Origin of the sequence: Isoptericola sp. NPDC058082 (assembly GCF_042885055.1) — a bacterium.
GTDB lineage: Bacteria > Actinomycetota > Actinomycetes > Actinomycetales > Cellulomonadaceae > Isoptericola.
The window spans coordinates 293,661-389,170 of the sequence record NZ_JBHVSQ010000004.1; the positions used below are offsets into that span (position 1 = coordinate 293,661).

The 95,510-nt window shown below is 74.0% G+C and carries 82 protein-coding genes (1 of these 82 only partly in view); 44 read left to right on the top strand and 38 right to left on the bottom strand.

Annotated features, from left to right (window positions below; translation table 11 throughout):
- Positions 1-667 carry the 3' portion of a LysR substrate-binding domain-containing protein gene (locus ACFVS0_RS08305; RefSeq protein WP_430587679.1) on the top strand. Its footprint begins 179 nt before the window's first position, so only the last 667 of its 846 coding nucleotides appear in the window; its start codon lies beyond the left edge, outside the window; the stop codon is at positions 665-667.
- A gap of 54 nt (positions 668-721) precedes the next feature.
- Here ACFVS0_RS08305 and ACFVS0_RS08310 read toward each other — a convergent pair whose 3' ends face one another.
- Together ACFVS0_RS08310 and ACFVS0_RS08315 are read right to left on the bottom strand one after the other, a co-directional pair.
- Complete coding sequence (locus ACFVS0_RS08310) at positions 722-3,439, bottom strand: M4 family metallopeptidase (protein ID WP_430587680.1); 2,718 nt, start codon at positions 3,437-3,439, stop codon at positions 722-724.
- 124 nt (positions 3,440-3,563) lie between these two features.
- Positions 3,564-4,637 (bottom strand): hypothetical protein, encoded by a 1,074-nt coding sequence (locus tag ACFVS0_RS08315; RefSeq protein WP_430587681.1) that lies wholly within the window; start codon positions 4,635-4,637, stop codon positions 3,564-3,566.
- 68 nt (positions 4,638-4,705) lie between these two features.
- Here ACFVS0_RS08315 and ACFVS0_RS08320 point away from each other — a divergent pair, with 68 nt between their 5' ends.
- A complete protein-coding gene (locus ACFVS0_RS08320; protein WP_430587682.1) occupies positions 4,706-5,965 on the top strand; it encodes an MFS transporter in 1,260 nt (419 codons plus the stop codon).
- Here the strand turns inward: ACFVS0_RS08320 and ACFVS0_RS08325 are convergent.
- The gene (locus ACFVS0_RS08325; RefSeq protein ID WP_430549303.1) at positions 5,934-6,314 is read right to left on the bottom strand and encodes an ArsR/SmtB family transcription factor; all 381 of its coding nucleotides are present in this window, start codon (positions 6,312-6,314) and stop codon (positions 5,934-5,936) included. The two genes, ACFVS0_RS08320 and ACFVS0_RS08325, sit on opposite strands and share 32 nt — an antisense overlap.
- A gap of 84 nt (positions 6,315-6,398) precedes the next feature.
- Between ACFVS0_RS08325 and ACFVS0_RS08330 the strand changes: the two genes are divergently transcribed.
- A complete protein-coding gene (locus ACFVS0_RS08330; RefSeq protein ID WP_430587683.1) occupies positions 6,399-7,817 on the top strand; it encodes an FAD-dependent oxidoreductase in 1,419 nt (472 codons plus the stop codon).
- A 14-nt stretch (positions 7,818-7,831) separates the two neighbouring features.
- On the opposite strand, the gene ACFVS0_RS08335 is transcribed toward ACFVS0_RS08330, so the two are convergent.
- From ACFVS0_RS08335 to ACFVS0_RS08360, 6 genes are read right to left on the bottom strand one after another with little or no spacing between them, the layout of a single operon-like run.
- On the bottom strand, positions 7,832-8,257 hold the full coding sequence (locus tag ACFVS0_RS08335) for an arsenate reductase ArsC (protein ID WP_430587684.1): 426 nt from the start codon (positions 8,255-8,257) through the stop codon (positions 7,832-7,834).
- 15 nt (positions 8,258-8,272) lie between these two features.
- Positions 8,273-9,346: a metalloregulator ArsR/SmtB family transcription factor gene (locus tag ACFVS0_RS08340; protein ID WP_430587685.1), complete on the bottom strand. Its 1,074-nt coding sequence runs from the start codon at positions 9,344-9,346 to the stop codon at positions 8,273-8,275.
- Positions 9,343-10,446 (bottom strand): ACR3 family arsenite efflux transporter, encoded by a 1,104-nt coding sequence (gene arsB / locus ACFVS0_RS08345; RefSeq protein WP_430587686.1) that lies wholly within the window; start codon positions 10,444-10,446, stop codon positions 9,343-9,345. Before arsB ends, ACFVS0_RS08340 begins: the two co-directional genes overlap by 4 nt.
- A gap of 43 nt (positions 10,447-10,489) precedes the next feature.
- Complete coding sequence (locus ACFVS0_RS08350) at positions 10,490-11,317, bottom strand: hypothetical protein (RefSeq protein ID WP_430587687.1); 828 nt, start codon at positions 11,315-11,317, stop codon at positions 10,490-10,492.
- A gap of 19 nt (positions 11,318-11,336) precedes the next feature.
- On the bottom strand, positions 11,337-11,855 hold the full coding sequence (locus ACFVS0_RS08355; RefSeq protein ID WP_430549299.1) for a nucleoside deaminase: 519 nt from the start codon (positions 11,853-11,855) through the stop codon (positions 11,337-11,339).
- Between the two features lie 8 nt (positions 11,856-11,863).
- Positions 11,864-12,472 (bottom strand): TetR/AcrR family transcriptional regulator, encoded by a 609-nt coding sequence (locus ACFVS0_RS08360; RefSeq protein WP_430587688.1) that lies wholly within the window; start codon positions 12,470-12,472, stop codon positions 11,864-11,866.
- 81 nt (positions 12,473-12,553) lie between these two features.
- Between ACFVS0_RS08360 and ACFVS0_RS08365 the strand changes: the two genes are divergently transcribed.
- A complete protein-coding gene (locus tag ACFVS0_RS08365; RefSeq protein WP_430587689.1) occupies positions 12,554-13,063 on the top strand; it encodes a GNAT family N-acetyltransferase in 510 nt (169 codons plus the stop codon).
- Positions 13,064-13,069: 6 nt separating this feature from the next.
- Here the strand turns inward: ACFVS0_RS08365 and nhaA are convergent, their stop codons facing one another.
- Positions 13,070-14,893: a Na+/H+ antiporter NhaA gene (gene nhaA, locus ACFVS0_RS08370; RefSeq protein ID WP_430584390.1), complete on the bottom strand. Its 1,824-nt coding sequence runs from the start codon at positions 14,891-14,893 to the stop codon at positions 13,070-13,072.
- Between the two features lie 108 nt (positions 14,894-15,001).
- Positions 15,002-16,144 (bottom strand): GTP-binding protein, encoded by a 1,143-nt coding sequence (locus ACFVS0_RS08375; RefSeq protein ID WP_430587690.1) that lies wholly within the window; start codon positions 16,142-16,144, stop codon positions 15,002-15,004.
- Positions 16,145-16,244: 100 nt separating this feature from the next.
- Here ACFVS0_RS08375 and rpmB point away from each other — a divergent pair, with 100 nt between their 5' ends.
- The 8 genes from rpmB to ACFVS0_RS08415 are packed head-to-tail and all read left to right on the top strand — an operon-like array spanning position 16,245 to position 19,213.
- Complete coding sequence (rpmB, locus tag ACFVS0_RS08380) at positions 16,245-16,481, top strand: 50S ribosomal protein L28 (RefSeq protein WP_430587691.1); 237 nt, start codon at positions 16,245-16,247, stop codon at positions 16,479-16,481.
- On the top strand, positions 16,481-16,648 hold the full coding sequence (gene rpmG / locus ACFVS0_RS08385) for a 50S ribosomal protein L33 (RefSeq protein WP_430549294.1): 168 nt from the start codon (positions 16,481-16,483) through the stop codon (positions 16,646-16,648). The genes rpmB and rpmG overlap by 1 nt, the downstream gene beginning before the upstream one ends.
- Entirely contained in the window at positions 16,648-16,953 is a 306-nt protein-coding gene (rpsN, locus tag ACFVS0_RS08390; protein WP_430549293.1) for a 30S ribosomal protein S14, read from the top strand. The genes rpmG and rpsN overlap by 1 nt, the downstream gene beginning before the upstream one ends.
- Positions 16,954-16,966: 13 nt before the next feature.
- Positions 16,967-17,245, top strand: coding sequence for a type B 50S ribosomal protein L31 (locus ACFVS0_RS08395; RefSeq protein WP_429730811.1), 279 nt, complete (start codon positions 16,967-16,969; stop codon positions 17,243-17,245).
- The gene (ykgO, locus tag ACFVS0_RS08400) at positions 17,242-17,364 is read left to right on the top strand and encodes a type B 50S ribosomal protein L36 (RefSeq protein WP_079573901.1); all 123 of its coding nucleotides are present in this window, start codon (positions 17,242-17,244) and stop codon (positions 17,362-17,364) included. Before ACFVS0_RS08395 ends, ykgO begins: the two co-directional genes overlap by 4 nt.
- 48 nt (positions 17,365-17,412) lie before the next feature.
- Positions 17,413-17,577 carry a 50S ribosomal protein L32 gene (gene rpmF / locus ACFVS0_RS08405; RefSeq protein WP_430549292.1) on the top strand — a complete coding sequence of 55 codons (165 nt, stop codon included), beginning with the start codon at positions 17,413-17,415 and terminating at the stop codon, positions 17,575-17,577.
- Positions 17,578-17,615: 38 nt separating this feature from the next.
- A complete protein-coding gene (locus tag ACFVS0_RS08410) occupies positions 17,616-17,927 on the top strand; it encodes a DUF1330 domain-containing protein (protein WP_430549291.1) in 312 nt (103 codons plus the stop codon).
- Positions 17,924-19,213: an alpha-hydroxy-acid oxidizing protein gene (locus ACFVS0_RS08415; RefSeq protein WP_430562176.1), complete on the top strand. Its 1,290-nt coding sequence runs from the start codon at positions 17,924-17,926 to the stop codon at positions 19,211-19,213. Before ACFVS0_RS08410 ends, ACFVS0_RS08415 begins: the two co-directional genes overlap by 4 nt.
- Before the next feature lies 1 nt (position 19,214).
- Here ACFVS0_RS08415 and ACFVS0_RS08420 read toward each other — a convergent pair whose 3' ends face one another.
- The 8 genes from ACFVS0_RS08420 to ACFVS0_RS08455 all read right to left on the bottom strand — a co-directional run bounded on the left by ACFVS0_RS08420 (position 19,215) and on the right by ACFVS0_RS08455 (position 26,927).
- On the bottom strand, positions 19,215-20,171 hold the full coding sequence (locus tag ACFVS0_RS08420) for a zinc-binding dehydrogenase (RefSeq protein WP_430562177.1): 957 nt from the start codon (positions 20,169-20,171) through the stop codon (positions 19,215-19,217).
- Positions 20,172-20,210: 39 nt separating this feature from the next.
- Positions 20,211-20,909 (bottom strand): aspartate/glutamate racemase family protein, encoded by a 699-nt coding sequence (locus ACFVS0_RS08425; protein WP_430562178.1) that lies wholly within the window; start codon positions 20,907-20,909, stop codon positions 20,211-20,213.
- Complete coding sequence (locus tag ACFVS0_RS08430) at positions 20,875-22,314, bottom strand: MFS transporter (RefSeq protein ID WP_430587692.1); 1,440 nt, start codon at positions 22,312-22,314, stop codon at positions 20,875-20,877. Before ACFVS0_RS08430 ends, ACFVS0_RS08425 begins: the two co-directional genes overlap by 35 nt.
- 137 nt (positions 22,315-22,451) lie before the next feature.
- A complete protein-coding gene (locus tag ACFVS0_RS08435) occupies positions 22,452-23,621 on the bottom strand; it encodes an alpha/beta hydrolase-fold protein (protein WP_430587693.1) in 1,170 nt (389 codons plus the stop codon).
- Entirely contained in the window at positions 23,618-24,409 is a 792-nt protein-coding gene (locus ACFVS0_RS08440) for a heme ABC transporter ATP-binding protein (RefSeq protein ID WP_430584383.1), read from the bottom strand. Before ACFVS0_RS08440 ends, ACFVS0_RS08435 begins: the two co-directional genes overlap by 4 nt.
- Entirely contained in the window at positions 24,406-25,455 is a 1,050-nt protein-coding gene (locus ACFVS0_RS08445) for a FecCD family ABC transporter permease (RefSeq protein ID WP_430587694.1), read from the bottom strand. Before ACFVS0_RS08445 ends, ACFVS0_RS08440 begins: the two co-directional genes overlap by 4 nt.
- On the bottom strand, positions 25,452-26,501 hold the full coding sequence (locus ACFVS0_RS08450; protein ID WP_430587695.1) for an ABC transporter substrate-binding protein: 1,050 nt from the start codon (positions 26,499-26,501) through the stop codon (positions 25,452-25,454). Before ACFVS0_RS08450 ends, ACFVS0_RS08445 begins: the two co-directional genes overlap by 4 nt.
- 138 nt (positions 26,502-26,639) lie before the next feature.
- Complete coding sequence (locus ACFVS0_RS08455; protein WP_430562186.1) at positions 26,640-26,927, bottom strand: UBP-type zinc finger domain-containing protein; 288 nt, start codon at positions 26,925-26,927, stop codon at positions 26,640-26,642.
- A 58-nt stretch (positions 26,928-26,985) separates the two neighbouring features.
- Between ACFVS0_RS08455 and ACFVS0_RS08460 the strand changes: the two genes are divergently transcribed.
- Genes ACFVS0_RS08460 through ACFVS0_RS08470 form a run of 3 tightly spaced genes read left to right on the top strand, consistent with a single transcriptional unit; the run spans position 26,986 to position 31,958 of the window.
- Positions 26,986-28,686: an FAD-dependent oxidoreductase gene (locus ACFVS0_RS08460; protein ID WP_430587696.1), complete on the top strand. Its 1,701-nt coding sequence runs from the start codon at positions 26,986-26,988 to the stop codon at positions 28,684-28,686.
- A complete protein-coding gene (locus ACFVS0_RS08465; protein WP_430587697.1) occupies positions 28,683-29,159 on the top strand; it encodes a nitroreductase family deazaflavin-dependent oxidoreductase in 477 nt (158 codons plus the stop codon). Before ACFVS0_RS08460 ends, ACFVS0_RS08465 begins: the two co-directional genes overlap by 4 nt.
- 42 nt (positions 29,160-29,201) lie before the next feature.
- A complete protein-coding gene (locus tag ACFVS0_RS08470; protein WP_430587698.1) occupies positions 29,202-31,958 on the top strand; it encodes a cation-translocating P-type ATPase in 2,757 nt (918 codons plus the stop codon).
- On the opposite strand, the gene ACFVS0_RS08475 is transcribed toward ACFVS0_RS08470, so the two are convergent.
- The gene (locus ACFVS0_RS08475; RefSeq protein ID WP_430587699.1) at positions 31,959-34,595 is read right to left on the bottom strand and encodes a family 78 glycoside hydrolase catalytic domain; all 2,637 of its coding nucleotides are present in this window, start codon (positions 34,593-34,595) and stop codon (positions 31,959-31,961) included.
- Positions 34,592-35,893 (bottom strand): MFS transporter, encoded by a 1,302-nt coding sequence (locus ACFVS0_RS08480; RefSeq protein ID WP_430549272.1) that lies wholly within the window; start codon positions 35,891-35,893, stop codon positions 34,592-34,594. Before ACFVS0_RS08480 ends, ACFVS0_RS08475 begins: the two co-directional genes overlap by 4 nt.
- A 106-nt stretch (positions 35,894-35,999) precedes the next feature.
- Between ACFVS0_RS08480 and ACFVS0_RS08485 the strand changes: the two genes are divergently transcribed.
- The 6 genes from ACFVS0_RS08485 to ACFVS0_RS08510 all read left to right on the top strand — a co-directional run bounded on the left by ACFVS0_RS08485 (position 36,000) and on the right by ACFVS0_RS08510 (position 42,352).
- Positions 36,000-36,539 carry a hypothetical protein gene (locus ACFVS0_RS08485; RefSeq protein WP_430587700.1) on the top strand — a complete coding sequence of 180 codons (540 nt, stop codon included), beginning with the start codon at positions 36,000-36,002 and terminating at the stop codon, positions 36,537-36,539.
- Positions 36,540-36,609: 70 nt separating this feature from the next.
- Positions 36,610-37,449 (top strand): SDR family oxidoreductase, encoded by an 840-nt coding sequence (locus tag ACFVS0_RS08490; RefSeq protein WP_430587701.1) that lies wholly within the window; start codon positions 36,610-36,612, stop codon positions 37,447-37,449.
- Positions 37,450-37,462: 13 nt separating this feature from the next.
- Positions 37,463-39,037, top strand: coding sequence for a proton-conducting transporter membrane subunit (locus ACFVS0_RS08495; RefSeq protein ID WP_430587702.1), 1,575 nt, complete (start codon positions 37,463-37,465; stop codon positions 39,035-39,037).
- Between the two features lie 25 nt (positions 39,038-39,062).
- Positions 39,063-40,511 carry a basic amino acid/polyamine antiporter gene (locus ACFVS0_RS08500; protein ID WP_430562196.1) on the top strand — a complete coding sequence of 483 codons (1,449 nt, stop codon included), beginning with the start codon at positions 39,063-39,065 and terminating at the stop codon, positions 40,509-40,511.
- A 49-nt stretch (positions 40,512-40,560) separates the two neighbouring features.
- The gene (locus ACFVS0_RS08505) at positions 40,561-41,829 is read left to right on the top strand and encodes an arginine deiminase (protein WP_430587703.1); all 1,269 of its coding nucleotides are present in this window, start codon (positions 40,561-40,563) and stop codon (positions 41,827-41,829) included.
- Between the two features lie 55 nt (positions 41,830-41,884).
- The gene (locus ACFVS0_RS08510; RefSeq protein ID WP_430562197.1) at positions 41,885-42,352 is read left to right on the top strand and encodes a DUF2255 family protein; all 468 of its coding nucleotides are present in this window, start codon (positions 41,885-41,887) and stop codon (positions 42,350-42,352) included.
- On the opposite strand, the gene ACFVS0_RS08515 is transcribed toward ACFVS0_RS08510, so the two are convergent.
- Both ACFVS0_RS08515 and ACFVS0_RS08520 read right to left on the bottom strand, forming a co-directional pair.
- Positions 42,349-43,041 (bottom strand): ABC transporter ATP-binding protein, encoded by a 693-nt coding sequence (locus ACFVS0_RS08515; RefSeq protein ID WP_430549265.1) that lies wholly within the window; start codon positions 43,039-43,041, stop codon positions 42,349-42,351. The two genes, ACFVS0_RS08510 and ACFVS0_RS08515, sit on opposite strands and share 4 nt — an antisense overlap.
- 32 nt (positions 43,042-43,073) lie before the next feature.
- A complete protein-coding gene (locus tag ACFVS0_RS08520; RefSeq protein ID WP_430587704.1) occupies positions 43,074-44,168 on the bottom strand; it encodes an ABC transporter permease in 1,095 nt (364 codons plus the stop codon).
- A 164-nt stretch (positions 44,169-44,332) separates the two neighbouring features.
- Between ACFVS0_RS08520 and ACFVS0_RS08525 the strand changes: the two genes are divergently transcribed.
- The 3 genes from ACFVS0_RS08525 to ACFVS0_RS08535 are packed head-to-tail and all read left to right on the top strand — an operon-like array spanning position 44,333 to position 46,536.
- Entirely contained in the window at positions 44,333-45,541 is a 1,209-nt protein-coding gene (locus ACFVS0_RS08525) for a sensor histidine kinase (protein ID WP_430587705.1), read from the top strand.
- Entirely contained in the window at positions 45,538-46,173 is a 636-nt protein-coding gene (locus tag ACFVS0_RS08530) for a LuxR C-terminal-related transcriptional regulator (RefSeq protein WP_430587706.1), read from the top strand. The genes ACFVS0_RS08525 and ACFVS0_RS08530 overlap by 4 nt, the downstream gene beginning before the upstream one ends.
- Before the next feature lie 27 nt (positions 46,174-46,200).
- Entirely contained in the window at positions 46,201-46,536 is a 336-nt protein-coding gene (locus tag ACFVS0_RS08535) for a MazG nucleotide pyrophosphohydrolase domain-containing protein (protein ID WP_430587707.1), read from the top strand.
- A gap of 50 nt (positions 46,537-46,586) precedes the next feature.
- Here ACFVS0_RS08535 and ACFVS0_RS08540 read toward each other — a convergent pair whose 3' ends face one another.
- Complete coding sequence (locus tag ACFVS0_RS08540) at positions 46,587-48,068, bottom strand: DUF222 domain-containing protein (protein WP_430587708.1); 1,482 nt, start codon at positions 48,066-48,068, stop codon at positions 46,587-46,589.
- A gap of 183 nt (positions 48,069-48,251) precedes the next feature.
- On the opposite strand from ACFVS0_RS08540, the gene ACFVS0_RS08545 reads away from it, so the two are divergent.
- The gene (locus ACFVS0_RS08545; protein ID WP_430587709.1) at positions 48,252-49,292 is read left to right on the top strand and encodes a S66 peptidase family protein; all 1,041 of its coding nucleotides are present in this window, start codon (positions 48,252-48,254) and stop codon (positions 49,290-49,292) included.
- Between the two features lie 45 nt (positions 49,293-49,337).
- Here the strand turns inward: ACFVS0_RS08545 and ACFVS0_RS08550 are convergent, their stop codons facing one another.
- Positions 49,338-50,123: an isocitrate lyase/phosphoenolpyruvate mutase family protein gene (locus ACFVS0_RS08550; RefSeq protein WP_430562203.1), complete on the bottom strand. Its 786-nt coding sequence runs from the start codon at positions 50,121-50,123 to the stop codon at positions 49,338-49,340.
- A 156-nt stretch (positions 50,124-50,279) separates the two neighbouring features.
- Here ACFVS0_RS08550 and ACFVS0_RS08555 point away from each other — a divergent pair, with 156 nt between their 5' ends.
- The 5 genes from ACFVS0_RS08555 to ACFVS0_RS08575 all read left to right on the top strand — a co-directional run bounded on the left by ACFVS0_RS08555 (position 50,280) and on the right by ACFVS0_RS08575 (position 53,511).
- The gene (locus ACFVS0_RS08555; RefSeq protein WP_430587710.1) at positions 50,280-51,119 is read left to right on the top strand and encodes a hypothetical protein; all 840 of its coding nucleotides are present in this window, start codon (positions 50,280-50,282) and stop codon (positions 51,117-51,119) included.
- Positions 51,116-52,042 carry a hypothetical protein gene (locus ACFVS0_RS08560; RefSeq protein ID WP_430587711.1) on the top strand — a complete coding sequence of 309 codons (927 nt, stop codon included), beginning with the start codon at positions 51,116-51,118 and terminating at the stop codon, positions 52,040-52,042. The genes ACFVS0_RS08555 and ACFVS0_RS08560 overlap by 4 nt, the downstream gene beginning before the upstream one ends.
- A gap of 65 nt (positions 52,043-52,107) precedes the next feature.
- Complete coding sequence (locus tag ACFVS0_RS08565; protein WP_429730731.1) at positions 52,108-52,470, top strand: YidH family protein; 363 nt, start codon at positions 52,108-52,110, stop codon at positions 52,468-52,470.
- 13 nt (positions 52,471-52,483) lie between these two features.
- Positions 52,484-52,834, top strand: a complete 351-nt coding sequence (locus ACFVS0_RS08570; RefSeq protein ID WP_430562206.1) for a hypothetical protein — start codon at positions 52,484-52,486, stop codon at positions 52,832-52,834.
- Between the two features lie 53 nt (positions 52,835-52,887).
- Positions 52,888-53,511: a Pr6Pr family membrane protein gene (locus ACFVS0_RS08575; RefSeq protein WP_430587712.1), complete on the top strand. Its 624-nt coding sequence runs from the start codon at positions 52,888-52,890 to the stop codon at positions 53,509-53,511.
- On the opposite strand, the gene ACFVS0_RS08580 is transcribed toward ACFVS0_RS08575, so the two are convergent.
- The 3 genes from ACFVS0_RS08580 to ACFVS0_RS08590 are packed head-to-tail and all read right to left on the bottom strand — an operon-like array spanning position 53,501 to position 57,598.
- On the bottom strand, positions 53,501-55,393 hold the full coding sequence (locus ACFVS0_RS08580; RefSeq protein WP_430587713.1) for an alkyl/aryl-sulfatase: 1,893 nt from the start codon (positions 55,391-55,393) through the stop codon (positions 53,501-53,503). The genes ACFVS0_RS08575 and ACFVS0_RS08580 overlap by 11 nt on opposite strands.
- 44 nt (positions 55,394-55,437) lie before the next feature.
- On the bottom strand, positions 55,438-57,102 hold the full coding sequence (locus ACFVS0_RS08585) for a SulP family inorganic anion transporter (protein ID WP_430587714.1): 1,665 nt from the start codon (positions 57,100-57,102) through the stop codon (positions 55,438-55,440).
- 52 nt (positions 57,103-57,154) lie between these two features.
- Positions 57,155-57,598 carry a hypothetical protein gene (locus ACFVS0_RS08590; protein WP_430587715.1) on the bottom strand — a complete coding sequence of 148 codons (444 nt, stop codon included), beginning with the start codon at positions 57,596-57,598 and terminating at the stop codon, positions 57,155-57,157.
- A gap of 293 nt (positions 57,599-57,891) precedes the next feature.
- Between ACFVS0_RS08590 and ACFVS0_RS08595 the strand changes: the two genes are divergently transcribed.
- Positions 57,892-65,703, top strand: a complete 7,812-nt coding sequence (locus ACFVS0_RS08595) for a DUF5979 domain-containing protein (protein WP_430587716.1) — start codon at positions 57,892-57,894, stop codon at positions 65,701-65,703.
- A gap of 132 nt (positions 65,704-65,835) precedes the next feature.
- Complete coding sequence (locus ACFVS0_RS08600) at positions 65,836-66,111, top strand: GlsB/YeaQ/YmgE family stress response membrane protein (RefSeq protein ID WP_430549249.1); 276 nt, start codon at positions 65,836-65,838, stop codon at positions 66,109-66,111.
- A 320-nt stretch (positions 66,112-66,431) separates the two neighbouring features.
- On the opposite strand, the gene ACFVS0_RS08605 is transcribed toward ACFVS0_RS08600, so the two are convergent.
- Complete coding sequence (locus ACFVS0_RS08605; RefSeq protein WP_430564660.1) at positions 66,432-66,851, bottom strand: transferase; 420 nt, start codon at positions 66,849-66,851, stop codon at positions 66,432-66,434.
- 169 nt (positions 66,852-67,020) lie between these two features.
- On the opposite strand from ACFVS0_RS08605, the gene ACFVS0_RS08610 reads away from it, so the two are divergent.
- On the top strand, positions 67,021-68,028 hold the full coding sequence (locus ACFVS0_RS08610; RefSeq protein ID WP_430564659.1) for a LacI family DNA-binding transcriptional regulator: 1,008 nt from the start codon (positions 67,021-67,023) through the stop codon (positions 68,026-68,028).
- A 144-nt stretch (positions 68,029-68,172) separates the two neighbouring features.
- Positions 68,173-71,160 (top strand): fibronectin type III domain-containing protein, encoded by a 2,988-nt coding sequence (locus ACFVS0_RS08615; RefSeq protein WP_430587717.1) that lies wholly within the window; start codon positions 68,173-68,175, stop codon positions 71,158-71,160.
- A gap of 27 nt (positions 71,161-71,187) precedes the next feature.
- Here the strand turns inward: ACFVS0_RS08615 and ACFVS0_RS08620 are convergent, their stop codons facing one another.
- Genes ACFVS0_RS08620 through ACFVS0_RS08630 form a run of 3 tightly spaced genes read right to left on the bottom strand, consistent with a single transcriptional unit; the run spans position 71,188 to position 76,637 of the window.
- On the bottom strand, positions 71,188-73,329 hold the full coding sequence (locus ACFVS0_RS08620) for a hypothetical protein (protein ID WP_430587718.1): 2,142 nt from the start codon (positions 73,327-73,329) through the stop codon (positions 71,188-71,190).
- 12 nt (positions 73,330-73,341) lie between these two features.
- Positions 73,342-75,342: a DUF6807 family protein gene (locus ACFVS0_RS08625; protein WP_430587719.1), complete on the bottom strand. Its 2,001-nt coding sequence runs from the start codon at positions 75,340-75,342 to the stop codon at positions 73,342-73,344.
- Positions 75,339-76,637 carry an ABC transporter substrate-binding protein gene (locus ACFVS0_RS08630; RefSeq protein WP_430587720.1) on the bottom strand — a complete coding sequence of 433 codons (1,299 nt, stop codon included), beginning with the start codon at positions 76,635-76,637 and terminating at the stop codon, positions 75,339-75,341. The genes ACFVS0_RS08625 and ACFVS0_RS08630 overlap by 4 nt, the downstream gene beginning before the upstream one ends.
- A 205-nt stretch (positions 76,638-76,842) precedes the next feature.
- On the opposite strand from ACFVS0_RS08630, the gene ACFVS0_RS08635 reads away from it, so the two are divergent.
- Both ACFVS0_RS08635 and ACFVS0_RS08640 read left to right on the top strand, forming a co-directional pair.
- A complete protein-coding gene (locus ACFVS0_RS08635) occupies positions 76,843-77,787 on the top strand; it encodes a carbohydrate ABC transporter permease (protein WP_430587721.1) in 945 nt (314 codons plus the stop codon).
- A 130-nt stretch (positions 77,788-77,917) separates the two neighbouring features.
- On the top strand, positions 77,918-78,688 hold the full coding sequence (locus ACFVS0_RS08640; protein ID WP_430564662.1) for a carbohydrate ABC transporter permease: 771 nt from the start codon (positions 77,918-77,920) through the stop codon (positions 78,686-78,688).
- 34 nt (positions 78,689-78,722) lie between these two features.
- Here the strand turns inward: ACFVS0_RS08640 and ACFVS0_RS08645 are convergent, their stop codons facing one another.
- The gene (locus ACFVS0_RS08645; RefSeq protein WP_430587722.1) at positions 78,723-80,825 is read right to left on the bottom strand and encodes a bifunctional lysylphosphatidylglycerol flippase/synthetase MprF; all 2,103 of its coding nucleotides are present in this window, start codon (positions 80,823-80,825) and stop codon (positions 78,723-78,725) included.
- Positions 80,826-80,939: 114 nt separating this feature from the next.
- Between ACFVS0_RS08645 and ACFVS0_RS08650 the strand changes: the two genes are divergently transcribed.
- Both ACFVS0_RS08650 and ACFVS0_RS08655 read left to right on the top strand, forming a co-directional pair.
- Positions 80,940-81,698 (top strand): GH25 family lysozyme, encoded by a 759-nt coding sequence (locus ACFVS0_RS08650; RefSeq protein ID WP_430587723.1) that lies wholly within the window; start codon positions 80,940-80,942, stop codon positions 81,696-81,698.
- Positions 81,699-81,716: 18 nt separating this feature from the next.
- Entirely contained in the window at positions 81,717-82,886 is a 1,170-nt protein-coding gene (locus ACFVS0_RS08655) for a VanZ family protein (protein ID WP_430587724.1), read from the top strand.
- On the opposite strand, the gene ACFVS0_RS08660 is transcribed toward ACFVS0_RS08655, so the two are convergent.
- Both ACFVS0_RS08660 and ACFVS0_RS08665 read right to left on the bottom strand, forming a co-directional pair.
- Positions 82,855-84,276, bottom strand: a complete 1,422-nt coding sequence (locus ACFVS0_RS08660; RefSeq protein WP_430549497.1) for an MFS transporter — start codon at positions 84,274-84,276, stop codon at positions 82,855-82,857. The genes ACFVS0_RS08655 and ACFVS0_RS08660 overlap by 32 nt on opposite strands.
- A 47-nt stretch (positions 84,277-84,323) precedes the next feature.
- The gene (locus tag ACFVS0_RS08665; protein WP_430587725.1) at positions 84,324-85,679 is read right to left on the bottom strand and encodes a M20/M25/M40 family metallo-hydrolase; all 1,356 of its coding nucleotides are present in this window, start codon (positions 85,677-85,679) and stop codon (positions 84,324-84,326) included.
- A gap of 149 nt (positions 85,680-85,828) precedes the next feature.
- Between ACFVS0_RS08665 and ACFVS0_RS08670 the strand changes: the two genes are divergently transcribed.
- Complete coding sequence (locus ACFVS0_RS08670; protein ID WP_430587726.1) at positions 85,829-87,313, top strand: mannitol dehydrogenase family protein; 1,485 nt, start codon at positions 85,829-85,831, stop codon at positions 87,311-87,313.
- A 4-nt stretch (positions 87,314-87,317) separates the two neighbouring features.
- On the opposite strand, the gene ACFVS0_RS08675 is transcribed toward ACFVS0_RS08670, so the two are convergent.
- The gene (locus ACFVS0_RS08675; RefSeq protein WP_430587727.1) at positions 87,318-88,367 is read right to left on the bottom strand and encodes a YihY/virulence factor BrkB family protein; all 1,050 of its coding nucleotides are present in this window, start codon (positions 88,365-88,367) and stop codon (positions 87,318-87,320) included.
- Positions 88,368-88,448: 81 nt separating this feature from the next.
- Complete coding sequence (locus ACFVS0_RS08680) at positions 88,449-89,396, bottom strand: sugar-binding transcriptional regulator (protein ID WP_430587728.1); 948 nt, start codon at positions 89,394-89,396, stop codon at positions 88,449-88,451.
- A gap of 173 nt (positions 89,397-89,569) precedes the next feature.
- Here ACFVS0_RS08680 and ACFVS0_RS08685 point away from each other — a divergent pair, with 173 nt between their 5' ends.
- The 4 genes from ACFVS0_RS08685 to ACFVS0_RS08700 are packed head-to-tail and all read left to right on the top strand — an operon-like array spanning position 89,570 to position 93,790.
- Positions 89,570-90,937, top strand: a complete 1,368-nt coding sequence (locus tag ACFVS0_RS08685; protein ID WP_430549240.1) for an ABC transporter substrate-binding protein — start codon at positions 89,570-89,572, stop codon at positions 90,935-90,937.
- Entirely contained in the window at positions 90,934-91,887 is a 954-nt protein-coding gene (locus tag ACFVS0_RS08690) for a carbohydrate ABC transporter permease (RefSeq protein WP_430587729.1), read from the top strand. The genes ACFVS0_RS08685 and ACFVS0_RS08690 overlap by 4 nt, the downstream gene beginning before the upstream one ends.
- A gap of 2 nt (positions 91,888-91,889) precedes the next feature.
- Entirely contained in the window at positions 91,890-92,762 is an 873-nt protein-coding gene (locus tag ACFVS0_RS08695) for a carbohydrate ABC transporter permease (RefSeq protein WP_430587730.1), read from the top strand.
- Positions 92,763-92,782: 20 nt separating this feature from the next.
- On the top strand, positions 92,783-93,790 hold the full coding sequence (locus ACFVS0_RS08700; protein WP_430587731.1) for an FUSC family protein: 1,008 nt from the start codon (positions 92,783-92,785) through the stop codon (positions 93,788-93,790).
- Here the strand turns inward: ACFVS0_RS08700 and ACFVS0_RS08705 are convergent.
- On the bottom strand, positions 93,774-94,514 hold the full coding sequence (locus ACFVS0_RS08705; RefSeq protein WP_430549236.1) for a MarR family transcriptional regulator: 741 nt from the start codon (positions 94,512-94,514) through the stop codon (positions 93,774-93,776). The genes ACFVS0_RS08700 and ACFVS0_RS08705 overlap by 17 nt on opposite strands.
- A 239-nt stretch (positions 94,515-94,753) precedes the next feature.
- Between ACFVS0_RS08705 and ACFVS0_RS08710 the strand changes: the two genes are divergently transcribed.
- The gene (locus ACFVS0_RS08710) at positions 94,754-95,419 is read left to right on the top strand and encodes a DUF4097 family beta strand repeat-containing protein (RefSeq protein ID WP_430587732.1); all 666 of its coding nucleotides are present in this window, start codon (positions 94,754-94,756) and stop codon (positions 95,417-95,419) included.
- Positions 95,420-95,510: the final 91 nt, after the last annotated feature.

Here is a 95,510-nt window from a genome sequence, read left to right on the forward strand (position 1 = left end):
CGGCGTGAGCTTCCGCGGCGACGCCGCGCGGGTGCTCGACGAGATCGAGGTGGCGCGCCGGCACGTGCGCCAGGAGGCGCTGGGCGCGCGCACGGTGCGCCTCGGCTTCCTCCAGTCCGTGGCGCGGTGGCTGGTGCCGCGCGTCGTGACCGAGCTGCGTCGTGCCGACCCGGACCGCCGCTTCGAGCTGCGCCAGGGGTTCGCGCAGGACCTGTTCGGCTGGCTCGACGACGACGTGCTCGACCTCGCGCTCGTCACGCCCCCGCCGCCCGCCCGCACCACGGGCTGGCGGCTGCTGCACGAGCAGGTGCTGTGCGTCGCCGTCCCGCCCGGCCACCGGCTGGCGGGGCGCACGGGCGTGGGCGTCGGCGAGCTGGCGGGGGAGCGGTTCGTCGCCTTCTCCCGCACGACCGAGCTGCGCGGCGTCGTCGAGGGCATGCTCGGCGCCGCCGGGGTCGAGGTGGAGGTCGCGTTCGAGTCCAGCGAGGTCGACACGATCCGCGGCCTCGTCGCCGCGGGGATGGGCGTGGCCGTGCTGCCCCGGCCCGAGCGGCCCGACGCCGCCGACCCCGTGTACGTGCCGCTGGAGCCGCGCACCACGCGGCGGCTCGGGGTGGCCTGGCCCGACCGGGCGCGCCTGCCCGCCCTGGTCCGCTCCCTGACATGACGACGCCGGGATGGGACCGCCCCCCGACGGTCCCACCCCGGCGTCGCGCCGCCGTCAGGCGCAGGTCCCCGCAAAGGTGCCGCGGGTGACGACGTCCGTGTCGGCCGCGGACGTGTCGAGCCACACGGCCCGCTGCCCGTCGCCGAGGGCCGGTGCCAGCTGCGCCCCGGTGGAGCAGGTCACCGCGCCCCAGGTGGCGGTGCCCGCGACGACGTCGGCCGTCGGGGCGACCTTCGCCTTCGGGGCCGTCGACCAGGCCCCTAGGGCGCCCCAGAGGTCGTACGTCGAGTAGGCGAAGTACGAGTCGGTCACGGAGAACTGCGCCAGGAACGTCGCGCCGGCCATCCGCAGCTTCGCTGCCTGCGACAGGTCGGCGAGCGGCGCCGACGAGAAGCTGGTCGACGGCAGGAGGAAGTTCTGGTCCTCGCTGAAGAAAACCCGGTCGGACGTGAGCTGGATGTCCGAGACCATGCCGAAGAGATAGCCGGTGATGCGCTTCTTCTGCGTCTGGCCCGCCGCGAGGTCGTGCACGTAGACCCACGTGCCGTCGTCGCCGACCCACGCCACCGTGCCCTGCCGCATGGTCAGGGTGCTCGCGACCGTCCCCGCCTCAGGGGTGAGGTTGGTCGTGGTGCCGCCGGCGGTCCGCACCAGGACGTCCGTCTCGCCGTCCGGCGTGGTGCGCAGCCAGGCCAGCGTGCCGTCGTCGGTCACTGCCTCGGTCTCGTCCGCCCCCGGCTCGTCGACCACGCGCTTGATCGCGCCCTGGCCCTTGTCGCCGACGCCGTAGATCCCGACCCCGTCGGCCGTGATCCGCGTGAAGACCACCTGGCGCGAGTCGACGGACGGGTCGAGCAGGTACGCGCCGTCCTGGGCGACCTCGTGCCCGCTGTTGCCGTTCTGCTTGCTGAACCGCCCCACGGTGAGGCCGAACTTGTTCGCGCCTTGGTCCCAGGCGATCGCGTCGCCGTGGCTGATGACGTACGTATCGCCGGAGATCTGCGCGGCCTCCTGGTCGACGCCGCCGTACAGCTCGTACGCCGGGATCACCTGCGCCGCGAGGACGGTGCCGTCCTGGGTGCCGGCCCGCTGCTCCCAGCCGGCCGAGATGCCGTGGGCGTCGAACGCCGCGGCGATCGCGTCGAGCACGTCGCCGGACACGTCGAGGGACTCGGCCGCCAGGGTGACGGCGTCGCGCATGGCCGTGAACCCGGACAGCGGGGTGAGGTAGTTCTGCGCCGTCCGGTACACGATCTGGTCCGCGAGCTGCGGGTCGATCGCCTTGCGCAGGTCCCAGAGCGCCCCGCCCACGATGGTCGAGTTGTAGTGCACCCCGCCGTTGTCGACGTCGAGCGTGATCATCTGGTAGTCGTCCAGGGTGGTGCGCCCGTCGTTGAGGTCGCGCAGGGCGCAGTCCTCGAGCGTGCCCTCCCCGTTGCACAGGTACTCGCCCAGGAGGCCCGAGGTCGGGTCGTCCATCGCGATGCCCTTGTCGGCGGTCTCCATGGCATTGCCGAAGTAGTCCGAGATCGCCTCGTTGAGCGCGCCCGACTGGTTGAGGTACACGAGCCCGGCTGAGTGCTCGGTGACGCCGTGGGTCATCTCGTGGCCGACCACGTCGAGCCCCACCGACAGCGGCACGCCGTCCATGTGGCCGTAGACCATCTTGGAGCCGTCCCAGAAAGCGTTGGCGTAGTCGGCGCCGTTGCGCGACACGTTGACGACCGAGTGGACGGTGCCGCCCTTGGCGTCGATGCCGTCGCGGCCCAGCTGCTCCGCCAGGTACTCGTACACCTTGCCGGCGTTGACGTGCGCGTCGACGGCCCCCGACGTCGTGGCGGTGCCGTCGAAGACGTCGGTGTCTGACGCGACGAGGGGCACCGACGCGGGCACGGGACCGCCCGAGAGATCCGTGTACGGCGCGCGCTGGGCGTCGTACGTGCGGATCTGGCCGCCCGCGGCCTCGAACATCGGCCGCGTGGAGTCGACCAGCGTGTACGTGCCGTCGGCCTCGCGGTTCGCCTGGAGCGGCACCGTCGAGCCGTCCACCCGCGTGCCGGTCGCCGCGACCGGGTCGGCGTCGGCGGCGTCCACGTTGTTGTAGGACAGCACGATGCCGCCCACGTGTGCGTCGACGTAGACCTCCTGGCGCACCGGGCTGCCGTCCGGCAGGGCCCCGCGCACCGTGAAGTGCCAGGTCAGGGACCCGCCGGCCGCGTCGGGGAGCACGACCAGCCCGCCGTGCGCCACCTCCGCGTCCACGACGCGCCGCAGCGTGGAGTCCAGGGTCGCGAGGCGGGCCTCGGCGGTGTCCTCGCTCACGGTGGGCGAGGTCGACACCGTGAGGTCCGTGTAGAGCGTGCCCGTCGCCGAGGCGACGTCCTGGACCGGCGCCGCCGAGCGCGCCGTCGTGACCGCCTCCGTCTGCACGGCGTACTGCGCGCCGAACACCGGCACTCCCTCGTGCTGCTGCTGGAGGCGCACCGCGGTCTGGCCGCCGTCGATCGTGGTGCGGACCACCTCGAGGTCCTCGGCGGGGACGTCGTACACGTCCTCGTGGTCGGCCATGTAGGCCAGGGCTGCCTGCCGCGGCGTCCCCGTGCGGGGTGCGTCGTCCAGCCCCTGCGTCGTCGCCGGCGCCACCGCCACCGCGCCGGCGGTGACCGCCGGCGTCGGGTCGTCGCCCCACGCGGGCGCGGCCAGCACCACGGCGCTGGTAGTCGCCGTGGCGAGGCCTGCAGCGAGGATGCGTCGTGCTCGTCGTGTCGTCACCGGTACCCTCCCGTTCCGTCCGTGAGGCGGTCCCTCACGCTCGATGCCGAGAAGGTTCGCCCGGGCTGCTGACCTGGGCAAGGACCCGGGCCGGGCGTCAATGCGCCACGGCGCAAAGCCGCCGTCAGGCCGGGGGGTCGTGATCCAGCCAGCCGGCCTCGGCGGCGCGCCAGCCGAGCTGGAACCGCGTCGAAGCGCCGGTCGACGCCATGAGGGTCTGGAGACGTCGCTGGACGGTGCGATGCCCCATGCCGAGACGGTGCGCGATGGCGGCGTCCGTCAGCCCGACGCGCAGCAGCGCAAGGATGCGGTGGTCCACGGCGTCCGGGCGCGAGTCGCCCTCGTCGTCCGTGGCGCCGCCGCGCGGGGCACCGAGCTGCCAGCCGCCCCGGAACGACTGCTCGAACAGGGTGCTCAGCGCGGTGAGCAGCCCGCTGCGGTGCACCACCAGCGACACCGGCTCCTCCGTCTCGTCCCGGACCGGGTCCAGGGGCAGCAGCGCCAGGTCGTCGTCGGCGAGGACGAGCTTGATCGGCACGCCGTCCGCGACCTGAAGGTGCTGTCCGAGCTCGGCGAACCCGCTGAGCGCGCGCAGTGACCCCGGGTCGTCGAGCCAGCGGACGTCGAGGACGGTGCGGATGACGACACCCCGCTCCATCGCGGCGCGCTCGGCCTCGTCGAAGTTGTCGGCGAAGGAGATGACAGTCGTCCGGCTCGGCAGCGGCATCATCGTGCGGATCTGGTCCCGGGCTTCATGCTGCATCGTGAGCAGGCGCCGCCGGATCGCCGCCTGGCCCATCACCACCTCGACAGGACCGCCCCCGGTGCGCGACTGGGCGGCGCGGTGCCGGTCCGTCAGCTCGGCGACGGCCTCCTCGACCTCCCGCAGGGCGGCCCGCCGTGCGTCGAGCAGCGGGGCGAGGGCGAGCGTGGGGGAGGTGGTCCGGTACCGGATGGCGGCCCCGTCCTGGTCGCGGTCCGTGACCGCCAGTCGCAGCGTGACGAGCCGGTCGAGCACCTCGGTGACGGCGGCGGCGCGCCGCGGGTCGGCGCCGGCCGGGAGCAGGTCGGCGGCCGTGCTGCCGGGCTGGTCCAGGAGGTGTCGGTACACCGCGTCCTGGTCGGCGTCGAGCCCGGTCAGCGCCGCGATCGGCAGGTCGGGGTGACCGCTGGGGGCGTCGTCGCGCTCTGTGACCATCGGCCAGAACGTACCGCGCGGACGTCACGGCGGTGTGTCGGGGACCACGGCGGGATAGGTTCGCGACCGTGAGCCCGGACCCCCTGACGCCGCAGGCGGTGGCGACCCTGCAGCGCCGCACGCTGACCGTCGTCGTCGCGAGCCAGGTGCTCGGTGGCGCGGGGCTGGCGGCGGGCGTCACGGTCGGGGCGCTGCTCGCGCAGGACATGCTGGGCACGGACCGCCTCGCCGGGGTGCCCACGATGCTGTTCACGCTCGGTTCGGCGCTGGCGGCCTTCCTCGTCGGGCGTTTCACCCAGCGCGCCGGCCGCCGCGTCGGCCTGGGGCTGGGCTTCGCGGCCGGCGGTCTGGGCGCGGTCGGCGTGGTCGTGGCCGCGGCCCTCGGCGCCGTCCCGCTGCTGCTGGTGTCGCTGTTCGTCTACGGCGCGGGCACGTCCACCAACCTCCAGGCCCGGTACGCGGGCACGGACCTCGCCGCCCCCGACCGCCGCGCGACGGCGGCGAGCGTCGCGATGGTGTCCACGACGCTCGGTGCGGTGGCGGGGCCGAACCTCGTGGAGCCGCTGGGCGGGCTGGCGACGTCGCTGGGGCTGCCCGCGCTCGCCGGACCGTTCCTCCTCGCGGCCGTCGCGTTCCTCGCCGCCGGCGGCACGCTGTTCGCCTTCCTGCGGCCCGACCCGTTCCTCGTCGCGAAGGCGCTGGCGCGCGCGGACGTCGCCGCGTCGGCGGGGGCGGACGACGCGTCGCCGCGCACCGCGCGGCGCGTGCCCGCCGGCGTCGTCGTGGGTGCCACGGTCATGGTGCTGACGCAGATCGCGATGGTCGCGATCATGACGATGACTCCCGTGCACATGCGCGGTCACGGCCACGACCTGAGCGACGTCGGCCTCGTCATCGGCATCCACGTGGCCGCGATGTTCCTGCCGTCGCTGGTCACGGGAGTGCTGGTCGACAAGGTCGGGCGGTTGCCGATGGCGGTCGCGTCGGGCGTGACCCTGCTGCTCGCGGGGATCACCGGAGCCGTGGCGCCGGGTGACTCGATGGCACTGCTCGTGCTGTCGCTCGCGCTGCTCGGGCTGGGGTGGAACTTCGGCCTCATCGCTGGCACGGCGCTCATCGTCGACGCGACGACGCCCGCCACCCGGGCCCGTACCCAGGGCACGGTCGACGTGCTCATCGCCCTCGCCGGAGCCGGCGGGGGTGCGATGTCAGGGGTTGTGATGGCCGGATCGAGCTACGCCACGCTGGCCCTCGGCGGCGGCGTCCTGTCGCTGCTGCTGATCCCGGTGCTGTTCCTCACGCGGAGGCCGTCGCGGGCGTCGGCGTGAGCGCGGAGAGCGAGCCGGCGAGGCCCGCGACGGCGCCCGGCACCGCGCGGTAGTACGCCCAGCGCCCACGCTGCTCGCGCTCGAGCAGGCCCGCCTCGACGAGGATCTTGAGGTGGTGGCTGACGGTCGGCTGCGCCAGGCCGACCGGCTCGGTGAGGTCGCAGACGCACGCCTCGTGGCCCTCGTGGGCGGTCACGATCGACAGCAGCTGCACGCGCGTCGGGTCGGCGAGCGCCTTGAACGTGCGGGCGAGGTCGCGCGCCTCGGCGACGTCCACCGGGGGAGCGGCCGTGCCGCAGCAGCCGCCGTCGGTGGACACGGGCGTCAGCGGCAGGTCGATCGTCGTCATGCCTCCATCTTGCCACGCATCGAAGAATGTGGATACGTTGTCCCCGTTCAGTCATCGAAGTTCATCGATACGAGGGAGTGCGAGATGGTCGAGACGGTGCGGAGCGAGCTCCCGGTGGTCGTGATCGGCGCGGGCCCGGTGGGCCTGGCGGCGGCGGCGCACCTGCTGGAGCGCGGCCTCGAACCCCTGGTGCTGGAGTCCGGCGAGGGCGCCGGCGCGGCCGTCGCCTCGTGGGGGCACGTGCGGCTCTTCTCGCCGTGGCGGTACGACGTCGACGCCGCGGCCCGGCGGCTCCTGGAGCCCACCGGGTGGACCTCGCCCGACCCCGACGCCCTGCCGACCGGCGACGAGCTCGTCGAGGGCTACCTCGCCCCGCTGGCCGCGACCCCGCAGATCGCGTCCCGGCTGCGCACCGGCACGCGCGTGCTCGCCGTCGCCCGGGACGGGGCGGACAAGACCCGCTCGCTCGGCCGTGAGCGCCGCGGCTACCGGGTGCGGACCGTGGACGCCACGGGCCGCGTCGCCGACGTCCTGGCCCGCGCCGTCGTCGACGCCTCCGGCACCTTCTCGACGTCGAACCCGCTCGGCGTCAGCGGCCTGCCTGCGGCCGGCGAGGCCGACGCCGCGCCGTTCGTCACCGGGCCGCTGCCCGACGTCCTGGGCGCCGACCGCGCCCGCTTCGCCGGGCGGCACGCGCTGGTCGTCGGGATGGGCCACTCCGCGGCGAACACCCTGCTGAGCCTCGTGGAGCTCTCCGAGTCCGAGCCCGGTACGACCGTCACGTGGGCGATCCGCGGCGGCTCCGCGCGCCGTCTGTTCGGCGGCGGCGCCGACGACGAGCTGCCCGCCCGCGGGCTCCTCGGCACCCGGCTGCGCGAGGCCGTCGACGCCGGCCGGCTGCGCCTGCTGACCCGGGTGTCGATCGAGCAGCTGGTCCCCGGGGCCGACGCCGTGCAGGTGCTCGGCACCGCCAAGGACGAGCCGCTGGCCCTCGAGGTGCACGCGATCGTCGACGCGACCGGCTTCCGGCCCGACCTGGGCATGCTGCGCGAGGTGCGCCTCGACCTCGACCCCGTCGTCGAGGCCCCGAGCGCGCTCGCGCCGCTCATCGACCCGAACCAGCACTCCTGCGGCACGGTGCCGCCGCACGGCGAGGCGGTGCTGCGCCACCCCGACGACGGGTTCTACCTGGTCGGCATGAAGTCCTACGGCCGGGCCCCGACGTTCCTCCTGGCCACCGGGTACGAGCAGGTGCGCTCCGTCGCCGCCGCGCTGGCCGGCGACCGGGCCGCCGCCGACGCCGTCGAGCTGGACCTGCCCGCCACCGGCGTCTGCTCCAGCGACCTGGCGCTGGCGGCCGACGGCGAGTCGTCGGCCGGGTCGTGCTGCGGCACCGCCCCGGCGGAGCCGCAGCTCGTCACGCTGGGCGTCGGCGCGCCGGCCGGAGTCGGCTTCGCCTCCGGCGTCGCGCACGGCCGATCCGGCGACGGCGAGGACGCCTGACGGCGGCAGCGGGGTCAGTGGGCGACGGGGTCGACGCCCAGGGACGCGAGCAGCCCGAGCACCCGGCGCCGGATCTCGTCGCGGATGGGGCGGACGGCCTCGATGCCCTGGCCGGCGGGGTCGTCGAGCTCCCAGTCCTCGTACCGCTTGCCGGGGAAGATCGGGCAGGCGTCGCCGCAGCCCATGGTGATCACGACGTCGGACGCCTGGACGGCGTCGGTCGTGAGCACCTTGGGCTGTTCGGCGGTGATGTCGATGCCGGCCTCGGCCATGGCCTCGACGGCGACGGGGTTGATGCGGTCGGCGGGCATGGAGCCGGCCGATCGCACCTCGACGGCGCCGCCGGACAGGGCGCGCAGATAGCCCGCGGCCATCTGGGAGCGGCCGGCGTTGTGCACGCAGACGAACAGGGCGGCCGGCTTCGTGGTGGTGTCGGTCATGGTGGCTCCGTCGGGTCAGGGGGTGGGCAGGTCGAGGTCGGGCAGCAGGTCGGCGAGCAGGGCGCGGACGCGGGTGTCGAGCTCGCCGCGGATGGCGGCGACGCCCGCGGGTGAGGCCAGGGCGGGGTCGCCCACGAGCCAGTCCTCGTACCGCTTGCCGGGCAGGACCGGGCACACGTCACCGCACCCCATGGTGATCACGACGTCCGCGGCGCGGATCGCGTCGTCGGTCAGCGGCTTGGGGAAGGCCTCCGGGTCGTCGACGCCGAGGGCGGCGAGCTCGGGCCGCACGGCCGGGTGCACGTCCGTGGCCGGCGTGGACCCGGCGGAGCGCACGACGACCCGGTCTTCGGCGTAGTGGTGCACGAGCGCGGCGGCGAGCTGGGAGCGGCCGGCGTTCGCGACGCACACGAACAGCACCTGGGGCGGACCGGCGTGCGCGGTGCCGCCGGTATCGGCGCGAGAGGCGTCGCGGGTCAGGTCCGCGAGACGCTGGCGTGCGAAACGCTCGGTCAGGGTCAGGAGGTGGGCGGAGACCTTGGCCGAGCGTGCCAGCGCGGTGTAGGACTCGCGCACCGTCCGCAGGACGACGTCGGCACCCAGGTCGGGGTGCGCCGCCATGAGCTCGCGGGCGAGCCGGTCGAGGGCGGCGTCGGCGTCCTCGAGCCCGGTCAGGTGCGGGTGCGGGCCGAGGGCGTCCAGGGCGGCCGGGGCGAACGACTCGAGCAGCGTGCTGATCGCGGACTTGTAGCCGGGCGTGATGCGGTACCAGACCCAGGTGCCGCGGCGCTCGGAGGTGAGCACCCCGACGTCGCGCAGCACCTTGAGGTGGTGCGACACGGTCGGCTGGGACACGTCGGTCAGCTCGGCCAGGTCGCACACGCACGCCTCGCCGCCGGGGGCGGTCGCGAGGAACGACAGCATGCGCAGCCGCAGCGGTTCGGCCAGCGCCTTGAGCGTGGTCGCGACGACGCCGGCGGCCCCGGTGCCGATCGCGTGGGCCTCGATGCCGGGCCCGCAGTCGGGGTCGCGCACGGTCAGGGGCAGGTTCGCCCGCTTCGACCCGCTCGCGGTGTCGGTGGTGGTCATGACCTCACCTCGTCCAGCCGATGGGGAACGTCGACGGTGTCGGCGACGTCGGGGTCGACGCCGAACCAGCGGCGCGCGACCCAGAGGGACACGTAGACCAGGCCCACCAGGACGGGGACCTCGATGAGCGGCCCGACGACGCCGGCCAGCGCCTGTCCGGAGGCGGCGCCGAACGTGCCGATGGCCACCGCGATCGCGAGCTCGAAGTTGTTGCCCGCCGCGGTGAACGCCAGCGTGGCCGAGCGCGCATAGCCGAGGTTCAGCAGCTTGCCGAGGATCATGCCCACCGCCCACATGACGGCGAAGTAGACCAGCAGCGGCAGCGCGATCCGCACCACGTCCAGCGGGTTCGACGTCACGGCGTCGCCCTGCAGCGCGAAGAGCAGCACGATCGTGAAGAGCAGCCCGTAGAGGGCCCACGGGCCGATGCGGGGGAGGAACGTCTCCTCGTACCAGTCGCGGCCCTTGGCGCGTTCGCCGATCCGGCGGGAGGCGAAGCCGGCCACGAGCGGGATGCCGAGGAAGACCAGCACGTTGAGCGCGATCTGCCCGATCGAGATATCGAGGCCCTGGGTGTCCAGGCCGAGCCAGCCGGGCAGCACGGTCAGGTAGAAGTACCCGAGCAGGGAGAACGCGACGACCTGGAACACCGAGTTGATCGCGACCAGCACGGCCGCGGCCTCCCGGTCCCCGCACGCGAGGTCGTTCCAGATGACGACCATGGCGATGCAGCGGGCGAGGCCGACGATGATCAGGCCGGTGCGGTACTCGGGCAGGTCGGGCAGGAACGTCCAGGCCAGGGCGAACATCAGCGCCGGGCCCACGATCCAGTTCAGGAGAAGCGAGCTCGCGAGCAGCTTCCTGTCTCCGGTGACGGCGGTGACCTTGTCGTAGCGGACCTTGGCCAGCACCGGGTACATCATCACCAGCAGGCCCAGTGCGATCGGCACCGAGATCCCGCCGACCTCCATCGAGGCCAGCAGGACCGACAGCGTCGGCACGAACCGGCCCAGCAGCAGGCCTGCGACCATCGCCAGCCCGATCCACCACGGCAGCCAGCGGTCCAGGGACGACAGCCGGGCGGGGCGTTGCATAGACATGCGTCTATATTGACGGATCTCCATCCAGGGGCGCAAGACGGGCTCAGGACTGCGGCTCGACCGGCCCGTCCTCGCCCACGGCGAGCTCGCCGCAGCTCGTCCCCTGCGCCGTGACGACCACGGGGTCGTCGGGGCCGGCGCCCTCCGCGACCGTCGACGCCTCGCCGTTGGACGCCGCCAGCGCACCGTCGTCCAGTTCCACGAACGTGCGCTCGACGGTGAAGGAGCCGCCGTCGGCGGACGTCGCGTTCAGGCCGGCGAGGTGCAGCGCACCGTCGACCTCGGTGCAGCCGACCCCCGTGCCCTGGCCCGTGAAGCCCTTGTCGAACGTGTAGGGCGCGCCCGCGAGGTTCTGCGTCGCGGCGAGGTCGCAGTCGGCGGCGGAGAACAGCAGCACCTCGCGGCCCGTGTCGACGAGCGCGATCGGCGCGGTGTCGTCGCCCGCCGCCACGACGTTCACGACGGCGGACGCGCGCTGCGGGCTCGCGGAGTCGACCGCGACCGAGAAGGTGGCGCCGGACGCCGTCGTGATCCCGAACCGGCGGTCGGCGCCCCCGGTGAGCCATGCGGTGTCGGCCTCGCCGTCGCCGTCCACGTCGACCGTCTCGTGCGTGTCGGCGCCCTCAGGGGTGCCCTCGTCGGTCTCGGCGCAGCCCGCGGCGCCGGTCGTCGTGGGCGAGGCGGAGGGGTCGGGGGAGGCGTCCTGGGTCGCGGTCGCGGTGGGGGGCGGCGACGCGGCCGTCGCGCCGTCGCCGCCGTCGTCCCGCACGACCAGCCAGACGACGACGGCGACCACCACGACCGCGGCGAGCACGATCACCCGCCAGGTCCAGGGGTTGCGGGCGGGGGCGGGGTCGGGAGAGTCGCTCATGTTCCCCAGGCAAACACCGTCAGGCGGGGTCGTGCACCTCGTGAGCCCCGTGCAGGCGGGCGTGCAGGTCGCGCACCTCGTCGGCGAGCTCGGGCGCGGGCCCGCGCGTGGGGATCCCGGGCGCGACGTCGCCCACGGGCAACGGGGTCACCGGTCCGGGTGCCACGCCCCACTCCTGGAGCCACGCGGTGAGCTGGGCCGTGCTGGTGGCGTACACGATGGGGCCGAGACCGACCCAGGCGTGCGCCGCGCTGCACATCGCGCAGTGCTCGCCCGACGTGTACGCGGTGGCGCCCGCCCGCTCCTCGGGCGTGAGGTGCGCGGCGGCCCAGCGGGCGATCTCGAACTCGGGATGGCGGGTCTGGTCACCGCCCTGCACGCGGTTGCGGTCCTCGAACACGACGGCGCCGGTCGCGTCGACGAGCAGCGAGCCGAACGGCTCGTCGCCGTCGTCCAGCGCCTCGCGCGCGAGCTCCACGCAGCGGCGGAGGAACGGCAGGTCGGCGTCGGTCGTCGCGGACGGCTTCTGGTATCCCATGCGGCCCATCATGCCTCGCCGCGGGCGTCGCCGGCGGGCGGTGCGGGAGCGTCGTCGAACAGCGCCAGCTGGGCCTGGACGGCGGCGCCGACACGCGCGACGTCGTCGGTGGCGAGCAGGTCGAGCAGGGCGCCGCGCAGCAGGGCGAGGATCGCCGTGCGGCGGCGGGCGCCGGCCTCCGACTCCCGCTCGCCGGCGGGCTGGTGGGCCGCGAGCAGGGCGAGCCAGTCGTCCACCGTGCCGCGGGCGAAGCCGTGCCACGGCCCGTCGGCCGCGCCGAGCGACCGGGTGTAGGACTCGGCCCACAGCCGCAGGAGGGGCCGGTGCTCCGGGTCCGCCAGCCACTCCCACACGTGCCGGCCGGCGTCGGCGAGTCCCCGTCCGTCGCCCCGGTGGTCGAGGAGGGCGGTCTCGTCCTCGCGCGCGCGGGCGAGCACGGCCCGGAGCAGGCCCTCCTTGCTGCCGAACAGCAGGATCAGCACCCGCGGGCTCGAGCCGACCGCCGCCGCGAGGGGGCGCAGCGAGAGGTCCGTCAGCCCGTGCTCCAGCGCGTACCGGTACGCCGCCTCGAGCAGCTCGGTGCGGCGGGGGGAGGGGGGTGGTGCCTGGCGCGTCATGGGGGCTAACCTAGCGGACGAGTGAAACAGTCGTTTCAGTCCGGTGGCCGAGGGGTCGCCGACCCGATGTGAGGAGGGGCCATGACCGGGACGGTCGTCCGGCATGCCGTCGTCGTCCGGCCCGCGGACCGGCCGGGGGACCTCGGGTGGATCGTGCAGACCCACGGCGAGGTGTACCACCGCCAGTTCGGCTGGGACGCGGACTTCGAGGTGCTCGTGGCCCGGATCGTGGCCGACTACGCGAGCGCCCACGACCCCGCGCGCGAGGCCGCGTGGATCGCTGAGGTGGACGACCGGCGCGCGGGCTGCATCCTCCTGGCGGCCGACGAGGAGGACGGCGTGGCGCGGCTGCGCCTCCTGCTCGTCGTGCCGGAGGCGCGCGGTCACGGAGTCGGCGGCCGCCTCGTCCAGGAGTGCCTGCGATTCGCCCGGGACGCCGGCTACCGGCGCGTCGTGCTGTGGACCAACGACGTGCTCGCGTCCGCCCGGCACCTCTACCAGGCGGCCGGGTTCGCGCTGGTCGACGAGCAGCCGCACCACAGCTTCGGGCACGACCTCGTCGGCCAGACCTGGGCGCTCGACCTCACCTGACCCGCCTCACGACCGCCGGCGCAGGGCGGGGTCGTCCTCGTTCGCCTCGAGCGCGGCGATGAGCGTGCGCGCGTCGTGCGGTCCGCGGTGCCGGTCGCCGTCGAGGAAGAACGTCGGCGTGCCGCGCGCACCGCTGGCGGCCGCGCTCGCCGCGTCGTCGCGGACGCGCGCGTGCAGGGCCTCGTCGTTCATGTCGTCGTCGAAGCGCCCGAGGTCGAGGCCGATCTCGGCGGCGTGCTCGCGCAGGTCGTCGGGCTCCAGGCGGGACTGGTGCGTGAACAGCCGGTCGTGCATCTCCCAGAACTTCCCCTGCCGGTGCGCGGCCTCGGCCGCGACGGCGGCCAGGTAGGCGTGCGGGTGCACGTCCTCCAGCGGCAGGTGCCGCACGACGTACCGCACGCGGTCGCCGAAGTGCTCGCGCAGCTCGGCCCCCATCCCGGTCGCGCGGGCGCAGAACGGGCACTCGAAGTCGAGGTACTCGACGACGGTGTGCGCGGCGTCGGGGTCGCCCTTCGCGTGGTCGCGCTCGGGGTCGACGGCGGGGGTGAGGGTGACGGGCAGGTCCGCGCTCGCCTCGCCGTACCGCACGCGGGCGACGGTGAAGATCGCCCACCCCAGCAGGGTGGACAGCACCATCGCGATGAGGATGCCGACCGTCGCGGCCTGCCCGGCGGGCGTGCCGTCGAACGCCAGGTCCACGACCAGCAGCGACACGGTGAACCCGATGCCGGACAGGGCCGCACCGCCGAGCACGCTGCCCGGGCCCACGCCGTCGGGCAGCCGGCCGAGACCCGCGCGGACGGCGCCCCAGGTGCCGAGCCCGATGCCCACGAGCTTGCCCACGACCAGCCCCGCCACGACGCCCCAGGTGATCACCGACCCGAGCGCCGCGCCGAGCGCGCCGCCGCGCAGGTCGATGCCGGCGTTGGCCAGCGCGAACAGCGGCACGACGACGAGGGACACGGGCCCGCGCAGCACGTCGTGCAGGCGGTGGTTGACCGAGATGGACCGGGCCAGGCCGACGCGGGCGTTGCGCGCCACGCTGGCGCTGGGCGACTGCCAGTAGTCGCGGAACAGGCTCTTGGCCTGGAGCACGTCGTCGCGGCGTGTGGCGACCGCCGGCACCAGCAGCCCGGCGAGCATCCCCGCGATCGACGGGTGGATGCCCGCCTGGACGGTCGCGCCCCACAGCACCACGACGACGAGGACGTACGGCGAGCTGCGCCACTCCCGCATGCGGCCCAGCAGCCACAGGACGCCGAGCGCGGCGAGGGCCACGAGGAGCGGGGCGAGCCGCACGTCCTCGGAGTAGACGACGCCGATGATGCCGACGGCGAGGAAGTCGTCCACCACGGACAGCGTGAGCAGGAAGACGCGCAGCTGGCTCGACATCGCCGGCCCGACCAGGGCGAGCACGCCCAGCAGGAACGCCGTGTCCGTGCCGACGACGACGCCCCAGCCGTGGGGGTCGGCGTGCCCGGCGACGGCGAGGAAGACCAGGGCGGGGACGATGACGCCGAGCGTGCCCGCCACGAGGGGCACCAGGCGCTGGCTGCGCTGCCGCAGCGACCCGATCGCCAGCTCCTGGCGGACCTCGAGGCCGACGACGAAGAAGAACAGCACCATGAGGCCGTCGTTGACCCAGTGGTGCAGGTCCATGTCGAAGCGCAGGTCGCCGACGTCGACGTGGATCGGCAGCTCCCACAGGTGCTCGTACCAGCCCGACAGGGGCGAGTTCGCCCACACCAGGGCCAGCAGCGTCACGCCCACGAGCAGCAGCGCCGCACCGGACTCGGTGCGCAGCCGTTCGGCGAGCGCGCGTGCGGCCATGCGTGTGTCTCCCGTCCGTCGTGGATGCGGGTCCGCGAGGAGCCTATGACGCTCGCGGCCGTCGGTCGCGTGGACCGGCGCCGTGGCCCGCGCGGGGAGGAACAGCGCTCAGCCGGTCCGTGTTCCCAGCCACGGCGCCAGGACGTCCTCGCGCCCCAGCCAGCGCAGCCCGCCGTCCGCCACCTCGTCGCCGGTGGCCAGCGCCTCGCCGAAGGCGTCGAGGATGCGGTCGTGCACCCCGCGCGCGTCGCGCGGCTCGCCCGCCCCCACCACGAGGATGCGGGTGACGGGCGGGTGCCCGGCCGCGACCTCGTCCCACGTGCCGAGGTCCGCGACGCACAGGGCGCCGCCCGCGCCGTCCCACAGGCACGCGGAGTCGGGCCGGTTCGGCACGTGGAAGACGCCGCGGCTGCGGACCGGCCCGGTGCCGAGGTCCTCGACGTGGGCCAGCAGCCGCTCCGGGTGGAACGGCCGGTCGCTGCGCAGGAGGAGGCTCCAGCTCCGGTCGCGGGGGTCCTTGGCGCGCCGGCGGGCCCCGCGCGCACCGAGGGGGTGGGCGCGGCGCTCGGCCGCGGCGGGCGCGTGCGAGCGGGCGGCGAGCGCGACCGGGTCGAGGTCGTGCAGGCCGTCGACGCGGTGGCTGTCGACCGCGCGCAGCCGGTCGACGAGGCCGCCGCCCGTGGCCGAGCCGCCGGTCGTGACGACCACGTCCACCTGTTCGAGCTGGGCCGCGAGGGCCTCGCCGACGGGCCGCTGGTCGTCGTCGGTGAGCGCGAGCCCGCGCTCGTCGACCAGCTCGTCGCCGAGGAGGTCGGCCTCCAGGTCGTCGAGGTCGACGACGCCGACCGTCGCGGCGAGCCGCAGGTCCTCGAGCGCGCCTCCCGGCTCGGCCTGGGCGGCCAGGGCCCGGGCGACCGGGAGCGGCTCGGCGGTGACGGGCAGGGCGAGCACGAGGTGGGCCCAGCGGCCGTCGTCGGCGAGGCGGGCGAGCGCCGGCACGGCGTCCTCGCGCACGCTGCACGAGACGCACGCGTGCTCCAGCGCCACGGTCTCGTCCTCCAGGACGCCGGTCGCGTCGACGACGACGCGGCGCAGCGCCCCGTCGTCCGGGAGCAGGTCGTGCCGCACGACGACGACGTCGGGCGCGCCGAGCGTGAGGCTCGCGGCGGCGGCGTCACGCAGCACGGGGTCGACGGCGACGAGCACGCTCAGCGCGGGCGGGACGGGGGCGTGCGGGCGGTCGGGAATCACGGGCACCTCCGGCGGGTTGGGGATGACGGTACTTGAGAACAGTTCTCAAGTCTGTCACTCTAGCGCCCTGATGAGAACCGTTCTCATGAAGGAGGCATCGATGTCCGCCCGCTGCCAGGTGCTCGGCACCGTGCCGGGGTTCGGCCACGCGATCTCGCACTCGCACGTGCGGACCAAGCGCCGGTGGGACCCCAACGTCCAGACGAAGCGCTACTGGGTGCCCTCGCTCGGCCGCACCGTCACGCTGCGGGTGAGCGCCCGGGGCATCAAGACCATCGACCGCGACGGCATCGACGTCGTGGTCGCCAGGATCCAGGCACGAGGAGAGAAGGTCTGATGGCAACCCGCACCGACCTGCGCCCGGTCGTCAAGCTCCGCTCGACGGCGGGCACGGGCTTCACGTACGTCACCCGCAAGAACCGTCGCAACGACCCCGACCGTGTCGTGCTGCGCAAGTACGACCCGGTCGTGCGCCGGCACGTCGACTTCCGCGAGGAGCGCTGATGGCCAAGACGTCGAAGATCGCCGCCGACGCGCGGCGCCGCGACGTCGTCGAGCGGTACGCCGCCCGGCGGGCCGACCTGAAGCGCGTCGTCGCGTCGCCGTCGTCCACGGCGGAGGAGCGGGCCACGGCCGTCATGGAGCTGCAGCGTCAGCCCCGCGACGCGAGCCGCACCCGCCTGCGCCACCGCGACGTCGTCGACGGCCGCCCCCGCGGCTACCTGCGCCGCTTCGGCCTGTCCCGCATCCGCCTGCGCGAGCTGGCGCTGCGGGGCGAGCTGCCCGGCGTCACCAAGTCCAGCTGGTAGAGGAGACACCACCATGAAGCAGAGCATCCACCCCACCTACGGCCCCGTCGTCTTCCGCGACACCAGCGCCGGTACCGCGTTCCTCACGCGCTCCACGCTGGCGGGGGACGCCGCCTCCGGGCCCGGCCGCCCCACCCGCACGATCGAGTGGGAGGACGGGAACACCTACCCGGTGGTCGACGTCGAGATCTCGAGCGCCAGCCACCCGTTCTGGACGGGGGCCGCGCGCGTCGTCGACACCGCGGGCCGCGTCGAGAAGTTCCGCCGCCGCTACGGGCAGGGCGCCCGATGAAGGTCCGCGCCTCGCTGCGGTCGCTGAAGCGGCTGCCGGGCGCCAAGGTCGTCCGCCGCCGCGGCAGGACGTTCGTCATCAACAAGCAGAACCCCCGGTTCAAGGCCCGCCAGGGCTGAACCGGGGGTTCCCCCCCGAGACCACCGAGACCGACGAGAGGAGCGGCCGTGGCCGTCCCCAAGCGCAAGACCTCCCGCTCGCGCACCCGCAGCAGGCGGGCCCGCTGGAAGGCCGCACCGACGGCCCTCGTGCCCGTCACCACGTCCGACGGCGTGGTGCAGGTCCCGCCGCGGCTCGCGCGCGCCGTGCGCCGGGGAGTGCCGCTGGCCTGACAGGATCGTCCGGACGACCGCGAGAGAGAAGGTGGACGATGGCGATCACCCTGTGCGTGCTGCTGTGGGCAGCCGACGGCGAGGCCCAGGCGCTGGCGGACTACGAGACCCAGGTGCTGGCGCTCGTGCCGCGGCACGGCGGGCGGGTGCTGCACCGCGTGACCAACGTGGCGCACACGGACGACGCCGCGCACGGCGCCGTCCAGCCGACCGAGGTGCAGCTCATCGAGATGCCCGACGAGGAGGCGCTCGCGGACTTCATGGCGGACCCCGACCGCGAGGCGCGGCTCGACGTGCGCGACCGCGCGATCGCGCGGACCGAGATCCTGCGCGTGCGTCCGGTGGGATGAGCGCACCCGGGGCGGGGCTGGCCCGGCAGTCCGCGATCTACCGGGCGGGGGTGCTGGGCCGGCGCCCCCGCGTCCCGACGAGCTCCGCGGCCCTGGAGCGGGCCGCCCGCCGGGCCTCCGGCGCGCGGGCCTGGGCGTACGTGGCGGGCGGCGCGGGCGAGGGCCGCACGATGCGGCGCAACCGGGAGGCGTTCGACCGTTGGGCGGTCGTGCCGCGCATGGCCGCCGGGGCCGTGGAGCGGGACGCGTCGGTCGAGCTGTTCGGCACCCGGCACGCGAGCCCCCTGCTGCTCGCTCCGGTGGGGGCGGCGGCGCTGCTGGGCGCCGACGCCGACCTCGCCGTCGCGCGCGCGGCCGCCGCGACCGGCGTCCCGTACGTGCTGTCCAACCAGGCCTGCCACCCCATGGAGGCGTGCGCGGCCGAGATGGGCGACGCGGCGCGCTGGTTCCAGCTCTACTGGAGCACCGACGAGGACCTCGTCGACTCGTTGATCGCGCGGGCCGAGGCGGCGGGCGCCGGCGCGCTCGTCGTCACGCTCGACACGACCGTGCTCGGGTGGCGCCCCCAGGACCTCGACCTCGGCTCGCTGCCGTTCGCCCGCGGCCTCGGCATCGCGCAGTACACGAGCGACCCGCGCTTCTCCGAGCTGGTGCGCGAGCGGGTCGCGCGGGCCGCGGCGTCCGGGGCGCGCGACGCCGTGCAGGTCACCGCGGGCGCGGTGCGCTCGCTGCTCGCCATGACGCGCGCCTACCCCGGGCGGTTCCGCGACAACCTGCGCTCGCCCGAGCCGCGCGCCGCCGTCGAGACGTTCCTCGACGTGTACTCCAACCCCGGCCTGTCGTGGGAGCACCTGGCCACGCTGCGCGACCGCACCCGGCTGCCGGTCGTGCTCAAGGGGATCCTGCACCCGGACGACGCGCGCCGGGCGTTCGACCTCGGCGTCGACGGGATCGTCGTGTCCAACCACGGCGGCCGCCAGGTGGACAACGCCGTCGCGTCGCTCGACGCGCTCGTCGCCGTGCGCGACGCCGTCGGGCCCGGCCCCACCGTGCTGCTCGACAGCGGGGTGCGGACCGGGGCCGACGTGCTGGTCGCCCTCGCCCTGGGGGCCGACGCCGTCCTGCTCGGGCGGCCGTACCTCTACGGGTACGCGGTGGCCGGGCAGGCCGGGGTCGAGGAGGTGATCCGCAACGTGCTCGCCGAGCTGGACCTCACGATGGCGCTCACCGGCGCGCGCGACGTCGCGGCCCTCACGCGGGACCTCGTGGTCCCGGCGAGCCCATGAGTCAGTCGGTCGTCACCTCGGCGACGACGCGCCCGGTGACCTCGTGGGCGCGGAGCTTGTCGAGGTACGCGGGGATCTCCTCGAAGGCGATCGTCGTGACCTGGGGCACGACGGCGCCCGACGCGAGCAGCTCGTAGACCTCGGCGACGTCGGCCTTGGTGCCGCCGTTCGAGCCGAGCACCCGCGCCTGCTTGAGGATGACGTCCATGGTGTCGAGCGTGAACTGGAGCCGGGCCATGCCGACCAGGACCACGGTGCCGTCCCGGCGGATCGCCTTGACCGCGTTCGTCGTCGTGGTGCCGAAGCCCGCGTAGTCGACGACGAGGTCGAAGTCCTGGCCCGCCCACTCGGCGGCATCCTTGACCACGCCCGCCGCGCCGATCGCCCGGGCCTGCTCCCACAGGGCCTCGTTGGGCTCCGCGACGTGCAGCTCCGCGCCGCGGACGACGGCCACCTGGGCGCCGATCTGACCGAGCCCGCCCAGCCCGATGACGCCGACCTTCTGGCCGGCCTCCAGGGCGCCGATCGTCGTGATCGCGTGGTAGGCGGTCATGCCGGCGTCGGTGCCGAGGGCGGCGAGCCCGAAGGAGAGGTCGTCGGGCATGCGGACCAGGTCGCCCGCGGCGACGCGGTGCTTCGGGGCGAAGCCGCCGTCGCGGCCGTAGCCGGGGGAGACGCCCGAGTCGCCGGTCGGGCAGACGCCGACACGGTCCCCGACGGCCCAGTCCGTGACGCCCTCGCCGACCGCGGAGACCACGCCCGCGATCTCGTGGCCCATCGTGATCGGGCGGTTCGGGATGATCGCGAGCCAGGTCTCGTCGTCGAGCACGCCGACGTCGGAGTGGCACAGCCCGGCGACGCGGACGTCGAGGACCACCTCACCGGGACCGGGGGTGGGCTCGGCGATCTCCCGCAGCTCGAGCGGCTCGTGCGTGGTGGTGAACTGCCAGGCCTTCATGGTCTCCCTCGCTCCCGGTACGGATGCTTGTGAATGTCTTCACAATACAGCATCCAGGCCCCGGAGGAGGCCGCACGCGGCGGGGACGGGCTCGACGATCGTGACGGCGACGGTCTCGCGCAGGCGTCGCGCGGTCTCGCTGAGCGGCCCGCCGGCCACGATCACCGCCTCCGCCCCGCGACGCTCGGCCGCCCGGACCGCGTCGAGGAGCTGGCGGTACTGCTCCTCGGGGTCGGCGGCGAGCTCGAGCGGACCGTCGCGGGTGAGCTCCACGCCGGTGAACCCCGCGGAGCAGCCGTGCGCGGCGACGAGGTCGCCGAGCGCGCCGGCCAGCCGGTCCGTCGTCGTCACCATGCCGAAGCGGCGCCCGCCCGCGGCGGCGGCGAGCACCGACGCCTGCCCGATGCCCACCACGGGGACGTCGAGCTCGGCCGCGAGCGCGGCGCGGCCCGGGTCGCCGATCGCGGCGACGACGACGGCGTCGGGCCGGTCGCGCGCGACCACCTCGCGTACCGCGTCGAGCACGGCGGCCTCGGCCGCGACGAGCGCGTCGGGCTCGACGATCATGGCGGGGCCGTGCGCCGCCGTGACCTCGACGACGTCGGCCCCGACCGCCGCGAGCTCCGCCCGGGCGAGGTCGGCCATCATCGTCGTGGTGCGCCGGTTGGTGTTCGGGTTGACGAGCGCCACGAGCGGGCGGCGGTCACGGGGTCTTGTGGTCGACGTCGACGTCGGCATCGGCGGTCTCCTCCTCTTCCATGGGCTTGCCGAAGGTCTCCGGCGGGAACTGGACCACGACGGCGAGCACCACGAACAGCGCGGCGAGCACGCCGAACATCCCGACGATGCCGTACCGGTCGAAGACGGCGCCGCTGACCAGCGGGAACAGCCCGCCCGACAGCGAGCCGGCCGCGAGGATGATCGACGTGCCGAAGCCGCGCACGCGCGTCGGGTAGAGCTCGGGGGCGAACAGCCAGATCGTCGTGTTGAGCACGATGATCGCGAAGTTGAACGCGACGCCGAACAGCAGCACGAAGACGATGTCCTCCCCGAGCAGCGCGATGGCGAGCCCGGAGCCGCAGCCGATGACGGCGGCCGCCGTGAGCACCTTCTTGCGCGCGAGGCGCCTGGCGAGGAACGCCGCGGTGGCGGCGCCGAGCAGCGACCCGCTCTGCATGAGGAGCGTGAACCACAGGCTCTGGTTGAGCGCGTAGCCGGTGGCGACCAGGACGGTCGGCATGAGGGTGAGCATCGAGATCTGCGCCGCGTACGACATGGCGACGGCGACGACCAGCAGCACCGTGCGCCGGCGGTACGGGGCGCGGAACACCATCCGCCAGGCGCCGCGCGACGTCGGGGCGAGGGCGGCGGCCTGCACGGCGGGCTCGACGAGGAACTCCTCGGTCTCGACGCGCCCCGCGAGCCGGCCGCGGGCCATGCGGGTGAGCACCTCGTTGGCCTCCCGCAGCCGACCGGTGGCGGCGAGGTAGCGGGGCGTCTCGGGCACGTAGCGGCGGAACCACAGCACCAGCAGGGCCGGCAGGAAGAGCAGGCCGAACACCCAGCGCCACTTGTCGGGGCCGTCGAAGACGGTGAAGACGAGCACGCCGAACGCGGGGGCGAGCATGTTGCCGAGGCCGCCGGCGGTGACGTTGATGAGCCCGACGGCGGTGCCGCGGTGCCGGGCGGAGAAGAACTCGGCCATCATGATGACGGCCACGGCGATCTCGCCGCCGAGCCCGAAGCCGACGATGAACCGGCCGATCGCGAGCACGGCGTAGCTCGGCGCCAGCGCGCAGAGCAGCGAGCCGAGCGCGAAGACGATCAGGTTGATCGTCAGCATGTTGCGGCGGCCGAACCGGTCGACGATGAGGCCGGTCGCGATGCGTCCCAGCGCCGTCGCCGTGAACGTCATCGTGTTGAGGAAGCCGATCTCGGCGCCGCCGAGCCCCCAGCTCTCCTGCAGCACGGGGCCGGTGATGCCCACCGCGTTCTGCTCGAGCGCGTCGAAGAAGACGCCGAGCAGGATCATCACCACGATCTGCCGGTGCGCGGCGGTCACGCCGATCCGCTGGTAGGTGTTCTCGATCTGGTCCGGGATCGAGGCGGTCGGGGCCTCGCCCCGGGGTGCTGTCGTCGCCATGGTGCGTGTTCTCCTCGTCGAGAAACGTGGGCCGAGCGGTGACTTTCATGAAATGGAAGACTTCTTCCGCTGGACGCGGTATACCAAAGTTAGAGAGGTTGTCAGCGGGTGTCAACGGCGCCGCCGGGCCGGGGGTTTCAGGCCAGCAGGTCGGCCACGGCCTCCACGGTGCGCGGCACCCACCACGCCCAGTCGTGGCCGCCGGTCACGACCTGGGACGACACGTCCGCCCCGCGCAGCACCAGCGCGCGGGCCAGCTCCTCGGACGCGGCGGGCCCCTCGTACCGGCCCGCCTGCAGGCGCAGCCGCACCCGCGGCGCGACGCGCGCCAGGGGCTCCACGAGCGCCCCGGCCGGGTAGCGCCACAGCGACGGCGACTGCGCGACGGCGGCCCCGAGGGCCTCGGGGAAGCGGGCCACGGCGAACAGCGCGGACAGCCCGCCGAAGCTGGAGCCGGCGACGACGGTCCGGCGCGGGTCGGCGTCCACCCGGCGCCCGCCCAGGCGCTCGCGCCGCACCCGCGGCACCAGCACCTCGCCCACCCAGCGGGCGACGCCGCCGGGCACGCCCAGCACCCCTGCCCGGTCTGGGCCGGACGCGACCATGACGACGGCGACGGGCGGCAGCACCCCGGCGGCGACGGCGTCCGCGAGCACGCGCGCGGTGCCGAGCCGCTCCGCGTGCGCCTCGCCGTCGAGCAGCACGAGCAGCGGCAGCGGGTCGGCGACGGGCCGCTCGGGCGCCCACCACCAGGCGCGCGGCTCGTCGTCGCTGGTGGGCAGTCGCCGCGGGACGGCGGAGGTGTCGCCGAACCCGGCCAGCCAGGGCCGCTCGCCGGCGCCCGGCAGCCACAGGGCCGAGCTCGCCAGGCCGCGGCCCGCGCCGTGACCGTGCGGGTTCAGCGGGTCGGCGCGGCCCGGGGCGCCCGGGTCGCGCAGGCCGTGGGTCCACCAGCCGGGCTCCTGGCGTCCGTCGTGGCCGCCGTCGTGCACCAGGAAGCGGTAGCTCGCCTCCCAGTCGTCCGGGACGTCGAACGTGCCCTGCCACCAGCCGCCCGGCCGCGGCGAGAGGTCGCAGGCCTCGGGGCGCTGCGGCTGCCACCAGCCGCTCGCGGCCAGCGCCACGGCCTGCGCCCCGGGGGCGTGCAGCCGGAACGTCACGTGCGCGCGCCCGCCCGGGCGCAGCACGACGTCCGGGCTGCGGCGGTCCGGCGGGGCGGGCAGCGGCGGCTCCGGCGCGCGGAGCACCTCGACCGTCGTCCGCGCGCCGGGCCGGGGGAGCGGCGTCCAGCCGTCCCAGCCCGTCACACCGGCACCACCAGCGGCAGCCCGGACACCGGGTGGTCGAGCACGCACACCTTCTGCCCGTACACCTCGGCGACGCGCTCCTCGGTGATCACGGCGCGCGGGTCGCCGTCCGCCACCAGGCGGCCGCCGTGGAACACGGCGACGCGGTCGGCGTACCGGGCGGCGAGGGTGAGGTCGTGCAGGACGACGACGACGCACGCGCCCGCGTCGGCGAGCCGACGCGACGTGCGCATCACCGCCTCCTGGTGGCGCAGGTCGAGGGCCGCGGTCGGCTCGTCGAGCAGCACCAGCGGCGTCTCCTGCGCCAGCACGCGCGCGAAGACGGTGCGCGCCAGCTCGCCGCCCGACAGCGTCGTGGCGTCGCGGCCGGCCAGCGGCTCCAGGTCGGCATCGGCCAGGGCGGCGTCGACCACGGGCTCGTCACGGTCGGACGCGCGGTGCGGGATGCGGCCCATCGCGACGATCTCGCGGACGCTGAACGAGAACCGCACGTCGTGCTGCTGCACCATGACCGACCGCTCCCGGGCGAGGTCCGCGGCCCGCCAGTCCTGCGGCGCGCGGCCCGCGACGAGCAGCCGGCCCGACGTCGGCGCCCGGTCGCCGGACACGAGGCCGAGCATCGTGGACTTGCCCGCACCGTTGGGCCCGACGAGCGCCACGACGCTGCCGCCGTGCAGCTCCAGGGACACGTCGTCGAGCAGGGTGTGCTCCCCGACGCGGAACCCCACGCCCTGTGCCTGGACGACGGGCGCCTGGACGACGGGCGCCTGCACGACCGGTGCGCTCATGCCCCGGCCCCCGGCCGCTCGCGCTGCACGAGCCACAGGAAGAAGGGCGCGCCGAGGGCGGACGTGAACAGCCCGATCGGCACCTCCGACGGCGGTGCGACGGTCCGCGCGGCGGTGTCGGCGAGCACGATCAGCAGGCCGCCCACCAGCGCGGACATCGGGATCAGCGCGCGGTGCGCGGGCCCGAACGCCATCCGCACGATGTGCGGCACGACCAGCCCGACGAACCCGATGATCCCCGCGAACGCCACGGTGACGGCGGTGAGCAGCGCGGTCACGACGACCAGCACCGCCCGCGCCCGCGTCACGTCGAGCCCCAGGTGCCGGGCCTGTCGCTCGCCGAGGGTCAGCATGTCGAGGCGGCGGTGCATGGAGACCAGCACCGCGACGCCGGCGGCCACCACCACGGCCCCGATCGCGAGCTCCGTCCAGTCCACGGAGGCGAGCGAGCCCATCTGCCAGAAGACGATGTCGCGGAGCTGGTCGTCGTCGGCCATGAAGGTGCAGAACCCGGTGATCGACGCGCACGCGGCGCCGACCGCGATGCCCACCAGCAGCAGCCGGGACGTGCCGGTGCCGCGGCCGGGCCGGGCGAGCGCGTAGATGAGGCCGGTGGCGAGCAGACCGCCGGCGAACGCCGCCGCGGGCACCGCCCACGCGGAGCCGCCCGCCGCGGGCAGCGCGACGATCGCGAGCACCGCCCCGGCGGACGCGCCGCCGCTCACGCCGATGACGCCCGGGTCGGCGAGCGGGTTGTTGAACAGGCTCTGCAGCGCCGCGCCCGACGCCGCCAGCGCCGCGCCGGCCAGCGCGCCGAAGAGCACGCGCGGCATGCGCAGGTCCATGACGACGGTCGTGGCGAGGCGCTCGCCGCCGACGCCCGCGCCGAACAGCTCGTGGGCGACGACGGCGACGACGTCACGGGGCGCGAGCCCGATCGGGCCGACGCCGATCGACAGCACGACGGCGGCGAGCAGCAGCACGCCTCCGACGGCCACGCCGGCGGCGAGAGGTGCGCGGCGGACGGACCCGGTGCGGAGGCTCACTCCGCCGTCTCGGCGAGCGCCCGCGCGAGGGCGAGGGCGCCGGCGCCGGAGGCGGGCCCGCTCACCTTGATCTGGTCGTCCGGCATGACGATCACGCGGTCCGCCTGGCCGGCGGGGGTGTCGAGCAGGGTCGGGAAGGCGGCGGCGAAGCCCTCGAGCCCGCCCCACTCCTCGAGGTCGGCGGTGCCCAGCAGGATGACGTCGGGGTCGGTGCCGAGCAGGCCCTCGTCGCTGTAGTCGCGCGAGAAGCCGCGCAGCTTCGCCTCGACGCCCACGCTGGTCACGCCGAGCGCCTCGGCGACGTCGGCCCCGGCGGTGCCTGTGCCGACGACGGCGTTCGCGCCGCCCGCGCCGGACGACGTCACCTGGAGCACGCGCAGGTCGCCGAGCCCGGACGCGGTCTCGGACGCCTCGGAGAGCTGCGCGTCGACGTCCGCGGCGAGCTCCTCGCCCGCCTCGTCGACGCCGAGGTAGGACGCGACGGCGCGGATCTTGTCGCCGGTGCTCTGCTGGTCGTCCAGGACGACGGCATCGATCCCGGCCTTGCGGAACTGGGCCGCGACGTCGCCGTGGCGGGCGGTGTTGTTGCCGATGAACAGCGTGCCGCCCACCGAGAGCAGGCCCTCGGTGCCGGTCTCCTGGCTGAACTCGTACTGCTCGGGCGCGGCGAGGGAGATCTCGGACGCGCTGTTGGTCGGGGCCGCGTACACGAGGTCGGCGAGCCCCAGGCCGCCCAGGATCTCCGCGACGTCGTCGCCGCCCACGATGATCTTGCTCGCGTCGGTCACGGTGACCTCCGTGCCGGTGCCGTCGACCACGTCGACGGGCAGCGCGGGCTCGGCCTCGACCGACGGCACGTCCGACCCGGCGGCGAAGGTCCAGCCGTCGGGCAGGTTCTCCGGTGCCGCGACGTCGGTGGCGGCACCGGATGCGGAGGTGTCGGGCGCGTTCCCGGGGGTGTCGGCGTCGGCGGGCGAGCAGGCGGCGAGACCGAGAGCCAGCGCGGCGACGGCGAGGGAGGGAGCGAGACGGGACCGGGTGCGCACGGGGGCTCCTGGTGGACGGGCCGGGCGAGCACCCAGCAGCGACTAAGGCAAGGCAACCCTAAACAGTTGCCCGATGGTCGCGTAAGCCTCCGGCGAGTGGGGTCGTTCACACCCCGGTGTCAGATCGGCGGAACCGGGTCACGCCGTCGCGGGCATGTCCCGCCCCGAGATGAGGAGCTCCTCCGGGAAGCAGTAGCCCCAGTGCTCGCCGGGCTCGAGGGACCGCATCACGGGGTGGGCGCTGGCGTGGAAGTGCGCCGTCGCGTGCTTCGACGGCGACGAGTCGCAGCAGCCCACGTGCCCGCACTCCAGGCAGGCCCGCAGGTGCACCCACGTGCCGCCGGCGGCCACGCACTCGGGGCACTCGCCGGTGGTCTCGGGCGGGACGGGGGCGATCTGGTCGAGGTGCTCGCACGTGGTCGTCATGGCACGAGCGTCGCGCCGGCGAGCGGCGGCGGCAAGGGCAACGCCCTACGCTGACCGCATGCCGGAGCGTCCCGTGATCCTGCTCGTCGCCGACGCCCACGCGCCGCAGGTGGAGGAGGAGTTCCGGGCCCGCTACGACCGCGACTACCGCGTCGAGCTCGTGCGCACCGCCGACGCCGCCATGGACCGGCTGCGCGACCTCGTGTCCGCGCGGGAACCGGTCGCGATGATCGCGGCGGAGCGTCGGCTCCCCGACGCCGCCGGCATCGAGCTGCTGCACCAGGTGCCGGCCGTCGTGTCCACGGCGCGGCGGGTGGCGCTGATCCCGGGCGACGAGTTCTCCGGCGCGCTCGACGAGATGCGGGCCGCGCTGCTGCGCCGCGACATGGACACGTTCGTCGGCATCCCGCGCGGCGCGCGCGACGAGGAGTTCCACACGGCGCTGGTGGAGCTGCTGTCGGAGTGGGGGTGGTCGGTGGACCGGCCCACCGTGACGTCCACCGAGATCGTCGCGGCGCCGGGCGACCGTGACGCGGCCGCCGTCCGCGACCTGCTCGAGCGGCTCGGCGTCCCGAACCGCGTGCTCGGGCCGGACGACGCCGCGGCGCGCGAGATCCTCGCGGAGGCGGGACCGGGCGCCGTCCTGCCCGTGGTGCGCACGTTCGCCGGCCGGGTGCTGTCGGGGGCGACGGCGTCCGCCGTCGCGGAGGCGATGTACGGCGGTTACGACTCCATCCCGCCGGGCGAGATCGCGGACGTGGCCGTGGTCGGCGCGGGGCCCGCGGGGCTGGCGGCCGCGGTGTACGCGGCGTCCGAGGGCCTGTCGACCGTGGTGCTGGAGCGCGACGCGATCGGCGGGCAGGCCGGGTCGAGCTCGATGATCCGCAACTACCTCGGCTTCCCGCGCGGCATCTCCGGGATGCGTCTGGCGTTGCGCTCGCGCATCCAGGCGGGGCGGTTCGGCGCCCGTTTCTACACGGGCCGCGCCGTGGCGCGGATCGAGCCCGGCCCCGCGGACGAGCCGGAGCACCACCACGTGCACGTGGACGGCGCGCAGCTGTGCGCCCGCACGGTCGTCATCGCCACCGGCGTCTCCTACCGCCGCCTCGGCGTGCCCGGGGTCGACGACCTCGTCGGTGCGGGCGTGCACTACGGCGCCGCGAGCTCGATGGCGCGCGAGATGACGGACCGGGACGTCGTCGTGGTGGGCGGCGGCAACTCCGCGGGCCAGGCCGCCGTGCACCTGGCGAAGTTCGCCGGGTCGGTGACGGTCCTGGTGCGGCGCGGAAGCATCGCCGAGACGATGTCGGACTACCTGGTCCGCGAGATCGCCGTGACGCCGAACGTCGCCGTGCTGCCGCGCACGGCGGTGGTCGACGGCGGCGGGGACGGCCGCCTGCAGTGGCTGATCACCCAGGACCTGGACACGGGCGAGCGCTCCAAGACGCACGCCGACGGCCTGTTCTGCCTGCTCGGGGCCGAGCCCGACTGCTCGTGGCTGCCGGGTGGTGTCGCGCTCGACGAGCACGGCTTCGTCCTCACCGGCCGCGACGTGCCGCAGGAGCGCTGGGTGGACGGCCGACCGCCCGCGAGCCTGGAGACGACGCTGCGCGGCGTGTTCGCCGTGGGCGACGTGCGGGCCGGCTCGATGAAGCGCGTCGCCTCGGCCAGCGGCGAGGGGGCGTCCGTGCTGCCGCTGGTGCACACCCACCTCGCCTGGTTGCGGGCGCAGGAGTTCGGGGGAGGGAGCCCGGCGTGACCGACGGTCCTCGCGAGGGCGGCCCGCAGGAGCCGCGCACGTTCCGGCGCAGTCGCGCGCGCGACGTCGGCGACGCGGTGATCAGCGTGTTCGTCCGGCTCGGGGTGGTGCCGGGCACGTCCCTGCTGACCACCCGGGGCCGGCGTTCCGGGCTGCCCCGCACCAACCCCGCGACCCTCGTCACGCTCGACGGGCGACGCTGGCTGGTGGCCCCGTACGGCGTCGTGTCGTGGGTGCACAACGTCCGCGCCGACCCGCGGGTGCTGGTGCGGCGCGGCCTCTCCCGGCACGTGTTCGTGGTCCGGGCGGCGTCGGCCCAGGAGGCCGGCCCGGTGCTGCGGCAGTATCTGCGCCGGTCCCGGCCCACGCGGCCGTACTTCACGGCGACCGTCGACTCCGCGGTGGAGGAGCTCGTCGCCGAGGCGGACCGGCACCCGGTGTTCGAGCTGGTGCCGTACGACACAGGTCGCTGACCCGCCGCGCGGCACGGGACGAACCGCGGTCGAATGGGCGGCATGGGATCTGCGCAGGACGTCGCCACGGAAGCGACCCCCTGGTCACGACCGCCCGCCGAGGTGCTCTCCGCGCTGCGCACGGACGACGGCGGGCTGAGCGCCGCCGACGCGAGGGAACGGCTCGCGGAGGTCGGCCCCAACCGGCTACCGCCGCCGGAGAAGGACCCGCTGTGGAAGCGGATCCTGGTGCACTTCGACGACGTGCTCATCTACATCCTGCTGGTCTCCGCCGTGCTCAAGGCGATCCTCGGCGACTGGGTCGACTTCACCGTGATCCTGCTGGTCGCGGTGGTGAACGCGGCGATCGGCTTTATCCAGGAGGGGCGGGCCGAGAGCGCGCTGAACGGCATCCGCCAGATGCTCTCCGTGCACGCCGAAGCCCGCCGCGACGGCGCCTGGGCGAAGATCGACGCCGACGACGTCGTGCCGGGCGACGTCGTGCGCGTGCGCTCGGGCGACCGGGTGCCCGCCGACGTGCGCCTGCTGCAGGCGACCAACCTGCGCGTCGAGGAGTCGGCGCTCACGGGGGAGTCGGTCGCGGCGAGCAAGCGCGTCGACGCCGTGGACGCCGACGCCGGGGTGGGCGACCGCACCAGCATGCTGTTCTCCGGCACGCTCGTGGCCGCGGGCCAGGGCGTCGGCGTGGTCACGGCCACCGGCGAGCGCACCGAGATCGGCCGCATCCAGACGATGATCTCCGAGGTCACCAGCCTGGAGACCCCGCTGACCAAGCAGCTCGACCGGTTCGGCAAGCTGCTCGCGGTGCTCATCCTCGGCATGGCCGTCGTGATGGTCGTCATCGGGCGCGTGGTGCACGACTTCTCGGTGCCGGAGCTGGTGTCCGCGTCCATCGGGTTCGCCGTCGCCGCCGTCCCGGAGGGCCTGCCCGCCCTGGTGACGATCACCCTGGCGCTCGGCGTGCAGCAGATGGCCCGCCGCCGCGCCATCACCCGCAAGCTGCCCGCCGTCGAGACCCTCGGCTCCGTCACGACGATCTGCTCCGACAAGACCGGCACGCTGACCAAGAACGAGATGACCGCGCGGCTGGTGCGCACCGCGGGCCGGTCGTTCGACGTCGCGGGCGCCGGGTACGCGCCCGTCGGCGAGCTCACGCTCGAGGGCGAGGGGTCGCGGCACGCCGACCTCGCCGACGACCGCGACCTCACCGCCGTCGTCGCCGCGATGATGCTCTGCAACGACGCCCGCGTGGTGCCGGGGGAGCCCGGCGAGCAGGGCGAGGACTGGCGGCTGGTGGGCGAGCCGACGGAGGGCGCGCTGCGCAGCCTCGGCATGAAGGCCGGCTTCGACACCGCGGGCTGGTCGCGGCAGGACCTGGTGCCGTTCGAGTCGGAGAACAAGTACATGGCCACCCTCGACCGGGACGCGGACGGCGGGCAGGTCGTGCACCTCAAGGGCGCGCCCGACCGGGTGCTGGACTGCTGCATCACGCAGACCGCGCCGGACGGCACGGCGCAGCCGGTCGACCGCGCGTTCTGGGAGGCGCAGATCGACGAGATCGGAGGCCGGGGCCTGCGGGTGCTGGCCGCGGCCCGCCGCCGCGTCGACCCGTCCGCCGAGCCGTCCACCCCGCTCGCCGACACCCTCGTCGACCTGGAGCTGTGCGGCCTGGTCGGCATCGTCGACCCGCCGCGCCCGGAGGCGATCGACGCCATCGCGCAGTGCCGCGACGCGGGCATCGCCGTCACGATGATCACGGGCGACCACGCGGGGACCGCGGTGGCGATCGGCCGCGAGATGGGCATCGTGCACGACGAGGTCGGCCCCGACGGCGCGGGACCCGCCGTCCTCACGGGTGCCGAGCTGGAGGCGATGAGCACCGCGCAGCTGCGCTCCGTCGTCCAGGACGTGCACGTGTATGCCCGCACCAGCCCGGAGCACAAGATCCGCATCGTGTCGGCGCTGCAGGCGCACGGCGAGGTGGTCGCGATGACGGGCGACGGCGTCAACGACGCCCCCGCGCTCACGCAGGCGGACGTCGGCGTCGCGATGGGCATCAAGGGCACGGAGGCCACGAAGGACGCGGCGGAGGTGGTGCTCGCCGACGACAACTTCGCGACCATCGAGCGGGCCGTGGAGGAGGGGCGGCGGATCTACGACAACATCCGCAAGTCGGTGCTCTTCCTGCTGCCCACCAACGGCGCGCAGTCGCTGGTCATCCTCGTGGCCGTCCTGTTCGGCCTGGTGCTCCCGCTCGCGCCGGTGCAGGTGCTGTGGATCAACATGATCACCGCGGTCACGCTGTCCCTCGGCCTCGCGTACGAGAAGGCGGAGCCCGACGTCATGTCCCGGCCCCCGCGCGACCCGAAGGCGTCGATCCTCGACGCAGTGTTCGTGCGCCGCATCCTCATCGTGTCCCTGCTCATCGGCGGCGCCACGCTGTTCGTCTTCTACGCCGAGCGGGCGCAGGGCGCTCCGCTCGCCGAGGCGCAGACCACGGCCGTGACCATGCTCGCGCTGGGCCAGCTGGCGTACCTGTTCAACTGCCGGTTCCTGGACCGGTCGAGCCTCACGGTCGACGTGCTGCGGGGCAACCGCGTCATCTGGATCTCCGCGGTCGCGCTGATCGGCCTGCAGTGCGTGTTCGTGTACACGCCGTTCATGCACGACTGGTTCGACGCCGCCCCCATCGGCCTCGAGGAGTGGGGCAAGACCCTCGGCCTGGCCGTCGTCGTCTTCCTGCTCGTCGAGGTGGTCAAGGCGGTGGGTCGGGCGCGCGAGCGGCGGGCCCGCGCCTGATCAGCCGCGGCGCACGCGCACCTCGTGCTCCCCGTGCCCGACGACGGCGGACGGGGCGCCCGGGACGTCCAGCTCGGCGGTGGTGCCGACGGGCACCACGCAGCGCACCACGAGCTCCTCGCCGTCGGCGCCGTCCTCGATCCGCCACGCGACCTCGGCGGCGCCGTACGGCGTGACGTGCCGGGCCGAGGCGTAGGTCAGCCCGCCGCCGGGCCGCGGGGCCACCCGGAAGGTGCGGTACCCCGGCTCGAGCGGGGCGAGGCCGGCGACCACGCGGTGCAGCCAGTCGGCCACGGACCCGAGGGCGTAGTGGTTGAACGACGTCATCTCGCCCGGGTTCACCGTGCCGTCCGTGAGCATGCTGTCCCAGCGCTCCCAGATGGTCGTGGCGCCGAGGTCCACCATGGCGAGCCACGACGGCGACGCGTGGCTGAGCAGCAGCGCGTACGCGGCGTCGAGCTGCCCGGTGCCGCTCAGGGCGTCGGCGACCAGCGGCGTGCCGGCGAACCCGGTGCCGACGGTGTTCCCGCCGTTGCGCACCAGGGCCGCGAGCCGTTCGCCCGCGCGGCGGCGGGCGTCGTCGCCGTCCAGCAGGTCGAAGACGATCGACAGCGCGTGCGCGGTCTGGGTGTCGTGCATCGCGTCGCCGCTGTCGACGTAGCGCTTGCGGTACGCGGCGGCGACCTCCTCGGCGAGCGTCTCGTAGCGGGCGGCGTCGGCGCCGCGCCCGAGCGTGCGGGCCGTGTCCGCGACGACCCGCGCCGAGCGGGCGAGGTAGGCCGTGGCCACGAGGTACGGGTCGGTCTGCGCGCGCAGCGGGTCCTCGGGCGGGGCGGTCGGGTCGAGCCAGTCGCCGAGCTGCATCCCGGTGTCCCACAGCCGGTCGGCCCCGGCGAGGCCGGCCACCTTGTCCACCCAGGCGACGGCGCTCGCGTACTGCCGCGCGAGCAGGTCGCGGTCGGCGGAGTCGCGGTGCAGCGCCTCGGGCACGAGGGTGGCGGCGTCGCCCCACCCGGCGATGTCCTGCGACGGCTGCCAGAACGTGCCGCCGGGGATCCACGGCACGTACACGGGCACGGTGCCGTCGAACCGGCGCTGCTCGGCCGACAGCGACCGCAGCCAGTCGGCGAGCATCCCGTGCACGTCGTAGAGGAACGCGGCGGTGGGTGCGAACGCCTGGATGTCGCCGGTCCAGCCGAGGCGCTCGTCGCGCTGCGGGCAGTCGGTGGGGATGTCGACGAAGTTGGAGCGCAGGCTCCAGACGACGTTCTCGTGCAGGCGGTCGAGCGCCGGGTCGCTGCTGGCGAACCAGCCCGTGCGGGCCATGTCGCTGTGCAGCACGCGGGAGACGATCGCCGGGGCGCCCTCGCCGGGCCAGCCCGTGACGTGCGCGTACCGGTAGCCGTGCACGGTGAACCGCGGCTCCCAGGTGAGGGCCTCACCGTCGAGCACGACCTCGTCGGTGGCGGCGGCCTCCCGCAGCGTGCGCGTGTAGAGGGTGCCGTCCTGCAGCACCTCGGCGTGCCGCACGCGCACCACGGTCCCGGCGGGGGCGGCCGGCACGACGAGGCGGGGGCGGCCGGAGTGGTTCTGCCCGTAGTCGACGAGCCAGCCGTCCTCGCCGTCCGGTCCGGGCGCGCGGGTCACGCTCACGGGCGCGAGCTCGCCCGTGCAGCGCACCGGCGGGCCGTCGGGGGCCGCGAGCACGGCGCGATCCAGGGGGTGCACGACGACGGGCGCCCAGGCGCCGTCGTCGAAGCCCGGCTCCGACCAGCCCGCGGGCAGCAGGCGCGCGTCGAAGGTCTCGCCGTCGTACAGGGAGGCGCGGGTGAGCGGGCCCGGGGCGCTGCGCCACGACGCGTCGCTGCCCACCACGACCGTGCCCGTGTCGGTGACCACCTCGAGCTGGGCGAGCACGCCCACGTGGTCGCCGTACAGGTCGCGGTGGCCGCCCTCGAAGCCGTACCGGCCGCGGAACCAGCCGTCGGCCAGCCACGCGCCGAGGGCGTTCTCGCCCGGGCGCACGAGGTCGGTGACGTCGTAGACGGACACGCGCAGGCGGTCGTCGTAGGGGGTCCAGCCGGGCACCAGCTCGTCGGCGCCCACGCGCCGCCCGTTGAGCTCCGCCTCGACCAGGCCGTGCGCGGTGAGGTGCAGGCGCGCGGACCGCACGGCGTCACCGGGGACGTCGAACCCGCGGCGCAGCAGCGGGGCGCGCCGGCTCTCGACCGGGCCCTCGTCGTACCCGGGCCCGACGAGCTCGGCGGTCCAGCCGGCCGCCGTCAGCCCGCGCTCCACGACGACGGGCTCGCTCCACGGTCCCCAGCCCGCCTCGCCCGCTTCCTCGTCGGCGCCGCCGTCCCGGGTGCGCACGCGCACCTCGGCGCGGGCACGGGGGGCGAGCGGCGCGCCCGGCCAGGGCACGAGGACCTGCGCGGCGCCGTCGACGACGGCGGTCGCCTCGTCGAGGACCGTGCCGTCCGGCGCCGTCGTGCGCCACGCGACCTCGTACGCGCCCTGCCGGTAGGCCGCGTGCGCGGCGTCGAGGTGCCAGGACAGGCGGGGCCGGTCCTCGCCGACGCCGAGGGCGGGCTGCGGGTGGTGCTCGACGCGCAGGACGGGCGCGGGGACGGTCATCGGGCTCCCTCGATCGGGGTGGGGGTGGTGGTCGCCGGGGCGGCGGGCTCGTCGTCGGCGACGCGCGGGTACCGGGTGATCCAGAAGTACCCGATCACGCCGCCCACGGCGATGCACGCCGCCACGAACACGAACAGCACGTTCGGGCTGGCCGCGAGCAGGGTGGGTGTCCACAGCGCGACGACGGCGGCGACCACGCGGGTGAACGCGATCATCACGCCCTGCGCGGTGCTGCGGTAGGTGGTGGGGATGAGCTCCTGCGCCCACACCTTGAACATCGGCTCGCCCGCGACGGCGCCCGCGATGGAGCCGACCACGCCCATGGTCACGAGCGTCCAGACCTCGACGCCGAAGACCACGGGGACCAGGTAGCCGAGGGTGTAGAACACGGCCATCACGGCGAACCAGCGCATGCGGTGCGCGCCGTCGACGATCCGCATCAGCCCGTAGGTTGCCGCGAACGCGATGGCGAAGGTGACGAACCCGACCGTGGACGCGAACCGCACCGTGGAGCCGGCCATCTCCGTGTACATGAGGGTGGAGAACTGGCCGCCGGTGTTCGCGCCGACGTTGACCAGGGCGTAGAAGAGCGCGACGGCGACCATCGGCATGAGGTACGGGCCGCGCAGCAGCCGCTTGAGGGTGCCGAGGTCGACGGCCTCTGCGCCCGGGTCGCTGGCCGCGGCGCCGGCGTGCGCGGCCTGCCAGCGCGACGACTCCGGCATCCCGGCCCGCAGCACCAGCACGACGAGGGCCAGCACCAGGAGCTGCCCGTACATGATCCGGCCGCCCGTCATGCCCATGCCGCCGACGACGATGCCGAACAGCTGCGCGGCGATGATGCCGACGAGCCACAGGATGTGGGAGAACGAGATCAGCTTGCCGCGGTGCTCGGGCGGCGCCTCCTCGGCGATCATCGCGAGCGACGCGGGCAGGTCCGCGCCGACCGCGAGGCCGAGCAGCACGACGCCGGCGTACAGCGCCCCGGTGCCCGGCGCGGCCACGAGGACCGCCGCGCCGGCGACGTACACCGCCATCGTGGCGAGGAAGACGCGCTTGCGGCCGAACAGGTCGGCCAGGCGGCCGCCGACCAGGGCGCCGGCCGCGATCATGAACGTCAGCAGGGCCGAGTACTGGCCGAACTGCGCGTCGCTGATGCCCAGCGGCTCCTTGTACAGCACCAGCGCCGTGCCGGTGGTGATGATCGCGCCGGCGTCGAGGTACGACGCCATGCCCGCCACCGTGGTGCGGTACCAGGTCCTGCCCGGGATCTTTCCCGGTGCCGTCGAGGTCGTCATCGTTCTCCCACTTCCACTTTGAAGCGCTTCAAATTGAGTCGTTTCACGAGGATGCCCGGACCCCGCCCGCGTGTCAACATCCGACCACGGGGCCTACCGTGCACGCATGAGCCGAGCGACCGACCGTCGCGAGCGCCGCAGGCGCCGTCGCGACCAGCTCACGCCGGACCAGCGGGCCGACCGCCTCAAGGAACGCGTGTACGTCACCTTCGCGGCGCTGGCGGTGGTGCTGGCGCTCCGGGGGCACGTCGAGGGCCTCACGCCCGGACGGGCGGCGACCACCCTGGTCATCACCGTCGGCGGCACGCTCCTCGCCGTCTTCCTCGCCGACCTCGTGTCGCACGTCGTGGTGCACAACCACCTCCCGACGCGCGCCGAGAGCCGCCACATGGTGGGCGTGGTCTCCAGCGCCGGCGGCGTCGTCGTGCTGCCGCTCGTGTTCCTGTGGCTGGCCGGGCGCGGGACGTGGACGACGGCGGGCGCGCTCACCGCCTCGACCGTCGCGCTGGTCGCGAGCCTCGGCCTCGTCGGGTACGTGGCCGTGCGGCGCGCGGCGATCCCCACCTGGCAGAAGTGGCTCCTGCTGCTGGCCGAGGTGGTGCTCGGGATGGCGGTCGTGGCCCTCGAGGTGCTCGCGCACGGCTGACCCCACCGGGGGAGGATGGCGGACGACGGCACGGGGACCGTGCCGACGAGGGCGAGCGAGGGAGCGGCGCATGGCGAGCAGCGAGGTGACGGTCGTCGTCGGGGTCGGCGGGATGGGGGAGGAGATCGCGCGCCGCACGCCGCCGGGCCGGACGCTGCTGCTCGCCGACTTCTCCGACGAGGCGGTGACCCGCGTGGCCGACGCGCTCGGCGGCACCCACGACGTGCGGGCGCGCGTCGTCGACGTGTCCGAGCGCGAGTCGGTGGCGGAGCTCGCCGCGGAGGCCGCGTCGCTCGGGCCCGTGACGTCCGTCGTGCACACCGCGGGGCTCTCGCCGACGCAGGCGGCGGTGGGCCCCATCCTGGCCGTCGACCTGCTGGGCGTCGCGCACAGCCTCGACGAGTTCGGCGCCGTGGTCGCGCACGGCGGCGCCGGCGTGGTCATCGCGTCCATGGCGGGGTCGATGGCGGTCGGCCGCCTCCCCGCCGAGCTGGAGGCGGCGCTCGCGAGCACCCCCACCGACGCGCTGCTCGACCTCCCGTTCCTCCGCGGGGACGCGGTCGCCGACCCGGGCGCGGCCTACGGCATCGCGAAGCGCGCCAACCAGCTGCGCGTGCAGACGGCCAGCCTCGCCTGGGGGCGGCGCGGCGCCCGCGTGAACTCCGTGAGCCCCGGCGTGATCGTCACCCCGATGGGGGAGCAGGAGCTCCAGGGCGAGTCCGGGGCGGGGATGCGCGCGATGGTCGAGGCGTCCGGCACCGGCCGCCTCGGGCGCCCCGACGACATCGCCGCGGCCGTCGCCTTCCTGCTCGGGCCCGACTCGTCCTTCGTCACCGGCACGGACCTCCTCGTCGACGGCGGCGTCGTCGCGGCCGTCCGCTCGGGGGCGCTCACGCTGCCGGGCGCCTGACCACCCTGGCGCCATGACCTGGCTGCTGCTCGTCGCGCTCGCGGTGCCGGCGGTGACGGCCGTCGTGCTCCTCGTGCGGTCGTCGCACGGACCCGACCTCGGGCCGGACCGCCTGGTCCGGGCGGCGCCGCTCGCCCTCGTCCCGGTCGTGGTGGTGGACCTGCTCGGCCCCGTCCGCGGCGCGGCCCTCCAGCTGGACGTCGTCGGGAGGCCGCTGCTCCTGTTCGTCGGGGTGCTGTACGCCGCGGCGCTCGCCCTCACGGCGCGGTCCGCGGACGCGCGGACGGCGTCGCGCAGCGGGCTGCTGCTCGTCGCGTTCGTCGGCACCGCGACGGTGCTCGTCGCCGCCGACGCGGTGACGTTCCTCGCCGGGTGCGTGGTGACGACGGTCGCCGCGCACCGGCTGATCCTGCACCCCCGCACGGCGACGGCGCGGCGCGCGGGCCGGCTCTACCTCGTCCTGGCGGTGGCCAGCGACGCCGTCCTCGCGGCCGCCGTCGTGCTCGTGGTCGCGGCCGGCGGGCTGCACCTGGCCGACGCCCCTGCGGCCGTCGCCGCCGCCCCCACGGGCGGGGTGGTCGTGGGTCTCCTCCTGCTCGGGTTCGGCATCAAGGCCGCCACCTTCCCGCTGCACGGGTGGCTGCCGATCGACGAGGCGGCCGCGTCCGTGCCGGTCGGGGCCGTGCTGAGCGGCACCGTAGTGAAGGTCGGCCTGGTGGGCTGGCTCCGCTTCCTGCCGCTGGGGCACGAGGCGATGCCCGGCTGGGGCACCCTGCTGGTGGTCGCGGCGCTCGTCGGAGCGTTCGGCGTGCTCGTGCCGGGCGTCCTCACCGACGACCCCGAGGTCTCCCTCGCCTACAGCACCGTGGGCCAGATGGGGTTCCTCGCCATGGTCGTCGGGGTGGCCCTCGGGGCCCCCGACCTGGCCGAGGCGTGCGTGCTCACCGCCGTCGTCTACGCAGTGCACCACGGCATGGCGAAGGGCGGGCTGATCATGGCGGTGGAGGTCTGGGAACGCTACGGCGCCGGCCGCGCCCGAGCCGTGGTGCTGGGCGGCGCGTTCGTGCTCGCCCTCGCGATCACCGGCGCGCCCCTGGGCAGCGGCGCCGTGGCCAAGTACGCCGCCAAGCGGGCCGTGGGGGAGGCGCCGTTCCTCGTCGACGTCACCGCGGTGCTCCCGTTCGTCGCGACCGTGTCGACGCTGCTGCTCCTTCGCGCCCTCGTGCTGCTGCGGGCGTCGGGCCACCCCGGCCCGGCCGCGCCCGACGGCGGGCTGTGGTCGTGGGTCGTGCTCGCCGTCGGCGGCACGGTCGGCACCTGGGTGCTGGCGTGGCTCTGGCTGCCGCCGGAGAAGGTGCCCGGGCTCGACGCCGTGACGGCCTGGGGCGCGGTCTGGCCGGTCCTGCTCGGGCTGGCCGTCGCAGGGCTCGTCCTCGGCGCGGCCAGGGCCGGCGTCCTGCCCTCCTGGACCGGCACCCTGCGCATCCCCGCCGGCGACCTCCTGGACGCCGTCGCACGCAAGGTGGATCGCACGGCCGACGCGCGGACCAGGCGCGACGGTGGAACGATCGGCCGCAGCACCCGGTAGGTCCGACCTCAGGAGGACACGACAGATGGCGCACCAGGAGACGACGTCGGGGACCGGCACGACGGCGAAGGTGTCGCTGCTGACCCTCACCGCGATGGTCGTCGGGTCCATGGTCGGCGCCGGGGTGTTCTCGCTGCCGCGCCGGTTCGCCCAGGAGACGGGCGTCATGGGCGCCCTCATCGCGTGGGTCGTCGCGGGCGCGGGCATGCTGATGCTCGCGTTCGTGTTCCAGCGGCTCGCGATGCGCAAGCCCGACCTCGACGCCGGCGTCTACGCGTACGCGAAGGCGGGCTTCGGCGAGTACACGGGCTTCTTCGCAGCCGCCGGCTACTGGGCCAGCGCGTGCGTCGGGAACGTCACCTACTGGGTGCTCATCATGTCGACGCTGGGGCAGTGGATCCCCGCCCTCGGCGCCGGCGACACGGTGCTCGCGCTCGCGCTGTCCACCGTCGGCCTGTGGCTGTTCTTCCTGCTGGTGCGGCGGGGGATCAAGGAGGCGACGGCGATCAACCGGATCGTCACCGTCGCCAAGATCATCCCCATCATCGTCTTCGTCCTGCTGGCGCTGTTCGTCTTCGACCCCAGCGCGTTCGCGGAGAACTGGGGCGGCGCCGACTACGCGGGCTCCCTGTTCGACCAGGTGCGCGGCACGATGCTGGTCACGGTCTTCGTGTTCCTCGGCGTCGAGGGCGCGAGCGTCTACTCCCGGCACGCGAAGCGCCGCGAGGACGTCGGCCGTGCCACCATCCTCGGCTTCGTCAGCGTGTTCGCCATCTTCGCGTCGGTGACGATCGTGTCCTACGGCATCATGCCGATGAGCGAGATCGCCGAGCTGCGACAGCCGTCGATGGCGGGGGTGCTCGAGGCGGCCGTCGGCGAGTGGGGCAGCGTCTTCGTCGGCGTCGGCCTCATCATCTCGGTGCTGGGGGCGTACCTCGCATGGACGCTCATGGCGGCGGAGGTGCTGTTCGTCGCCGCCAAGGACCGCGACATGCCGCGCTTCCTCACCCGGTCGACCGACCGCGACGTGCCCGTCAACGCGCTGCTGCTGAGCACGTCCCTGTCGCAGGTCGTGCTGGTCCTCACGTACTTCTCCGAGGACGCGTTCGACTTCGCGCTCGACATGACCGCCGTCATGACGCTCATCCCGTTCCTGCTCGCCGCGCTCTACGCGGTGAAGCTGCGCGCCACGCGGGAGACCTACGACGGCGCGCCGCCGTCCACGCTGCGCGGGGACCTGGTCGTCACGGTCCTGGCGACGGTCTACACGGCCTTCCTCGTCTTCGCGGCCGGCCTGAGCCTCGTGCTGGTCTCGTTCCTCTTCTACGCGCCCGCGACCGTCCTGTTCGTCATGACGCGGCGCGAGCAGGGGCGCCGGGTCTTCAACCCCGCCGAGCTGGCGCTGTTCGTCGTCGTGGTCGCGATCGCCGTCCTCGCGGTGATCGGCCTCGCCGCCGGCTGGATCTCGATCTGACCGTCACCACCGACCGCACCGTCCGTCGTCCGACCGAAAGGTTCTCCCCATGACCACCGCACCGTCCGCGCAGCCCGCCGCCCCGGCCCACGGCGTCCACTCGGAGGTCGGCCGGTTGCGCAAGGTGCTGGTCTGCTCGCCCGGGCTCGCCCACGAGCGGCTCACCCCCACGAACTCCGACGACCTGCTGTTCGACGACGTCATGTGGGTGGAGTCCGCGCAGCGCGACCACCTGGACTTCGTCAACAAGCTCACCAACCGGGGTGTCGAGGTGGTCGAGCTGCACGACCTGCTGGCGCAGACGATGGCGATCCCGCAGGCGCGGTCCTGGCTGCTGGACCGCAAGGTGGTGCCGAACCAGGTGGGGCTCGGCCTGGTGGAGGGCACGCGGGGATACCTCGAGTCCCTGACCGACCGGGAGCTGTCGCGCTTCCTCATCGGCGGGCTCTCGACGCACGACCTGCCCGAGGACTTCCGCAGCGACTACGTGAACCTGGCCCGCGAGTCCACCGGCACCCCCGAGTACCTGCTGCCGCCGCTGCCCAACACCCTGTACACGCGCGACACGACCTGCTGGATCTACGGCGGCCTCACGCTCAACCCGCTGTACTGGCCGGCGCGCAAGGACGAGACGCTGCTGATGAAGGCGATCTACTCCTTCCACCCCGAGTACGTCGGCTCGCGGGTGTGGTGGGGCGACCCGGAGCAGGACTGGGCGCAGGCCACGATCGAGGGCGGCGACGTCATGCCCGTCGGGAACGGCACGGTGCTCGTGGGCATGAGCGAGCGGACGTCGCGCCAGGGCATCACCCAGTTCGCCAAGGCGCTGTTCGAGGGCGGCGACGTGGAGCAGGTCGTCGTCGCGGGGATGCCGCGGCTGCGCGCCGCGATGCACCTGGACACCGTGTTCACGTTCGCCGACCGCGACCTCGTCACCGTGCACCCCACGATCGTCGACGGCATCCACGCCTTCACGCTCCGGCCGTCGGACGCGTCGCCCGGCGTGGAGGTCACGGACGAGGGCGACACCCCGTTCGTCGACGTCGTCGCCCAGTCGCTCGGGCTGCCGAAGCTGCGCGTCGTGGAGACGGCGGGCGACGCGTACGCCTCCGAGCGCCAGCAGTGGGACTCCGGCAACAACGCCGTCGCCCTCGAGCCCGGCGTCGTCTTCACCTACGACCGCAACACGCTGACCAACGCGGCGCTGCGCCGCGCCGGCGTCGAGGTCATCACCATCGTCGGCGCGGAGCTCGGCCGCGGGCGCGGCGGCGGGCACTGCATGACCTGCCCGATCTCGCGGGACCCGCTGGACTGGTGACCTCCGGCGGGCGCCCGCCGGAATACCCGTGGCCCAGGTCACTGTTCGACCCGTCGTGACCCTCCTGACGCGCGCCGCCGCCTTCCTCCACGAGCTGGACGTCCTCGAGGCCCTCGAGGCCGCGACCGCCGTGCAGGTGGACGTCGCCCGCGAACCCGGCCGGCCCTGGCGCGGCTGGGTGGTGCAGCTGGGCCACGACCTGTACGTGCGCTCCGCGCCCGACGCCGCGCGGCGTGCCGGCGGCGGGCGGGCGCACCTCCAGGTCGACGGCACCCGCCAGCCGGTGGTGCTCGCCGAGGTGGCGCCCGAGCTGCACGCGCTGCTCGACGACGCGTACCTGGCGAAGTACGGCCGGTGCGCGCCGGAGAAGGTCGGCGCGGTCACCTCCGACGCCGCCGCCGCGAGCACGTTCCGCGTGCGGCTCCGGCGGGCGACCTGGGGCGAGCGGGTCGCGGGGGCCGCGGCCGCCGCGCGCCTCGCCCTGCGCCCGCGGCGTGCGCAGGAGCCCTGCCCGAGCTGCTAGACGGCGCCGACCTCGGCCGGCTCGAGCCGCGCGTCGAGCATCCGGGCCGTGGCGTCGACGGAGGCCAGGGTGGACGCGTCGTGCGACACCAGCAGCGTGGCCGCGCCGGTCTCGCGGGCCAGGCCCGTGATCAGCTCGACCACGCGGGTGCCGCGCTCGTGGTCGAGCGCCGACGTCGGCTCGTCGACCAGCAGCACCTCGGGACGCCCGACCAGGGCGCGCGCGATCGCGACGCGCTGCCGCTGCCCGCCCGACAGCTGCGCGGGCCGCTTGCCCGCGTGGTCGGCCACGCCGACGGCGTCGAGCAGCTCCAGGGCCCGCGCCCGCACGCTCGAGGGGCGGCGGCCCCGCAGGTGCGCGTGCAGCTCCAGCTGCTCCAGCGCGGTGAGCGAGCCCAGCAGCTGCGGCGACTGGAACACCATGCCGATGCGGTCCAGGCGCGCGCGGGTCGCGTCGGCCACCGTCGTCGTGGGCGTGAACACGACGTCCTCGCCGAACCGGACCGTGCCGCGGGTCGGGTTGGTCAGCCCGGCGGCCACGGCCAGCAGGCTGGACTTGCCCGCCCCGGACGGGCCGAGCAGGGCCGTCGTCGTGCCGGCCGGGACGGCGAGGTCGACGTCGTCCACGGCGGTGAGCGTGCCGTCGCCGTCGGGGTAGACGAGGGTGACGTGGTCGAGGTGCAGGTCCATGAGGTCCTCCGGGTCGTCGGGGTGTCAGCGGGTCAGCGCGCCGCGAGCGCGGCGTGCGGGTCGATGCGGGTGATGCGCGCGATCGAGACGGCGGCTCCCGCCAGGCCGAGCAGCACCAGGGCGGCGGCGGGCACGAGCGTCGTCCCGGCCGTCACGACCACCGGGACGACGTCGGGCAGCAACGAGGCGCCCGCGACCGTGAGCCCCGTGCCCACCGCCACGCCGCCGACCAGCAGCACGGCGGCCTGCCCGAGCGCGTCGCGCAGCAGGTAGCGGGTGGAGGCGCCGAGCGCCTTGAGCACCGCGACGTCCCCGGACCGGCCGATGGTCCACACGGTGAAGAACGCGCCCACCACCAGCGCGGAGATGGCCAGCAGGAACGCCTGCATCGTCGTGAGCGACGTGTTCTCCCCGGCGAACGACGTCACCGCCGAGCGCGCGTCCGACGTCGTGACCGTCGTCGTGCCGAGCGAGGCGTCCGCGTCGGCCAGGGCGGCGTCCGTCGGGCCGTCGTCGGAGGCGCTGAGCGCCACGACCGTCGCGACGTCGTCGCCGCCGGCCCCGCGTGCGCCGACCGCCTGCCAGTCGTCGAGCGTGGTCCACACGACCGGGGTGTGCGAGAAGGACTCGTCGGCGTCGACGGTCGTCGCGACCGTGAGGTCGGCGCCGCCCAGGGTGACCGTGTCGCCGGTCCGCGCGCCCAGGGCGTCGGCCGCGCCCGGCGTGAGCACGACCGTGCCCGGCTCGACGTCGCCCGTGCCCGGCACCAGGTGGGAGCCGTCGGCCACGCCCAGCGCGGTGACCGACGCCGTCGTGCTGTCCGAGCCGGCGCGCGTCGTGGCCAGCCCCAGCGGCTCGGCGGACTCCACGCCCGGCACCTGCGCCCAGCCCTCCCACTGGTCGCTCGTCACGCGCGACGCCGTGAACTCGGGGGAGTCGCCGGCGGCGGGCATGGAGAACGCGAGGTGGTCGGCGGGCAGGTCGGTGACCGCCGACGTCGACTCGCGGGCCAGGCCCGCCGTCAGGGACGCGAGGAACGTGACGAGGAACGTGATCAGCACGATCACCACGGACATGAGGACGAAGCGGCCGCGGGCATGCTGGAGATCGCGCAGGGCGACGAACACGGGAAGACCTCCACGGGTCGACGGGGACGGGGATGCCTCCAGCCTCCGCGCCGGACGGCCCGCGATCATCGGGAGCCGGGGGGATCCTGCGGCGCCGAAGGGTGGCCGGGCCGTTCCACCTTTTGGACGATGCGCCGCGCCGCGGCGCGGCTACCGTGGACGGGGTGATCCACCGCCCCCAGCCGTCGGCGACGCGCGCCCTCATCCTGGGGCTCGACGTCCTGCTCGCGGCGCTCGCCGTGGTCGCCGTGCTGCAGGCCCCGCCGGGGCGGACGTGGGCGTCGGCCGCCGTCGCGGCCGTGCTCGTCGCGGTCTACGTCGCGGGGCGCCGGGCGGTGCGGGTGCACGACCGTTCCGTCGACACCCCGCGCGGCGTCTGGTGGCCCGACACCGCGTGGATCGCCGCCCTCGTGGTCCCGTGGGTGGTGCTGCTGTGGCTCTCGCCCGCGGCCCTCTGGCTCGCGTTCCCGCTGATGATCCTGGAGATGCACGTGCTCGGGCCGCACCGCGGCGTCGTCGCGGTGGCCGCCACGACGGTGCTCGCCGTCGCGGAGGGGCTGCTGGTGCAGGCCGACGCCGACGACCCGTGGACCGGGTTCGTGCTGGGCCCCGTGCTCGGTGCGGCGGTCGCCGTCGGGGTCGTGCTCGGGATCGAGGCGTTCGTCCGCGAGTCGCAGACGCGGCAGCGGACCGTCGACGAGCTGACCCAGGTGCGCCAGCACCTCGCGCAGGCCGAGCGGGAGCGGGCCGTCACGGACGAGCGGGCCCGCCTGGCGCGCGACATCCACGACACCCTGGCCCAGTCCCTGTCCGCGATCGAGCTGCTGCTGCGCGCCGCCGACGACGCGGTCGGCACCGACGACGACAGGGCCCGCGACCTCGTCGGCCAGGCACGCGGCGCCGCCCGCGACAGCCTCGCCGAGGCGCGCCGCGTCGTGCAGGACCTCACGCCGCGCGACCTGGACCGCACCACCCTCGTCGCCGCGCTGCGCGGCGTGGCGGCGCGGCAGCCCCTGGACGTCTCCGTGCACACCGCCGGCGACGTGCGGCCCCTGCCCGTGCCCGTCGAGACGGCGCTGCTGCGCATCGCCCAGTCCGCCCTCGCCAACGTGGTGCAGCACGCCGAGGCCGGCCGCGCCCGGCTCACGCTCACCTACGAGCGGGACACCGTCACCCTCGACGTCGTCGACGACGGGCGCGGGTTCGACCCGGAGGCCGTCGCGCGCGCCGCGGGGGCCACCGGTCGCGGCTTCGGGCTGCCGTCCGTCCGGTCGCGGGCCCAGGAGCTGGGTGGCAGCGTCGCGCTCGAGTCGTCGCCCGGCGCGGGTACCGCCCTGGCGGTCACGCTGCCCGTGGAGGTGGAGGAGCCATGATCGACGTCGTGCTCGCCGACGACCACCCCGTGGTGCGGGCCGGGCTGCGGGCCGTGGTCGACGGGCAGCCGGACATGCGCGTCGTGCACGAGACCGGCACCGCCGAGGACCTCCTCGCCTGGCTCGACGCCGGCGGCCGGGCCGACGTCGTCCTGCTCGACCTGCGGTTCGGCGACGCCGGCCCGGGGCGGTCGAGGCTCGGCGGTGCGGAGGCGACCGGCACCGTGGTGCACCGGCACGCGACGCCCGTGCTCGTCGTCACCACCTACGGCACCGACGCCGACATCCTCGCCGCCATCGAAGCCGGGGCGACGGGCTACCTCCTCAAGGACGCGCCCACCGAGGAGCTGGCCCGCGCCATCCGCTCCGCCGCCGCCGGCGAGGTCACCCTCGGCGCCGACGTGCAGCGTCGGCTCCTCGGCCGCATGCGCTCGCCGGGAGCGACCCTCAGCGCCCGCGAGCTCGAGGTGCTGCGCCTCGTCGCCGCCGGCCGGTCGAACGACGCCATCGCGCGCGAGCTCTTCGTCTCCGTCGCCACCGTGAAGTCCCACCTGGCGCACATCAACACCAAGCTCGGCACCCAGTCGCGCACCGAGGCCGCCGCCGTCGCCCGCGAGCGCGGGATGCTCTGAGCGTGGCCGGGTCTAGCGTCCAGTGCCATGACGCTCGACGAGATCTGCGAGAACGCCCGGCAGCTCAGCACCACCCACGGCTGGGACCAGAGCGATCCGGCGGCCCGGATGCTGCACCTCGTGTCCGAGGTCGGGGAGGTCGCCGATGCCGTGCGCGCCCTGCAGTCCGCGGGGGCAGCCGAGGTCGAGGATGCGAAGGCTGCCCTCGGGCTGGAGATGTTCGACGTGATCTGGAACCTGTGCGCCCTCGCGAACACCACCGGCGTCGACCTGACGGTCGCCGCGGCCGCAAAGATGCGGCTGAACACCACACGATCCTGGCCGGGACACCGGAGCACGGACACGCTTCTCCCCGAGGGTTGAGGGTGCGCAGGGTTGATGGGGCGCGCGGTTGAGGGTGCGCGCCGAGCACGTCAGAACGGCGGGTCCGTCAGGTCCACGGGCTCCGGTGGGATGAGCTCGCGCCCGGTGAGATCGACAGGATCGGCGACCGGGTCGCGGGACATGCGTCCCGTCGGTGACGTCCAGACGAGCGTGCCGTCGGCCTCTTGCCGTGCCTGCCACTGCGTCTCGTGCTTGAGCACGTGGTGGCGCCGGCACAGGTGGGCGAGATTGTCGACCGTGGTGCGCCCGCCGTCGGCCCACGCGACCGTGTGGTCGACGTCGCAGCGGGCGGCCGGGCGGGTGCAGCCCGGGAAGCGGCAGGTGCCGTCGCGCGCCTCGAGGTAGGTGCGCAGTGCCGCAGGGACGGCGTACGTGCCAGGGTCGGCGGACAGCAGCGTGCCCGACACCGGGTCGACGAGCAGGCGGCGCAACGAGGGCGCCTGGGCTGTGAGGAACGCCGCGACCCCCGGGTCGATCGCGCCGTGACCCGTCAGCTCGGCCGGCTCGCCCGAGCGGCCGAGCAACGTCAGCACCGGCACAGTGACCCGTACCCGCGGCGTGATTCTGCGGGCATGGTCGGCAAGGTCCGGTACGAGACCTGCGACCAGCTCTGCCGCCAGCCCTTCTCCGGGCCGCGCCGCACCGGTGCCGGACACCTGCGCACCGGAGCGCGTCACCGTGTCGGGGTGGGGACCGGGCGAGGCCTCGGTTCCGGCCAGCAGGAGAGCGGCATACGCGTCGGCGCGGAGCTGGCCCACGGTGCGATCGTCTCCGGACTCTCGGGCGGTGCGTGCTGCGGTGGTCAGGCGGTCGTGGGCCGCGTGGGCGGTCGTGGCGGGGAGGTAGGCGCTGAGCCAGGCCATGCCGTCGGCCGCGGGGTCGACGAACACGGCGCGCTTCGCGGACGCCCTCTGGTGCCGTCGCTCGAACGGCTCAGGGTGCGCACGGTCCCGGGCACGGCGCAGGAAGGCATGGAACTGGGCCGGCGTCGCCGTCGCCGCCCGCGGGAGCGCCTCGGCCTGGACGGCGGCTCGAGCCTGGGCGTCGGGGAGGTCGGCGAGGACGTCGGCCATCGCCGTCGCGTGGCGGGCGCCGATCCGGCCGCGGCACAGCTCGGCGAGCGTGGCGGAACCGGACGAGGTCAGGGTCCGTGCGGTCTCGACGAGGTGGTCCGCCTGCCGCTCGCCGACCCGCAGCGTGGTCGCGACGTCCGCCACGAACGCGCGGCGGGCCAGCTCGTGCTGACGCGCCGTACCCGCACGCAGCACCCGCAGCTGCTCGCCCGCCAGCAGGTCGGGCTCGCACCGCGCGGCGGCCCGGCGCGCTCGCTCGACGGCCAGGAGCTTCTTGCCCTCCAGGGCGTCGAGTCGCGCCTGGATCCGCGCCAGGTCGTCCAGGGCGACCGAGACGTCGTGGACCGTCGTCGGGCCGACCGGGGAGAGCACGTCGTCCCACGGCGTGGTGACGACCGGCAGGTCGTCGAGCGCTTGCTCGAGCACTGCGGCAGACATCCCCGCGTCACCTCCTCGACGTCGAGCGAGAGTCAGAGCCTGTGTTCGTGCCATGACTCGAACATGTGTTCGAGCCTAGCGAGGAACCCGACCCCGCACCAGGCCCGATACGCACCTGTGGAAAACCGTCGAGGCCCGCGAATCCCGTTGCCCCGGTGTCCGGCGCTCGGGCAGAGTCCGGCCATGACGATCCGCTACCCCCGCCCCCTGCGCCCCGGCGACACGATCGGCGTCACCGCGCCGTCGGCGGGTGTCGCGACCCCGCTCCACCGGCGACTGCTGCACGCCGCCGACGTCGTGCGCGCGAAGGGCTACGACGTCCGTCTCGGCCGGACGCCCACGGGCGAGGGGATCGTCAGCGCCCCGGCGGACGTGCGCGCGGCGGAACTCACGACGATGCTCACGGACCCGGCCGTGCGCGCCGTCGTGCCGCCGTGGGGCGGGGAGCTGGCGACGGACCTGCTGGGACGACTCGACTGGGACGCGCTCGCCGCGGACCCGACGTGGCTGGTGGGGTACTCCGACGTCTCGACGGTCCAGCTGCCCCTCACGCTGCGCACCGGCGTCGCCACGCTGCACGGCCAGAACCTCATGGACACGCCGTACGACGTGCCCGCCGGCCTGCTCGGCTGGTGGGAGGTCGCCTCGGCGGCGCAGGAGGGGGAGGAGCTGGTGCAGCGCTCGCCGCGGCGGTACCGCTCGTCCGGCTGGGACGACTACGAGAACGAGCCCGAGGTGTCGACGTGGACGCTCGACGCCGCCGGCTCCTGGCTGCGGCTCGACGGCGAGGACCCGGCCGCGCCGGTCGATGTCCAGGGGCGGGTGATCGGCGGCTGCCTGGAGACGGTCTCGCTCCTCGCGGGCACGCCCTACGGCGACGTGGCCCGGTTCGCCGCGGAGCACGCGCCGGAGGGCCTGGTCGTCTACCTCGACATCCTGGAGTGGGACGCGTTCGCGGTCGGCCGGGCCCTGTGGGCGATGCGCCACGCGGGCTGGTTCGACGCGGCGAACGCGGTGCTGGTGAGCCGCACGCACGCGCCCGACGGGGACGGCTTCACCCAGCACGACGCGGTCCGGGACGCGCTGGGGGACCTGGGGATCCCGCTCCTCGCGGACGTCGAGTGCGGGCACGTGCCGCCGTACCTCGCGCTGGTGAACGGGGCGCTCGCCCGCGTCCAGCACGGGCCCGAGGAGTCGGCGATCACCCAGCGCCTCGTGCCCTGACCGCTCGCCGCCTCCTGGCGGTCGCGGCCTGGAGGCCGCGGGCGGTCAGCCCCGGAACGCCTGCGGCATCACGTCGCGCGCCGGGCCGGTGCGGTCGAGGAACCCGACCCCGCCGGCCTGGAGCTCGCGGGCGGCGTCGACCAGCGCGGACAGGGCGTTCCAGGCGAACGTGCCGCCGACGGAGATCCGCGCGACCCCGGCGTCGGCCAGCTCCTGGGGCGTGGGCCCGCCCGCGACGAGCAGGGCGTTGACGGGCCGGTCGACCTCGCGGCAGACGGTCGCGATCGCGGCGGCGTCGCGCAGCCCGGGGGCGTACAGCACGTGGGCGCCCGCCTCCTGGTAGGCCTGCAGCCGCGCGATCGTGTCGGCGAGGTCGTCCCGGCCGTACAGGTGGTTCTCGCAGCGGGCCGTGAGCACCAGGTCGCCGGCCGCCTCGGCCGCGGCGGCCACGCGCTCGACGGCGAGGGCGCGGTCGTAGAGGGGCTCGTCGTCGCGCCCGGTCGCGTCCTCGACGGAGCCCCCGGCAAGGCCGGCGTCACGGGCCTCCGCGACCGTGCGGGCGACGTCGGCGGGGGAGTCGGCGAACCCGTTCTCCAGGTCCGCGCTCACGGGGACGTCGACGGCGGCCGCGAGCGCGGCGGCGTGCGCGAGGGCCTCGTCCCGGGTGACGGCGCCGTCGGGCCGGCCGAGCGTCGCGGCGAACCCGCTGCTCGTCGTCGCGACGGCGGCGAAGCCGAGGGCGGCGAGGACCCGCGCCGACCCGGCGTCCCACGCGTTCGGCAGCAGCAGCGGGTCGCCGGGGCGGTGCAGGGCGAGGAAGTCGGCGCGCATGCCGGGCACGCTACCGACGGGCGCCGACACGGGGTGCGGTCGAGGGGCGGGTATCAGTGCGGGATCGCGCGCGCTCTCCACGGGTAGGACGACGCGCGGCACCGCGCGGAGCCCTCTGACCGCGACGACGCGGCCCGGTGCTCCCGGGAGGGCGAGATGAGACGAGGACTGGGTGCGCTGACGGCCCTGCTGGTCCTGGCGACGGCAGCGTGCGGGGACGGCGGGGAGCCGTCGGTCGACGACGGCGGCGGCACGGCGACGGGCGGGACGACGTCCGAGGCGACGGTGCCCGGCGACGAGGGCGACAGCGGCAGCGACGAGGGCGACGACGACACCGTCGGCGCCGACGCGGGGGAGGACCTCGAGGAACCGCTGCCGCAGGCGGGCGGCAAGGCCCAGGCCGACCTCCCCGGCCTCCTCATGGGTGGCCAGGACTTCGTGCTCGTCGGCGACGCGTGGTGCGGGCTCGCCTCGATCCAGACGGACGGGTTGCCCGCCGGTGTGACCGTGGAGATCGTGCAGGTGACGGTGCGGACCGCGGGCGCCGCGCTGGCCGGTGCGGAGTGCGGGGAGCCGTGCGCCGGCGTGACGCTCGAGCCCGGCAACCTCTCGTGCGGGGTCGCCGTGCTGCCGCCCGATCCGGGGACCGAGCTGGTCGACGTCTCGTTCGACGCGACCGCCACCTGCAGCACCCAGGAAGAGTGCGACCAGCTCCGACAGGACCTGGAGGTCGGGAGCGTCTGGTCGATGTGCCATCCGCCCGGTGACGTCGGGTACGACTGCGACCCGGCGACCGTCGAGTCCTCCGACGCGGCGACGGACGAACCGGGCGAGACGGAGACCGGGGAGTCGAGCGAGGCGCCGGAGAACGAGGCGACCGAGACGCCTGAGGACGAGGTCACGCCGGGACCTGCCGACGAGCCCGACGACGAGCCCACCGACGAGCCCACGGACCAGCCCACCGACGAGCCCACCGAGGAACAGGGGCTGCCGTGACCCAGCAGCCGTCACCGGCCGCGCACGAGCCGAGCGTCCTGACGCGCGTCTGGTCGGTGCTGGGCACGGTGGTCGCCCCGGCGACGTTCGTCACGGCGATCCTGTTCTACTTCGGCTACGTCACGACGCGCGCGCAGTACCTGTACTTCGGCGTGGACGTCGACCTGCTCGGCTACAGCACGCAGGAGTTCGTCATGCGCAGCCCGCAGCCGCTCCTGGTGCCGATGCTCGCGGTGCTGCTCGTGGGGGCGGCGCTGGTGCTCGCGGACGCGGCGCTGCGGCGGCGGCTCACGGGGGCACCGGAGCCGGTGGTGCACCGGTGGACGCTCGCGTCGACGGTCGGCGGCGCCGTCGTGCTGGCGGTCGGCGTGGCGCTGATCGTGGCCTACCCGGCGCTAGAGGCCTGGGCCCCGTACCCGTTGGTGACCCCGCTGGTGATCGGCGTCGGGTCGGCGGGCCTCGCGTACGGCCTCACGTGGTCCCACCGGCGGCGGGCCACGGCAGCGCACGCCGCCGGCGCCGACGGGACGCAGGGGCCGACGCCGGGCACCGACCCCGCGCGCACCGCCGTCCTGCTGCTGGTGCTCACGGTGGTCGCCTCGCTCTTCTGGGCCACCGGCACGGTGGCGGAGTGGACGGGACGGGGTCAGGCCAAGGCGCTCGCCCGCGACCTGGGCGGCCTGCCCGCCGTCGTCGTCGACACCCCGCAGCAGCTGGAGGTGGGCGACCCGGCCGTGGTGGAGGAGGACCTCGCGGCCGGGGACGGCGCGTACCGGTACCGCTACCGCGGCCTGCGGCTGCTGGTCGAGGGCGGGGGCTCCCTCTTCCTCGTCCCCGAGAGATGGTCGCCGCACGGGTCGACGCTGGTCGTGCCGCTCGACGACGTCCGCGTGAAGCTCCGGTTCGTCAACGACCCGCCCTGAGCGCTCCCGCGCCTGCTGCGGGAGGATGTCGGCAGCACCCGCAGAGACGAAGGAGGCACGTCGACGTGAGCCGCGAGCGTTTCCCGCGCTGGGTCTACGAGAGGGGCACGGAGCCCGACCCGCGGTTCTCGCTGGCCAACGAGCGCACCATCCTCGCGTGGCTCCGCACGGCCCTGGGGCTCATCGCGGGCGGCACGGCGCTCGAGGCGCTGGACCTGCCCATGGAGCCGCACCTGCGCCTCACGTCCGCGATCGTGCTCCTGGTGGCGGGTGCCGTCGTCCCGGTCGCGGCAGCGGTCGAGTGGGCCCGCTCGGAGCGCGCCATGCGCGAGCACGGGCCGCTGCCGGGGGCGATCACGGGGTTCGTGCTGGTCGTGACCATCACCGTCGTGGGCATCCTCGTGTTGCTCGCCCTGCTGCTGCACTGAGGGCCACGCCGACATGACGGACCGTCCCCCGCCCCTCGTCGGGCCCGAGCGCGACCGCGGCCTCCAGGCCGAGCGCACCGCGCTGGCCTGGCGCCGCACGCTGCTGTCGTTCACGGCGGCGTGCGCGGTGGCGTGGCAGACGCTGCCCGGGGTGGACGGCGCGACGTCGTTCCTCCTCACCGCGGCGGTCGCGCTGGTGCTCACCCCTCCGCTGTGGTGGTTCGCCAAGCGGCACGCCGGGCACACGCACCGGCACCTCGACACCGCGGAGCCGCGCCTCCGGCACGGCCGGCGGATCGTGCTGATGTGCGCGGGCACGGCGCTGCTCGGGCTGGCCGGGCTGGTGGCCGTCGTCCTGTTCTGACGGCGCCGACGGGAGTGACGGCCGCATGCCGACGGATGCGGTTCACTGTGCCCATGTTCGTGCTCGTGGGCCTGTTCCGGCTCCTCGTCGTCGCGCTCGGTCTCGTCGGCACGCGCGCCATCTGGCGCGACGGCGACGTCGAGGGCTTCGTCTACTTCACCAACCTCACCAGCTTCCTGGCGGTGGCGGTGTTCGGCTGGGCGGCGGTCACGACGCTGCGACGCCGGGAGCCGCCGCCCGTCTGGGCGAAGGGGCTGGTGACCCTCGCCGCCGCCATCACCGGGCTGGTCGCGTGGCTGGTCCTCGAGCCGGAGGCCCCGGACGCCCCCGCCGTGTTCCTGGGGCTCACGGACGGGCAGGTCGAGCACCGGGCGCTGCCGCTCGCCGTCGTGCTCGACTTCCTGCTGCTCGACCCGCACCGCCGCGCCCGCCTGCGCGACGCGGGCCTGTGGATGCTCTTCCCGGTGCTCTACTTCGGCGCGATCCTGCTGCGGGGACAGCTCAGCCCGGGCAGCGAGTACCCGTACGGGTTCATCGACCTGAACGCCCTCGGGTGGGGCGGGCTGGGGCTCAACCTGGTGCTCTACGGCGGCGCGTTCTACCTGCTGGGGCTGCTCATCGTCGCAGTCGACCGGGTGCTCCCGGCCCGCCCCCTCCTCGGCGGCGTCAGGGCGTGACGATGGCGAAGTCCGGGTCGCCGGGGTCGAGGACGGCGGTGAGCCGGCCCAGGACGGCCGCGTCGCCGTCGACCTGGATGCCGGCGTCCGCGAGCCCGTCGGGCGTCACGCCGCCGAGGGCGAGCGCGGGCAGCGCGCGCGTCGTCGTGGTGAGCGTCAGGTCGGCGTCACCGGCCTGCGTCGCGGCGCTGTACGTGAGCACGCCGTTGCGGAGCCACAGCCGGTAGCGCTCGCCGGAGTCGGTGAGCACGACGTCGATGGTGAGCCGCTCGTCCCAGGCGCGCGGCCCGTCCACCTGGATGGCGATGGCGTCGAACAGCATGGCCGGCGTGAGCGCGGAGATGATGTCCGGCGCGGCGGTCGCCGTCGGGGTACCGAAGCTGCCGTCGCGCAGCTCGGTCGCGCCCGACAGGTAGACCGAGCGCCAGGTCCCGTTCTCGGCGCCGTAGCCGAGCTGCTCGAACGTGTCGGCGAGGAGCTCCTTCGCCCCGGCGTGGTCGGGCTGGGCGAACACGACGTGGGTCAGCACCTCGGCGACCCAGCGGAAGTCCCCGGCGTCGAACGACGCGCGAGCCTTCTCCACGACGGCGTCCGCGCCGCCCATGAACTCCACGTACCGCTTGCCCTGCTCCACCGGCGGGTGCTGCCACAGGTGGGCGGGGTTGCCGTCGTACCAGCCCATGTAGCGCTGGTAGATCGCCTTGACGTTGTGGCTCACGGACCCGTAGTACCCCCGGGCGTGCCAGGCGTTCTCCAGCACCGGCGGCAGCTCCAGCTGCTCCGCGATCTCCGCGCCCGTGAACCCCTGGTTGAGCAGGCGCAGCGTCTGGTCGTGCAGGTAGGCGTACAGGTCGCGCTGGAGCGCCAGGTACTCGACGGCGCGGTCCCGCCCCCAGGTGGGCCAGTGGTGCGAGGCGAACACGACGTCGAGGTCCGCACCGAACAGGTCGATCGTCTCGGTGAGGTAGTTGGCCCAGGCGTGCGGGTCGCGGACGACGGCTCCCCGCAGGGTCAGCAGGTTGTGCAGCGTGTGGGTGGCGTCCTCGGCCGCGCACAGGGCGCGGTGGTCCGGGAAGTACACGAGGAACTCGGCCGGTGCCTCGGTGCCGGGTGCCATCTGGAACACCATGCGCACGCCGTCGACCGTCTCCTCCTGACCGGTGTACGTGATGTCGAGGGTCGGGGTGATGAGCGAGACCGAGCCGGTCGACGTCGTCTGCCCGAGCCCCGCCCCCACCTGACCCTGCGGCCCGCGGGCGAGCGCCGCCCCGTACATGTAGCCGGCGCGCCTGGCCATCGCCGTGCCGGCGTAGACGTTCTCGGCCACCGCGTGCTCCGTGAACTCCGCGGGCGCGACGACGGGGACGCGCCCGGCGTCGACGTCCTCCTGCGTGGTGACGCCCTTGACGCCGCCGAAGTGGTCCACGTGGCAGTGCGTGTAGATGACGCCGGTGACGGGGCGGTCGCCCCGGTGCTCGCGGTACAGGGCGAGCGCGGCGGCGGCGGTCTCGGTGGCGATGAGCGGGTCGAGCACGATGACGCCCGTCTCGCCCTCGATGAACGTGACGTTGGAGAGGTCGAAGCCGCGCACCTGGTAGATGCCCTCGGCCACCGCGAAGAGCCCCTGCTCCGCCACGAGCTGCGACTGCCGCCACAGGCTCGGGTTCACGGTGTCCGGCGCGTCGCCGGTGAGGAAGGAGTAGGTGTCGTTGTCCCACACCACGCGACCGTCCGCGGCGGTGATCGCGTTGGGCGTCCGCCGGGCGACCAGGCCGCGCGTCGCGTCCTCGAAGTCCTGCCGGTCGGAGAACGGAAGACTGTCCAGCAGGGCACGCTGCTGTGCGGTGATCGTGGGCGTGGCCGGCTTCGGTGCGGTAGGCATGGCGCCACGATGGCACCGCTCCTGCGGCAGCGCGCGGCGAGGGATCAGCCGCCGGCGGACGCCGCCCGGCGGGTGCGTCGGCGCTCCGCCAGGTCGTACGCCTCGCGCACGGAGCCGAGCAGCGTGTCGCTGCTGGGGACGACGGAGTCGCGCAGGCGCTCGCTCACGCCGCCCGTCTCGAAACGCCGCCGCAGGTCCTCGGGCACGCCGCAGACGACCACCTCGACGCCGTGCTCGTGCCAGCGGTCCAGCAGCCGGTCGAGGGACTTGAGGAACGTGGTGGACGGGATGCCCGCCGACCCGCGCAGCGAGATCACCAGGGCGGCGTCGTGCGTGCCGGCGGTGTGCGGCCACTCCTCCTCGAGCCGGTTCACCTCGGCGAAGAACCCGGTGCCCACGTAGTGCAGCACGGTGGTGCGGCCGCTGGGCAGGACGGCGGGGGCGTCCTCGACGCGGAAGTCGCCGTCGTCGGTCGGCACGAGGCGCACCAGGCGCCCGCGCTTGGCCGCCTGCACCGCGAACAGCACGATCGACAGGCCGGCGCCGAGGAAGATGGCCTGCTGCAGCGGCAGCTGCGTGGTGGCCGCGAACGTCACGACCAGCGCCGCGGCGGACAGCCACGACGTGCGGAAGACCAGCACGATGTCGGCCCACCGGCCCACGACCAGCTCGCCGCCGATGACGAGCAGCAGGCCGCCGATGACGGCCATCGGGATCGTCCCGGCCAGCGGCCCCACGGCCAGCACGATGACGATCAGCCAGACGCCGGAGAAGATGCCCGCCCAGCGGGTCTGCCCGCCGCCGCTGGTCGCGACGCCCGTGCGGGACAGCGACCCGCCGGTCGGCAGCGCGCCGAAGAAGCCGCCCGCCACGTTCGCGAGGCCCTGTGCCGTGAAGTCCTTCGAGACGTCGGTACGTGACCCGTCCGGGTTCGGCACGGCCGCGCCGATGCCCGCCGCCTGCGCGAGTGCGACGAGCGCGATGGCGAGGCCGCCGGACACGAGGTCCGGCAGCGCGCCGACGTCGGGCAGCGTGAGCGGCGGCAGGGACCGGGGGATGGCGGCGATGTCGGAGACGAGCTCGACGTCGGTGCCCAGCAGCGCGACGACGACGGTGACGACGACGAGCGCCAGCAGGGTCGCCGTCTTGCGCAACCGCGGCACCAGGCTCAGCGCCGCCCACGCGGCGACGGTCGCGGCGGCGACGGCGACCGTCGGGCCGTCCCAGTCGCCGACGTGCGCGACGGCCTCGACGAGCTTGCCCACCGTGTTGTGCGACTGCGGCTCGTACCCGGTCGCGTCCTTCACCACGCCGGCCACGATCTGCACCGCGATGCCGGCGGTGAAGCCCGTCATGACCGCCGTCGAGACGAACGACATCACCGAGCCGAGCTTCAGCACGCCCAGCAGCGCCATCCACAGGCCGACCACCAGCGTGAGCGCGGCGACCGAGCCCAGGTCCGACGGGTCCAGCCCGGCGTCCGTGAGCACGCTCTTCGCCGACAGGGCGATGGCGCTGGTGAGCGTCGTGACCATGAGCACCGTGCGGGAGAAGAACGAGCCGACGATCGTCGGCACGGCGCCCGACCAGAGGCCCATCGGCGCGGAGAACCCTCCCACGGTCGCGTACGCCATGCCCTCCGGGATGGAGAACAGGCCGGTCACGAAGCCGGAGACGACGTCACGCGGGGTGGGCCTCGACACTCGCACCCCAGCACAGTGCCCCACGGCCCGGGGCACCGCGACCCGGCCGCGCGGCTGCTCAGCCGCAGTCCAGGTCCTCCCGCACCGACGCCGTCGCGTCGACGACGCCCTGGGCCTCGTCCCTGAGCGAGTCGGCGGCCTCCGCGAGGGTGGCGTCGTCGTCGACCTGGCCGAACGCGGTCACGAGGGCGTCCCAGGACTGCTCGACGTCGTCCGTGCGGTCGTCCGACACCTCGGCGAGGCTCTCGTGCAGCGTGCGCTGCGCCTCCGCGGCCTGGTCGCGCGCGGCCTGCACCTCCTCGACGGAGGAGTCCGGGCCCAGCGTGCCCGCGAGGTTCCGCAGCGCGTCCGTGTAGGCGGAGAGGTCCTCGCACGTCTGCGTCGTGTCGTCGCCCATGGCGTCGGTGCTGGACTCGCCGCACCCCGCGAGCAGCAGCGCCGTCGCGCCCAGCGCCGCCGTACCCAGCACCGCGTGATCGTGTCGTGCCTTCGTCCGGCTCATGGTCGACTCCCTCGTCGCGCTCCGACGCCCTCACCTCGACCTTCGTCGTCCTCGGCCGCGCTCGCGAGCGCACGGCGCGATCGCGGAGGTTTCCGGGTGTTCCCGATCATTCGGATGTACCGCCGTTCAGCAGGCCTAGTCCACCGATATCTGACACCTTCGGAGTGGTGTCCGCGCACAGCGTCGCGCGCGGGCGGTTTGCACCGATGTGTGGAGGGGCACCGATGGTGGATGGTCGTAGGTCAGCGGGGGAACGACAGCGCCGCAGCGCGCGCTTGCGCGCGCGACGGCGCGTGCGTCGTGCCGCCTCCGTGCTCGGCGCCGTCGTGCTCGCGCTCGCGGGCGCGGTCATCCCGGCGACGACGGCGTCGGCCGCGACGTGGGGCATCAGCAAGCAGGAGGTCAGCTCCGGGCCGTACCAGCCGGGTCAGAACGTCCAGTGGGTCGTCACGGTCTCCTGCTCCGACCCCAACGCCGACCCGTGCACCAACGCCGTCATCACCGACGAGCTCCCCGACGGCATGCAGCTGGTCAGCGCGTCGATCCAGAGCCAGACCGGCGCGACCGGCGGCACGATCGACGCGGACCCCGACACCGACACGGTCACCTACACCGCCGACCAGGTGAACAACGGCGGCCAGGTGCAGATCCTCATCACCGCCCAGGTGGACCCCGACCTGCCGTACAGCCAGGACGGCGTGCCGATCACGAACACGGCCACGGTCTTGGCGGACAACGCGACCGAGCAGTCCGCCAGCGACGACATCACGCCCGACGTGCCGCTCGTCCTCGACTCCGAGACGACGAAGACGATCGAACCCGGCGGGGCGCTCGCGAGCCCCGGCACCGCGGCGACGATCACGCTCGGCGCCACCAACACGTCCAACGACCCGGTCGACACCCTCGTGGTCCAGGACCCGGTCGACCCGACGGCCGACCCGAACCCCTTCACCTACCTCGAGTACACGGGCACCGGCGACATCACCCTGCCGCCGAACGCCGACACCGTCGAGGAGGAGTACTGGGACGGCACGCAGTGGCTGCCGCTCGACGACTCCGTCGACCCGGCGACCGTGCAGGGCGTGCGGTACACCTTCAGCGGCGACATCCAGCCGGGTGCCACGGCCACGATCCCCGTCGAGGTGCAGCAGAGCGACGCGGTCACCGAGCTCACGGACACGACGACCGTCGAGAACGACTCGTCGTCCTACGTGACGCACGACGACGACCAGTCCGACGAGGTCACGGCCGACGACGACTACGTCATCACACCGCCGAACAACAGCGTCGAGGCATCGAAGTCGTTCGACCCGGCCACCGTGAGCGCCGGCGACCCGACGACGGTGACGCTCGGCGCCACGAACACCGGCACCCCGGTCGACACGATGACGATTACCGAGCCCGCGCCCGGCACCGACAGCCCGTTCGAGGGCGACTCGCCCCTGACCTTCACCGGCTTCGGGCCCGACGGCGACGGCACCGGGGTCACCTGGCCCGCCGACGCGGATGCCGCGTCCGTGACGTTCACCTGCGCCGACGGCTCCACGGCCAGCGAGGGCACGACCACTGTCGACACCCTGCCGAACCCACCGGCGGACTGCGTCGTCACCCAGTTCAGCGTGGAGTTCACCGGCGACATCGTCACCGGCGGTGAGGCAAGCATCCCGTTCACGGCTGACACCGACCCCGACCAGGACGTCGACGACCTCACCCACTCCAACACGGTCCACGCCGAGGTCCCCAACGCCGACGACACCGCGTCCGCCGACCTGGTGACCCTCGTGGACCGGCTCGCGACCGAGACCTCCAAGGTCATCTCGCCCTCGACGATCCCGGCCGTGCCGGGGCAGAACGTCGTGGTGCAGCTTCCCACCCAGCTGCTGCCCTTCGGCCCGGACGGCTCGACGACGAACGCCGACCAGGTGGTCATCCAGGACCCCACCGACCCGTCGGACCCGGGCGACTTCTGGGACAGCTTCACCGCGACCCAGGTGCGCAGCACCGACGTCCCGGCGGGCTCGACGCTCACCATCAACTACTGGAACGGCACGGCGTGGGTGCCGGCGCCCGGCTGCGGGCCGTACACCGGCCCGAACACGGTGAGCTGCGACCTGCCGGCCGACGCCCAGGGCGTGCAGTTCGTCTACGACTCCACGGCCGACGGGTTCCCGCCCGGCACACAGTTCCAGCCGAACTTCGTCGCCGAGTACACGGGCGACCCGGACCAGGACGAGCCGCTGACCAACTGCGGCGCCTCCAGCGCGTCGTCGAGCGCCGTGGGGCCGACGGAGCCGGCCGAGGGATGCGCCACCGTCGACCCGTTCCCGGTGGACGGCACGGGCGACCTCGACTTCGTCGACAAGACGTTCCTCGAGGGTGACCCGGCGACGGTGCTCGCCCGCACGGACGACCAGGTGACGGCCCAGATCACCTGGTCGACCAACGGCTTCTCGGGCGTCGACCCGATGGTCATCTCGGACATCGCCGACCCGGAGTCCACGGCGGTCGCGGGCTCCTTCTACGATGCCTTCAACCTGGTGAGCATCCCCGCCATCGGCAGCAGCCTCGACCCGCTCATCCAGTACGACGCAATCGTGGGAGTCGAGCTGTGGAACGGCACGGCCTGGGTGCAGGCGACGAACTCGGGTTGCACCACGGCCATCCCCTGCGACGGCGGGATGCCGGAGGTCCTCCTCACCGAGGTCGAGCAGGAGTCCACCCTCTCGGTGCGGGTCGTCTACACCGAGTCGCCCACCCGGACCGACGACCCTGCCGACCCGACCACACCCGCCGCCGGTGACGGCGTCGCGCGTTCCACGCGGGCCGACGCCCGCCACCTCAACCTCACGTTCCAGGTGCGCGACTACAAGCGCAGCGACGGCGACCCGGTGCTCGGCGCCGTGCACGGCACGCAGTACAACGTGCCGGACGAGCCCGGGCTGGTGAACGACACGGCCCGCGGGACGGCCACGTTCGACGGCGACGAGTACACGGACACCGACGACGCCGACGTGCTCATCCTCGACCGGCCGCTCAACGTGTCGGTGGCCAAGGACTGGGACGGCGGCCCCATCTCCGTGCCCCCTGCCGAGACCCCGGACGAGTTCTATCCGTCGACGACCGTGACGGTCACCGGGACGAACGAGTCGAACGCCAAGGTGGAGCGACTGCGGCTCGCGGACCCGACGGCTCCCGGCTCAGGCGACGTCGTCACCGATGGGGGCACGTCGCCGTTCGACGCGTTCACCCTCACGGCGATCGACCTCACCCCGCCCGCCGGCGCGACGTCGACCACGGTGACGCTGACGGCGGAGGGCGGCGGCACCACCGTCTACACGGAGAACCCCCTCGGCACCTGGACCCCGTCGAACCCGGAGGACCTCGCAGCCGCGGACCTGGCCGACGTGATCGGCGTCGAGGTCGCGTACGACGGGCTGGTGATGCCGGGGGCCGAGGGCAGCATGGCTCTCACGCTCCAACTCCGGGAGACGGACCGGTACACGGGCGACCCGGTCACGGTCGCGCAGTACAGCCCCGTGCCCAACACGGCCGCCGCGACGATCACCGACCCGGGCGGCACGTCGGAGGACGACCGGCTCGACAACGCCACGGACGACATGACGCTGCAGGAAGCCGCGATCGGTGTGCAGGTCGGCAAGTCGTTCTCGCCCGGCCAGGTGGTGGAGCCGAACCACGGCGCCGACGGCGCGGACACCCCCGTCGTCATGACCCTCACCGGGACCCCGCAGGGGCCGTCGCGTGCGGTCGAGATGGTGCTCACCGACGACGACCCGCAGTTCTGGAACCAGTACGACTTCGTCGGCTTCGCCCCGAGCGCCGCGCTGGTGACGCCCATCCAACAGGTGCAGGTGGACGCCTACACCGGCGGCACGTTCACGGGCGACGACGACGGCGTCACCGTGACCGGCGGTGACTGGGAACCGGGCACGCCGTCGAGCACGTTCACTCTGCCCCCGGGCGTCGACCCCGCGGACGTGCAGGGCCTGCGCTTCACCTTCACCCGCACGGACGGCTCGATCTGGGAGAACCCGGCGACGCCTACGCAGCCCGTGCCGATCCAGATCTTGCGCCGCGACACGCTGCGGACCGGCGGCGACGTCCTGCCCGACCTCGCCGCGAACCCGCCGGCGCCCGGCGAGACCGACCCCGGCGTCGCGACGAACACCGTGCAGGGGGAGGTCACCGGCGCCGACCTCGTCGTCGGGCCGGACGGGGACCTCGTGCCGGTGTCGGACGCGGACGAGGCCACCGAGGACATCGTCTACGTGCACGCCACCAACGGCGTCGAGGTCGTCAAGGACTTCGACGGCGTGGTCACGGGCGGCAGCGAGTCCCCCGACGCGGTGTTCCCCCTGAACATCGCCGTGACGAACACGGGCAACCGCCCCATCTCCGAGCTCGTCGTCGACGACCCGATGCCGGCCGACTCCACCGGTCCCCAGCTGCGGCTGGCGGACGTCGACGATCCGTTCACCTACGCGCTCGACGGTGCGGCTCCGGACCCGGCCAACGGCGACCCGCTGCCCACCGACCCCGCAGACGTGACGGTCGACCAGTCCGGCGACATCGAGTCGCTGACGTTCAGCTTCCCCGAGGGCACGGTGCTCGAGGTGGGGCAGACGTACACGATCACCGTCATGGTGCAGTTCCGGGTGGGGCTCACCGCGGGGACGGTCGTGCGCAACACCGCCGGGGTGACCGGCGACCGTCCGTGGGACGAGTGCGAGGCGCGGCTGGACGACGAGACGGGCGCCTGCGAGGCAGACTCCGACGTCGTGACCATCCCCTCAGGCGTGCTCCGCCAGTCGAAGCAGGTCAAGGCGACGGACGACGACGAGCTCGACGTCATCGTGGACCCGGCCGCACCCGACCCCACCGTCGAGTGCACGCCCGACGCGGACGGCTTCTACTCCTACCCGTGCACGCCGGTCGTCGCCCCGGGTCACGACGAGACCTGGCGGATCCGGGTCGACAACGTCGGCAACCTGCCCATGAGCAAGGTGGTGCTCTACGACCGCCTGCCGACGCCGGGTGACACAGGCTCGTACGCCGATTCCGCACGCGGGTCGGCCTGGGCCGCGATCCTCACGAACGACCCGCCGCCGCAGCTCGTGAACGCGCCGGACGGCGCCCGGGCGACGTTCTACTACACGACGGCCGACGACTACTGCATGGACGACATCAACGACCCGATGAACGAGCCCGTCTGCCCGACCGACCCCGACGCGGGGTGGGCCCCGCTGACGTCGTCGACGGGCGAGGACGTCTACGAGCAGATCGCCGCGCTGAAGGTCGTCGTCACGTTCCCGGAGGACGCGCTGTTCCAGCCCGGCGAGTTCGTGGCGCTCGAGGGCACGACGACCACGCCGCCACTCGTACCGGAGGCCGGCGACCGGTCCATCGCCTGGAACTCGGCGGCCGCGTCCGCGGTCGTGGAGGCGCAGAACGGGTCGTCGTTCAACCTGCTGCCGACCGAGGGCACGAAGGTGGGCGTCGCCACCGCGAGCGGCCCGCTCGAGGTGAACAAGCTGGTCAGCGGTGACGGGGCGGAGTACGCGCCGGACGAGTTCCAGCTCTTCGTACAGTGCACGTCCGCACCGGGGACCTGGGTCGAGACCGAGATGGACCCCATCCCGATCACGGTGGTGCCCGGCACGCCCACGGTGGTGCCGGACCTGCCGTACGGCGCCGAGTGCACGATCACGGAGGACGGCAGCAACGGCGAGACCGAGCTGATCGTCGGCACGGTGACGATCGACAGCGAGAGCGTCGACGAGGACCCCACGACGATCGCGGCCATGAACCGGTACGACCTGTCGAGCCTGGAGCTCTCCAAGACGGTCGAGAGCGACGCCGTCGACCAGGACGGGAACCCGGTCTCCTACGGCCCGTTCGAGGCGACCGTGGAGTGCACGTTCCTCGGCGAGCCCGTCTTCGCCGACGGCTACGACGCGGACACCCCGATGGTCGTGGAGCTGACCGAGGACGGCACGCCCGTCACCCTGACCGGCCTGCCCGTGAACTCCGAGTGCACCGTCACCGAGACCAACGCCGCGAACGCGGCGGGCACGACCATCACGGTCACCACGCCGGGCGAGGACCCGGTCGAGACCGACGGCACGTCGGCCGACGTCACGATCGTGCCGGACGACGACGGTGCGGCAGCGGTGCAGGTCGCGATGACCAACGAGTTCACCGTCGGCGCGATCGACCTGCAGAAGGTGGTCGACGGCGAGGGCGGCCCCGCGTACGGTGCCGGCCCGTTCACGATCCAGGTGGTGTGCACCTACGACGCCGACGGCGACGGTCCGGGCGAGGCGGGCACCGTTTACGACGGCACCGTGGTGCTCGGTGGGGCGGGCCCGCTGGAGGCGCAGATCCCGAACCTGCCCACAGGTGCGGAGTGCACGATCACCGAGACGGACGACGGCGGAGCCACCGGAGCGGTCGTCGTGCCCGATACGGTGACCGTCGGCTCCGACCAGCCCGTCGAGGTGGTTATCACCAACACGTTCGACGTCGGCACCATCGAGGTGGACAAGGACCTCGAGGGCCTCGGCGCCCTCTATGGCCCGGGTCCGTTCGAGGTGACGTTGGAGTGCTCCTACCTGGGCGTCGACCTCCCGATCCCCGGCGGCGCGGTCCGCGAGCTCGTGCCCGGCGAGCCGGTCCTGTACGAGGGCCTGCCGGTCGGCGCGGAGTGCACCGTGACCGAGACGAACACGTTCGGGGCGTCGTCCTCCACCATGACGGTCGACGACGGTGAGCCGGTCGAAGGCACGACCGTCGACGTCGTCGTGCCGCCGGCCGACGGCGGCGAGCCGACCACCGTGACGGTGACGGCCACGAACACGTTCCTCACCGCGCCGCTCGTGGTGCGCAAGGTGGTGGACGGCGACGGGGGGGCCTACGCCCCGACGATGCCGGACCTGCCGCCGCTGCCGGAGATCCCGGACGGCCCGATCACGCCCGAGGTACTCGCCGAGTTGTTGGCGCAGGTGGAGCAGTACCTCGACGACGTGCCGTTCGACGAGTTCCCCTACGAGGTCACGCTCGAGTGCACCACCTCGCAGGGTGACCCGGTGCCGATCCCGGGCGGCAGCGTGCGCCCGTTCGGCCCGGGCTTCCCCGGGCTGTACTTCGGGCTGCCCGACGGTGCGGAGTGCACGGCGACGGAGACACGCACGGGCAACGCCGACCAGGTGACGCTGGACCCGAACCCGGTGACGATCGACGGTGAGGCCACCGTCTTCGCCCCGGTCGAGATGACGGTCACGAACACCTACGACCTGGGCGGGTTCACCGTGGAGAAGGTGGTGGACGGCGACGCCGCGGACTTCGGCGTAGGGCCGTTCGAGGTGTCCGCGCAGTGCACGCTGCGGGGCGAGGAGATCGACGTCCCGGGCGGGGCGACCCGCACGCTCGAGGCGGGCGGCACCGTCACCTACGGCGACCTGCCGATCGGGACGGAGTGCGTCGTCACCGAGACGGACTCCGCCGGTGCGTCGTCATCCACGGTCTCGACGACCGTCGAGGGCGGCGACCCGGGCCAGGTGGTCGTGCCGGGCGCGGACGCCGACCCCGCGGTGGTCACCGTGACCAACACGTTCGACGTGGGGTCGGTCGCGGTGGAGAAGGTGGTCGACTTCGAGGGCAGCTCCTACGACGTGGGCCCGTTCGAGGTGACCCTCGCCTGCACGTTCCAGGGCGAGGACATCGAGATCCCGGGCGGCGCGGCACGCGAGATCGCGGCGGGCGACACCGTCACGTACGACGGGCTCCCGATCGGCGCGGAGTGCGTCGTGACGGAGACGGACGACGGGGGCGCGGCGTCCTCCACGGTCTCGACCGTGGGCGACGGCGACCCGGGCGCGGTCACCGTCGCGGCGTACCCGGCGTCGGTCACGGTGACGAACACGTTCGCTCCGCCCCCGCCTCCCGCGGGCGGCGACGGGACCGATACCGGCGGGGGCGGTTGGCTCCCGACCACCGGCGCGGACATCGGCCTCTGGGTCGGCATCGCCGTCCTGCTGATCGCGGCAGGTGTGGTCGCCGTCGGGATCCGGCGCCGCCAGCAGCACTGACCGGGCCCCACGACGGCGCCGACCCTGGTCACGGGGTCGGCGCCGCCGGCGTCCAGGGGGCGTGCAGCGGCAGTCCGCCGTACGTTCGTTGCGGGCGCGACCTGCGCCGTCGTCGAGGAGGGGAGCAGCACCGTGACCGCCACGGGAATCATCACCGCGATCATCATCGGCGCGATCATCGGGGCCCTCGGGCGCCTGGTCGTCCGGGGCAAGCAGAACATCTCGATCCTCGTGACGATCATCATCGGGATCGTCGCCGCACTGCTGGGCACGTGGATCGCGAGCCTGATCGACGTCAGCGACACCGGTGGCATCGACTGGATCGAGCTGATCTTCCAGATCGTGCTGGCCGCGATCGGCGTCTCGATCGTCGCCGGGATGGGCGGCCGCAAGCAGACGACCCCCTGACCCTGCCCGGGCGGCATCCCGCGCGGGTGCCGCCGCCGGGAGCGCGAACGGGCCGGCCGTCCCTGGACGGCCGGCCCGTTCGCGAACGGTCTATCGCTTACGCGCCTTGACGGTGGTCTCGGCAGTTCTCTCGCGCTTCTGCGCGCGCTTCTCCTTGAGGGTGAGCGCCGGCTGCTTCTTCGAGTTCTTGGTCACGGGAGTTCACCTCCACTCGCCTCCAGGTGGGTCGATGAACCGGCCACCATAGCAACGTCCCGCCGGGGCCGGGCGAGGCCGGTCGGCGGGACGTCGGGGTGTCGTGAGTGATGCCGTGCGCGGGGTCAGGCGGCCGTGCCGAAGTCCTTCCGGCGGCGTTCGCCGTGGGCCGTCTCGCCGTCGGGCACGATCGCGTCGGGCGGCACGACGACGCCGGACGGCACGCGGCTGTCGGTGCCGAGGCGGGAGCCGGAACCGACCCGGGCGTCGTCGCCGACGACGCCGCGGACGCCGACGTGCACGTTCTCGTCCACGCGGGCTCCGCGCCCGACGACGGCGTCGACGTCGACCCAGCTGAACCGGCCGACCTTGGCGTGCGCGCCCACACGGGCGCCGGCCTCGACGTACGCGCCGGGCCTGATGGTGGCGTCGGGGTGGACGCTCGCGTGCGGCGAGACGAAGCCTTCGCCGTTGTCGTGCCGGAGGTACCGGGTGAACTTCCCCGGCTCGTGCTCGACCTCGACCTTTCGGGGGATGCGTCGCAAGAGTGCTCCTCATGGTGCGGGTGAATCTTGTGACATAACGCGCAAGCGGCGCCTGGTGTTCCCGGACGCGGCCCCGGCGGTCGGACGGCTGCACGTTCCCGTGTGCAGTACGGTCGGGTCCTCAGCGGGAACGCCACCGGGTGGCGCGTCGACGAAAAGGAGCGCTGGCGTGCGCAGACATCGTGCGAGGCTGGCGGACGTGGCCGAGGCCGCGGGCGTGTCGATGTCGACCGCGTCGAAGGCCATCAACGGGCGCGGCAGGATCTCCGCGGCCACCCGTCGGCGCATCCTGGACAGCGCGCGCGAGCTCGGCTTCGTCGCCAGCAGCGGCCCCGGGCGGCAGCCGGTCACGTCCGTCGGGGTGCTCGCCGCCGACCTCGAGTCCCGGTTCTCGCTGCCCATCCTCGACGGGCTGGAGGACGGGCTGAGCTCGTACTCCTCGTTCGTGCACCTCTGCAACGCCCGCGGCGACCGGCTGCGCGAGCGGCACCAGCTCAACGCGCTGCTCGACCGCCGGGTCGACGGGCTGATCGTGGTGGGCGGGCGCACCGAGGAGCGCGACCCGGTCGGCGAGGACCTCCCCGTCCCGGTCGTCTACGTGCACAGCCGGTCGCGGGACCCCCGGGACGCCTCGCTGGTCGTGGACGACGCCCAGGGTGGCCGCCTCCAGGTCGAGCACCTCGCGGGGCTCGGGCGGACCCGCATCGCGCACGTCAGCGGCCGGCCGCAGTACCGCGTGGCCGCGGACCGCAGGACCGGCGTCGCCGAGGCGATGGAGGCCCAGGGGCTGCGGCTCGTCGCCGACCTGGCCGACGGCCCGCGCACCGCCCTCTGGGGACGGGCGGCGATGCTCCGCATCCTCGACGACGTCGGGGCCGGCGCCGTCGACGCGGTCGTGTGCGACTCCGACGCCATCGCGCTCGGCGTCATCGACCGGCTCCGCCGGGAGTCCGTGCGCGTCCCCGAGGACGTGGCGGTCGTGGGCTACGAGAACTTCGGCCCGCTGGTGTGGAACTCCGACCCGAGCACCACGAGCGTCGACATGAAGCTCGAGGAGATGGGGCGCGAGGCGGCGCGGCTCCTGCACGGCGCGCTCGCGGGCGGCGGCCTCGAGCCCGGCGTCGTCGCGATGCCGTGCGAGCTGGTGCCGCGCGGCTCGACGACGCCCGGCCTCTGACCCGCAGGCTCTCCCGACCCCCGTCGTTCCTGTTGACGCGCACGGACGTCGGCGCTACGTTCAGGAAACCGCATTCCCACAATGTTGCGCACGTACAGAGAGGTACGGACGATGAGGGCACGACGGTCAGCAGCACGATCCGCGGTGGCGGCCGCCGCCGGAGTGGCGGCGGCCCTGGCCGTCGCGGTCCCCGCGGCGCCGGCGTCGGCGGGCTACGACGCCCTCCCGGCGTTCCCCGGGGCGGAAGGGTTCGGGTACGCCGCGACGGGGGGCCGCGGTGGCGAGGTGTACCACGTCACGAGCAAGGAGCTGACGGGGCCGGGGACCTTCCACGACGCGCTGACCACGGCGGGCGACGTGCCGCGGACGATCGTCTTCGAGATCGCCGGGGACGTGACGATCCCGCAGATCGTCGCGCGCGACAAGCACGGGATCACGATCGCCGGCCAGACGGCGCCCGGCGACGGCGTGACCATCAGGGGGAACACGGTCCGGTTCGTCGAGAGCAGCGACATCGTCATCCGGAACATGCGGTTCCGGCTGGGCTCGGCGTCCACGGACGACGCGATGTACATCGAGGACTCGCAGGACGTCATCGTCGACCACTCGTCGTTCTCCTGGGCGGGGGACGAGGTCCTCTCGATCAAGAGCAAGGACTACGACGACCCGAGGTCGAAGAACATCACGGTGCAGTGGTCGATCATGTCGGAGGGCCGGCTGACGCACTCCATGGGCGGGCTCGTCGAGATGAACACCATCTCGATGCACCACAACCTCTACGCCCACAACAACGACCGGAACCCGAAGACCAAGGGCGTCATGGACTTCGTGAACAACGTCGTCTACAACTGGGGCGACTTCCCCTACGTGGCCGGCGGCGAGTCCGGCACCAAGGGGTACGGCAACGTGGTGGGCAACTACTTCGTCGCCGGCGTGAACTCCGCGAACCCCACCGCGGCGGTCGTGCGGGGCAACGAGAACTACCAGGTCTTCCTCGACGACAACCGCATCGACAGCAACCGCGACGGGGTGCTGAACGGCCGGGACACGGGCTCGGGGATGATCGAGGCCGCCCGCCCGGCCGTCCGGGTGCCCGAGCGCTTCGAGTACCCGCCGGTGCATACCCAGAGCCCGCGCCGGGCGCTCGGCCTGACGCTCGACCACGCCGGGGCCTCGGTCGCGCGCGACGCGGTGGACGCGCGGGTCGTCGACGAGGTGCGGCACCAGACCGGCGCGATCATCGGGGACGAGTCGGACGTCGGCGGTTACCCCGAGCTCGACGAGGGCACCCCGGCGACGGACGCCGACCGGGACGGCATGGCCGACGACTGGGAGCTCGCGCGGGGGCTCGACCCGACCGACCCCGAGGACCGCAACGGCGACGACGACGGCGACCGGTACACGAACCTGGAGGAGTACCTCAACGAGCTCGCGGCCCCGGGTTTCCCGAAGGGCTACCCCCTGACGCCGGTGCCGTGGTCCGGCGACGCCTTCGAGCCGCCGGCGCCGGAGGCCCCGGAAGCCGCTCCCACGGCCCCCATGGAGGGCGACGCGATCCGCAGCGCCGTCGTCACGGACTCGAGCAGCAACGGCGCCGCCAACGCCGCGCTGTGGTCGATCGAGCAGGACCTTCGGGTGGGTGACTTCGTCGCCGGCGACCGGACGACCGGCAGCAAGGCGTACCGGTTCACGGCAGTGCCGCCCGAGATCCAGGGGCTCGAGTGGGTCCGGTCGGCCGTCGAGTCGCGCGCCGCCACGAACGACGACCTGCTCTCGTTCTACCTGCCCGTGGACGCGGACGTCTGGGTCGCGCACGACACCCGCGTCTCGCCGCGCCCGGCCTGGCTGACCGACGGGTACGAGGCCACGGACCTCACCGTCGCCGACGACCACGGCGGGTCGTGGAACCTCTTCAAGGCGCGTTTCCCCGCCGGGTCGCACGTCGTGACCGGGGCCAACGCGGGCGGCACGGTGCTCAACTACTTCGTCGCGGTGGACCCGGTGCCGGGCGGCGCCGAGCCGGTGGCCACCGCCCCGGGAGAGGTCCGCGCGGAGCCCTCGGGGCCCTCGGGCGACCCGGCGGTCGAGCTCTCCTGGACGGGCGCCGCGGGCGCGACCGGCTACCTGGTGGCCCGGACCTCGTCGTCCGAGCCCGGGACGCGGGTCGTCGGGACCAGCGCGGGCACCACGTTCCGCGACGCCGGCGTCGAGGCCGGCGTGCCGTACCGGTACCAGGTGACGGCGGTCGGGCCGGGCGGGGCCTCGGACGCGTCGGCCGAGGTGCGCGCGCTGGTGACCTCGGGGTCGACGACGGCGCCCGCGCCCGGCGACCTGGCCGTCGCCGCCGAGCGGAGCTACTCCGTCGACCTGGCGTGGTCCGACGTCGAGGGCGCCACCGCGTACGGCGTCTACCGCGCGCCCGCGGGCGGCGCCCTCGAGCTGCTCGACCACGTGGCCGGCCCCGGCTACACGGACGACACGGCGGAGCCGTCGACGTCGTACCGCTACGCGGTGACGACGGTCTCGCCGGGCGGCGAGTCCGAGCCGTCCGCCGACGTCGCGGCCACGACGTCGGGCCCGCTGGACCCGGTCGTGGCGCCGGGGCAGGTGCGGGCCACGGAGGTGTCGGCCGCGGCGTTCACGCTGGACTGGGCGCCCGTGCCGGGCGCGGAGACGTACCAGGTGTACCGCCGGGACGGCGGGGGCGCGTTCGCCCGGATCGGCACCACCACCGCGCCGGGGTACACCGACGACACGATCAGCGCCTCCGTGGCCTCCTACGACTACTCCGTCACGGCGGTCAACGAGCTGGGCGAGTCGGGGCGGAGCGAGAGCCTCACCGTCCCGCTGCCCGTGCCCGCGCCGCCCACCGACCTGCGCGTGGGGCTCCAGGGGTCCACGTCCACGGGCCTGGTCTGGACGTCGGGCGGGGGCGCGACGGAGTACCGCGTCCTGCGGTCCGCGGCCGGCGGCGAGCCGCAGGAGGTCGGCGTCGCGAAGGTGCACACGACGTACGACCGGGGCCTCGAGCCCGGCACGGCGTACACCTACCGGGTGGTCGCCGTGAACGCGGCCGGCACGTCGGAGCCCTCGGCGCCGCTGCTCGCCCGCACCCTGCCGGGGTCGTCGTGAGGTGACCGGCGCCGCGGCGACCGGGCGTCAGACCGTGGCGGGGAACCCCTCCAGCTGGACGTCCCAGCCGGACGGGAACCCCGCCCCGCCGTCGAGGTGGGCACGGGCCATGAGCGCGACGGCGGCGAGCAGGCCGCCGTTGCCCGGCAGGTACAGCGGCAGCGAGTCGGTCTGGTGGTTGTGCCCGTTCGGCAGCACGACGTTCTTGCCCGCCGCGTCCATGAGCGCGTCGACCGCCCACCCGGGCTCGCCGAGGCGCGTCGCGGTCATCGCCATCATGGGGTAGTCCCAGCCCCAGGTGGACGTCCAGTCCCAGTCGCGCAGCACGTCCAGGTACGTGGCGCGCATGACGTCGGGGTCGACGAGCCCGACGTCCGGGACGATGCCCAGCGCCCCGAGCATCGAGGGGTGGTCGGTCCGGATCGTGTACGGCTCGACGTCGACGCCGGTGTAGACGCCGTCGCGCACGTGCGGCGCCACCATGCCCTCGGCGACCTCGGCCCACCGCTCCTGGACCGGCAGGCCCAGCCGCTCGCGCCACGCGTTGGCGGTGCGCAGCGCCCAGCGCCAGTACGCGAGCTCGAACGGCGGGTTGGACAGGCGGGCGCGCTCGCCCGCGTAGCTCTCCTGCGCGGGCACGAGCGGGGGCCCCAGCGTGAACCCGTCGGGGCCCTCCTGGGCGAAGTCGGCCATGAACTCCGCCGACGCGAAGACGACCTCGGCCTGCTCGCGCAGGAACGCGTCGTCGCCGGTGACCCGGTGGACGAGCTCGGAGAGGTAGACGACGTGGGGCTGCTGCCACACGAGGTGCACGCCGATCGAGCTGGGCGTCTCGCGGAGCACGGAGCCGAGCTGCTTGGGCCAGCGGGCCCCGGCGTAGCCCTGCGCGTGCGCGGTGTCCCGGGCCAGCGGCAGCGCGCGCCGGTACCACCCGAGGCTCGGCCGCACGAGCTCCGGGCGCCCCCACATCGGGAAGTGCGCGGCGTGCCACCAGTGCATCTCGAGGTGGAACTTGCCGCGCCACGAGCTGCACACCAGCCCCGTCTCCTGCGGCGGGAGGGAGCCCGCGCAGTTCACGGCCGTGACGTACTGCGACAGCACCACGCGCCGTTCGAGCTCGAGGGCGCGCGGGTCGTCGGTCCCCGCGAGCCGCAGGGCCGCGCCGGACTCCCAGAAGCCCTGCCAGTGCGCGGCCGCCGCGCGGTGCACCTCCTGGGCGTCGCCCGCGGTCGTGGCGGTGTCCGCGTGCCCGGCCCGGGAGGGCAGCAGCACCATGTCGCCCTGCCCGTCGGTGGTGAGCTCGACGACGACGTCCACGTCGTCGGCGGTGGGGCGCAGCACCACGCGGTGCGGCGCGACGTGCGCGAGGTCCGCGCCGGTGGCGGCGACGTGCACGCGGTACGTCGAGCCGTCGAGCACCCGTTCCACGAGCCACCCGCCGGGCACGGTCGTCACGCTCGTGGAGTGGGCGTCGGGGGAGTCCCAGTCGGCGGCGTTGTGCCAGTCCGACGAGCCGTACGGGAAGTCGACGGCGATCGCGAGCCCCGCCGCGAGGGCGGAGCGGACCGTGACACCGATCCGGTCCCGGGTGGGGTGGACGGCGGTCCGCACCCGCACGGGCACGTCCCGGTGGGAGAACGCGCTGTCCACCGTCCCCGACCAGAGGTCGAGCACCTGGCGGGTGTCCGTGAGGTCCGCCGGGCGCAGCGCGACGAGGCGCTCGCCGCCGTCGCCCTCGTCGTCCTCGTCATCGGTGACCGCGACGAAGCCGATGCGGCCGAGGTCCAGGCGGTGCGGGTTGGCCCGGAACCACCGGTTGGCGTCGTACCCCGCGGTGCCGCGCCGGCTCTCCTCGAGGTACGGCACGAGCCGGCCGTCGACCTCGTACCGCCGGGTGGTCTCCTCCAGCGCGTACTCCCGCTCGCCCGCGATCGAGTGCCAGGCCCACTGGGTCTGGGTGCCGAGGAGCGTGCCGGGGGCGTCCCGGTCGGGCTCGTGCCCCCGCTTGTGCACGGGGTACTCGCCGGGCATCGACTGCAGGCCGGTGAGGTCCACGGTGAAGCCGAGCTCGCCGTTCCCGACGGTCACCGGGCTGCGCGGGTCGAGGGTGGTCTGCTCGACGTCGTGCCGGCGCACGAGCGCGCGCCGGTCGATGGGCTGGGAGTGCACGGTGGGGCCCCTTCAGGCAGGTCGGGCGGCGAGCGGTGCGGGCGCGAGGTCGCGCTCCAGGGCGTCGGCGGCGAGCCGCGCGACGCGGTCGTCGTCGAGGACGCCGTCGGCGACGAGCACGCGGACGCGCCGGCGCAGCGGATCGTCGACCGGCGCGCTGGTGCGGCGGTCCCACGCGAGCGCGAGGCCGACACCGGGGTAGCCGGCGGAGCGGACGAACCACGGGTCCGCGTCGTCGTCGTGCGCGGCGACGACGACGAGCGTCGCGGTCCCCGAGGCGAACGTGGCGGTCCAGGCCAGCCACGGGGACGTGGTGCCGTGCACGGCCTGCTCGCCGTCGGCGTCCGCGGTCCGCACGTGGACGTCGGTGCAGGGCGCGACGCGCCAGAAGAAGCCGCCGTAGCCGCCGCCGGCCCGGCCGTTGCTGCCCGGGCCACCCAGGGAGACCGGCGTGCCGGTGGCGCTGCGGAGCTCGGTGCGCAGGTCCAGCCACCAGCCGTCGGGGGAGGGCGTTGCGTCCCACCGGCGGTGCTCCGTCAGGAGGGGGGCGCCCGCCGGATCGCACCAGGTGACCACCTGCTCGGCGGCGGAGCCGGCGCGGGAGTGCCGGTCGACGCGCACGTGCCCGTGGTCGGCCCGCCAGACGTACTCGCGGTCCTCGGCCGTGAACGTGCGGCCGCCCCAGAGGTTGGTGCCGTCGACGTCCTGGATCGCCAGGCCGGCGCCGAGGTGCCAGGCGTGGTCGGCGGGCAGGTGGTCGGTCACGACGACGCCGTCGAGCGTGGAGACCGGGTGCAGGTAGGGCCGCGGGGAGAGCACGGCCGCCACGTCGGCGCCGTCGCGGAGCTCGGCGACCGGCACGCCGCCGACGTCGAGCACGTCGAGCGCGGGCCGCCTCCGCGCCCACGGCACGCCCAGCTCGGCGAGCGTCGCCTGCGCGACGACCGCCCGCGCGAGGAGCGCGTCGACGTCGCGCACGACGGGCCGGCGGTCGCGCCCCTCGCCGGTCCACGTCACGGCGTCCGGGGGGATCTGCCGGGGCGGGTCGGCCACGCGCACGGCCTCCAGCACGCGCATGAACGCGCCGGAGTCGGCCAGCGGGCTGAGGAGCTCCGCGCCGGTCGCGCGGTGGGTCAGGAGGTCGTCGAGCAGGTGCGCGCGGCCCGCGTTGAGGGTGCGTCGTCCGCCGACGCCGTCCACGGTGAGCTCGTCGGTGGTGTAGCTCAGCTCGATCGTGCCGCGGGTGCCACGCACGCGGATCACCGGGGCGGTCTGCTCCTGCGCGCACAGCGTCAGACCGAGCGTCACGGCGACACCGCTCGTCGTGCGCACGCGCACGACGGAGGTGTCGTCGGCGTCGATCGCGTGCGAGTGGTAAAGGTCGGCGTCGACGTCGAGCACGTCGTCCGCGCGCCGGGCCCCGGCCAGGCGCAGCGCCGTCACGACGGCGTGCGCGAGCGGGTTGGTCGCCACGCCGTCCACCACGTCGACGCCGTCGAGGACCCGCTTGCCCGCCCACGGGGACCGGTCGTAGTAGCCGACGGTGCGCGACCAGGTGCCGACGGCGCCCACGGCCAGCACGTCGCCGATCTCGCCGGCGCGGAGGCAGGCGTCGATGATCCCCAGGGCCTCGGACCCCAGGCTCTGGAACCCGACCTGCACCACCCGGCCGGCGTCGCGCGCGGCCCGCTCGAGCTCGACGTACTGCGCCCACGAGGCGACGGGGGGCTTCTCCACGTAGACGTCCGCCCCGGCCGCGACCGCCCGCAGCGCGAGGGGCGCATGGGTGTGCGGCGGCGTCGAGATCACCACCACGTCGGGCTCGACGCCGGCGTCCAGCAGGTCGTCGAGCGAGTCGAACCAGGGCACGCCTCCGGCGTCGCCCTCGGGCGGACGAGGGTCCGCGACACCGAGCAGCCGGGCCTGCCCCGAGCGCTCGGCGCTCCGCAGGTGCTCCAGGTGGCGGGTCGCGTAGCCGTGGCCGCCGACGAGGGCGACGCCGGGGGCGGTCACTTCAGCGAGCCTTCGACCTCGGAGATGAACTGCTCGGCGGCGTCGTCCGGCGTCGTCCGCTCGAAGAGCACGTCCTGCATCAGCCGGGTGAAGATGTCCCCGGTGCTGCTGGCGCCCTCGGGCGCGGGCATCCGCGCCCCGGCGTCGGACGCGGCGATCTCGTCGATGAGGTCGACCTCCTTCTGCTGCACGGTGCTGAGGCTCTCGCGCAGGTGGTCGCGCACCTCCGCGTTCGCCGGGACCCCGCGGTCCGTGCCGACCGCGTCGACCACGCGCGGGTCGTTGATGAGGTAGTCGAGCAGCATCGCCGCGGCCTCGGGGTGCGCCGTCTTCGAGGTGATGGCGTACTCCATCGTGGAGCCCACGCGGTTGCCGACCGCCTCGGCCTCGCCGGGCAGGTTCGCCTCGACGACGGAGTCGCCGAGCGCGTCGGCCTTGAAGTTGCTCCACGCGAAGGCGACGCCCTGCTTGCCGGTGCCGAACAGCGACTGCTCGGGCACGGCCGTCGAGTCCTCCACGAAGATGCTGGCCTCGGGGGTGGCGCCGTTCTTCTGGGCGTCCAGCCAGAGCTGGAACCAGGCGGACACCGTCTCGGGGCTCACGCCCACGGTGCCGTCCTCGGCGAAGATGGCCTCGCCGTGCTGGTGCGCCCAGGCGTCGAGCAGCGAGGAGTTGGCGAACGGCACGGTGCCGTAGGTGCCCTTCGGGCTCTTGTCGGACAGCTGCTGGGTGACCGCGGCGAAGTCGTCCCAGGTCCACGTCGACGTGTCCGGGAGCTCGACGCCCGCAGCCTCGAAGACGGCCGGGTTGAGGAAGGCTGCCAGCGCGTTGACGCCGGACGGGACGGTGTACTGCGTGCCCTCGATCTCGCCGATCTTGAGCGTGTCGGCCGGCACCTTGGAGGTGTCGAGGTAGTCGGAGACGGTGCCGAGGTCCAGCAGCGCGCCGCGGCCGGCGTACTCGCTGGGGTAGGAGCCGCCCATCGTGATCAGGTCGGGGGCGTCGCCGCCCGCGACCTGCGTCGCGAGCATGTCCCAGTAGCTGCCGAAGTCGCTGCTCTGGGTCTCGACGGTGATGTTCGGGTGATCCTCCTCGAACCCCTGGATCGCCTCCTTCGTGATCTGGTTGCGCTCCTCCCCGCCCCACCATGCGAAGGTGATCGTCACCTCCTCGTCGGGGTCGTAGGGAGCGGCGTCGGTGCCGGGCTGGTCGACGGCGCAGCCTGCGGCGGCCGTCAGCACGACGAGGCCGGCGGTGGCCGTCGCGACGGTCGTCCTGAAGTTGGGTCTCTGCATGGTTCGTACCTCCCTGTACGAGCAGCCCGTCCCCGGAAGGCTCGCGACGGTCGGCGTCGGCGAGCGGGAAGGCGCTTCCCAGACTACGAAGAGTTCGATACTGTGGTCAACGGTTACCCCAAAAGTTGCGCGCTGTCGCGCAGCGCTCCGTGGTCGAGGAGGTCCACGCGATGAATCGTTCCACAGCGCCGACGGGCTCGTCCGGATGAGCGCGATCACCGAGCTCTCGAAGCTGAAGCGAGGCGGTCGCCCGCTGGACCCGCGCGAGCGGAAGGCGGCGCGACGGGACAACAAGGCGGCGCTCGTCTTCCTGCTCCCGTGGCTCCTCGGGCTGGTGGTCATCACGGCGGGCCCGATGATCGCGTCGTTCTACCTGTCGTTCACGGACTACAACCTGCTCGAGGACCCGAACTGGGTCGGCCTGGAGAACTACCTCCGGATGCTGACCGACGACCGCCTCCACCAGTCGCTGCGGGTGACGCTCACCTACGTCGTCGTGGGCGTGCCGCTCCAGCTCGCGGTGGCGCTCTTCATCGCGGTGGCGCTCAACCGGGGGATGCGCGGGCTGTCGTTCTACCGCTCGGTCTTCTACCTGCCGTCGCTCCTGGGCGGCTCGGTGGCCATCGCCATCCTGTGGCGCCAGATCTTCGGCACCACCGGGCTGGTCAACCAGGTGCTCGGGCTCTTCGGCATCGAGGGGATGGGCTGGATCTCCAGCCCCGACACGGCGCTCGGCACGATCATCCTGCTGCACGTGTGGACGTTCGGGTCGCCGATGATCATCTTCCTCGCCGGGCTGCGGCAGATCCCGACGATGTACTACGAGGCGGCCGCCGTCGACGGGGCCACCAGGGCCAAGCAGTTCTGGCGCATCACCATGCCGATGCTCACCCCGATCATCTTCTTCAACATCGTGCTGCAGACGATCGGGGCGTTCCAGTCCTTCACCCAGGCGTTCATCATCTCGGGCGGCATCGGCGGACCGTCCGACTCGACGCTCTTCTACACGATGTACCTCTACAACACGGGGTTCAAGGACTTCGAGATGGGTTACGCGTCCGCGATGGCGTGGCTGCTCGTCCTCATCGTCGGGGCCCTCACGGCCGTCAACTTCATCGCCTCGAAGTATTGGGTCTACTACGATGACTGACACCATCCAGAGGGACGTCGCGGCGGCCCCGGCCGCCCAGGAGCCCGCGCCGGTCGCCGCGCGGCGGCGGCCCTCCCGCCCCGTGCGGAGCGTCCTCAAGCACGTCGTGCTGATCGTCACGGGCGCCGTGATGATCTACCCGCTCCTGTGGATGGTCGTCTCGTCCCTGCGTCCGGACGACCTCATCTTCAGCCAGCCCGGCCTGTGGCTGAGCGACGTCGACCTGTCGCACTACCCGGACGGGTGGAACGCGCTCACCCACCCCTTCGGCCGCTACATGCTCAACTCGGCGGTCGTGGTGCTGGGGTCCGTGCTCGGCACGCTCGTCTCGTGCTCGATGGCGGCCTACGCGTTCGCGCGGATGCGGTTCTCGGGCAGGACGATCCTGTTCGCGATCATGCTCATCACGATCATGCTGCCGGGCCACGTCACGCTGGTGCCGCAGTACGTGCTGTTCTCCCAGCTCGGCATGGTGAACACCTTCTGGCCGCTGGTCGGCCCGAACATGCTCGCGACCGACTCGTTCTTCATCTTCCTCATGGTCCAGTTCATCCGCGGGCTGCCCAAGGAGCTGGACGAGGCGGCCCGGATCGACGGCGCCGGTCACGCGCGGATCTTCCTGCGCATCATCCTGCCGCTGATGACGCCGGCCCTCGCGACGACGGCGATCTTCACGTTCATCGGCACCTGGAACCAGTTCTTCAGCGCCCTCATCTACCTCACCGACACCGACATGATGACCGTGCCGGTGGCCCTACGGCTGTTCGTCGACTCGCAGGGGGAGAGCAACTGGGGATCGATGTTCGCGATGTCGATCGTGTCGCTGCTGCCCGTGTTCTTCGTGTTCCTCTTCGGCCAGCGCTTCCTGGTGCGCGGCATCGCCACGACCGGGATCAAGTGACGGGCGGCGCCGGGCGACCTCGGGCGTCGCGGCGTCAGCGGCGGGAGGACCGCGCGGCCGCGACCAGCTCGCGCGCGTGCACGTCGGGCAGGTAGCACCTGACGAGGGCGAGCCCTACCAGAGGGAGGGTCGCGGGCTCGGTCACCACGAGGTAGAGCGGCGCGTCCCGCGGCTGGAACTTCATCTTGAAGCGGTGCAGCGACTCGAAGCCGTACAGGGGCTCGAGCCGCTCCGCGAGGCGGTCGAGGACGGCGTCGAGACCCCCGGGAGAGGGGTGCTCGCCGCGGGCGAGCGGGCTGCCGGACAGCGAGGCCTCCAGGGCGCCCTCGTCCCGGAACGTCGTGAGGGCGGACGCGATGAGCAGCTCCATCGTGTAGCGGAACGAGTCCGGCGCGCGCCGCATGACGTCGAGGGTCCACCCGACGACCTGCCCGTCCGGGGCGTGCACGGGGAGCCAGCTCGTCACCCCGTGCACCCGCCCGTCGCCGTCCACCGCGAGGCCCACGCGTACCTCCGGGTCGAGGGCCTCGCGGACCCCGCCCAGCGTGAAGGCCATCTCCGGCAGGTCGCTGTCGCCGAGCCACGCCTCGGAGATCGCCCGCACCTGTGCGAGCGTCTCGGGCGGTTCGTCGACCAGCCGCACCAGCCGGTGCTCCATGCCCTGCTTCGCGGCCTGGTTGAGCGCCGTGCGCACGTCCTGCCACTTCTTGCCCCGGAACTCCAGCCCCGGCAGGTCGATCACGGCCTCCTGCGCCACCGGCACGAGGGTCCAGCCGCGCGCCCGCCCGATCGACGCGACCTCCTCGCTCGCGGAGAAGAAGCACGACCCGGAGCCCGCCGTCGACGCCGCCCCGACGAAGGCGTCCACCAGCTCCGCGCGGCCGTCCGGTCCGTCGCCGACCGGGTCCGTGAGGACGACGACGACGCCGGCGTGCGCCTGGTAGGCGACGTACCCGTCCTGGCCCTCGGGCGCCCATCGTTCGAGGCCGTCCCAGGTCGTCATCCAGGCCAGCCGCTGCCCCGCCCCGAGCCGGCGGAGCGTCGCGCGCGCGTCGTCCTGGTCCAGCCGGGCCCCGGTCGACGGCCTCGCGTGGCGGCGAGCGCGGAACGACGACCGCCGGACGACCAGCAGGGCCAGCGCACCGAGGTCGAGCAGGAGCATGAGGAGCACGAGCGGCAGCTCGTCCGGCAGCACGAGGGACGCGGCCAGCGCGAAGAGCGCCTCGCCGACCACCCCGAGCAGCGTGAGCACCACGGCCAGCCACCACCAGGAGCGCCTGCCCCGCAGGAGGCCGACGGCGAGGACCAGGTCGACCGCGACGGCGAGGACACCCGTCGGCCAGCTGCCGCTGCCGACCTCGCCCAGCGGCCCCTCGCGGGGACCGGCGGCGAAGCTCGTGAGCACCACGAGCAGGGCCGAGATCGCGAAGTACCCCGCGGCCGTCGCCCGGTCGCGCTGCAGACGCCCGGCGCGCGTGCGGCGTCCCAGCCTCGCGCCCAGCACGGGACGGGCGACGACGAGGCCGGCGATCCACCCGACGACGTGCTCGACGTCCGCGATGCCGCCCCAGATCACGAGCGCGGCCAGGACGTAGATCGCGATCAGGGCGCTCGCCCGGAACCGCCACGGTGGCGCCAGGCTCAGCGCCGTCACGGTCACCGTCCCGACGACCCCCGCGCTGAAGCCGACGTCGAGCACCCGGGCCAGGTGCTCCGCCCAGTCCCAGCCCGTCCGCGCCAGGAGGGCGAGGCCGCCGGCGGTCCCGACGACGCCGACGAGCTGGCAGGTCACCGCCGTGACCACCGCGCGCCGGGTCCCGAGCCGGAGCTCCGTCCAGCCGACGAGCAGGAGGAAGACCCCGGCGACGGACACGTACTCCCACGGCTCGAGGGCGAAGAGCGAGCCCGTGGCGGGCGTCCACCACCGTCCGTCGGCGAACGCCGGGGCGCCGAACGCGACGTCGTCGAACCACGGGTGGTCCTCGAACGGGGACCACAGCGCGCCGGTGACGACGCCGAGCACGAGCATCAGCGCGACGATCCCGAGCGTGAACGGGACACGCCTCGCCGTGCGGAGCAGCCGCAGCGTCGGAGAGGCGGTCGAGGGGGTCGCTGCCTCGTCGGTGGCGCCGGTCACGCGTGACTCCTCACCTCGGTTGAGGGAATCATTCCGCGGGCGGCGCCCCGGCGCGCGCCGTCCGGTCGCGGCGGTGGTGGCCCGGAGCGGGGGCGATCGGGGATCATCGGCGGGATGAGCGGCGAGCGGGCAGGACGGGGCCGGCGTCGGCGTGCGCTGGCGGTGGCCGCCGGGGCCGTCGTCGTGCTGCTGGCCGTGCTGGCGCTGCTGGTGTGGAACGGGGTGCTCTGGCCCAACCGCCTGGCCGCCGACCGGTACGCCGTGCGCGGCGTCGACGTGTCCGCCTACCAGGGCACGATCGACTGGCCCGTGCTGGCGGCGCAGGACCTGGACTTCGCGTTCGTCAAGGCCACGGAGGGCTCCGCCCACGTGGACGAGCGGTTCGCGGCCAACTGGGAGGGCGCCCGGTCCACCGACCTGCTGGTCGGCGCCTACCACTTCCTCAGCTTCGAGAGCCCCGGGGCGGACCAGGCGGCACACCTGATCGACGTGGTGCCCGCCGAGAGCGGCACCCTGCCGCCCGTCGTCGACGTCGAGTACTACGGCGAGTTCGCCGCCGACCCGCCGACCGTCGACGAGCTGCGGGGCATCCTCGACCCGATGCTCGACGCGCTCGAGGAGCACTACGGCGTGCCGCCGATCCTCTACACGACCCAGCAGATCCGGGCGGACTACCTGGGCGACGACTACGACCGGTACCCGCTGTGGATCCGGTCGGTCGCCTCCACCCCTGACCTGCCGCGCCGCGACTGGGAGTTCTGGCAGTACTCCGACCGCGACACGCTCCCCGGCTACGTCGGCGAGGAGGATCACATCGACATGAACGTGTTCGACGGCACGATCGGCGACCTGAGCGCGCTGACCCAGCCATAGCCGCATACCGTCGGCGACGTGATCGATCGATGGACATGGCCGGCCGTGGTGGGCGTCGGCTTCGGGGTGCTGGTCTTCCTCGGGGTGCTGATCCCCGTGCTGCTGGTGCAGCAGCGGCGGTACGGGCGGCTCGACGCGCGGCGGGTGCTCGGCGCCGCGGCGCTCGCGGTGTACGTCGTGACGCTGCTCGCGTACACGCTGCTGCCCCTGCCCTCGGGGGACCTGACCGCGTGGTGCGCCGCGCACGGGGTGTCCGGCGCGGAGCTGGTGCCGCTGCACTCGCTGGACGACATCCGCCGGGACACCGCCGGCCTCGGCACCCTCGCCACGCTGCGCAGCGCCGCCGTCCTCCAAGTGGCGTTCAACGTGCTGCTCTTCGTGCCCTGGGGCGTGCTGGCGCGGCGGTACCTCGGATGGGGCGTGGCCGCGTCCACCCTGAGCGCGCTCGTCGCGTCGGTCGCGATCGAGACCGTGCAGTACACGGGCATCCTCGGGCTCGTCCCGTGCTCCTACCGCGTGGCCGACGTCGACGACGTCCTCACCAACACCCTCGGCGGTCTCCTCGGCGCGCTCGTCGCGCCGGTGGTGCTGCGCTGGATGCCGCAGGCGCGCGAGCTCGCCGCCGCGCGCCTGGAGCCGCGGCCGGTGACGTTCTGGCGCCGCTTCCTGGGGATGGTCACCGACCTGCTCGCCGCGTTCGTGCTGGGGGCGGCGCTGCAGCTCGCCTACCGGGTGGCCGTGCTGGCGTCGGGCCACGACGTCCCGTCGGCGACGACCTGGCCGGACGTGCTGCTGGGCACGGTGGTGCCGGCCGTCGTCGTGTTCCTCCTGCCGCCGTGGGTCCGCTCGGGCGCGTCGCTGGGGCAGCGGGCGGTGTGGCTGGAGCCGCGCTGGCCCGACGGCGCGGGCGTCCTACGGCGCGGCTCGCTCGCGCGCCGTCTCGCCCGCGGGTACCTCCTGCTCGGTCTGTACGGGGTGCTGGGGATCGTGGAGGCGGTGCCGCCCGGCGACGCGTCGAACGCGTGGGCGGGGGCGCTGCAGAACGTGGTGGCGCTCGCGGCCCTGGTCGGCGTCGTCGCGACCGGCGACCGGCGCGGCCTCGCCTGCGTGCTGACGGGCGCGCGGATGGTCGACTCCCGCGCGCCCGCCGAGCCCGTCAGACGTGCGTCGTCACCGGCCGGTCGGTGAACGCCTGCTTCGGCACGACGACCAGGAGCGCCGCCGCGACCAGGGCCGTCCCGCCGCACACCACCCACACGGTGACGTAGCCGGCGAACGAGCCCGCGGTGCTCTCCGCGGCCCCGGCCGTGCCGGCCCCCGCGGCACCGAGCAGCGCGATCCCGAAGACGCACGACGCGACCGCCCCGCCGAGCGTCTTCACCGAGTTGGTGAGCCCCGTCGCGACGCCCGTCTGCTGGGGCGGGGCCGCCGCGGCGGCGGCCGACGGGAGCGCCGCCACGAGGGCGCCGGACCCGATGCCGACGACCACCATGTTCACCACGACCTGCAGGTACGTGGCGTGGAGCGGCACGAACAGCAGGAACCCGATCCCCACGCACGTGGCGGCCCCGACCAGCGTGATGCGCGGCGTCACGAGGCGTGCCACGCGGGGGAAGGTGAGCGCGCCGACGATCATCGCGACCAGGTAGACGCCGATGAGCAACGACGTCTGGAAGCCCGTGGTGCCGAGGCCGTAGCCGTGCAGCGCCGGGTCGGTGCGGGCGAACGTCGACAGCGGCGCCTGGGCGCCGAGCACGGACACCCCGAACAGACCCGCCGTGAGGAACACCGGGCCGAGCGCGGGGGAGCGGAACATCCGCACGTCGACGAGGGGGTCGGGGTGGCGCAGCTCCCAGCGGGCGAACGGCCACAGGAGCAGGAGCCCGAGGGCCACCATCGCCCATGCGAGCGTGGACCCGACGCCGTTCAGCCGGAGCATGCTCAGCCCGCCGGTGAAGGCGAGCAGCGCGAGGGACAGCAGCACGAGGCCGCGCAGGTCGAGACGCCCGCCCGCGGGCCGGGGGGTCTCGGCGACGCCGAACCAGACGACGACGAAGCACGCCGCCACGAGGACGCCGGGGACGAGCAGCACCACCTGGAGCGGGAGCGCGTCGACGAGCGCACCCCCGGCGAGGGCGCCCGTGATGGCGCCGACCTCGAGCGCGGCGACCAGGATCCCGGCGGCCTGCGCCGTGAGCGCCGCGCTGTTCGGGAGCCCGCGCGAGCGGCTCCACACCAGGGCGATCTCGAGCGGCAGCCACGCCGAGTAGAAGCCCTGGACCGCCCAGGCGGCGAGGAACAGCCCGAACGACGGCATGAACGGCAGCGCGAGCGTCGCGACGGCCGTGACCCCCGACGACACGAGGAGCATGCGCCGGTGGCCGACCATGTCGCCGAGCTTGGCCAGCACGGGGACGACGAGAGCGGACACCATGAGCTGCGTGCCCTCGAGCCAGTTCACGTCGGCGTCGTGCACGCCGAGATGGCGGGCGATGTCGGTGAGCATGGGCGTGTAGTAGCCCTGGATGACGCCGCTGGTGAGCTCGACGAAGGCGAGGAAGCCGACGACGGCCGCCATCGTCCCGCCGGCCGCGCTCACGGCCCGGGGCGCACGGCGCAGGCTGGTCACGGCAGACGCTCCAGCAGGGTGCGGTGGAACAGCTCGCCGCGCGCGAGCTCGCCGACCTCGACCCGCTCGTCGACGCCGTGGATGGACTTGCGCTGCGCGGTGGACATCGCGAGCGGGGCGAAGCGGTAGACGGCCGGCGAGAACTCGTGGAAGTACCGGGAGTCCGTCGCGGCCATGACGACGTACGGCACGGTGAGCGCGTCCGGGTGGGAGACGCCGACGGCTTCGGCCAGCAGGGCGAACCGGTCGTCGTCGGTGGGCGACTCGGGCGACGGCTCGCTGGACTCGATGACCTCGATCTCGACGAGGGGGTCGCGGATGCGCCGTCGCAGGCGTTCGACGGTCGAGGCGACGGTCTCGCCGAGGGCGATGCGCAGGTTGACGGTGGCCGACGCCTGCGACGGCAGGACGTTCGCCGCGGTGCCGCCCGCGAGCATCGTGGGTGCGACGGTGGTGCGCACGAGCGCCGCCGTCTCGCCGCCACGGGCGACGAAGGCCTGGGCCGTCGCCGCGGGGACGCCGGCCATGGTGGTCAGGGCGGCCCTGGCGGGCCCCTCGGCGCGGCCGGCGAAGATGCGCAGCATCTGCGAGATGGCACGCGGGGTGCGGGCGGGGAACGTGCGGGGGCCGATCCGGTCCACGGCGCGCGCGACCCGGCGCACCGCCGTGGTGGTCGGCGGCATGGACGCGTGGCCGCCGTCGCCGCGGGCCTTGAGCCGCACGTTCATGACGCCCTTCTCGCCGACGCCGACCATGGCGGCCCTGCCGGGCACGAACGGGAGAGGGGACTCGACGACGGCGCCGCCCTCGTCCACCACCATCCAGGGCACGACGCCGCGCTCGCGGAACGTGGCGGCGATCGCGGCGGCGGCGGCGCCGTGCGACTCCTCGTTCCCGCCGAAGGAGAGGTAGACGTCGCGGGCCGGGGTGAAGCCGGCGGCCAGCAGGTTCTCGACGGCCTCGAGCACGACGACCAGCGGTCCCTTGTCGTCGAGGGCCCCGCGGCCGTAGACCCAGCCGTCCTCCACCCGGCCCTCGAAGGGCGGGTACGTCCAGGCGTCGGACTCGTCGACGGGGACGACGTCGAAGTGCGCCATGAGGACCAGGGGACCGTCGGGGGCCTCGGTCCGGCCCCGCCACCGGTACACGAGCCCGAGGTCGCCGTGGCGCTCGAGCTCGAGCCGCTCGTGCACGAGCGGGTACAGCTCGGGGAGCAGGGCGACGAGCTCCTGGAAAGGGCCGAGACCACGGGTCTCGAGCTCGGCGGACACCGTGGGCAGCTGGATCAGGCGCGACAGGCGCTCGTCAGCACCCGGGCGGGGAGTGACCGGGGTCACGACGGGCTGATTCATGGGCACACCGTAGAGCCTCCGTGTCACGAGCAGGGACCAGGTCTGCGACGCGGTCTCACCCTCCTTCGACACCCGTGCTCATCTGTGCCGCGATTCCTGCTCGTTTGCTACGTTGGTGGCTCTCGCACCCGACGGAGCAAGGACCCACCATGACCGCACTCAGTGCAGAGACCGTGTCGTCGCTGGCGGGCGGCGACCTGCCGCTCGCCGTGCCCTCCTACGACCGCACCCGGCTGCGGGCCGGGATCGTGCACCTCGGCGTCGGCGGGTTCCACCGGGCGCACCAGGCGATGTACCTGGACCGGCTGATGAACGCCGGCGAGGCGCTCGACTGGGCGATCTGCGGCGTCGGCGTGCTGCCGCACGACGCCCGCATGCGCGACGCGCTCACCGCGCAGGACGGGCTGTACACGCTGGTGCTCAAGCACCCCGACGGCACGCTCGAGGGCCGGGTGATCGGCTCGATCGTGGAGTTCCTCCTCGCCCCGGACGACCCGGAGGCGGTGCTGGAGAGGATGGCGTCGCCGGAGATCCGGATCGTGTCGCTGACCGTCACGGAGGGCGGCTACAACGTCAACCCGGTCACGGGGGAGTTCGACGCCGAGGACCCGGCCGTGCGCGCCGACCTGGAGCCCGGCGCCGTGCCCGCCACGACGTTCGGCCTGGTCACGGAGGCGCTGCGCCGCCGTCGCGACCGGGGCGTGCCTCCGTTCACCGTGCAGAGCTGCGACAACATCCAGGGCAACGGCGACGTCGCGCACCGGATGTTCACCGCGTTCGCCCGGCTCAAGGACCCGGAGCTCGCGGCGTGGATCGAGGAGCACGTCCCGTTCCCCAACTCGATGGTCGACCGCATCACGCCCGTCACCACGGACGACGACCGCTCTATGGTGGCCGAGCGGTTCGGGGTCGACGACGCGTGGCCGGTCGTGGCGGAGCCGTTCACGCAGTGGGTGGTCGAGGACCGGTTCGCCGACGGGCGCCCGCCGTACGAGAAGGTGGGCGCGCAGCTCGTCGACGACGTCGAGCCGTACGAGCTGATGAAGCTGCGCCTGCTCAACGCCAGCCACCAGGCCCTGTGCTACCTCGGCTACCTCGCCGGGTACCGGTACGCCCACGAGGTCTGCGCGGACGAGACGTTCGTGCGCTTCCTGCGCGACTACATGGCCCGCGAGGGCGCCCCGACGCTGCTGCCCGTGCCGGGGGTGGACCTCGAGGAGTACCAGGCCACGCTGATCGAGCGGTTCGCCAACCCGCACGTGCGCGACACCCTCGCCCGGCTGTGCGCCGAGTCGTCCGACCGCATCCCCAAGTGGCTGGTCCCCGTGATCCGGGCGAACCTCGCCGCCGGCGGCGAGGTGCACCGCTCGGCCGCCGTCGTCGCGGCCTGGGCGCGGTACGACGAGGCCGTGGACGAGCAGGGCGAGCCCATCGCGATCGTCGACCGCCTCGCGGACCGCCTGAAGGCCGCGGCGGCGCGGAACCGGGAGGACCCGCTGGTGTTCGTCCGCGACGAGGAGCTGTTCGGCGACCTGGCGTCCGAGCCGCGGTTCGTCGAGGTCTACACCGCCGCGCTGGACTCGCTGCACACGCTCGGCGCCCGGGCGACGGTGGAGTCGCTGGTCGCCGGATAAGCCGTCACGCGTCGTCGCGGGCCGCGGCCTCCCGGATCTTGCGGGCCTCGGCGACGGCGTCGCGCCGCTTGCCGGCCTTCTTGTCGCTGGCCTTGGTGTCGCGCGGCGGGAGCTGGATGTTCTCCTCCGCGGCGATGCCGCCCTGCAGCTGCCGGCTGCGCTCGAGCTCGGCGTCCAGCTCCGCGCCGAACAGCAGCGCCAGGTTGGTGATCCACAGCCACAGCAGGAACACGATGACGGTGCCGAGCGTGCCGTACGTGGAGCCGTAGCTGCCGAACTCCGCCACGTAGAAGCCGAACGCCGCGGAGGCGATGACCCACACCACGATCGCGAGCAGGGCCCCGATGCTGATCCAGCGGAACTTGGGCTGCTTCACGTTGGGCGTCAGGTGGTACAGCAGCGCGACGACGACCACCACGAGGAACAGCGCGACGGGCCACTTGGCGATGCTCCACACGGTCAGGGCGACGTCGCCCAGGCCGATCGCCTCGCCGACCGCCCGTGCCACCGGCCCGGACAGCACGAGGCTCGCGACGACGACGGCCGCGAGCACGACCACCACCAGGGTGACGAGCAGCATCATCGGGCGCAGCTTCCAGACCGGGCGCCCCTCCTCGACCTCGTACACCCGGTTCATGGCCCGGCCGAACGCGTTGACGTACCCCGACGCGGACCACAGGGCGATGACGAGACCGACGACCAGGGCCAGGCCCGCACCTGTGGACCCGACGGCATTGGTGACCAAGGGCTCGACGATGGACAGCGTCTCCTCGGGGAGGAAGCCCTCCACCGTCGACATGATCGAGTCGATCGCCGCCTCGGCGTCGCCGACGAAGCCGAGCAGCGACACGAGCGCCAGCAGGGCGGGCGCGGACGCCATCACCGCGTAGTAGGTCAGGCCGGCCGCGAGGTCGGTGCAGTCGTCGTCGGAGAACTCCCGCACGGTGCTCTTGAAGGCCAGCTTCCACGACGGCTTCTTGAGGTCCGGCGGAGACTCGGGCTTGCGCGGGTCGTCGGGAGCCGGCTCGGTGCGGGGCTCGTGCGTGTCGGTCACGGGACCTCCTCGGGCGCGGCGGCGGGTTCCGCCAGGGTCACCACCAGGCTCGATGCGTCCGCGGATGCCCGCAATCGGGCGTCACGTGGTCGCGGCGTCCAGCAGCTCCTCGAGCGCGCCCGCGGCGGCGTCGTCGCACACGACGGTCGTGGCGATGCCGCCCGCGACGGCGGCGCGCAGGCCCGGCGCGGCCTCGCGCCCGTAGCCGGCGGTGACGACCTCGGGGGTGCGCACCAGCTGGTCGAAGGTCACGCCCACGACGCGGGCGTCGAGCGGCGTGACGACGCGGCGGCCCTCGGCGTCGAAGAGCCGTCCGGAGCACTCGGCGACGGTGCCCGCGGCGGTGGCGGCGCGCCGCTCGTCGCCCGTGACCTGGGGGAACACGGTGGACCCGGCGGCCGTCCACGCGCCGATCGCGACGACGGCGAGGTCGAGGTCGTCGGCGCGGTCGAGGGCGGCGGCGATCTCCGGCTGCCGCCGCATGCCGGCGGCGGTGCCGGGGTCGGCCACGAGCAACGGCGACCAGACCGGCCAGGTGCGCACGCCCGGCATCCGGCGGAAGCCCTGGATCATGTCGAGCGAGTCGCCCGACCCGTCCACCGGCAGGGCGCCGACCAGCTGGACGACGTCGCACGCGGGCAGAGGGGCGAGGTGGCGCACCGCGATCTCGATGGTGCGCGACCAGGAGACGCCGAGGGTGGCGCCCTCGCGCACGTGCGCGGAGACGACGCCGGCGAGCGCGCGGGCGACCGACTCCCGCGTCGCGGCGGGGGTGCCGGCCGCGCCGGCGATCACGACCTCGCGTGCGCCGAGCCGCTCCGCCAGGCGTCGGGCGCGGCCGGTGTCCAGGTGGGCGGGCGGGGAGATCTCGATCCGCACGACGCCGCTCTCGCGCGCCTCGGCGAGCAGCCGGGCCACCTGGAAGCGGGAGATCCCGTGGGCGGAGGCGATGTCCACCTTGGAACGGTTGTCGAGGTAGTAGTCGCGGCTCACCTCGACGAGGAGGCGGGCGTGCTCGGCGTCGGTCACGGGATCATCCTCCTCGCTGGTCGGGCCGCCGCGCCACTCTGAGCGCTCGGGCCTTGCTCGCCTGAGCATCACCCACTACTGTCCAAACAGATGAGCGCAGCGCCGCATCTCATCTGTGCGCGCCGGGGCTCGTCGAGACACCCACCGATCGAACCGACGACGTGAGGACAGCGATGTTCCGACCACGAACCCGGAGGCTCGCCGCCGCGGGCGGTGCCGCCGTCCTCGGGCTCTCCCTGGCCGCGTGCGCGGGGGCGGGAGCCGTCGGCGGGGGAGACGGCGAGCAGATCGTCGTCGCGATCGTCTCCAACCCGCAGATGCAGGACGCGATCTCCCTCCAGGACGAGTTCCGCAAGGAGCACCCCGGGATCGACGTGCGCTTCGTGTCCCTGCCGGAGAACGAGGCCCGCGCCAAGATCACCGCGTCCGTCGCCACCGGCGGCGGGGAGTTCGACGTCGTGATGATCTCCAACTACGAGACGCCGATGTGGGCCGAGAACGGCTGGATCGAGAACCTGCAGCCGTACGCCGACGCCACCGAGGGGTACGACCCGGACGACTTCGTGCCCAGCGTGCGGGAGGCGCTGTCGGTGGACGGCGACCTCTACTCGGTGCCGTTCTACGGCGAGTCCTCGTTCCTCGCCTACCGCAAGGACCTCTTCCAGCAGGCCGGCCTCACCATGCCGGACCGCCCCACCTGGGACGACGTCCGCGAGCTGGCCGCCGAGCTGAACGACCCGTCGCAGGACTTCGCGGGCATCTGCCTGCGCGGCCTGGCCGGGTGGGGCGAGGTCATGGCCCCCATGACGACCGTGCTGAACACCTACGGCGGGCAGTGGTTCGACGAGGGCTGGAACGCCCGCCTCGACTCGCCCGAGGTGCGCGAGGCCGTCGAGACGTACGTCGACACCGTGCAGCGGTACGGGCAGCCGGGCGCCGCGACCTCCGGCTTCGGCGACTGCCTCACCCGGTTCGCGCAGGGCCAGGCGGCCATGTGGTACGACGCGACCTCGATGGTCTCCTCGGTCGAGGACCCGGCGTCGTCGACCGTGGCCGGCAAGACCGGCTACGTGCCCGCGCCGGTGAGCGAGACCGACGCGGCGGGCTGGCTGTACTCCTGGTCGCTCGCCATCCCGTCCACCAGCGAGCACAAGGACGCCGCCTGGGACTTCGTCTCCTGGATGACCGACAAGGACTACATCGAGCTCGTCGGCGAGCGGCTCTCCTGGGAGCGGGTGCCGCCCGGCAGCCGGCTGTCCACCTACGAGCTGCCGCAGTACGCGGAGGTCTCGGAGGCGTACGCCGACGCGACCCTCACGGCGATGAGCGAGGCGACGCAGGAGAAGACGATGGTGGCGCCCGTGCCGTACCCGGGCATCCAGTTCGTCGGCATCCCCGAGTTCCAGGACCTCGGCACCCGCGTGGGGCAGCAGATGTCGGCCGCGATCGCGGGCCAGAAGTCCGTGGACGCCGCGCTCGAGCAGTCGCAGCAGTACGCCGAGACCGTCGCCGAGACGTACCGCAAGGAGAACGAGCGATGACCGCCGTCACCACGCAGGCCGGGAACCTGCGGCGCGCGCAGGCCCAGCGCGCCGCCCGCGCCGACAAGCACCGGTACCCGCGCGCCGAGCGGTGGCGCCGTCGCGGGCCGCTGCTGCCCGCGCTGATCTTCACGATCGTCGTCACGCAGATCCCGTTCCTGGTGACGATCTGGTACTCGCTGCACTCGCGCAACCTCCTGCGCCCCGACTCCGACCTCTTCGTCGGGCTGGCCAACTACGTCGACATCGCGCGCGACTCGGTGTTCCGCCAGACGGCGCTCAACTCGGTGATCATCACGCTGGGCTGCGTGCTCGTCGCGATGGTGCTGGGCATCATGCTCGCCATCCTGCTCGACCGGCCGTTCCGCGGCCGTGGCGTGGCCCGCACGCTGCTCATCACGCCGTTCCTCATCATGCCGGTGGCCAGCTCGGTGCTGTGGTCGATGGCGATGCTCAACCCCACGTACGGGCTGTTCAACTGGACGCTCGGGCTGGTCGGCATCGACCCGGTCGACTGGACCTCGACGTACCCGATCGTCGCGATCCTCATGGCCCTCGTGTGGCAGTGGACGCCGTTCATGATGCTGCTCGTGCTCGCCGGGCTCCAGGCGCAGCCGAAGGACGTGCTCGAGGCCGCCGCGATGGACGGCGCCGGCTGGTGGCGCACGTTCGGGTCGATCACGCTGCCGCAGCTGCGCCGGTACATCGAGCTGGGCGTGCTGCTCGGGATCATCTACGTGGTCAACACGTTCGACCAGATCTACCTCATGACCGCCGGCGGCCCCGGGACGGCGAGCGCGAACCTGCCGTTCTACATCTACCAGCGCGCCTTCCTCGGCTTCGACGTCGGGCAGGCCGCCGCGATGGGCGTCGTCGTCGTCATCGCCACGATCATCGTCGCCTCCGCCGCGCTGCGGCTCATCTTCCGCAGCTTCGACGTCAAGGAGTGAGCATGACCGCCACCACCACGGCCCCGCGCACGACGGCGGCCCCGCCCGTCCGCCGCGAGGCCCGCCGCGGCCGCGTCACGGGCGGCCTGCTCACCACGCTGACCTGGATCCTCGCCCTCGGGTTCTTCTTCCCCGTGGCGTGGATGGCGATGACCGCCTTCAAGCAGGAGAACCAGGCGTCGTCCGACCCGCCCACGTGGTTCTTCAGCCCGACGCTCGACCAGTTCCGGGCCGTGATCGGGGAGTCCGGGACGTACGTGGCGAACTCGGCGATCGCCACCGGCGTCTCGACCGTCCTCGTGCTGCTGCTCGGCATCCCCGCCGCGTACGCACTGTCGATCCGGCCGGTGGAGAAGGTCAGCGACGTGCTGTTCTTCTTCATCTCCACCAAGATGCTGCCCGTCGTGGCCGTCATCGTGCCGATCTACGTCATCGCCGGGCAGCTCAAGGTGCTCGACAACATCTGGACGCTCGTCGTCCTGTACACGGCGATGAACCTGCCGATCGCGGTGTGGATGATGCGGTCGTTCTTCCAGGAGATCCCGGCCGAGGTGCTGGAGGCCGCGGCGGTCGACGGCGCGGGGCTGATGAAGACGCTGCGCTCCGTGCTCATCCCGATGGTCGCGCCCGGCATCGCCGCGACGGCGCTCATCTGCGTGATCTTCGCGTGGAACGAGTTCTTCTTCGCCCTCAACCTCACGGCGTCGCGCGCCGCCACCGTGCCGATCTTCATCGTGTCGACGATGACGAGCGAGGGCCTGTTCCTCGCACGGCTCTGCGCGGCGTCGCTGCTCGCGTCGCTGCCGGTGATCCTCGCCGGGTGGATCGCGCAGAAACAGCTGGTGCGCGGGCTGTCGATGGGCGCCATCAAGTAGCGCCGGGCATCCTGGGGCGCATGGCACCGGAGGGGCCGCTGACCGCGCCGGACGACGGGACCGAGCCGCCTCGGCCCGGCTCGTCGCGCCGTCGCCTCCTCGCCGCCGCGCTGCCGGCGGTGGCCCCGGTCGTCGTCCTCGCCGTGGTCGCCCCCGACTACGCCATGCCGTACTACCTCGGGATGCTGCCCGCCACGACCGCTGCGCTGGCGTCACCGCGCCGCCCGCTGGTGATCGCCGTCCTCACCGCGCTGCTCTGCCTCGTCGCTCCCCTCGCCGGGAGCGAGGTGTGGACGGCGGTGCTGCTGATCGCCGTCACCTCCGCGGCGCTGGGGCTGGCGGCGGCGAAGGGGTGGACGTCGGGCGGGGCCCCGGCCGCGACCACGGTCGCGATCCTCACGGTGGCGCCGGTCGCGCTCACCGACGCCGACCCGCGTACGCTCGCGGGGTCGTGGCCCGTGGCCCTCACGGTGCTGGCGGGCGGGCTGTGGACGGCGGTGCTCGTCGCGGCGCTGACCGGCGGGGTGCGCCGCAGGCCGCACGTGCCCGCCGCCCGGCTGGAGACCGCGTTCTACACCGCGGCGCTCGTGCTGCTCACCGGCGTCGGCACGTGGTGGGCCGTGACGTACTACCCGGACACGCACTCGTGGTGGCTGCTGCTGACGTTCTACGCGGTGCTCGTGCCCCGCACCGGCGAGATCTCCTCGCGCGCGCTGGCCCGCGCCGGAGGGACGGTGCTCGGCGGGTGCGTCGCGGCGGGGCTGGCGCTGCTGCAGCCGCCCGACGTCGTCGTCACCGCCGTCGTGGCCGTCGGCGCCGTCGCGACGGTGGTCGCCTACCTCGCCGCCCCGCTGTGGGTGTTCGCCGCGCTGCTCACCGTCACGGTGATCGCGGTGGCGCCCGGCGGCCCGGCCGTCGCGGGGGCGGGGGAGCGGATCCTCCTGACCCTCGTGGGCGCGGGCGCGGCCGCCGGGGTGCTCGTGCTGGCGCGCGTCGTCCGCGCCGCGGCGGTCAGTCCTCGGGGGTGACGGCCGCCGGTGGGGCGGCGCTCCCCGGGGTGTGGAGCAGGTCGCGCGCCTGCTCGGCCGCACGGGTGATGCTGTCGGCGACGAAGTCGATGAAGCGCGCCATGTTCTCCAGGCGCGCGCCCGCGGCCGAGTCGCGGCCCAGGACGTCGACCCCCTGCCGGGCGGTGGCGGCTAGCGCGGCGTTGGCGCGCGCGGCGGCGATCATCGACTGGTACCAGGCGTCGCCGTCGGCGGCGTAGCGCTCGCGGCGGCCGTCCTCGCGCTCGCGGCGGATCAGCCCCAGGCTCTCCAGGAGCGCGACCGCCTTGGACACCGACGCCGGGCTCACCCGGAGCCTCTCGACCAGCTCCGCCGCCGTGAGGCTGCCCGAGTCCGCCACGTACAGCCGCGTGAGCACCGCCGCGGCCATGCGGGGGAGGCCCGACTGCATGAGCAGCGTCGTGAAGGTCTCCTCGTACTCCCGCAGGGCCGCGTCGTCGGGCGTGGCCCCCGTGCCGGACGGCGCGCGCGGCGTGGCGGGACGACGACGGTGCGCGCGCTGCTGGGTGGCGCGCTGCGCGAGGTCGGCGCGGTAGCCGCCCGGGCCGCCGTTGCGCATCACCTCGCGCGTGACGGTCGACGTCGGACGGTCGAGGCGGCGGGCGATCTCGGCGTACGCGAGGTCGTCGGCGAGCCCCAGCGCGATCTGCTGGCGCTCCTGGGCGGTGAGCCGGCCTCCCGGCATGGCGTCCTCCTGGGTCGGACCTGGGTCGGTCGCGCCCACGTTACGTTCACTTCCGACCGGGTGCAACGAGCCCATAGCGCGCGATTGCGTTGATGTTTGTCTCTGATGCAACGATATGTGCATCGTGACCTGCGTAAACGTATTTCTGATGCAACATTGCTCTTGCTGAACCTGCGAACGCAACGTAGCGTTTCTCATGTCAGAAACCACCGCACCGACCATCGCAGGAGCTGAGCACGATGCAGAACTTCACCACCCCCGCCCCCGTCTCCGCCGTCGTCGACGTCCCGGCCGGGCGCCTCACCTTCGTCGCCGCCGACCGGTCCGACACCACGGTCGAGGTGCGGCCCGCCGACGCCTCGAAGCGCCGCGACGTCGAGGCCGCCGAGCAGACCACCGTCGAGTACGCCGACGGCGTCCTGCGCGTCACGGCCCCCGACGGGCACCGGGCCTTCGGGCCCTCCGGCTCCGTCGAGGTCACGGTCCAGCTGCCCGCCGGGTCCGCGGTCGAGGTCGCGGCCGCGAGCGCCCCGCTGCGCGGCGTCGGGCGCCTCGGCGCCGTCGTCGTCGAGACCGCGCACGGCGACATCAAGGTCGACGAGGCCGCGAGCGCCCGCCTCGTCACGCAGGCCGGCGACATCACCGTCGGTCGGCTGACCGGCCCCGGCTCGCTGAGCACCGCGAAGGGCGACCTCCGCGTGGAGGAGGCCGTGCAGGGCGCGCTCGACCTGCGCACCCAGGCCGGCGACGTGACCGTGGGCGTCGCGTCCGGCGTCACGGCGTCGCTCGACGCCGGCACGACGCTCGGCCGGATCAGCAACGCGATCACCAGCAGCGGCGGCGACGTCCAGGTGGAGATCCGCGCCACCACCACGCTGGGCGACGTGTCGGCGCACAGCCGCTGAGCCGCCCGCACCCGCAGATCCCGGGCCCGGGGGGGGGAGGGGGGGAGGGGGCAGGGGGGTGGCGTGGTGTCGAGCTTCACCACGCCAAATC

Bases quoted from the DNA above. Each gene is read 5' to 3' on its own strand.
- rpsN (WP_430549293.1), top strand. From the start codon at position 16,648: ATGGCCAAGACGTCGAAGATCGCCGCCGACGCGCGGCGCCGCGACGTC.
- ACFVS0_RS08705 (WP_430549236.1), bottom strand. From the start codon at position 94,514: ATGCCGGGAGGCCGGCTCACCGCCCAGGAGCGCCAGCAGATCGCGCTG.
- arsB (WP_430587686.1), bottom strand. From the start codon at position 10,446: ATGTCTATGCAACGCCCCGCCCGGCTGTCGTCCCTGGACCGCTGGCTG.
- ACFVS0_RS08460 (WP_430587696.1), top strand. From the start codon at position 26,986: ATGCCGGAGCGTCCCGTGATCCTGCTCGTCGCCGACGCCCACGCGCCG.
- ACFVS0_RS08570 (WP_430562206.1), top strand. From the start codon at position 52,484: ATGACGGACCGTCCCCCGCCCCTCGTCGGGCCCGAGCGCGACCGCGGC.
- ACFVS0_RS08365 (WP_430587689.1), top strand. From the start codon at position 12,554: ATGACCGGGACGGTCGTCCGGCATGCCGTCGTCGTCCGGCCCGCGGAC.
- ACFVS0_RS08700 (WP_430587731.1), top strand. From the start codon at position 92,783: ATGGCACCGGAGGGGCCGCTGACCGCGCCGGACGACGGGACCGAGCCG.
- ACFVS0_RS08360 (WP_430587688.1), bottom strand. From the start codon at position 12,472: ATGACGCGCCAGGCACCACCCCCCTCCCCCCGCCGCACCGAGCTGCTC.
- ACFVS0_RS08470 (WP_430587698.1), top strand. From the start codon at position 29,202: ATGGGATCTGCGCAGGACGTCGCCACGGAAGCGACCCCCTGGTCACGA.
- ACFVS0_RS08575 (WP_430587712.1), top strand. From the start codon at position 52,888: ATGTTCGTGCTCGTGGGCCTGTTCCGGCTCCTCGTCGTCGCGCTCGGT.
- ACFVS0_RS08340 (WP_430587685.1), bottom strand. From the start codon at position 9,346: ATGACCACCACCGACACCGCGAGCGGGTCGAAGCGGGCGAACCTGCCC.
- ACFVS0_RS08535 (WP_430587707.1), top strand. From the start codon at position 46,201: ATGACGCTCGACGAGATCTGCGAGAACGCCCGGCAGCTCAGCACCACC.
- ACFVS0_RS08695 (WP_430587730.1), top strand. From the start codon at position 91,890: ATGACCGCCACCACCACGGCCCCGCGCACGACGGCGGCCCCGCCCGTC.
- ACFVS0_RS08475 (WP_430587699.1), bottom strand. From the start codon at position 34,595: ATGACCGTCCCCGCGCCCGTCCTGCGCGTCGAGCACCACCCGCAGCCC.
- ACFVS0_RS08410 (WP_430549291.1), top strand. From the start codon at position 17,616: ATGGCGATCACCCTGTGCGTGCTGCTGTGGGCAGCCGACGGCGAGGCC.
- ACFVS0_RS08315 (WP_430587681.1), bottom strand. From the start codon at position 4,637: ATGGTCACAGAGCGCGACGACGCCCCCAGCGGTCACCCCGACCTGCCG.
- ACFVS0_RS08515 (WP_430549265.1), bottom strand. From the start codon at position 43,041: ATGGACCTGCACCTCGACCACGTCACCCTCGTCTACCCCGACGGCGAC.
- ACFVS0_RS08335 (WP_430587684.1), bottom strand. From the start codon at position 8,257: ATGACCGACACCACCACGAAGCCGGCCGCCCTGTTCGTCTGCGTGCAC.
- ACFVS0_RS08640 (WP_430564662.1), top strand. From the start codon at position 77,918: ATGATCTACCCGCTCCTGTGGATGGTCGTCTCGTCCCTGCGTCCGGAC.
- ACFVS0_RS08350 (WP_430587687.1), bottom strand. From the start codon at position 11,317: ATGAGCGACTCTCCCGACCCCGCCCCCGCCCGCAACCCCTGGACCTGG.
- ACFVS0_RS08440 (WP_430584383.1), bottom strand. From the start codon at position 24,409: ATGAGCGCACCGGTCGTGCAGGCGCCCGTCGTCCAGGCGCCCGTCGTC.
- ACFVS0_RS08330 (WP_430587683.1), top strand. From the start codon at position 6,399: ATGGTCGAGACGGTGCGGAGCGAGCTCCCGGTGGTCGTGATCGGCGCG.
- ACFVS0_RS08430 (WP_430587692.1), bottom strand. From the start codon at position 22,314: ATGGCGACGACAGCACCCCGGGGCGAGGCCCCGACCGCCTCGATCCCG.
- ACFVS0_RS08555 (WP_430587710.1), top strand. From the start codon at position 50,280: ATGAGACGAGGACTGGGTGCGCTGACGGCCCTGCTGGTCCTGGCGACG.
- ACFVS0_RS08540 (WP_430587708.1), bottom strand. From the start codon at position 48,068: ATGTCTGCCGCAGTGCTCGAGCAAGCGCTCGACGACCTGCCGGTCGTC.
- ACFVS0_RS08630 (WP_430587720.1), bottom strand. From the start codon at position 76,637: ATGCAGAGACCCAACTTCAGGACGACCGTCGCGACGGCCACCGCCGGC.
- ACFVS0_RS08395 (WP_429730811.1), top strand. From the start codon at position 16,967: ATGAAGCAGAGCATCCACCCCACCTACGGCCCCGTCGTCTTCCGCGAC.
- ACFVS0_RS08505 (WP_430587703.1), top strand. From the start codon at position 40,561: ATGACCACCGCACCGTCCGCGCAGCCCGCCGCCCCGGCCCACGGCGTC.
- ACFVS0_RS08545 (WP_430587709.1), top strand. From the start codon at position 48,252: ATGACGATCCGCTACCCCCGCCCCCTGCGCCCCGGCGACACGATCGGC.
- ACFVS0_RS08710 (WP_430587732.1), top strand. From the start codon at position 94,754: ATGCAGAACTTCACCACCCCCGCCCCCGTCTCCGCCGTCGTCGACGTC.
- ACFVS0_RS08660 (WP_430549497.1), bottom strand. From the start codon at position 84,276: ATGGCGGCCGTCGTCGGCTTCCTCGCCTTCGTCGAGCTCACCAGCGGC.
- ACFVS0_RS08665 (WP_430587725.1), bottom strand. From the start codon at position 85,679: ATGAATCAGCCCGTCGTGACCCCGGTCACTCCCCGCCCGGGTGCTGAC.
- ACFVS0_RS08650 (WP_430587723.1), top strand. From the start codon at position 80,940: ATGAGCGGCGAGCGGGCAGGACGGGGCCGGCGTCGGCGTGCGCTGGCG.
- ACFVS0_RS08325 (WP_430549303.1), bottom strand. From the start codon at position 6,314: ATGACGACGATCGACCTGCCGCTGACGCCCGTGTCCACCGACGGCGGC.
- ACFVS0_RS08420 (WP_430562177.1), bottom strand. From the start codon at position 20,171: ATGAAGGCCTGGCAGTTCACCACCACGCACGAGCCGCTCGAGCTGCGG.
- ACFVS0_RS08485 (WP_430587700.1), top strand. From the start codon at position 36,000: ATGAGCCGAGCGACCGACCGTCGCGAGCGCCGCAGGCGCCGTCGCGAC.
- ACFVS0_RS08495 (WP_430587702.1), top strand. From the start codon at position 37,463: ATGACCTGGCTGCTGCTCGTCGCGCTCGCGGTGCCGGCGGTGACGGCC.
- ACFVS0_RS08690 (WP_430587729.1), top strand. From the start codon at position 90,934: ATGACCGCCGTCACCACGCAGGCCGGGAACCTGCGGCGCGCGCAGGCC.
- ACFVS0_RS08670 (WP_430587726.1), top strand. From the start codon at position 85,829: ATGACCGCACTCAGTGCAGAGACCGTGTCGTCGCTGGCGGGCGGCGAC.
- ACFVS0_RS08455 (WP_430562186.1), bottom strand. From the start codon at position 26,927: ATGACGACCACGTGCGAGCACCTCGACCAGATCGCCCCCGTCCCGCCC.
- ACFVS0_RS08480 (WP_430549272.1), bottom strand. From the start codon at position 35,893: ATGACGACCTCGACGGCACCGGGAAAGATCCCGGGCAGGACCTGGTAC.
- nhaA (WP_430584390.1), bottom strand. From the start codon at position 14,893: ATGGCCGCACGCGCGCTCGCCGAACGGCTGCGCACCGAGTCCGGTGCG.
- rpmG (WP_430549294.1), top strand. From the start codon at position 16,481: ATGGCAACCCGCACCGACCTGCGCCCGGTCGTCAAGCTCCGCTCGACG.
- ykgO (WP_079573901.1), top strand. From the start codon at position 17,242: ATGAAGGTCCGCGCCTCGCTGCGGTCGCTGAAGCGGCTGCCGGGCGCC.
- ACFVS0_RS08685 (WP_430549240.1), top strand. From the start codon at position 89,570: ATGTTCCGACCACGAACCCGGAGGCTCGCCGCCGCGGGCGGTGCCGCC.
- ACFVS0_RS08355 (WP_430549299.1), bottom strand. From the start codon at position 11,855: ATGGGATACCAGAAGCCGTCCGCGACGACCGACGCCGACCTGCCGTTC.
- ACFVS0_RS08425 (WP_430562178.1), bottom strand. From the start codon at position 20,909: ATGCCGACGTCGACGTCGACCACAAGACCCCGTGACCGCCGCCCGCTC.
- ACFVS0_RS08550 (WP_430562203.1), bottom strand. From the start codon at position 50,123: ATGCGCGCCGACTTCCTCGCCCTGCACCGCCCCGGCGACCCGCTGCTG.
- ACFVS0_RS08580 (WP_430587713.1), bottom strand. From the start codon at position 55,393: ATGCCTACCGCACCGAAGCCGGCCACGCCCACGATCACCGCACAGCAG.
- ACFVS0_RS08490 (WP_430587701.1), top strand. From the start codon at position 36,610: ATGGCGAGCAGCGAGGTGACGGTCGTCGTCGGGGTCGGCGGGATGGGG.
- ACFVS0_RS08590 (WP_430587715.1), bottom strand. From the start codon at position 57,598: ATGAGCCGGACGAAGGCACGACACGATCACGCGGTGCTGGGTACGGCG.
- rpmB (WP_430587691.1), top strand. From the start codon at position 16,245: ATGTCCGCCCGCTGCCAGGTGCTCGGCACCGTGCCGGGGTTCGGCCAC.
- ACFVS0_RS08415 (WP_430562176.1), top strand. From the start codon at position 17,924: ATGAGCGCACCCGGGGCGGGGCTGGCCCGGCAGTCCGCGATCTACCGG.
- ACFVS0_RS08635 (WP_430587721.1), top strand. From the start codon at position 76,843: ATGAGCGCGATCACCGAGCTCTCGAAGCTGAAGCGAGGCGGTCGCCCG.
- ACFVS0_RS08500 (WP_430562196.1), top strand. From the start codon at position 39,063: ATGGCGCACCAGGAGACGACGTCGGGGACCGGCACGACGGCGAAGGTG.
- ACFVS0_RS08530 (WP_430587706.1), top strand. From the start codon at position 45,538: ATGATCGACGTCGTGCTCGCCGACGACCACCCCGTGGTGCGGGCCGGG.